We start from the raw sequence: 115343 nt of genomic DNA on the forward strand, positions 1-115343 counted from the left end.
GATCGATTTTTACTGAAGGTCCCTTTTACATATCCTGAATTTGAGGAAGAAAGAATGATCCTGAGCCGTTTTAAATCGGAACAGCCTTTGAATGCAGTGAGAGCCGTCATGAGTTTATCAGAAGTAGAGGCTTTGTCCAAAGAGGTAAAGAACGTACATGTCTCAGTTGACATAGAGTCATATATCCTGCAAATGACAAGGGGAACGAGGGAACACGAGTTGATTGAAGTAGGGGCCAGTCCACGGGCAAGTCTGGCACTCCTGAAAGCCGCACAGGGTCAGGCCTTCATTGAGGGCAGAGATTTTGTCAGACCGGAAGATGTTTTATTTGCAGCTCCTTATGTCCTTCAGCACAGAATCCAATTAACCGCAGAAGCTTCACTGACAAAGTCCGAGGAAGAAGTTATAGCAAGATTGATTGAAACCATCATTCTTCCGGTTGAAACGAGGTAGCGGAAGTGACTTGGAAGCGTGAAGTGATTGAGGAGGGACCATATAACGCATTAAGTGAAATTCTTTTAATCATCCTGACAGCAGCGAGCTTATTTTTTCAGTTCTACCCCGGGGCGGCGATCTTTCTGCTATGCATCGTCTATTTCAGATTCCATAAATGGTATCTTGAAAATATCGGGAAGGAATTGACAATAAAACAGCCGCCAAAGCGTGTCCGGCTGCACTCAGAAGAAAAGGGGTACTGGGATCTCCATTTTGACAATGGAGGAATACCGGTGTGGGGGGCTGAATTAAGATTCACCTTCAAAGATATCGTCCAGCCTGCGGAACATCCTTTTGATACCTATCACGGCGGGAACATAGAAGTATCGATTCCCTTCACGATGGGGAGAGGGGAAAGTGGGAAAGTCTCGCTGCCGATTGTCGGGAAAAGAAGGGGGCTCTGCCGGTTGACGAGAGTTCAGATTCTCATTCCACATTTATTCGGAAGCGGTAAAGTACTTATGGAATTAATGGAACCTGTTAAATCTACAATCATGGTTTTTCCAACTCCTTTCCCTGTCATTCTTGACAATAAACATGACTCTCATGATATCGGCGAGGTGCCAGCCTTGCATTCGCTATTTTACGATGTCTTTCAGCCGATAGGGACAAGGGAGTATGTATCTGGTGACAGGTTTCAGGACATCCACTGGAAAGCAAGCGCAAGGACGCAAGCTTTGCAGACGAAAATCTTTGCCCCTGCTGTTAAGAAAGAGTGGATGATTGCGGTAAACCTTTCAGAGAAGTATTCGATTACGAGAGACCTGGAAAAGATCATCAAACATACTGCCTATTTAATGCACCTTGCTGTGGAACAGCAGATTTCATTCTCACTTGTGGTGAATATCGGGAGTCAGGGAATTACTCCGTTCTATTACTTGCCTTCGGGTACAGGCAGGAAACATCAGCAAAAAGCCCTTGAAATGCTTTCGGCATTATCTACTGACGATGCGACAATTCCGTTTCATATTGTACTGCAGCATCTTTACATTCGTCAGCTAGTGCCTTCTGTATTGATCACGGCAGGTAAACTTTCAGTGGAAAGTGAGAATAGATTAAGTAAAATTAGAGCGGGGCAAAGGGAAATTTATTCAATGCATATTGAAGATAAACAAGGAGCCGTAACGTTATGGAAACAAAGATCGAAAATCCCATCTTGACCAGCAGACAGCAGCATCTTCTGCTGAAAATAGCACTATTATTTGGCGTGGATCTTCTATTCGTGGTGCTCACTGCAACTTTGATGGTCGAAAAGGAAGAGATTCTGACCCGATATGTCCCGTATATATCAGTTGTGTTTCTCTTCTTGTATCCGGCGATGATTATCTGGGTAAAGAAGAAAGGCATTCATTCTTTGATTCTGTACTCAGTCCTTCTGATCTCAGGGGCAGCAGGGTTCTTTCTGTTCAATATTTCCCTGTGGCTGACAGTGGTTATCCTATTATTTCTTCATTGGAGGATAGGCTCCTATTTTCAAAGTGAAGATGATCAAATCGAGGTCTCAAGCTCGATGGTACTGGGATTTCTATGCCTGTCTGCATGTTCGCTTATCATAGGTAATGTAAGGGATTTGGGGAATGGCATGATCGTAATGATCCTTATCCTCTTATTATTTTCCCTCGTTTCAACCGTGACCAGCTTCCAAAGGATGCTGAAAGGAGGCGGCGGGGAAGCGGGTGATAATAAGAGATATCTGATGAAACCCTTCGGCGTATTGCTCATTGTGTTAGCCGCCGCCGGTGTTTTGTCTGTCTTCAGTACTTATGCCAGAAGCGGGTTTTACTGGATTTTAAATAAAGTATTCTGGCTCTTTTCTTTCCTTGTCAATCCTCTTTTCGCTTTGTTGGAAAAGGTGAGGGATTGGATCATGAGTAAGATTTCAAGGGATACGCTTTCAGGTTTTGGGCTGAAGTTTCCGGAAGAAAAAATTGACGAGACACAGCAAGCGGCTTTCTATGAGGGAATGTCTTTTCCATGGCTGAACGAAATGTTGATCGGCATCTTTATCCTGGCCGCCATCATCTATATCATCAAAAAGAAAAAAATAGAGTATGAAATAGAATCAGAAGGACAGATTGCCACTCTGATGACCAGGGTGAAGAAAGGAAAACTTCAACCTAAAGATCATTCAGGCACATTCCACTATTCAGAAGCCGGGAATGCCATCCGTCAAGCGGTGAAGGAACTGGAAAAAGAGGCGGCTGTGCAGCAAATAGGCAGGAAATCCAACGAAAACATCCGAAGTTGGTTTGCCAGAATGGAAATGAACGAGGATGAAAGTTTCTTTATACTATATGAAGCAGTCAGATATGGAACCAAAATACCGGATGAAAATGAAGTAACCTTTTTTGCGCATCGAGTAAAACAACATATCTCTATATTGAAAGACAGATATATGGAAAAAAAATCTGATGCGGGCTGATAGTGAATTCAGCCTGCATCAGATTTTTTTATTTCGGTTCATCATAGGGTAAGATAAAAGGGTATAGCGTAAAGGGAGGTGCAGTTCATGTTATTTACCATCAGAGACCTGGTCTACAAAGATATACTGGAAATAGAAGAGATGGATATACTTGAAAACAAAAATACATGCATCATTGGAGAAAGCGGTGCGGGAAAATCCACCCTTTTGAAAATGCTCAATAAAATGTACATACCAGAAAAAGGCACTATTCGCTATAAGGGCAGACCAATCAAGGATATGGACCCTGTGGGTCTGCGGAGGGAAGTAGTGATGATTTCTCAGACCCCTTTACTTTTTGGTGACACAATAGAAGAAAACCTTCAAAAAGGGCTGATTTTTTCTGAAAAGCAAACCGCAACCCGTGAAGAAATGAACCGGACTCTGAAAATAGTGAAACTGGACAAGGATCTGGATACAGATGCAAAAGATTTATCCGGGGGCGAGAAGCAGCGTTTGTCTCTTGGGAGGGTCCTTCTGATGAAACCCGAAGTATATTTACTGGATGAGCCGACCTCCGCATTGGACGAGGATACAGAATTAGAAGTGATGAAAAGCTTCATTCACGCAACGGGTGATCATGGAGGGACAGTGATCATGGTGACTCATTCAACGAATGTTGCTGAACAGTATGGTGATGAAATAATCAAGATCACTAAAAGGTAGGGGGCGATCATCAGGTGGAAAAAGGAATCATCAATATCGAACTTTGGAGATTCATTGCAGCATATGCGTTCATACTTATTTTGCTAATCATTGTAAAACTAAGAGGGATCTCAAGGGAAAAGCAAATCATCATTGCATCTTTGAGAATGACAATCCAATTGATCATAGCCGGATACATCCTGACTTATATTTTTGATAACCCAAGCCCGTGGCTGACACTGTTGATCATCTTAGTCATGGAGGTATTCGCCATTAGGAATGTCTTCAAGCAGGTGAAACACGAATTGAGTAAACAGCTTAAAGCCACTGTCAGTATTGCGATGACGGCTGGAACGCTTGGCTGCCTGTTTTATTTCAATATCGTAGTCATCCACTTCACCCCTTGGTACGAACCGCGTTATTTCATTCCGATAGCAGGGATGATCGTGGGAAATTCAATGACCGGCATCACACTGGGACTCAATACCCTCCTAGGCGGGCTGAAAGACCAGAGAGAAGTAGTGGAAGGTGCTTTGATGCTGGGTGCTACACCAAAAGCAGCATCCAAGAAATATGTCGATAATGCTTTCGACTCCGCCATCCTTCCCACCCTGAATAATATGATCGGCATGGGAATCATCTTCCTGCCAGGAATGATGACCGGCCAGATTCTTTCAGGCGTCAGTCCGCTGGTGGCAATTGAGTATCAAATCGCCATCTTGCTCGGAATCGTGGGAAGTGTTGCTTTGACAGTCATCCTTTTCATTTACTTAGGCTATAAGTTCCTTTTCACTAAGCATTGCCAATTAAATATATAAGTGAATCTTCCGTTTTAGTGAAATTGATAGAAAGTAGAAACCTCCCGTTCTTTTCTCCCTATATGACTGCATATGATAGAGAAAGAAGAATGGGGAGGAGAATTCTTTATGAAGTATGAAACAGAGCAAGCACTGCGTGTAAAAAGCCTGGCGATGGATGTAATAGAAGAATTGATGAAAGATGACCCGGTCTATGAAGCGAGAGACCTGAAACAAGTCTCTGAATTATTCGCCCGATGCATCTGTGACCTCGTGAACGTATACACCAACACTTCAGAAGACCATCAATCAACCCTCAGCGGAACAGTCATCAAAGCCAGAATCGGCTATAACACCCTGCTTAAAAACAGGACTATTAATGTGAAGGAATAATAAGTATATTGAAAAAAGAAAATGATTCTATCTTCGACCATTATGAAATATCTCATTTTTTTGTATGTAATGATGGATTGCTCCTTCTGTTGTTAAAGCTGATTTAACTGTATAAGACCCAGCTGTTGATTGGAGTGCCAGGACGAAGACTCCTGCGGGAGAAGTGGCCAATGTGAGACGTGTCGAGCTGCGGCTAGAGGCTGGAGATCATAAGTCAAGCAAGCCAAAAAGGCAAAAAGCGCCTTTCCGGCTTGCTCGTCTTATGCTTGTCGCCTCTGATCGAGCCGTCTCCGCCTGTCTTCCCCGAGGCTCACCGGACACCAGCAGAAAGCGAAGTCCTGCACGGAAATCAACAGCGGCATAAAAACTACTCATTTTTTGGGGAAACATAAAATGACAAACATAATAGTGGCAAATATATGAAATACTAAAAAAATAAAGCTTTACAATTGTGTATATCGCCATTGCATGCTATTCTTTTTTATTGAGCAGGCTTATAGGAAGAATGGATTAATCACTAGAAATAGTTGACGTTTTCTTCATTATCCATTACTTTTATGAAGCAACCAAAAACAATGTAGAATAAGGAGTCGATTCATAATGGCACAAAAAACATTTACAGTTACAGCTGAAACAGGAATTCATGCCCGCCCGGCAACACTATTGGTTCAAACGGCAAGCAAATTCGACAGCGATGTACATCTTGAATACAAAGAAAAGAAAGTAAACTTAAAATCAATCATGGGAGTTATGTCTCTAGGTGTCGGCAAGGATGCACAAATCACAATCATTACTGAAGGAAGCGACGAAGAAGAAGCACTGAAGAGCCTGGAAGAAACGTTAAATAAAGAAGGTTTAGCTGAGTAATGTCAAGCATCTTAAAAGGCATTGCGGCATCTAACGGGATTGCCATTGCTAAAGCTTATCGTCTGGTAGAACCTGATTTAAATTTCGAAAAGAAGTCTGTTGAAAATGCAGATGAAGAAGTAGCTCGTTTTCAGGCGGCGATTTCAACTTCTAAATCAGAGCTTGAAGCGATCAGGGATAAGGCAAGGGAAGATTTAGGTGAAGACAAAGCCCAAATCTTTGAAGCACATCTTTTAGTATTAAGCGATCCAGAATTACTGACACCTATTGAAGATAAAGTGAAAACTGAAAGTGTAAACGCTGAATTTGCACTTAAAGAAACTGCTGACATGTTCGTTTCTATGTTCGAGTCAATGGACAATGAATATATGAAAGAACGTGCAGCGGATATCAGAGACGTAACCAAGCGCGTCCTTTCACATTTACTTGGAGTTCAAATTGCCAACCCAAGTATGGTGACTGAAGAAGTGATTGTCATTGCAGAGGACCTGACTCCATCTGACACTGCACAATTAAACCGTCAGTTTGTAAAAGGATTTACAACCGACATCGGAGGCAGAACATCTCACTCTGCCATTATGGCTCGTTCAATGGAAATCCCTGCGGTTGTTGGTACAAAATCTATTACTTCCTCTGTTGAAAATGGTGACATGGTAATCGTTGACGGCTTAAATGGGGAAGTACATATTAACCCAACGCCTGAGGTCATTGAAGAATATAAAAAAGAGCATGCACGCTATGAAGAACAAAAGGCGGAATGGGCTAAGCTTGTAAACGAGCCGACCGTTTCCAAAGATGGTCAACATGTAGAGCTGGCAGCGAATATCGGAACGCCTAAAGATTTAGAAGGTGTAAAGAATAACGGCGGTGAAGGGGGAGGACTTTATCGTACAGAATTCCTATACATGGGGCGCGATGAGCTTCCGACTGAAGAAGAACAATACGAAGCCTATAAGGCAGTGCTTGAAGGCATGGAGGGCAAACCTGTTGTTGTGCGTACGCTTGATATCGGGGGCGACAAAGAACTTCCATATCTAAACCTTCCTAAGGAAATGAATCCATTCCTTGGGTATCGTGCGATTCGTCTTTGTCTGGACGAGCAGGAAATCTTCCGTACCCAATTAAGAGCATTATTGAAGGCGAGTCCTTATGGTAACTTGAAGATCATGTTCCCGATGATTTCAAATCTACAGGAGTTCAGAGAAGCAAAAGCGATTCTTGAAGAAGAGAAAAAATCACTCGTGGATAAAGGTACAGAAGTAGCCGACAAAATGGAAGTGGGAATCATGGTTGAAATTCCATCGACTGCTGTCATGGCTGATGTATTCGCCAAGGAAGTCGATTTCTTCTCAATCGGCACAAATGACTTGATTCAATATACAATGGCAGCCGATCGTATGAACGAACGCGTGTCTTACCTGTATCAGCCATACAACCCTGCAATTCTGCGCCTTGTGAAAATGGTCATTGATGCAGCTCACAATGAAGGCAAATGGGCAGGTATGTGCGGTGAAATGGCTGGCGATGAAATTGCCGTGCCTATTTTACTTGGGCTAGGTTTGGATGAGTTCTCAATGAGTGCTACATCCATTTTAAGAGCACGTTCCCAAATCCATCGTCTGAATCAAAGCGATATGAAAAAGCTTGCTGAAGAAGTGCTTCAACTAGACACAAATGACGAGGTCATCAAAGCGGTTGAAAAAGCTGTTTCCCAAAGTTAAAATAATGTTTAACTATCGGTAACGGGGGGTAATGTAATAAAGAATAAGAAGTTGAGGCACCCAAACGGCCTTTTCATTCTCATTTCCCCCTTTTCTAAGGATTGAAAGAGAGTACTCTTTCAATCCTATTTTTTATGTCCAATGAATGAAAGGATTTTTCCATTCCATCAATAGTCCATAATCGCAGGATTCTTCATCATCAAGATAGCCTTTTACTGCTTTTAACGGCGTTCTTCCGCATTGAAGCAGGAATGTTATGACAGGATCTTTGTATTCGCCGGCAGTTAATTTTTTAACATATTCCTCAATAGTAAAGAGATGAGAAAACTTGTGGTAAGTAGGGATGCGGCCGCCGCCCAGAAGACGGTGGAGGTGCAAATGAACCACAATCTCATACATGGCATTCATTAATACTTTTCCAAGTTTATATCCGCGGAAATCAGGATCGATGCAGAGGTCGACTATGTAAAGGGTATTTCCATTCTGATTATGTGTCCGGATGTAGCCTTCATCCGTCATTTCATCCCAGGTATGATCAGGTCTGGAGGAATGAAAGTCGACAATAAGACCAGTCATACTGCCAGCTATTTGCCCGTCAATCTCTACACAAAGGGCACCTAATGGGAAATGCTTTATATGATTCTCCAATTGATCCCTATCCCACCATAACTCCTCAGGGAAAGGCGGAGGGAAGGCCCGTTGCTGGATCCGAATGAGTTCATCGAAATCAGACTCTGTATAATTCCGGATAACGGCTTGATGCACTTGATCTTTTCTGAAAACAAACTGTTCTTTACGATACATGACAGAACCTCATTTATCAGAATTTACTTGTTCATTATACTTGATGAAAGCGCTTTTTTAAAGGTATTTCACAAAAATAATTTGTAAGCAGCTTTTTCTGTAAAGAAATAAATAAAAAAATTAAAAATAAAAGGTTTAGTTATTCTGAAAGGCGGGTAATCTATAAGCAAGCATGAAATTGGAGATTAATTTCTCACTAACACCCCCTTTTCCTTTTTTTGACTGACTCAGTATATTGCTGAGCAGTCTTTTTTTTGTGCATTTAAATGACAGTTTTTGCCCGTAGGTTTGAATTGAATATTTCCCTTTGACAGATAAATAATAACTATAGTGTTTCTGCAAAGAAATACAAAAAGTGAAGAGGGTGTGAGGGAAAAGGCAAAACGCACAAAGAAGAACGACCCGCAGCAAAAAAATAAAAAGGGATTTGATTCTTCCCAGTTGAATCAAGAGTTCGCACACGAATTTGGCAGTGCAGCAACGAATAAGATTCACAAAGATAAAGCCAAAAAAGAAAAAGCATCTAAAAACAACGGAGAATATAAAAAGTAATAGAAAAGGACAGACCTTGACAGGTCTGTCCTTTTTACATGTGTTTGGTGACGAATGACTCAATCCGTGACAGACCTTCTTTTAACTGCTCCAACGAGCATGCATATGAAAGGCGTATATATCCTTCGCCATATGTTGAAAAAGCGTCTCCGGGGACCACAGCCACTTTTTCTTCCTGTGCAAGGGCAAGGGCGAATTCAAATGATGTCATATCAATCATGTCCGGGATTTTAACAAAGAAATAAAAAGCACCATCAGGAAGGACGAGATTATGAAATCCGATTTCCTGTAACCGTTTATATACATAATCTCTTCGTATTTTATATTCCTTTTTCATCTCATCAGCATCATTTACACCGGTTGTCAAAGCTTCATATGCTGCTTTCTGGGAGACAGAAGAAGCACAGGACACATTGTATTGATGGACCTTCAGTAAGTGTTTACTTATACATTCCGGAGCAAAGATCATCCCTATTCTCCAGCCTGTCATACTGTGGGACTTTGAAAGGCCATTGATCATGATTGTTTGATCTCTTAGAAATTCAGCGATCGAACGATGAGCCCCATCGAATGTCAATTCACTATAAATTTCATCTGCAACTGCAAAGATTCCTCGGCCCTTGAGTACGGAGGCAATCTCCTTTAATTCTGCTGCAGTCAAACTGACCCCAGTAGGGTTGGAAGGATATGGAAGGATGATGCATTTTGTGGAATCTGTCATATGTTTCTTTATTGATTCTGCACTGACCTTGAACCCGTTTTCTGTTGTATCGATATGGATGGCTTTTGCGCCGCACAGATGGATGATGGGTTCGTACCCGGGATATACAGGGCCGGGAAGTAGACATTCATCTCCTGGTTCTAAAATCGAACGAAGCACTACATCGATTCCCTGGGAAGCACCACTTGTCACTATCACTTCGGATTCAGGTTGATAATGCACATTATATTTTGAACCAACATAAGCGGATGCAGCTTCTCTTAACTGTAGAAATCCAGCATTATGCGTATAGGAAGTAAAGTCTTCATCTATTGCTCTCTTTGCAGCTTCCTTTACATGTAGAGGAGTGGGAAAGTCAGGCTGTCCTATAGTGAGGGAGATCATGCCTTCTATGTCAGCCACCATGTTAAAAAACTTTCGGATACCTGAGATTTTGATGTCCTTTACATTAGGATTTAAGTATTGTTCCAAGATGTACACCTACTTTTATCATTTGTAACATATTTTATCATTTTTTATTGGACCAAAGGTATGCTTTTGTTTGAATTGAATAAAAAAGGGGAATGGATAGAAAAGTAAAGATAGGCTTGAAGGTGATTACAGCAATGATTCGAACGACTGCAATTTTAAATAATGGGGATGTTCTCCAAGATGTGCCGGTATCGAGAGTTAAGGAAAGTGATGTGAAATGGTATTGGGTCGATTTTAACGAACCGACCGAAAGGGATATTCGTATGTTGAAACGTTTCTTTCAATTTCATCCTCTTGCAATAGAAGACTGCCTGGATGACTTTAGTGAGAGACCTAAATTGGATTTTTATGATGGGTATATTTTTGTGTTGATGCATGCGATCAGGCGCACGACACTTGAGTCATACGAAGTAAATCTCTTCGTGAATTCAAGATTCATCGTTACATTCCATAAAGAACCGGTTAAAGAAATAAATAACTTATGGAAGACGGTAAAAGAAGAAGGTGGACAGCTAAGTCCGTTTACCATCATGCATGGTATCGTGGACAGGCTGGTCGATGAGTATTTTCCTTTGATTTACAGCATTGAAGATCGCTTAAATACCATTGAAGAAAATACGAACGAGGATTCAGATTCAAATCTGATGGATGAATTATTCGATATCCGTCATGAAATGTCCAAATTGAGGAGAATCCTTATACCGATGCGGGACCTGCTGTACAGAATCAGTAATTCGGGCAGGTTGAATTCATTGAAAGAAGAGCAATTATACTTTAACGATGTGTATGACCACCTGATCAAACAAGTTGAGATGCTGGAGTCATATCGTGAATTTTCTGCAGATATACGCGATAATTATCTCTCTATCAATTCTGATAAAATGAATAATATCATGATGACGTTAACGGTCATCACGACGATTTTCATGCCTCTTACCTTTATTGCGGGACTTTACGGAATGAACTTCGTTTACATGCCGGAATTGAATGAGCATAACGGGTATTTCATCGTGCTAGGAGTAATGGCTGTGATTGCGTTCATCATGTTTGGCTTCTTTGTGAAGATAGGGTGGCTAAAATTCGGGACTAGGAAAAGAAGGCGGAAAAGAAGGCTTCTTAAGTTAAAATAATTCTGATGCAAATATCTGAATGGACTTGAAGGATTTGTTATATCCAATGAATAAAGAACGAGCGAACAGTTGTATGTCCGCTCGTTCTTTATTTTTTCACCTGCATCAGCCATGCATTTTCAACGGCGGTATTCACCCATTTCTCCATCTGTGAATGGATGCTTGGGGATACCTCCTTTATCCATTCGTTTCTCTTTAGGACCTGAGAAGCTTTTATCCCGTGTTCCTTCCATGACTTTCCTTCTGTCGCGACATTCAATAAAAGCGGTTGGATGTGATCGATCATATGCGCGTAGACTGCTTCATTGCTTGCTCCCTCTTCATATTCTTCCCATAATGCACGATATTCCTTACATATTGATTCGGGAAGTATACCGAACAGTCTGTCAGCTGCCCTCTGCTCCCTTTCTGCTTTGTCATGATAGCCGATAGAATCAAATGCATATGTGTCTCCTGCATCAATCTCGACCACATCATGCAAAAGTAACATTTTTAATGAAGTAAATAAATTTGTTTCTTCTTTTCTTTCATACGCTTCGAATAAAGTCATCGCCATTATTGCGACATGCCATGAGTGTTCCCCGCTGTTTTCCCTCCGTTTCTTGTTACTTATATAGGTACGGCGCTCAATATTTTTCAATTTGTCGATTTCCAATATGAATTCCATTAATTCTGTCAGCATTTAGATACCCCACTTTTTTTTGTCTATACATTATACTAGTTCTACCATCCGCACCAATCAAGTGAATGAAATTATATTCGGGTGTTCCGGGAATGAAAAATTCAGTTAAACGGTGGATTTTTACTCGAAAACGCGGTATATTGGATGAGGACAAAAGAAGAATTGGGATTACTTAATTTCCCGAGAGGTTCTAGCACAACCCTCTATAAAAAACTAAGGGAAACGGCATCCTTAGGTGTCGTTTGTTTTTGTTTAAGCAGATTTTCTCAAGCTGTTCCATACAGCTTTCACTCTGGCAGGAGACAGATTCAGAGGGAAGAGCATGATTATAGAGTTATAGAGAATCTTTTTTCTTCTTTTTAAGGCGGGGGATCAATGCCTAAAGAATGAGAGGAGAATGGCAATGAATCAAGAAAAAGCTTTAGTCGTCTTCAGCGGCGGGCAGGACAGTACCACTTGTCTGTTCTGGGCAAAAAAACAATTTAAAGAAGTGGAAGCAGTGACGTTTAATTATGGACAGCGGCATGTGGCTGAACTGGACTGTGCAAAAGAAATCGCGGAGGATTTAGATGTTCCGCATCATGTACTGGATTTGAGTTTATTGAACCAGCTCGCACCTAGTGCATTGACGAGGAATGATGAAGAGATCATTCACGAGGAAGGTGAATTACCTTCGACATTTGTGCCTGGGAGAAACTTGTTATTTCTGTCATTTGCAGGTGTGTTAGCAAAGCAGATCGGTGCAAAACATATCGTAACCGGTGTCTGTGAGACAGACTTCAGTGGATATCCTGATTGCAGGGATATTTTTGTGAAATCACTGAATGTCTCCTTGAATCTATCAATGGATGAACAATTTGTGATTCATACTCCATTAATGTGGATTAATAAAGCCCAGACTTGGGAAATGGCCGATCACCTCGATGCACTGCATTATATCCGGGAAAATACGTTAACCTGCTACAATGGTGTAAAAGGTGATGGGTGCGGTGAATGTCCTGCCTGTGAATTGAGACAAAGAGGTTTGAGTGATTATTTAGAGAGTAAAAAAGGAGGAGAGGAATAATGCTGCAGCAAATATATCCGACTCCTCAACATGGTTTTGAATTCGAACTGAATAAAGATATGCATTTTGCAGCAGCACATTATATACCACACGAGGATGCAGGTGATTGTCAGAAGGTGCATGGTCATACCTACTTTGCTAATATCACCATCGGGGGAAATGAACTGGATGAATCCGGCTTTCTTATTAATTTTCAACATATCAAAAAGTTGATTCATAAGCGGTTCGATCACTCTCTCCTGAATGAAGACAGCCGATTTTCAAATCATGATCCCATGAAATTCCCGACCACTGAAGCAGTAGCCAAGACGGTGTGTGAGATTGTGCAGCAGCATTTGGATACGTTGGCGCATCGGCCTCAGTGCCTTCAGGTGTTTTTGCGGGAGACACCCACATCCTATGTAATCTACAGACCTAAAAAGGGGAGAGCATCATGAAAAAAATCCCTGTCTTAGAGATATTCGGACCGACCATACAAGGAGAAGGCATGGTCATCGGACAAAAAACGATGTTTGTGAGAACGGCAGGATGTGACTATAGCTGTGCCTGGTGTGATTCAGCATTTACCTGGGACGGCTCTGCGAAAGACGATATCAGGCTCCTGACAGCTGAAGAGATATGGAATGAATTAAGAGAAATAGGCGGAGAACGTTTTTCACATGTGACGATTTCTGGAGGGAATCCTGCTCTCCTTACGAGTTTAAATGAGCTATTGACCATCTTTAAAGAGAAAAACATTCAGTCAGCACTTGAAACGCAAGGAAGCAGATGGCAGGATTGGTTCTATGATATCGATGATTTAACCATCTCACCCAAACCGCCAAGTTCCCATATGAAAACGGATTTTGAAAAATTGGACTTTATCGTTCAAAATTTGAGGGACAACGACTCCAACATCAGTTTGAAAGTGGTTGTCTTTAATGATGAAGATCTGCAATATGCAAAGGTGGTTCATCAACGATACCCGTCAATCCCTTTCTATATCCAGACTGGAAATCCAAAAGTGATGGAAGAAAATACAAAACAATTGGTTTCTGATTTACTGAATGATTACGAAGCATTGATTGATAGGGTCTCAAATGATGAAGAATTAAATCACGTCAGGGTTCTCCCACAGCTTCACACGCTTGTTTGGGGAAATAAAAGAGGCGTGTAATATATAAGTATAAGTACGAAAAAGCGATTGGAGGTTCTATCCCCAATCGCTTTTTTTAATGAAGTGTTGCATTACTTTTTTGAATTTTCATCTTGGTCGCGGTCAACACCTCTTTTGCCTTCTACATAAAAGACCTCATCAAAATCATCATTCCCCTCTTTATTCTTTCCAATTGCTAATAGAGGGTTTGAATACTGTGCTGGCAAAATGTGACCATTTATTTCTTCAAAATCGAGAATCCTTCTATTCTCCGTATCTCGTCTCTCTGGCATTTGTATACACCTCCTACCATTAGTTTGCTGATTCGGTATTGATGTATGTAATGAAAATGTATTATAGGATAAGCTTGGATTTTTGTAATACTGCAAAAATGTGTAAACAAGTGAAGGAATTGTTCGATATAAAATATGTGAGGTTTTTAAAAACATATGAACAATGCATTATTTAAGGGAAGGACGTTTTGAAATTGAATGATTCAAAAGGGATCCTGCTGGAAAGCGGGACAAATGAACTTGAACTGGTTGAATTTGAAGTTCAAGATAATAAATTTGGAATTAACGTAATAAAGGTGAAGGAAATCATTCTACCCACCCCAATCATTCCTATCCCGCACTCTCATCCTCATGTAAAGGGACTGATTCAATTGCGGGGAGAAGTTCTTCCCGTTGTGGATATGGCAAGAGTTCTGGGACTGGAAGAAAAAGAATCACCACAGTCAAAATTTATCGTATCTGAGTTCAATAAACAAAAAGTGGTTTTCCATGTACATAATGTTACTCAGATTCACCGAATTTCATGGGACCAGATTGAAAAACCATCGGAGATGTACTCTGGAATCAAATCAGGAATCATCGGGGTGGTGAAGCGTGAAGATTCTATGGTCCTCATGGTGGATTTTGAAAGTATCATGGTTGAAATCAATCCTGAATCCGGAATACACGTCGATCAATTGAAAAAACTCGGACCAAGAGAAAGAAGAGATAAAAGAATAGTGGCCGCTGAAGACTCGCCGCTTCTTCGAAAACTTCTGCATGACACATTGACTGAGGCGGGATACGATTCGGTTGAATTTTTTGAGAATGGGTCTGATGCATTGGCTTATCTGGAATCACTTGCAAAAGAAACCGGCCCTATCGAAGAATCAGTCGGATTGGTGATTACTGATATTGAAATGCCTCAAATGGACGGCCACCATCTTACAAAGAGAATTAAAAGTCATCCTGTCTTAAAGAAGCTGCCGGTCATCATTTTTTCTTCACTGATTACAAATGATTTAAGGCATAAAGGTGAGATGGTGGGGGCGGAGGAACAAGTAAGCAAGCCTGAAATAGCAGAGCTGATAACGAGGATTGATCAGTTCGTATTGTGATTGAAATAAAAATGGCCGTATGATTGTTCAATCATACAGCCATTTCCACCCTTTAGAGTGGATATGCGTTAATGCGCTAAATTCTCAAGGTATTAAAAGAAGCTGTCACCCAGCTTTTTAAATACAGGTTTTTGATAACTGCTTTTTCCATGTTTTTTACGTTTATCATCAGTATCAGACATTCCGGTATAGTCTTCCAAGATGCCTTTTGCCTGTTGAAGGCCCATTTTACTTTTCGGGTTCCTCATGGATTGGTCGAGTGTCCCCAGGTGCGGCAATTGTTTAAAATCTTCTTTTGAAGGAGGTATGTGGAAGGTGTATTCACCGCAATCAACCAGGACATCTGATTGCTGCTGACTGAATTTAGGATTCTTTGAAAAATGGAGTCCTACTTTTTTGGCTTTTCCTTCACGGATCATCTTCATCAATGCACGTTTTTTTAATGCATACAAATATTTTGGGTTACCGGCAGTCTTGGCATGGCGATTAACAGTGAAAATAGCTTGAGAGAGGGTATTTACTGATGTGGAGGAAGGGGTATTTTTACTAGGATTTCTCAAGTTTTTAGCTCCTTTCTGTTTTATTCCCTACTATTATACATTCTTTTCCTATGGTTGGAAAGGTTATGAAAATAATTTATTGTTAGAAAATGTTCAATTTTTTCAAAAAACTAAAAAGAACTGAATCATGTAAATGATCAGTTCTTTTGGGTTAATATGTTGATTGGTTATTGGCTTGGCGAGGCGCCTCCGCTTTAGGGTCATCCAGCTCCGGGGCTTAGAGGCACATGTCATAAGTCAAACCGTCCAAGAAGGCAAAGAGCGCCTTCGTGGCCGTTTCGTCTTATGCCACACGCCTCTGAGCAAAGCCCCTCCGCTTTAGGTGATATCCAGCTCCGGCGGCTAGCCCCTCGAGGTCATAAGTTAAATGGTCCAAGAAGGCAAAAAGCGCCTTCCCGGCCCATTCACCTTATGCTTGTCGGGGCTGGGCGAGCCGCCTCCGCTTTAGGGTGTTTGCGGGTAGATATTGATATTTTCTGTTACATTATACGGGGTAGGAGCGTACCCATTGCCACCGTATGGTGCGCCTCCATAAGCTCCATAGGCTCCATAAGGTCCATAAGGCGGGTAAGGCGGATAGTACGGCGGGCAGCAAGGTCTGTTAAATAAGAATGGACTGATGGCGAGACCAGCTAAACCCCCAGCTATAAACGGAAGACCAAAAAAAGGAAAGAAACGCTGATCGTAACCTCTCATGGCCGGGTTAATGTAATGATTATAAGGGTTAAACGAGCGATGATACATGAATAACCTCCTCTCTATTCTTATTATTCTATGGTCAGGTTCTTCACTGTGAGCCTGTTTATAAAGAAAAAGCAACAAAGAGGATTTACGGGTCTAAAATACTAAAGATGCAGTAAATATTGAATTTTCACACATGTTTATAGGAAATGTGACCATTTACTAGTACAATGTATATAGGAGAATATAATCAACCAAGTTCACGCGATGAGGATGAAATTCATGCAGGTATTAAACAAGAAACAAGAAAATGAAAAGTTAGACACTGTTTTAAAAGAAGTTGTTTTGGAAAATATAAATGACTTGATCTTTATTATGAAAGTCGAGGAAGGACCTTCCTTTCGTTATGTATATATAAATGAATCTGCAAAGAGAAGTACGGAAATAAAAAATGAAGATATGGGAAGGCTGCTGGATGATGTGCTTCCAGGAGAACTGGCAGCACGTCTCAAAGAAAAGTATGTTCAATTGGTAGAAAATGAAGAGACCATTATCTTCAGGGACACGATCATGCTTCCAGGAAGGGAACAGGTAGTAAATGAATCGATTTTAACCCCTATCAAAAATGAATCGGAAGAAATAGAATATGTTGTGTCCATCACGAGAGATGTCACACCCCTGATGAGAGAAAAGAGAAGGCTTACAAATGCAAAAAACAGATATAAATCGATCATTGAACATAATTTAGATGCCATTTTTATTTTGGACTCGAATGGGGTAATAAAGGAATCAAATATTGCCGGCTGTCAACTGACTGGTTATACCAAAACACAATTGATGAATTACAGTATCTTTGAGCTATTTCACTCATCGGTCAAGGAGGACCTGCAGCACACATTGGAAAAGGCATTGAGAGGCACGCCGGCTACTTTAGAGCATTGTTTGATGAAAACCAGCAAAAGGAAGGATAAAGTAACAAGCCTGAAAGCGGTCCCGATTGTGGTAAAAGAGAAATTTGACGGATGTTATATCATTGTCAAGGATAATACAATTTCTTACGAGCAAAATGAAATGATTCATTATATGGCACTTCATGACCAGTTGACCGGGCTTTGGAATCGAAAAGCTTTAGATGAGCATCTTCCCCTGTTCATTCAATCGATGGAGGATACGGAGAAGGAGCTGTCGGTCTTATACTTGGATTTAGATCGATTTAAATTTGTGAATGATACCCTTGGATTAAAAGGGGGAGACCGCTTCCTTAATAAAATATCAGAACGCTTGGTGACCTTGACTGATGAGCATTGTCTTCTATACAGACAAGGGGGCGATGAGTTCATTTATTTATTGAAGAATAGCAGCTTGGAAGATACAAAGAAAAAAGCAGGGGAAGTACTGTCGTTATTTCATCAATCATTTACGATAGATGGTCAGGAATTCTATATCAGTCCTTCCATCGGGGTAAGCCGTTACCCTGCGGATGGGTATGATGCCAATTCCCTCATCCAAAAGGCTGCACAGGCTCTGTTTCAGGTAAAAGAAAAAGGGAGGGCCCATTTCAGGTTTTATCAAACTCACATGGAATCAAGCTTTCCCAATTATATTATAATGGAATCACATCTGAGAAAAGCGATAGCAAAGGAAGAATTGTATATTCACTATCAACCTCAGATGAATTTATCAACTGGCAATGTCGACAGTTTTGAAGCGTTGATTCGCTGGAATAATCGGAAGTTCGGTTTCGTATCACCGGGACAGTTTATCCCGCTTGCAGAAGAAACCGGACTCATTCACGGAATCGGAGAGTGGGTGCTGGAGCAAGTCTGCATGCAATTAAAGAATTGGAGGAAAAAGGGCTATAAAAACGTAAGGATTGCGATAAATATATCTCCCAAACAATTTCTTCAAGAACAGCTTGTGGAAACGATAAGAGGGTACCTTGACAAGTATGAAATTCCCTCTGCATGCTTGGAAATTGAAATTACCGAGGGAGCCATGCAGGATACTCAGCAAACATTAAAAGTGCTCAAGAAACTAAAGGAGCTTGGTGTATTTATTTCCGTGGATGATTTTGGAACGGGTTATTCATCTCTAAATTATTTGAAAAGATTTCCTATCGACATCCTTAAAATAGATCAGTCGTTCGTTAGGGAAATCGGCTCCAGTCAAAAAGATTCGGCCATTACAACAACGATCATTCATCTCGCCCACAGTCTCGGCCTTGAAGTGATTGCAGAAGGTGTGGAAAAAGAGGGTCAGGTTCATTTCCTGAGAGAAGCAAAGTGCCAGAAAGCGCAAGGTTTTTACTTCAGTAAGCCAAAAGGTCCCGAAGAATTAGAGCATTATGTCCATGCTTAAACGGAAGCATTCTGATAATCTTAGGATTTGACAGGTGCAGGGCGATGACTTATGTTAAAACGAGGGCCGGATCATTCGCTTCGCTTCAGTACGGAATGAATCGGAGCAGAAATCGAAAGCCCTTCTACTAGAGCAATGTTTTTAAAGGAGAGGGATTAAGATGAAGAAGAAGCAAATGGAAATCCTGTTTCTCCCTACCGATAGAGGGACTGTCAAGGTGTATGTACAAGGATTTCATACTCCTCGATCTTTAGGTAAAGTCATCGTTACATTTGATCATGTTTCTGTCGAAGCGAAAGGATATAGAAGGAATAAGACGATTATTAAAGCTTTAGCGCAGCTTCATGAAACCATTGTTAATAATCAAGATAGTTAAATGACCTGTCCGGCACGTGATTTTCATCATGTGCCGGATTTTTTATGTCTCAAAGCTGGCTGTTTGGAAACGGTTTGTGATAAAATAATGAGTGAATATTCATTCACTTTAAAGGGGGATATGTATAATGGGAGAAACACAAACGGTGATCATCACTGGAGGCTCCAATGGTATGGGGAAATATATGGCGAAATTTTTCCTGGAAAAGGGTTCGAATGTCGTCATCACGGGGCGGAATGAAGAGAGACTGCAGTCAGTAAAAGAAGAATTCGCAGCGCTTGAAGGGGAACTGGAAGTATTTCAGATGGATGTGAGAGAACAGGAGCACTCTGAGGCAATGGTTAAATTCACAGCAGAGAAGTTCGGTAGAATTGATGTGTTGATCAACAATGCAGCCGGAAATTTTATCTGCCCTGTTGAAAAAATGACTCCTAACGGATGGAAATCTGTCATTGATATCGTTCTGAATGGAACATTCCTTTGTTCCCATGCAGTGGGCAATCATTGGATTGCAGAAAAGCAAAAAGGGTCGATTATCAATATGGTGGCTACATATGCATGGAATGCCGGAGCCGGGGTAGCCCACTCAGCTGCGGCAAAAGCGGGTGTCTTATCTTTGACGAGAACGCTTGCTGTTGAATGGGGTCACAAGTATGGAATACGTACCAACGCCATCGCCCCGGGACCGATTGAACGAACAGGAGGGGCAGAAAAGCTATGGGTCTCAGATGAAGCTGCCAAACGTACGATTGAAAGCGTGCCTCTAAAGCGGCTCGGGACCCCTGAAGAAATTGCGGGACTTGCTTACTTCATTTCTTCTGAACAAGCAGCATATATGAATGGAGAATGCATCACATTGGATGGAGGTCAATGGTTGAATCAATTTCCATTCTAATATCCATCATGTAAGCTTTTGAATGAACATAATGATAAATAAAACCGCAGGCAGTCAGAATGCAAACACTTTAAGTAAGTAAATTCCACAAAGGCAGCTTTGTCAGGTGAGAAGAATGCTTTTAAGTGATTGCATTCTTTTTTTGCTGATTTTTCGATCATTTAAGCTTAACACTAAGGGTTCATATGTTATACTTATGCAAAAAAATGTTTAAGGTTGGAGGAGTGCTTATGGATCCCTTAGATATCATTTCAAATATTGAGAAAGTCATTCCTTATTTTCAACCGGTTTTCAGCGCGGATGAACATAAAATAATCGGCTATGAAGTGCTGGGCAGAATCATCCATGAGAATGGGGAGGCGGTAAGCCTTGGCCCTTTTTTCACGGGTAATGATATTCCAGATGAATATAAGATGGAAGTCGATGAAAATGTGACTAGAAAGGCACTCAATCAATTCATTTCAGCTAATCAGGAAGGGTTGATTTTTATTAACCGTGATGCCAGGCTGCTCATGTTCGACCATGGGGAATCCTTCCTGGAATTACTGCTGGATTATAAAGACAAAGGACTTCAGTTGAATCGTATAGTATTAGAGCTTTCCGAGAAGACGTTTCACGGCGATTTCGAACAGCTTTTACATGTTCTTTTATATTATAAAACGTATGGAATTAAAGTAGCCATCGACAATGTTGGCGGGAACATGGGGGAGCTTGACAGACTGTCACATTTTTCTCCCGATATTCTGAAAGTCGATCTCTCACAACTTCGAAATGACGCAGGAAACAAGATGTACAAAGATATATTATTCAGTCTTTCCGTGCTTGCCAGAAAAATTGGAGCTTCACTCCTGTTCGAGAATATAGAAATTAATTATCAGCTGCAATTTGCATGGTTGAATGGAGGCAGATTTTATCAGGGATATTATCTAAAGCACCCTTCAGCTACTTTCTTGAAAAGTGAAATCCTTAAAGACAAACTAAAGGAAAAATGCGAGGATTACATTCGTTATGAAAAGAAACATTTAGAAGCAGGTTATCAATTCGCGGATGATTTACATAAAGAGATCACCCAAACGTTATCACAGCTGAAAAAACAAACAGAAGACTTTGATAAACTGCTCACCGGACTCGCAGTCACATTTGCAGATAAGTGTTTTCGATTGTATATGTGCGATGAGAATGGGTTTCAGGTCACAAGCAATATCCTGAAAGTACATGGTAAATGGGAGCTCCATCAGAGATTCAAGGGGAAGAATTGGAGCTGGCGCCCGTATTTCTTGGAAAACATTCTCCGAATGAGAATCAATAAAAAAGGATTATTGTCGGATATCTATAGTGATATTGATTCTGGGGAACCAATCCGCACCTACTCTTATCCATTTGGAAATGGATTATATCTTTTCATGGATTTATCTTATGAGTTTTTATTTGAAGAAGAAAGCCTTCTTTATTAGAAGCATTTTGCCAAGATAGACCTCAAACCAAATTTTCTTACCTGCCTCCTATACTAATGGAAGCACATCCACTTTTCCTTGAATAGGGTTTTCCCATTAGGGGAAATTATCTGTAATGGATCAATAAAAGGAGGGGCATGGATGAGTATTTTTATTATACTGCTCTCATTAATTGCAATAGCAGTAGCTGGATATTCAGTTTATTATACATTTAAGGTTGCAGGGCAGGAGAAGCGGTTAAAAGGTGATTTCGACACAGATATTCCGGAGGCTGTTAAGCAGCATCCCTTCATTCGGAATCCGGTATTTCTCGCGATCTTAGTATTTACCGTTTTCGTGGTCGTCATGATTTTGTATCTTTCCTTTAATTTTTCGTATTAATTTTGCCCCGGCAAGGCTTGAGGGATATGTTAGACTGCTGGACGGAAACGGTCAGGGCTAATTACCGAAACCATGTTAGTAAAAAAGAGGCTGGGATATAAGAGATATAGTGTAAGTAAAAACCCGAACCGATTTGTAGTTTAAATGGCAAATTGGTTCGGGTTTTTAATTTTTTCCCAGCCTCTTTTTCTGGTTAGATATTCCAGTGCTCATAGTGTTTAACTTCCAATTTCACCGGGAAATTTACAAATAAGTGAAAACGATGTCAATCCTTGTAGAGATTATTCGAACAAAACTTAGCCAATCGACAAATTTCAGTTGCTACAATATATTCATCTAATTATTTTAAGGAGGGGAATAAAATGGAAAAAAGAAGATTATTGCTCTTATTTATGATCATCGGATTGGTTTCAGCAGCGTGCGGACAAGTCAATCAGACCCAGGCGTCCACTTTCAAGGAAAAGCAGGCACTGGCTTTAGTAAAGGAAGCGTTCCAAACCCAAGTTTCATTAAGTGAACAGCCTCAATCACTGGAAGCCATTGAAAACCAGCTTAATTCTTCCTTTACAGAAGAACTGTCTGATTCATTTATTGAAGAAAATGTCATAAAAGTAGAAGATGGCTTTCAAACGTTTGGTTCAGACTTTGCACCATACTATATTCCTTTCTTTAAATACGATGAGCACACAAAAGTTAAGTATGCAGATGGAAAGTGGTACATATGGGAAGAACGGACAGGTGAAGAAAAAGGTCCTGTCTCAACAGAGCCGGGAGTGGAAGCCGTTGTTTTAACAAAGGTAAAAGGTGATTGGAAAGTATCTTCTATAACCAATGAATTGCCGGGAGACATCACGTCATACAAAGAATAAACATTAAAAAAGATACCTCCAGGGTGATGAGGTATCTTTTTTAATGTGATTTATTTTATAAATTCAATGCCGTTTTGAGCGCTTCCAGGTTAAATCCTGATATGACTGTATCGTCGACAGTGATGGTAGGAGTTGAGTAGGATTTCAATTGGTTGATCAAATGTTCTCTTGCCCCGTTGTCTTCCTTAATATTTTTTTCAAGGTATTCGATCTTATATTCTTTCAGGAAGAGCTTTACTACCTCGCAAGGCGGGCAATCAGGCTGGGTGTATAACGTAACTTTTCTCAAACTTTCATTTCCCCTTTTGTAGTTTTGTTAAATAGTCGACTATTCCCATTGCAGAAACCTTCATGTCAAGTTCCAAGAGTTGAAATAGTGAGTGCTGTGGATCCAAGCCCTTTTGAACAAAAGAAGCTTTTGCCAGATTGTATAGTTCAGCAGAGAGTTTTTCGACGTTTTCGTCCATTGAGGCCTTGGGGGAAAATGTCTTTTGTGCTTTTTCCATGAACAATTCCAGCCATCCCTCAACTTCATTAAGAGCCTGTTCCACCTCTTCTGTCATCCCATAGTGACCGAAATAGATCCGATCTAATTTCATATCTCTGAAAAAATGGATCGCTTCCTTCATTGAATCAGGGTTAAATTGGTTGGGTGATGTGGAAGGGAGATAAAAGGATGCTTCATCTGCCCGATATTGGATTCCACATGTGTCACCAGTGAACATTCCGCCTGAAACTGGATCGTAAATACTGAAATGATGGTTGGCATGCCCGGGCGTATTATAAAAAGTGAGAGTGCATCCTTCACTCAGTTTCAAGGTTTCTCCGTGATTTTTAACAACCATGCGCTTCTCAGGGATTGGTTTGATGGGTGCAAATAATGTATCAAAATCATCACCGTAAACGGCTTTTGCTCCGGCGATCAACCTCGAGGGATCATTCATGTGCCTGAATCCCTTTGGGTGGACAATGATGGTCGCTGAAGGGCACTCTTCCAGGAAGAGGCCTGCACCTCCGGCATGATCTAAATGGATATGAGTCAGAATTATGTATTGAATATCTTCTAATTTAATGTTTAACTTAGAGAGACCTTTTTTTAGATGAGGGATTGAGGGGCTGGCAGATGTTTCAATGATCGCAAGTGATTCTTCATGAATGATATAGCTCCCGGTCCGTGCTTCCATTGACAAATCCATCAGGTCTACTAATGATATCCTTGAATCTAAACGCTCGATACTCATCTTAACAAATCCTTTCTTAGTCATATATACTTTTTTTCATTATATAGGATTTTTATCAGTATTAGGGCAAAACATTAGATTTAACAGGATAGAATTTGGTACAATGCAAAAGCTATGAAAAAAGAAATAGAACAGGAAAGGAGAGACTGCTTATGTCTCAGCTTCTTGGAATCATACAAAGATTAAAGACATTGCAAGAACAAGGTGAACAAGGGGAAACTCAACAGCGTTTTTTTGAATACAACGGAAAGAAGATTTGTGAGGTAAAGTATTTACCGAAACAGGATACCTTCGAAATTGAAGTCATGAATGAAAAAGGGAGCAGTTTTCCTTTTGACAACATCGACATCACGGCAATTGAAATCTACGAACTGCTGCAGGAAGCAAATCAAGAATAACACTAAGATAACCAGATGAGATCATACTCTTGTTTGGTTATTTTTTTATGTATGTAAATCCATTTATTGTTATTTGTTGAAGCGGATATTTCTACAATTTCCTTCTCCTGTGTTAGAATTAGTGTGGTGCTTTTTTGTAAATGAAATTAACAATCATGATGAATCGAAAAAAGCTTGGCACTAAGAAACATGCTGAATGAAACATTCATAAAAAAATGAGGGGTTTTACATGATTTCATTAAGTAGTAAGGAATTTTTAGAAACGAATATTAAAGATTTTATCATTCCATCAGAGAAAGTCGCTCACGTACAAATGGGTAATTCTCTTGAACATGCTTTGCTGTTATTGACAAAAAGCGGATATTCTTCCATTCCGGTATTGGATTCTGCATTTCGTTTTCAAGGTCTTATCAGCTCATCGCTCATAACTGATGCTGTATTGGGTCTCGAGCGATTTGAGTTTGAGAAGCTTGAATCAATGAAAGTGGAGGAAGTCATGACCAGTGATTTCCCTACGATTTCATTCGATGCGGATTTCAAAAAAGCGGTGGAGCTGTTGATTGATCATCCATTCTTGTGTGTAGTCTCCGATGATGAATATTTTGAAGGGATCATGACCAGAAGAGTGATGTTGAAACAGCTCAAACGGAACATTTATAATTCCTAATATCTTTTGAAATGTATCAGTACGAAAAAAGTGTTTAACATGTAATCAAAACACGGAGACCCCAAAGGGGGAACTCCATGATAGAAAAAGGAGGATGGCATAACTTGTCATCCTCTTTCATTGAAGACTTATTGAAGGAGATCAAAATGAGCAGTTTGGGGAAGCAAGGATTGAAGCAGACAAAAAAACCTTATGTATTAATAGCCGTCATGCTTGCTATGTTCATGGGAGCGATTGAAGCGACGATTGTATCGACGGCAATGCCTGCAATAGTTGGCGATTTAGGGGGATTCTCACTTTATAGCTGGGTATTTTCATCATACTTATTGATGAATGCCGTGACTGTATTGATTTATGGGAAATTATCGGATCTATTTGGAAGAAAACCGATCATTACGACTGGTATTGTCATTTTCCTGATGGGTTCAATACTTTGCGGATTATCACAATCAATGACGCAGCTGATCATTTTCAGGTTTATCCAAGGGTTTGGAGCAGGTGCGGTTCTTCCGATGGCAACGACGATTGTAGGAGATATTTATTCGAAAGAAGAGCGTGCGAAAATTCAGGGGTATCTATCCAGTGTATGGGGCATATCAGCTATCAGCGGTCCTCTTATCGGGGGCATTCTTGTTGAATATGTAAGCTGGCGTTATGTTTTCTGGGTCAACATCCCTCTTGGCATTCTCGCTATTGCAGGATTGTGGCTTTTCTTACATGAAAATATTGAAAAGAAAAAACCAGTCATTGATTATGGAGGAGCAGCGTTACTCGTATTGACCGTTTCCTCCTTGATGGTTGTGTTGGTAGAAGGCGGCGTCCGGCTTCCATGGGACTCCTGGCAGACGATTCTCCTCGTCAGCACATCGGTCTTAGGTCTTGGGGTGTTTATCTATCATGAGATGAGGACGCCGCAGCCTATGATGCCGTTTGACTTATGGAAGGTACGCTCCATTCTGGTAGCAAATGTGGTGTCACTGACTACGGGAATCATGCTGATCGGGATTTCCAGCTTTCTTCCTGCCTTTGTTCAGGGGGTCATGGAAAGAAGCGCGACAGTTGCTGGATTTACACTTACGGCTATGTCGATTGGTTGGCCGATTTCCGCTACAATCGCAGGCCGCTTATTATTAAAAGCGGGTTACTTTTTCACTTCCTTGATCGGAGGGATTTCTCTAATAGTGGGAGCATCTGTCTTTGTATTTATGCAGCCCTCCTTTGGGCCATTATGGGCTGCATGCGGTTCCTTCTTTATCGGGGTCGGAATGGGATTATCCTCTACAGCGTTTATCGTTTCCATCCAATCAACAGTTGAGTGGAAAGTAAGGGGTATAGCCACCGCCACAAATATGTTCATGAGGAATCTGGGAACCACGATTGGCGCGGCGCTGCTTGGAGGAATTCTCAATAGCAGATTGAAAGATTATCTGCAAGAGTCGGAAGCAGGCGGTGAACTGTCCATAGATGGAGTCAATGCTTTATTAAGCGAAACAGAAAGAGCCAGTTTATCTCCAGGCTTACTTCAGACTCTTCAGGAGGGGTTAACGTCCTCCCTTCATACGGTTTATCTCGTGGTCCTCATCTTTGCCGCCATGAGCTTTATTGGGATTATGTTTCTGCCAAAGGATAAAGGATTAAAGGAATAATCGCATCCCCACCTGTAAAATTAATATGAATGTAATGATATTCAATAAAATCCCTGCTTGTTTAATGGAAACCTTTGAAGCTAATCTGACAGACAGCTGGGCCCCAATCAAGGCACCTAAGGCAAAAGGGAGCGCTGTCATCCATTCGACATGGCCATTGCTCCAATACATCGTAAAAGCACCGAGGCAGCTGACAAAGGTTTGAAATCTTGTCAATGCTACGGTTTTCAGATAAGTAAGACCGTGCCTAAGATGCGTGTACATGAGGAGCGTCGCCTGGCCGGGGCCGAATAAACCGTCATACGAACTGATCAAAAAAAGCTTTCCAAAGGGGAGCGTGTACTTTCCTTTCTTTCTTTCCGGCTGGATCCCTTTCAGCAAACTTAAAAGCAGGGCAAACAATAAAAAGAAAAAAGCCAGCCATTCGAGGACTGCAGGATTTATTTTATCAGCTAGAAACGCACCAAGGATGCCCCCTGCCAAGGCAAGCGGGAGGATGGGGAGGCATTCCCTATAGGTCACTTTTCTGTCTTTAAGCAAATAAACAAAGCTGGAAGATGAACTGATGATATTTGAGAATTTAGCAGTAGCTATACTTGTGTGAACAGGGATGCCGAGAAGAAGCATGACCGGCATTCCAATCAACCCGCCGCTTCCTGCCAGTGTACCCACAAATGCAACAATCATCCCAGTTATGAACAAAAGTAATTCCATTTTTTTCACCTCGCCGACCGTTCTTCTTACATTCTATTCCATATTATCTGATAATGAAATTCTATTTATATTAAGATATAATATAAGAAAAACTTATGAGGTTGTTTTTATGGCATTTACTGAATATCAATTATTGCAAGTATTGGCTCAAGAAATGAATATGCGGAAGGCGGCTGAAAGACTTTTCGTATCTCAGCCAGCTTTGTCGCAACGGCTCCAAAATATAGAAAAAGAATGGGGAACCAAACTCTTTCTGCGTTCGCAAAAAGGGCTCTCTTTGACACCTGCTGGGGAGCTTGTCGTCAAATTAGCCGACGAAATGCTCGGGAGACAAGAGATTGTGAAAGAACAGATCCAGGCACTGGAAAATGAAGTTCACGGTACTTTAAAGATTGCATGTGCTTCAATAGTGGGACAGAATTGGCTCCCTAAAGTACTGAAGCGCTTTGTCGAGACCTATCCCCACGCCAAAATTTCTCTTATGACGGGCTGGAGCAGCGAAATCCTCAAAGCCATCTATGAAGATGAAGTCCATATCGGTATCATCAGAGGTACACCGGACTGGAAAGGGCCCAAGCATCATTTATTTCAAGATACTTTGTATCTGGTCGATCGTGAAATTCAGACAATTGAGGAAGTGATGAAAACAGACAGGCCGTTCATTCAATTTAAAAGTGATTCAAATTATTATCAGGAAATTCAGGAATGGTGGCACCGGCAATTTCAAACGACCCCTAAACGTACAATCGTCGTTGACCAGATCGAGACGTGCAAACAAATGACGCTGAATGGAATAGGCTATGCCATCCTGCCGGCAATCACCTTGAATGGTATGGAAGAAGATATTTATAAGCTTCCTTTGGTCGATGAACATGACACCCTCATCCATCGTGATACATGGCTGCTTGGATATGAATCTGCCTTTCAACTAAGGCAAGTCGATGCTTTTGTTGAAATTGTAAAAGAATTCCTGGATGGAAATTCTGGATAATCAGGATTTTTTGGTTGTCTTCTACCCTTTAATTTGATAAAGTAATTCAAGGAAGAATCTGAATTTATACATAATTTTGGAGGGGAAAAGCATGAAAATGATGGATGCGAACGAGATTATCTCTTTTATTCAAAATAGTACAAAATCAACACCTGTAAAGGTTTATGTAAAAGGGAATTTAGAAGGGATCGACTTTGGATCCTCTTCACAAACCTTCATCGAAGGGAATACCGGGGTGGTTTTCGGTGAGTGGAATGAACTTTCGAAGGTCCTGGAAGAAAACAGTGAGAATATTGAAGACTATGTTCTGGAAAATGACCGCAGAAACTCTGCCATTCCACTATTGGACCTTAAAGGAGTGAAAGCCCGTATCGAACCTGGGGCTATCATCAGGGATCAGGTGGAGATCGGTGAAAACTGTGTCATCATGATGGGCTCAGTCATTAATATCGGTTCAGTGGTTGGTGCCGGCACAATGATCGATATGAACGTCGTGCTTGGCGGACGTGCAACCGTAGGGAAGAACTGTCATATTGGTGCAGGAGCTGTCCTTGCGGGTGTCATCGAGCCTCCTTCAGCGAAGCCGGTCATCATTGAAGACGACGTCGTGATCGGTGCGAACGCTGTAGTATTAGAAGGTGTAACGGTCGGAAAAGGTTCTGTGGTTGCAGCAGGAGCGGTAGTCGTAGATGACGTCCCTCCATACACTGTCGTAGCCGGCACACCTGCCAAGAAGCTAAAAGACATCGATGACAAAACTAAATCAAAAACCGAAATCAAACAGGAACTGCGCCAGCTTTAATTTAGTATAAAAACAAAGCATGGTAAAGATCTGATATATTTAACAGCCTCATGCAAGAACGGACGGAAAGAAAAACCTTTCGTCTGTTCTTTTTGTATAGGGAAAGTAAGGAAAGGCAGGGAGGGGCATTATGCCTGTAACAGATTTTAAATCAATCAGAAGAGACCTTCATAAGATTCCTGAATTGGGATATCAGGAATATAAGACACAAAAGTATTTAATGGATTACATTTCCAGTCTTCCTTCACATAGATATGAAATAAAAAAATGGAAGACCGGATTGTTTGTAAAAATAGCAGGGACAAATCCGACCAGAATCATCGGTTACCGTGCGGATATTGATGGACTGCCCATAAAAGAGGAAACGGGTTTGGAATACTCTTCGGATCATATTGGAAGCATGCATGCATGCGGTCACGACTTTCATATGTCGATTGCACTCGGGGTCATGACATATTTTATAGAACAGCCAATTGAAGATGACCTATTGTTTATTTTTCAGCCTGCAGAGGAAGGTCCGGGTGGAGCGAAGCCCATGCTTGAAAGTGATGAGATGAAGGAATGGATGCCTGATGCTGTTTTCGCACTCCATATAGCCCCTGAATACGAGGTTGGGACGGTCGCGATAAAGGAAGGTCTATTATTTGCCAATACATCCGAGCTGTTTCTCAAGTTCAAAGGAAAAGGCGGCCACGCAGCGTATCCCCATCAAACTAAAGACATGATTGTTGCTGCTTCACACTTCGTGACCCAGCTGCAGTCCATCGTTTCAAGGAATGTGGATCCTTTGGACAGCGCAGTCATCACGATTGGTAAGATGGAAAGCGGCACGGTTCAAAATATCATTGCTGAAACCGCCACCTTGGAAGGAACGATCCGCACACTATCTCCCGAATCGATGAAGAGTGTGAAAACAAGATTGGAAGCACTGATCCAAGGAATGAAAATTAGTTACGACTGTGACATTGAAGTTGATTATGGCAGTATGTATCAACAGGTATACAATGATCCGGAATGGACGAAAGACTTCATATCATTTGTGCAGAAAACGGATAACCGTCACCTTGTACTATGCAAAGAGGCTATGACAGGAGAAGATTTTGGTTACATGCTTGAGAACATACCGGGATTCATGTTCTGGCTGGGTGTAAATTCCCCTTATGGGCTGCATCATTCTAAATTGAACCCGGAAGAAGAAGCAATTGACTTTGCTATTTCACTCCTTACTGAGTACTTTGAGTCTTTGAATGTGAAGAAATAAAATAAAAAGCGGCCGGCACCTGTAAAGATGGAGCCGGCCGCTTTATTTAATTTACTGATCTTTCTTCTCGATATAAACTTGATGAGGGAAAGGAATTTCAATCCCGTTTTGGTCAAGAGCTTCTTTTAGAGCTTTCCGAAGCTTTCTTTCCACTCCCCACTGTTCCATATTCTTTGTTTTACCGATGATGCGAAGCACCACGTCGGAAGCACCCAGTGTCTGCACACCGATGACATTGGGGCCATCCACGATGTTGTTGTCTTCCTGAGCAATCTGGTCGCAAACCTGTTGGAGCACCACAATCGCTTTATCGATATCATCATCATAAGAAATTCCGATATCTACAAGCGCGCGCATATTGCCTCTTGAGTGATTACTAACACTGGTGATTTCCCTGTTCGGGACATAATGGAGTGTTCCATCAAATCCGCGGATGTGAGTGGTGCGGAGTCCAACCTCTTCAACAATGCCTGAGAAATTCCCGGTGGAAACGTAGTCACCGACATCCACTTGTTTTTCTAACAGGATGAAAAAACCTGTGACCACATCACTGACAAGTCCCTGGGCACCGAAACCGACTGCAAGACCAATGATGCCGGCACCAGCCAGAATAGCTGTTACCTGAATACCGAAGATTTGTAGAATCGTTACAAAGAAGATAAAAATCAGGACATAACCGACTATATTTTTGCTGAGGCTTTGAAGCGTTTGAGCCCTGCCGGCCGAAACATCATTTCTTTTACTGTACTTATCAAATATTCTTTCGAGCACCTTGTTTGCTGCTCCTTTTACCACTATGAAGGCAATCCAGATCGCTAAAACCTGTAAGGCACCGATTCCAATGGTGACCAGCAGTCCGCCCCAATTGAAATTGGCGATCTTATCGCCTAAAACATTCAGTCCAACTATGTAATTCAAGCAAAACATCCTTTCTCTAAAAGTAATGAACCTTTATAGTATATACATTGCAATAAGGGTTATGTCAAAGGTGAAATCTGCAAATGCATATTGTTTTATTCCCCGCTTGGAAAATGGTAAACTTTAATCAAATGCTCAAATATTGATTTTGCTTTTTTTAGATGACTAAATTTCTATTTAATAGGGAAAAACAAATAAGGGATTGATTTAATAAATTATAATCATTTTTATATTAAATTGATTATAATCTAACATTGACTGGAAAATACGAATCCCTTATAATGAAAATTGTGAATAAGAAAGGACAGGCTCCAGCCTGTATCTTTCTCAAAATTATATAAAAAACTCATTGGAGGGATTTTTTCATGGCAGAACGCATGGTAGGTAAACAAGCTCCACGTTTTGAAATGGACGCTGTAATGCCAAACAAAGAATTTGGTAAGGTATCACTTGAAGAAAATATGAAAAATGACAAATGGACAGTATTGTTCTTCTACCCAATGGATTTCACTTTCGTGTGTCCAACTGAAATTACAGCAATGTCAGACCGTTACGATGAGTTCGAAGATTTAGATGCAGAAGTTATCGGTGTCTCCACAGACACTATCCATACACACTTAGCCTGGATCAACACTGACCGTAAAGAAAACGGACTTGGTGAGTTGAGATATCCGCTGGCAGCGGACACCAACCACAGTGTATCCAAGGAATACGGAGTATTAATCGAAGACGAGGGTGTAGCACTTCGCGGGCTTTACATCATCAACCCAGAAGGTGAACTTCAATATCAAGTAGTATTCCACAACAACATCGGCCGTGACGTTGAAGAAACACTGCGTGTTCTTCAAGCGCTTCAAACCGGGGGACTTTGCCCGGCTAACTGGAAGCCAGGTCAAAAAACTTTATAATTTCCAAATGAATAGAGGCCTAACCGTTTGTTAGGCCTTTTTCTTATCTTGGTGAATTCTATCTTGAATTAATACTATTACAAATAACTGGAGGTCTAATCATGAAACTTCGTGAACAAATGCCTGAACTCAACGGTGCGACTGAGTGGTTAAACGGTGAAGTAACGAAACAAGATCTTATCGGGGAAAAACCGACACTTATACATTTCTGGTCTGTCAGCTGCCACCTTTGCAAGGAAGCCATGCCTCAAGTCAATGAGTTCCGTGACAATTACAGTGACAAGCTGAATGTAATGGCTGTTCATATGCCGCGCTCTGAAGACGATTTAAATTTGGAAGACATCAAAAAGGTTGCAGCTGAACACGACATTACCCAGCCCATTTTTGTTGATAGTGAGCATAAACTGACAGATGCCTTCGAAAATCAATATGTACCTGCCTATTATGTGTTCGATAAAGATGGCAGCCTCCGTCATTTCCAGGCAGGCGGAAGCGGTATGAAGATGCTTGAAAAGCGTGTCAACAGAGTACTGGGCGAGATGGAAAAAAGCGAATAATCCTGCGGAATATCCAGAATGGATCGGTCTTATGGCCGATCTTTTTTTATTTGTTTCTTATTAATATAAGGATAAGTCGGGAAAATATAAAACAATTCATAAAAAAGTAAAAAATTCTAAAAAAGGGTAGATAAATATTTCGAAACCCGATATATTTAATAATACGTCGTTTTTTACGCACCTAGGGAAGGGAGAGGAATTATGGAAACTTTCAAAAAATTAAAAGCCTATTATTGGCCCTATAAGAAATACTTTTTCATCTCAATGTTTTTTCTTTTATTTGTAACCGGTATCACCGTAGTGTACCCGGTCATACTTCAAAAAACCATTGATGATGTCATTCTGCAAGGCAACTATCAGTGGATTCCTTATCTTGCATTTGGTTTTGTCGGAATCATGATACTAAAAGGAATTACCACTTTCATTCAGCAGTATTGCGGAGATCTATTTGGAATCACTTCCGTTTACAGGCTTAGAAACGAACTGTATGAAAAACTGCAATTCCTGCCATTCAGTTACTATGACAACGCCAAGACTGGAGACTTAATGTCACGTTTGACAGCCGACGTAGAAGCATTTCGCTTTTTCCTGTCATTCGGTTTTACTGAACTACTACGTTTCTTCTTACTAATAACTGTCAGTTTCGGAGTCATGTTTTATTATTCTCCTTCTTTGACATTCGTCACACTCGTGACCCTGCCATTTCTGGCTATTACCGTCTATAAATTTGATAAAGCAGTACACCCGGCATTCAGGGGAATCCGAAAATCGTTTGGTAAGTTGAATACAAATGTCCAAGAAAATATAAGCGGTATCAATACGGTCAAATCTCTGTCACGTGAAGAGTTCCAAATCAATAAATTCAACACATCAAATGGTGATTATAAAGATAAGTACCTTTTCACCTCAGACATATGGGCTAAGTACTTCCCCTTAATGGAGTTCCTCGGAAACGTCAGCGTCGTCATGCTCCTTGCGTACGGTGGTTACCTGGTCATGAATGGGAACCTTCAACCGGGAGAACTTGTCGCGTTTTACAGCCTGGTTTGGTATATCATCTGGCCGATCATGAACCTTGGATTCACCATCAACTTATTCTCCCAATCAAAAGCTTCAGGTGAAAGGCTGTTGGAGATCCTGGAAGTGGATGAAAAAATCAAGGATCATGAAGCAGTTGTCCATGTAGACCGGATGAAAGGTGTAGTGGAGTTCAATCACGTATCTTTAAATTACACAGAACACGATGAGGCTGCCTTGGAGGATATATCGTTCAAAGCAGAAAGCGGGAAAGTCATCGGACTGATCGGAAGTACAGGATCAGGAAAAACAAGCATAACTCAACTAATGACACGCTTTTACGAACCAACTCAAGGAGAAATCCTCATTGACGGGAAAGCGTTAAGTGATTATTCATTAAAATCCCTTCGGAAAAATATCGGGGTTGTACTCCAGGAATCCTTCCTGTTTTCATCTACTATTAAAGCCAACATTTCATACGGCCGACCTGAAGCAACGATGGATGAAATCATTGAAGCTGCAAAGATGGCGCAGGCACATGAGTTCATCACCGAGCTGCCTGACGGTTATGATACAAAGCTTGGAGAGAGGGGACTTGGGCTTTCCGGAGGACAAAAGCAGCGAATTGCGATTGCGCGCGCACTCTGTACAGATCCTTCGATTTTGATTCTTGACGATGCGACAAGTGCAGTAGATATGGAAACGGAATTCAGAATTCAAAAGGCGCTGAAAAATGTCATGTCCGACCGTACGACATTCATCATCGCGCATCGAATCTCATCATTGAAACATGCAGACGAAATTTTGGTCATGGAAAACGGAACCATCGTTGAGCGGGGCGTCCATGACTTCCTTCTCAAAAATAAAGGACCGTATCAACGGATATACGACATCCAATATAAAGATCAAAAAAAGATACTTCAAGCACAAGGAAGGTAGGTGAGGGGAATGAGCAAGAAATCAAAAGTCAATAAGAATGTCTTAAGCCGCTTTCACTATTCAATCGATCAGGTAATCGATAAGCCATTTAACTGGGAGCAGCTTTGGCGCTTACTAACCTATTTAAAGCCATATTCGAAAAAACTGCTTCCCCTTTCGATTGTTACCGTCCTGATTACAACCGCAATCCGGTTGATCATCCCTATTCTGATAGGGGTGTATACTCTTGATAAAGCAATACGTCAGAAAGATGGAACGCTCCTTTTTACACTGGTGGGCATCATCGCAGGACTTTATGTCATTAATTATGTCGCCAACGTCCTCCGGATACGCTGGATGAACGAGCTGGGGCAGGGAGTGATTTATGACTTGAGGAAGCATCTGTTCAGTCATGTCCAGTGGCTGTCGCACCGCTTCTTCGACCAGCGCTCGGCCGGTTCGATTCTTGTACGGATCATGAACGATATCAACTCCCTCCAGGAACTATTTACGAATGGAGTCATCAACCTGCTGATGGACATCATCCTGCTTGCGGGGATCATCGTCATCTTATTCACACTCAGTCCGGAACTTACATTGGCGGTCATGGTCATCTTGCCAATCATGTTCTTTATTTCCACCAGCCTGAGAAAAAATATCCGCAGATCCTGGCAGGATGTGAGAATAAAACAGGCCAAACTAAATTCACATTTAAATGAGAGTATACAAGGGATTCGTGTCACTCAATCGTTTACCCAGGAAAAAGAAAATATGGCTTTCTTCGATGGAGTAAATACCGAGACCTTCGACAGCTGGAAAACAGCCACGAAGAAAAATGCCATGTTCAGGCCAATGGTTGAATTGACAAATGCAGTAGGGACAGCCGTATTGATCTGGTATGGAGCGCACCTTATCCAAGGCGGGTCTTTGGAACTCGGGGAATTCGTTTCATTTGCCTTCTATCTGGGGATGTTCTGGGAGCCGATTTCGAGGCTTGGCCAGGTTTACAATCAGCTGCTGATCGGGATGGCATCATCCGAACGTATCTTTGAATTTCTGGATGAACAGCCGATTGTCAATGAAAAACAAAACGCTATTGAATTGAATGATATAAAAGGCCGAATTCAATTTGAAAATGTGGAATTCTCATATGATGATAAGAGAAAAGCACTTAAGAACATCAATTTGGAAATGAAAGAAGGGCAGACTGTCGCATTGGTCGGTCACACAGGCTCCGGGAAAACAACCATCGCTAATTTGATCAGCCGATTCTACGACCCTACCAAAGGGGAAGTGAAAATCGACGGAGTCAATTTACGTGATGTAACAGTATCAAGCTTACGAAGCCAAATCAGCATCGTGCTGCAAGATACCTTCATCTTCTCGGGCACCATCAAAGACAACATCCGATTTGGCAGGCCGGATGCTACTGATGAAGAAGTCCGCGCGGCTGCAGAAGCCATTGGAGCGAACGAATTCATCGAGAAACTTTCTGACGGGTATGATACCGAGGTTGAAGAAAGAGGAAACGTCTTATCCGTCGGCGAAAGACAGCTCTTGTCATTTGCCCGCGCGCTTCTCGCTAATCCGCGCATCATCATTTTGGATGAAGCCACAGCTTCCATCGACACAGAAACAGAAGTAAAGATTCAAAACGCCTTGAAGAAACTGCTTGCCGGACGCACAGCGATCATCATTGCACACCGGCTATCGACCATCCGCGAATCTGATAACATCTTTGTCCTTGAACAAGGAAAGATCAAGGAATCCGGAAACCATGATGAACTCATGGACCAGGAGGGCGATTATTACGAGCTGGTGAAATCACAGTTTAAGATGCTCGAGGCTATGTAGGATTGAGTTTGTGTGAGTTTTGAGATTTTGGAAGGACCCTGCACTTGGTGTGCGGGGTTTTTTTGTTTGGGGGCGGTGGTGGGGACGTTTTTGGAAGTGGAATGGGAGGGAGGCGGTAAGGTGGTGAGGTTTGTCGAAATTTGAAGAATTGTCGGTAAGTTGGTATTTTAGGTTGATAAATTATAAAAAATGTTGATAAATCCAAATTTTTCGTTGATACCGCAATAAAAACGTTGATAACCTAATATTTTCGTTGATAATCTTTCCATTTTTCCATTTACGCTAAGAGTTAGACAGGAATCAACATTACTATTAATGATCTTTGGAATTTGTCAGCTTGCAAATTCTTATTTCATCTATACAATTTTGAATCAGAAGAATTTTTACAAAAAAAGGGTTTTTACCGGTAAATAGAGAATAAAGAACTAATGGAAAAATAATACATCAATTAAAGGAGTGAAAAAGTGTTTCTAAGAGAACGCCCAGTCCCCAAAATTATTTTGTATAATGAAGCCTCACTAAAAAGGCTTCATCCTCTATCTGATTTGCGCCCCAAAATTGAAGAAGGCTTATTAAAAGCTTGGGCAGGATATAATGGTGAATGCAAAGTAGATCGTCAGTTAAGCACCATCGACGATAAGGATATATACATCATTAATGACCTGTGTATCCCTGTTGGTAATACCTATTTCCAAATTGATTCACTGATCCTAACAAAATACGTTCTGCTAATTCTGGAAATTAAAAATATTTCTGGCCACCTTGATATTTCTAATGAGTTCGGTCAGTTAAAGAGAACCCTTAATGGTGAGGTATCAGCTTTTGCGAGTCCTATTGCCCAATGTGAAAAGTACAGAATCCACTTATCAGGCGTGTTAAAGAAAATGAAGATACCCGTCATTCCAATTGAGTTCTTAGTAGTTTTTACAAATCCCACGTCAATTCTTACTGCTTCTTCAAGTGATACAAAAGTGCTTGAAAAAACCGTTAAAATTGAAAGCCTGCTTCCTAAAATTCATAACCTACTAAATATCTTCCATACTCCTCACCTCAGTGACAAAGAGTTGAAGCGCCTTTCCAAATTACTCTTAAGAGAGCACAAACCATTCCCGATAAATAAAATAGAATTAGACTTTACTAAAGGAGTACAATGTACAAATTGTAAAGAGTTTTCTATGATAAGGAAACAAGCTTCTTGGTTTTGTTTGAAATGCAGCTATTTTGATAAAAATGCTCATGTTCGAGCAATTAATGATTATTTCCTGTTAATAGCACCGACTATTACTAATAAGCAAGCAAGAGACTTTCTTGAAATTTCATCACCTCGTACCGCACAATATTTACTTAACTCTATGAATTTAATTCAGTATGGTTATGGAAAAGGGACATATTATAAATCTCCAGATTAATATGGGTATGGGGGATGCTGAGAAAAACTTCCTGGCAAGGAATATCCCCCACACAAGCAAATCCCTTGCCCCAACCCACCCACACCATATAAACTATAACCAAACTAAAGTTTGTGAAAAACGTCACAAAATATTCATGTTCAATACATCACAAACTCTTCAAAAGGTTTTATAATAACCAATAAGTGATAAATAGTAAGTATTCGTTATTAACTGAAATAACTGGTAGGGGGATTAATGAAATGGTATTAGATAGTGTGATATTGAGTAGAATGCTGACATCCACGACCCTCGCGTTTCATATTATTTTTGCGACGATTGGTGTAGGGGTGCCAATTATGATATCGATTGCTGAATTTGTGGGGATCAAGCGTAATGATCCCCATTATATTTTACTGGCAAGAAGGTGGGCGAGAGGATTTACGATTACCGTGGCAGTAGGGGTTGTTACGGGTACGGCGATCGGGCTCCAGTTGTCCATGTTATGGCCTGCATTCATGCAGGTAGCAGGGCAGGTTATCGCACTGCCGCTGTTCATGGAAACATTTGCGTTTTTCTTTGAAGCTATTTTTCTTGGAATCTATTTATATACGTGGGACCGCTTCAAGAATAAGTGGATTCACTGGTTGTTGACCATTCCCGTCATGATCGGGTCTTCTGCTTCGGCTTTGTTCATTACGACGGTAAATGCGTTCATGAACACACCACAGGGGTTTGAGCTGAGTGATGGGAAAGCGATCAATATCGATCCGATTGCAGCCATGCTTAACCCTGCGACACCAACAAAGGTATTTCATGTACTGACGACAGCATATCTGACTTCAGCTCTGATCTTGGCAGGTATTACGGCTTTTGCGATTTTAAAGAAAAAGGGAAGCGAGTATCATCGCAAGGCTCTCCGCTTAACGATGGTATCCGCGCTTATTTTTGCGTTTGCGACAGCGTTGGCAGGGGATTTGTCTGCCAAGTTCCTCGCTGAGTACCAGCCTGAAAAACTGGCTGCTGCGGAGTGGCATTTCGAAACCGAGAAAAACGCGGATTTGATTGTGTTCGGTACTTTGGATGAGAATAACGAGGTCCATAACGAAATCAGGCTTCCCGGATTTCTGAGCTTTTTAGCCGGCAGTTCTTTCGAGCATGAAGTAATCGGATTAAACGAGACGCCGGAGGATGAAAGACCGCCATTATGGATTCACTATTTATTTGATCTCATGGTTTCAATCGGATTCTACAGTATCTTCATATCAGGGGTGTTCATCCTTTTCTGGAAATGGAAGAAACGGAATGAATGGAACAAGCCTCTGTTATGGGGGATCGTGGCAAGCGGTCCGCTTGCAATGCTGGCAATCGAATTCGGCTGGATTTTTGCAGAGGTAGGACGCCAGCCGTGGATCCTCCGAGGCTATATGAAAGTGGCGGATGCTGCGACGAAAGCTGATGGTGTCGGCTTGACGTTTGTGATGTTTGTTGCACTATATATTCTGCTCGGGATTTTATGTGTAGTCGTATTAATCAAAATGTTCAAGAATAAACCGGCAGAAGCTGAGCTGGAACAGCGTTTTCCTAAACGCACTGAATGACTCGGACAGCCCCTTAAAAGATAAACTGTTTTCTAAAGTGTTTTGAATCGAAGGGGCTGCTGTTTAACTCTAGGTTTAATAAAGGAGGAATGGCTATGAGTTTGGAAATAGTGGGGATTACAGTGTTATGGATCTTCCTTTATGGTTATCTCATTGTGGCATCGATTGATTTCGGAGCCGGTTTCTTTGCTTTTTATGGTAGGTTGAAAAATAAGGAGCATACGTTGAATGTACTGATTAGCCGGTACTTGTCCCCCGTATGGGAAGTGACAAATGTTTTCTTTGTGTTCTTTTTCGTAGGGCTTGTCGGTTTTTTCCCTGATGCAGCCTATTATTATGGAACTGCTTTGCTGATACCAGGGAGTATTGCCATCATACTGCTTGCCATTCGTGGAAGCTTTTATGCATTCAATAATTATGGTTCAAAGGAAAACATCATCTATCTTTTTCTTTACGGAGCGACAGGGTTATTGATTCCGGCTTCCTTATCAACAGCTTTGACGATTTCTGAAGGAGGATTTCTCGAAGTGGCAGACGGCAATGTTACATTCCTGGCGGGAGAATTGTTTACAAGCCCTTATTCTTGGAGCGTGGTTGTTCTGTCTATTGTTTCTGTTTTGTTTATCAGTGCAGCCTTTTTGACTTATTACGCAGATAGGGCAGGGGACATGGATTCACGGGAAGTATTGAGGAAGTTTTCATTGTTCTGGAGCCCTCCAACCATATTGGCCAGTTTTTTGGTTTTTGTTGGGCTCAGGGAGCATAATCAAGAACATTTTATGAATGCGCTTGATATCTGGTGGATGTTCGGGCTTTCATTAGCCAGTTTTTTGGCGGCATCTTACCTGATTTACAAACGTAAGAAGTTCGGAACGGCATTTGTATTGGTCATGCTTCAGTTTTTCTTTGCATTCTTTGGATACGGCGCATCCCATTTGCCATATATCTTGAAACCGTATATAACGATTGAATCTAGTGTAACTAACCCGACAATGGGTATGGCACTCGTGATTGCGTTTGTTGCAGGCCTGCTGCTATTGATCCCTTCTTTGATTTTACTTATGAGATTATTTTTGTTCGATGCAGACTATGTAAAAGGGAAGAAATGAAAAACAACCTCAGGTATAACCTATTGAACAGCTTCTGAGGAATTGCAGTAACAGTGAAAATTCATCGGCGGATGAAAGCGGAAAATCATGTGATCCTAACATGATTTTCTGCTTTTTTTACCTTACAAAATCGATATCATGATAAACTTCATGCTAAAATAAAGATATGAATGTTACTGGAAAATCTGGGGGAATTTATTATGAAAAAAGAATTTGTAGTGATAGGCTTGGGGCGGTTCGGCGGAAGCATCGTCCGTTCTTTGACCGACCAGGGGATGGAAGTGATGGCCATCGATCAGGATGAAGATAAAGTAAATGAATTTTCATCTATTGCTTCCCATGCCGTTGTGGCAGATTCAACGGACGAATCCGTTTTGAAAAGCCTGGGGATCAGAAATTTCGATCACGTAATCGTTGCGATCGGTGATGATATTCAGTCCAGTGTATTGACTACGCTTATGTTAAAAGAAATAGGTGTCAAAAAGATTACCGTAAAAGCACAGAACGATTATCATGAAAAAGTCCTTCGAAAAATAGGGGCCAATCAGGTTGTACATCCAGAACGCGACATGGGGAGAAGAATCGCTCATAATATTATTTCCAACAACGTACTGGATTACCTTGAGCTTTCTGATGAACATTCCATTGTAGAGATTGTCGCAAATGAACATTTGGCTGGAAATACACTGATTGATCTCGATATCCGTGCCAAGTATGGAATCAATATTGTAGCCATCAAACGAGAAAGGGATATAATCGTTTCCCCTCAGGCTGACGAGCAAATCAGGGTGGGGGATATCCTGATCGTCATTGGTGCCGACACAGATATCAACCGGTTTGAAAAGAAGGTTTTTTCCCTATAGCCCATATGAAAAGGCTCAGAGCAAATGCTCTGAGCCTTTTTATTAAACTTCCATGATGATTGGTAATATCATTGGACGTCTTTTCGTTTTTTCATATAAGAATGGAGCCAATGTATCAGTGATTTCATTCTTGATTTCAGACCACTGAGAAGTTCTTCTTTCAAGAACTTTGTTTAGATGCTTGGCAATCAGATTCTGAGCTTCATTGATTAGATCACCGGATTCACGCATATAAACGAATCCTCTTGAAATCAAATCAGGGCCTGAAGCAATCTTGAACTCCTTCATATCGATACTAACGACTACAATGACAAGTCCTTCTTCAGAAAGGATACGGCGGTCACGCAATACGATGTTACCGATATCGCCAATCCCGCTTCCATCGATATAGACATTTCCTGAAGGGATTTTACCTGCTACCTGGGCAGAGTCGCTGCTAAGCGCAAGCACTTCTCCATTATCCATGATGAAGCAGTTTCCTTCTTGCACGCCGCAATCCACACCGATTTGCGCATGCATCTTCTGCATTCTGAACTCACCGTGAATCGGCATGAAGAACGTCGGATTCATTAAACGGAGCATCAATTTCATCTCTTCCTGTCCGCCGTGGCCAGAAGTGTGTATATCGTTCAATGGACCGTGAATGACTTCAGCGCCGGCACGATACAGCAGGTTGATCGTGCGGTTAACACTGATCGTGTTCCCTGGAATTGGGGAAGAGGAGAATACAACGGTATCTCCAGGCTGTATCTGAATCTGGCGGTGAGTGCCATTCGCTATTCTTGATAATGCGGCCATTGGTTCACCTTGAGAACCGGTACAAAGAATGGCAACTTCGTTCGCTGGCAGGCGATTGATTTGGTTATGTTCGATGAACGTATCTTTAGGAGCATTGATATACCCTAATTCCTGCCCGATTGTAATGGCTGCTTCCATACTCCGGCCGAATACCGCTACTTTACGGTTATGGTAAACGGCTGCTTCAACCACCTGCTGAAGACGGTGAATGTTTGAAGCAAAGGTTGCAAAGATGACACGTCCGTCCACTTTGCGGAAGATATCATTGATGCTTTCTCCGACTTTGCGTTCCGACATTGTGAAGTTTGGAACTTCTGCGTTCGTACTGTCAGAAAGCAGGCAGAGAACTCCTTCTTTGCCGATCTCAGCCATTTTGGCAAGGTTCGCGGGCTCGCCGACTGGTGTGAAATCGAATTTGAAGTCTCCAGTGTGTACGACATTTCCAGGTGGTGTTTTAACGACGATTCCATAAGAATCAGGAATACTGTGTGTCGTCCTGAAAAAGGTCACAGATGTTTTACGGAACTTGATCACATCATCTTCTTGAATGACATTCAGCTTGGCATTCCTTAATAAACCGTGTTCTTCCAGTTTATTTTTAATAAGGCCAAGAGCAAGCTTGCCTCCATAAATCGGGATGTTCAGTTCGCGGAGCAGGTATGGAATCCCGCCGATATGGTCTTCGTGACCATGGGTGACGAAGAGACCCTTGATTTTATCCGCGTTTTTTACAAGGTATGTGTAATCCGGGATTACATAGTCGATACCGAGCAATTCATCTTCAGGAAATTTAATTCCCGCATCGATTAAAATGATTTCGTCTTGAAATTGTACGCCGTATGTGTTTTTTCCGATTTCACCTAAACCGCCAAGGGCAAATACTGCGGTTTGATCATTCTTTACAAATTTCATTGATTATTTCTCCATCTCGAAAGAATGGTGGTTTTGTTCATACTCTAAAAAAGCGCCCTCTAGCTTCTGTACGAATTCAATGTTATAAGGTTTCTCTTTAAGTTTCTGGCGTACTTCTCTTTCTGATTCAGCTTCCATGTAAAGTGAATTTGTGCATTCGCGAACAGGCACTTCAGCTTTACTGTCTTGATAAAATACTTTGAAAATCATGTTTTTTCTCTCTCCTTATCCGTTTTCAAAAAATCTAACTTTCATCTATGATAAAAAAGTTATCAACTATGTCGACCAGGCATGCACAAGCCTGCCTGTCAAAAAGGAAGATGGTCACTGTAAGAGTGAAAACTCCTTAAGTCTTCTATTAATAAACAATAATAAAATGTAATCTACAATGATAATATTGATTATGTATGTTTTGATTATAAAGGATTCCCGGCAGTAAATAAAGTTTTACGAGGAACTCAAGGTAAAAATGATGTTAATAATAAGAGAGGGACCGAAACCAAAGGAGACGAATAAATGCTCGCTAATGGCCTCAGTCCCTAAACGTATAACATTCTTTTTTCTGCAAGAAACTAGTGTTGAAGGGAGTCAGTCTAAGCAATGGTTTTTCTTTTGAGAATATCTTTCCACTGTTTTAAAAGCTTCTTTCTTAGCTTCTTTAACATATGGCTCACTCCTTATCATTAGTTTACCGAGAATGTCCACTGAAGTAAAGGTGCAATCATGCTAACGTCTCTATTGTCTTACTTATAGTGTACGGAATTTATTGATTCTCTTACATGGATAAGTATGGTAATGGGTGAGGTTTGACAATTAAATTTGAAAGGTTTACGTTATAAAACGAATCATTCATATTATTCTATACGTTCTGTTACGCCGGTATTGGCCGGTATTGATAGAAAAAATAAATAACTTTTACAGAAGAAGCAAAAGGAGATCACAATGAAAAAAATAGTTTTCTTTGATATAGATGGTACACTGCTTGATCATGATAAAAAATTACCTGATGCGACTAAAGAAGCCATAAAGACGTTGCAGGCAAATGGGACGTATGTTGCCATTGCCACAGGCAGAGCTCCTTTTATGTATGAAGGGTTGAGGGAAGAACTGGGCATCGAATCATTTGTTTCTTTCAATGGTCAATATGTTGTCTTTGAAAATCAGGTCATCTATACGAACCCTCTTAATGTTGAAAAGCTTGAAGAACTGCTGCAGGACAGTCATAAAAACGAACACCCTGTGGTTCATTTGAATCATGAGACGATGAAGGCGAACCATAAACACCATCGCTACATCGAAGAAAGCATGGGAAGTCTGAAGTTCCCTCACCCGGGTTATTCTCCGGAATTCTATAAAGGTCGCGACATTTATCAGTCTCTCCTTTTCTGTCCTGCTGAAGAAGAAGGTTTCTATAGGGAAAAATACAAGGAGTTCACTTTTATCCGATGGCATCAATTCTCTATGGATATTCTTCCGGGAGGCGGGTCGAAAGCCGAAGGAATCAAGAAGATGATCGACCGGTTAGGATTTAAAATGGAAGATGTATATGCATTTGGGGATGGCCTTAATGATATTGAAATGCTTCAATCAGTAGGTACAGGGGTGGCAATGGGCAATGCTGTTACAGAAGTGCAGAAACATGCCAACATGATTACAAAGCCGGTCGACGAAGATGGAATCTACTACGGATTAAAAGAGCTTCAATTGATTTAAAATTATGCCGAGTAGTCTCTAATACCACTAATGATTTCCGTGCAAGACTACGCTTTCCGCGGGTAGCCCGTGAGCCTCCTCGTCACTGCGTTCCTGCGGGTGGGAAAAGCGGAGGGGCTTTGTTAAGATGCGGGTGGCATAAGGCGAATCGGCCACGAAGGCGTTCTTTGCCTTCTTGGCCGAGTTGACTTATGACATGTGCCTCTAAGCCCCGTAGCTAGACACGTCTCACATTAGCTACTCTTCCCGCAGGAGTCTTCGTCTTGCACTCCAATCAACCGCTGGAAAGGACGAACATTTAAATACACATTTAAACTTAAAACCCGAACTAACTTGCCAGCTGGAAGGCGAATTAGTTCGGGTTTTACTTAAGCTAAAACACTTTTGTCCAAGCGCTTTTTTACTTGTTCTATACTCTGCTGAGAGCATCTGCCTTTGTCATTCTATCTTTCGATGGCCAAAGCGCCGGGTATTGGTTCAAAAGGATTATCCTCGTTGATATGATCGTAAAACATGATGCCGTTCAAATGATCGATTTCATGTTGGAAAACGATCGCGGGGAGTCCTTTCAACCTGAGTTTCACTTCTTCTCCGTCTATGTTCCATCCCTTTACCGTGACTCTTCTGTAACGCGGGACGAATCCGGGAACCTGCCGATCAACCGATAAGCAGCCTTCCCCGGAAGCCAGATAAGCTTTTTCAACAGAATGACTGATAATCTTAGGATTAAACAAGGCATGGCTGTATAGTGTACCTTTCTCATCGACTACGTTAACAGCAAGCATTTTCTTTGATACATTTATCTGAGGTGCAGCCAGGCCGATTCCCGGTCTGAGACCATATTTGTTAGCGACCTCCGGATTCTGACTGTTCACTACATATTCAAGCAGACTTTTTAATATCTCCTTATCCTCTTGTGATGGAGGCAGGGATACTTCATCTGCCACTTTGCGAAGGGTGGGATGGCCTTCGCGGATGATGTCCTTCATCGTAATCATAAATCTTCCTCCTTACAACAATCAGCGGCGCTGTGTAATCAACAGTGTTCATACTCAATAATATATGTATTGACTTCTAATAAGATATACCAATATGCATAAAATAAGTCTAGCATTTTCTTGTTTAAAAGTTAACAAAACTTTCATTTATGAAGGAATACTTTGCAGTCCTTGTACATAGTTATGGATATAGGAGAATAGTCTAATCGACAAAAATTTCCACAGTTGTAAATCCCTATTGTCAAATGTTGTAGACGGCGATATAGTAGAAGTTGTTATATAGTTAAGGGGGATCTAGTTGTGTCAAAAATTCGTTTTGCTTTCGTTTTAGGAGCGGCCATTTTTATTCTTATGGGATGTATTGGAGGAGCTTCACCCCAGGAGAATATTTATAATGTTCTCGAAGAAACAGTGGCCAAGGAAGATCAATACGTTGAGGTACAGAAACCTATCCAGGGTTTAGAAAAGAAAGAAAAAGAAATCTATAATGAAATCATGAGCCTTGGGATGAAAGAATTCGATAAAATAGTAAAACTTTCTGATGACGCTCTTAAAAATATATCTGAAAGGTCAGATTATATTGAGAAAGAGCGTAAAGCTATGAACGAAGCAAAAGAAAAGTTTTCTGGTTTGGATGAATTTATTTCAAAGTTGGAAGATGACAAACTCAAAAATGAAGCGGATAAATTGGCAAAGACAATGGAACAACGCTACCAGCTTCATGCGAAATTGACTGATTCATACCTACAGGCATTAGCACAGGATAAAAAACTCTATGAATTATTTAAAAAGAAAGAATTGACGATGGAAGAATTAGAAAAACAGATTACCTCGATTAATGAAGCATACGACAAGACCATTAAGTTGAATGAGGAATACAATACGAAAACAGAGCAATTCAATAAACTTAAGCAAGGCTTTTATTCAACTGCAGAGATAGAGGTTGAATAAAAAGAATAGGATATAAGAAGAAAGGCAGCGGACGATATGTTCCAAGCCTTTCTTTTTTTTCGGTTAAACACGATATTGAAATATCCGCTTCTAAATTCAGCTCCCAAACCACCAATCATTACTCTATAACAGATGGTCGAACAGAGTTGGTTTATATATAACAGATGTCCAGGGCTGAGTGATACAGTTTTTTGGAAAATGGTTTTGGAAAGATAAAAGCTTATAAAGATATATTGAAATTATAATACTTTGTCGTTGACGAGACGTTTTTTTATATTGTAAACTATGAAAGGTAGTTAAAGTTGTATTAGTGAAACTGTGAAACAGACTAATACAGATAACCTAATATGTAAATATGGGTTTTCTTTCTTATTATTTGTGGAAAACTATCTATAATGTTCTTCGCAAGTAATGTGGTAGGTCATACTGAATTTGGGTACTCTAAACTTTGTATGTAAAAAACCAAAATAAATGTATACAGAAAGGATAGGTGACTTCGATGGCTTCTAAATCAAAGAAGGCACAATTCGATGCAGTTAAAACGCTCGAGCAGATTGAAGACAAGTTTGAAATGTTTCAAATTTTAAACGAAGAAGGCGAAGTAGTAAACGAAGACGCAATGCCGGAAATTTCCGATGAGGATCTTCAGGAATTAATGCGCCGCATGGTTTACACTCGTATTCTTGATCAAAGATCAATTTCCCTAAATCGTCAAGGACGTTTAGGTTTCTATGCACCGACAGCAGGACAGGAAGCTTCACAAATCGCTTCTCATTTTGCACTGGAGAAAGAGGACTGGATTCTTCCGGGATACCGTGATGTGCCTCAAATCATATGGCATGGCCTTCCATTATACCAGGCTTTCTTATTCTCCCGTGGACACTTTAAAGGCAATCAGCCTCCTGAAGGTGTAAATGTATTATCTCCACAAATCATCATCGGAGCTCAATACATTCAGACGGCAGGGGTAGCTTTAGGTCTTAAGAAGCGCGGCAAAAAAGCAGTTGCAATCACTTATACGGGTGACGGCGGTTCTTCACAGGGTGATTTCTATGAAGGAATCAACTTTGCAGGTGCTTATTCTGCTCCGGCTATTTTCGTTGTGCAAAACAATCAATTCGCTATTTCTACACCTCGTGATAAGCAGACTGCAGGTAAAACAATTGCTCAGAAAGCAGTTGCTGCAGGAATCCCTGGTATCTTAGTAGATGGAATGGATCCATTGGCAGTTTATGCAGTGACACGCGATGCAAGAGAACGTGCAGTAAACGGTGAAGGTCCTTCACTGATTGAGACAATGTGTTACCGTTACGGTCCACATACAATGGCTGGGGATGACCCTACTCGCTACCGTACTTCTGAAATGGATACTGACTGGGAGAAGAAAGATCCATTGGTGCGTTTCCGTAAGTTCCTTGAAGGAAAAGGATTATGGAGCGAAGAGAAAGAAAACGAAGTAATCGAAGAAGCGAAAGAAGATATTAAACAGGCTATCAAAAAAGCTGATGGAGAGCCTAAACAAAAAGTTACTGATTTCATCAATAACATGTTTGAAGAGCTTCCATACAACTTAAAAGAACAGCTGGAAATTTATAAAGAAAAGGAGTCGAAATAAGCCATGGCGCAAATGACAATGATTCAAGCGATCACTGATGCACTGCGCACAGAACTGCGTAACAACGAAGACGTATTAGTTTTTGGTGAAGACGTAGGTCTAAACGGCGGTGTATTCCGTGCAACGGAAGGACTTCAAAAAGAATTCGGCGAAGACCGCGTATTCGATACACCACTTGCAGAATCTGGAATCGGTGGTTTAGCGATCGGACTAGCATTAGAAGGGTTCCGTCCAGTTCCTGAAATTCAGTTCTTCGGTTTCGTATACGAAGTAATGGATTCCATCTCTGGACAAATGGCGCGTATGCGTTACCGTTCAGGCGGAACATATACTGCACCAATCACAGTTCGTTCACCATTCGGTGGAGGGGTACATACTCCGGAGCTGCACGCTGACAGCTTAGAGGGCTTAATGGCTCAACAGCCAGGGTTGAAAGTGGTAATCCCTTCAACACCTTATGATGCAAAGGGATTATTAATTTCATCTATTCGCGATAACGACCCTGTAATCTTCCTTGAGCACATGAAATTATACCGTTCATTCCGTCAGGAGGTACCTGAAGAGGAATACACAATCGAATTAGGCAAGGCGGAAGTGAAGCGCGAAGGTAAAGATCTTTCCATCATCACTTACGGTGCGATGGTTCACGAATCGATCAAAGCTGCTGAAGAACTTGAAAAAGACGGATATTCAGTAGAGGTTGTTGACTTGCGTACGGTAAGTCCGCTTGATATCGATACCATCATGGCTTCTGTTGAAAAGACAAACCGTGCGATCGTGGTTCAAGAAGCTCAAAAGCAAGCAGGTATCGCAGCGAATGTCGTGGCTGAAATCAATGACCGTGCAATCCTGAGCCTTGAAGCACCTGTACTTCGTGTAGCAGCGCCGGATACAGTTTACTCTTTCTCTCAAGCAGAGCCTGTTTGGCTTCCTAACCATAAAGATGTTATTGAGACAGCTAAGAAAGTACTTGAATTCTAATTGATTCACATGTGAAGACAGAAGGGTTCATTCCCTTCTCTTTTCCCATTTAAGCAGAGTTATTAGACAGATAAAAATAGAAAAAAGATAGTAAACATTCATCTATATTATTATTCAATACAGGAGGTAGAATCCATGTCTTTCGAATTCAAATTACCGGACATCGGTGAAGGTATTCATGAAGGTGAAATCGTTAAATGGTTTGTAAAACCTGGCGATAAAGTAGAAGAAGACGATGTACTATGTGAAGTCCAAAATGATAAAGCAGTAGTTGAAATTCCATCTCCAGTAGCTGGAACGGTTGAAGAGCTCCTAGTGGATGAAGGGACTGTAGCTGTTGTAGGGGATACATTGATTAAATTTGATGCGCCAGGCTATGAAGACCTTCAATTTAAAGGAAGCGATAGCGATAGCGCTAAGAAAGAAGACGCTAAAGCGGAAGAAAAAACAGAAGGTCAAGTTCAAGGTACAGCTGAACAAGGTCAGGATGTTGACAAGGATGCTTCTCCTGAAGCCGAAGAAGAAAAAGCAGCAGGTACTCCGAATGCGGATGTTGAGGTTGATCCAAACAAACGGGTAATTGCGATGCCGTCTGTTCGTAAATATGCAAGAGAAAAAGGTGTTGAAATCCGTCAAGTTTCCGGTTCCGGTAAAAACGGCCGTGTAATGAAAGAAGATGTTGATTCATTCTTAAGCGGCGGAGGAGCTAAAGCTGAAGCTGCAGAGGCGAAAGCAGAAGAGAAAGCACCTGCTCAGGAAGAAACAAAAGCAGCTGCCCCTAAAGCTCCGGAAGGCGACTTCCCAGAAACACGCGAGAAGATGAGTGGAATGCGTAAAGCAATCGCTAAAGCGATGGTTAACTCTAAGCACACTGCACCTCACGTGACATTGATGGATGAAGTGGATGTAACGAAGCTTTGGGCTCACCGTAAGAAATTCAAAGAAGTTGCTGCAGAAAAAGGCGTTAAACTGACTTTCTTGCCATACATCGTAAAAGCTCTGACAAGCGCACTGCGTGAGTTCCCTGCATTAAATACGTCAATCGACGATTCTACAAGCGAAATCGTTCAAAAACATTACTACAACATCGGTATCGCTGCAGACACAGACAAAGGTCTATTAGTGCCTGTCGTGAAAAATGCAGACCGCAAATCAATGTTCTCGATTTCCAATGAAATCAATGAACTGGCTGGTAAAGCACGTGACGGTAAACTATCAGGCGATGAAATGAAAGGTGCATCTTGCACAATCACGAATATCGGTTCTGCCGGCGGTCAATGGTTCACTCCTGTAATCAACCATCCAGAGGTTGCTATCCTTGGAGTAGGCCGTATCGCTGAAAAACCTGTAGTTAAAAATGGTGAAATTGTAGCAGCACCTGTGTTAGCATTATCATTGAGCTTCGATCACCGTATGATTGATGGAGCTACTGCTCAACATGCACTTAACCATATTAAGCGTTTGTTGAACGATCCAGAATTATTATTAATGGAGGCGTAATGCGATGGTAGTAGGAGATTTCCCAATTGAAACAGATACTATAGTAGTTGGTTCAGGTCCTGGTGGATATGTTGCAGCGATTCGTGCAGCACAACTTGGACAAAAAGTAACGATCATTGAAAAAGGAAACATGGGCGGCGTTTGTTTGAACGTTGGTTGTATCCCATCAAAAGCACTTATCACTGCAGGACACCGTTTTCATCAAGCGCAGCATTCCGATGATATGGGGATCGTTGCAGAGAACGTAAAGGTTAACTTTGACAAAGTTCAAGAATGGAAAGCCGGCGTAGTCAAAAAGCTTACCGGTGGTGTAGAAGGACTTCTAAAAGGTAACAAAGCAGAAATCGTTCGCGGTGAAGCTTACCTTGTAGACCAAAACACATTGCGTGTCATGGATGATAACTCTGCACAAACATATAAGTTCAATAACTTGATTCTTGCAACTGGTTCACGTCCGATTGAAATTCCTAGCTTCAAGTTCTCCAAGCGTGTCCTTGATTCAACAGGTGCATTGGCACTTGAAGAGATCCCAGGCAAGCTTGTTGTAATCGGCGGCGGATATATCGGTACTGAACTTGGAACTGCCTATGCAAACTTAGGTTCTGAGGTAACAATTCTTGAAGGTGCTGACGATATCCTTAGCGGGTTCGAAAAGCAGATGACAACAGTTGTTAAAAAGGGACTGAAGAAAAAAGGTGTTGAAGTTGTCACGAAAGCAATGGCTAAGGGCGTTGAAGAAAGTGACAGCGGAGTCGTTGTTAAATACGAAGTAAAAGGCGAAGAGAAATCTGTCGAAGCAGATTATGTACTGGTTACAGTAGGTCGTCGTCCTAATACAGATGAAATCGGTCTTGAAGAAGTGGGAATTGAAATGACAGACCGCGGTGTTATCAAAATTGATAAACAATGCCGTACGAATATCCCTAATATCTTTGCGATTGGTGATATCGTAGATGGACCGCCACTTGCACACAAGGCATCTTATGAAGGAAAAATCGCTGCTGAGGTAATTGCTGGTGAGCCGGCTGAAATTGATTATCTTGGAATTCCTGCGGTATGCTTCACAGATCCGGAACTTGCAACAGTAGGTTATTCCGAAGCTGAAGCAAAGGAAGAAGGAATTGAAGTTGTTGCAGCTAAATTCCCATTTGCTGCAAATGGCCGTGCTTTGGCACTTAATTCTTCTGAAGGCTTCATGAAACTTGTGACTCGTAAAGAAGACGGTCTGATCATCGGAGCTCAAATCGTTGGCTCTGGTGCATCTGATATGATCGCTGAACTTGGTCTTGCGATTGAATCTGGAATGACTGCTGAAGATGTTGCGATGACAATCCATGCACATCCTACACTTGGTGAAATTTCCATGGAAGCAGCAGAAGTTGCGATGGGAAGCCCGATCCATATTGTAAAGTAAAGATGAATAAAAAGATGACCCTTGTATTAATCAAGGGTCATCTTTTTTATATATAGGAAAAAAGTTTTTTGGGCCATCAACATGTACTTCATCCATGGTTCATGATAAACGGGCGGTCACCATTCTTCAATAGCATTCGAAACTGATTTTACAATCTTATTCTTATGGGTTTTCCCCGTGATTTTAGTGACAACCTGATTGTTATCTACCACGACAATGGCAGGATAGACAGGGGATTGGACTTTTGGGTTAGATTTATCTGAACTGTAATTTACAACTTCGAGGTGTTTGAGGTCTTCGGGATACTTATTCTTAAGTTCAATAATGGCATCATAATATGCAACTTCTTTAGACATATTTCGTTCATCGGTGAAAAATATGACTTGTCTTTCTATGAATCTATCCTCGGCCAACACTACCTTATCTGCAGCTATATCATTACATGAAGTGAGAAGTAACGCTGTTGATGCTAACATAATCAAGGTAAGTAAATGTTTCATACATCATCCTCTTTTCTTAGCGATGCCCATAAACTTAAGTGATAATGCGTATAAAGACCTATTCGTTGGTCACATTTTATCATATGCAAAAATGGAATAGGGATAAGTCATTAAAATGTTACAGAAATGAAAAGACATCAATAATGAAAGTAACATTGAACGAATATACTATTTTAAGGCATTTAACGGTAGAAATACTCAAGATAAAGGGTGTTTTACATGAAATTTTATGTTGCTTTTCTTATTCAGATGATATTATGGAGTATTTTTTATGTTGCAGAATGGATATCGGTTAAAGATCATGTGGAATATAAATGGATCATGTTTGTACTGTTTTTTTATTTGGCTTTTGTAGCAGCAAAAAAAATCGTCCAGTCGAGAAAACTTACTCTATTTGTAACATCATTCAGCCTATCTTGTTTTTTTGCTTTCAAGTTATTGTTCGAGAATATAATGGAAATCTTTTAATTCTTATCCAGATACGCACAAAATATGTTAAAATATTCAAAGTGAATGATGAAAGGTGAGAATGATGAAAAAGATTATCACAACAGGATTGGCATTGTTTTTATTGACTGCATGTTCAAATGAACCTGCAAATGTAACGAAAGAACCTGCACCGGCAGAAGATTCGGAAGATAAGACAGAAAATGTAGAAGAACCAGATGCAACTGAAACAGAAGACAATCAAGAAGATAAAGTCGCTTCAGAAGAGGCAGAAGAAGTGGTACAAGAGCCTCAATACAAAATAAATGAAAACAATTGGAGCATTGAACCGATTGCTAATCAAAATGCCAAAGTCGTACTTTTAACGATAGATGATGCTCCTGATAAACACGCATTGAAAATGGCGGAAGATTTGAAAGCGGTGGATGCACCGGCAATCTTTTTTGTGAATGGCCATTTTCTTGATACTCCGGAAGAAAAAGAAGTCTTAAAAAAAATCCATGATATGGGGTTTGTGATTGGGAACCATACGTACAGTCATAGTTCACTGCCCGACCTTACCCCGGAAAAACAAAAAGAAGAAATCATTTCATTGAATGACCTGGTCGAATCCATTACCGGAGAGCGCCCCAAATTCTTCAGAGCTCCTTTTGGACAGAATACAGACTACAGCAGACAGATTGCAGCCGAAGAAAAGATGGCCCTCATGAATTGGACTTACGGCTATGATTGGGTGAAAGAATATCAAACGAAAGAAGCCATAACGGATATCATGGTGAACAGCCCATTCCTGAATGAAGGCGCAAACCTCCTCATGCACGACCGGACATGGACCAGCGAAGGCTTGACAGACATCGTCAAAGGTCTCAGGGAAAAAGGTTACGAAACCCTCGACCCAAACAAAATCCAAACCCCATAACCAACTGCCAAAAAACCTGATTGTTAAACATTCAGGTTTTTTTATTTTTTCAGCTTTTATTTAATTATCACGGATCTATTTTTTTTGGAGGGAAAACTATTCTTCTTTCATTTAGTAAATCTGATTTTAACCCGTTTCAGCAGTTGATTGGAGTGCAGGACGAAGACTCCTGCGGGAAAAGCGAAGCAGTGGAGACCCCGCAGGCGAATAGCCGAGGAGGCTCCACGCTCGCCCGCGGAAAGCGAAGTCCAGCACGGAAATCAACTGCGGCATTAAGAAGCACAAATAGGTATTTGAGGAATTACCAACGCATAGAATTAAATAATATGATTAATTAAAAGAATAAAAACTTAAATATGTTATACAATTTAAGGTTGATTTTTTAAATGTGTTATATTATTATAGAATCAGTTAAGATAAAACGCTTACAAAACATCATTAAAGGAGAGGAAAAAAGATGGGAACAATTGTTTGTCAATCATGCCTGAATACCATTGAACATTACGAAGATGAGAAGGTTTCTGTTTTATTCTCTAATTGCTGCGAATGTAATGATGATGTAGAAATAGACGATTAATCTTTAGGGGTTATACGGAGACAGACTTAAAGGGGTAAAAATATAGGAAAAGGTGAAGAAGTTCGTCTTCTTCACCTTTTTATTGTTGGATTAAACAAAAAAAGAGACCCCATTTGAATGATGGGGTCTCTGGAAGTGAATGGATTATCTTATAGCACGATGTTCTTTTATTACCCGCAAATGCCGCAGGTCATAATCCTCAGGTCCCTGGACGGGCAGGCCTGCTTCGATGTTCGTCTTGATATAATTGATGTTTTCCTTAGTAATGATTTCACCAGGTATGAAAATTGGGATACCTGGAGGATATACCATGATAAATTCTGCAATCGTCCGTCCGGCAGATTCATCAATCGGAATGACTTCTGTTTCTGCGTAGAAGGCATCACGGGGCGTGATTGCCAGAACAGGAATATCAGGCAGCATCACAGTTGCAGGAGTGATGTCTCCATGTTTTTTTAATTGACTTGCGAGCTCTCGTAAAGCAGCAACTAGTTGATTGCCTTCGATTTCAGTATCACCTGGTGTGATGATGCAAAGGATGTTGTAAAGATCGGACATCTCCACCTCAATATTATAAGCTTCACGCAGCCATTTTTCAGCGTCGAACCCACTGATCCCCAGTTCTTTTACTGATACGATCAATTTTGTAGGGTCAAAATCATGGGTAGCCTTGGTACCTAGGATTTCTCTGCCCACACAGTAAAGGCCGTCGATCGTATTGATGTCATCCCTTATTTTTTCGGACAGTCTTATGGTAGAACTGATCAGTTCATGACCTTCCGTTGCCAGGCGTTTCCTTGCTACATCCAATGATGCCAAGAGCAGGTAAGAGGTAGAAGTTGTCGTCAGCATACTTAAGATGGTTTGCACCCTTTTAGCGGAAACCAGCCCTTCTTTCATATTCAGGACAGAGCTCTGAGTCATCGATCCTCCCAGTTTGTGTACACTCGTCGCTGCCAGGTCTGCACCTGCCTGCATGGCTGAAAGGGGTAAATCATCGTGAAAATGAATATGGACACCATGCGCTTCATCCACCAGGACGGGCACGTCAAATGAATGAGCGATTTCAACGATTTTCTTCAAGTCTGCTGAAATTCCAAAATAAGTTGGATTGATGACAAGTACACCTTTGGCATCGGGATGCTGTTCCAATGCTTTAGCAACTGCGTCTGTAGTGATCCCATGGGAAATTCCCAGATCTTCGTCAATATCCGGATGGATGAAAATCGGGGTTGCTCCTGAGAAAACAATCGCGGTCATAACGGACTTATGGACGTTTCTTGGAACGATGATTTTATCGCCAGGTCCACATACGCTCATCACCATGGTCATGATGGCTCCGCTTGTACCTTGGACGGAGAAGAAAGTATGGTCGGCACCAAACGCTTCAGCTGCAAGGTCCTGTGCTTTTTTGATCATACCTTTGGGCTGATGCAGGTCATCCAAAGGGCCGATGTTGATCAAATCGATACTGAGGGCATTTTCTCCGATGAATTCTTTGAATTCGGGATCCATGCCAGCCCCTTTCTTATGACCGGGAATATGAAACTGTACTGGATTCTTTTTACTATGTTCAATTAAGCCGGTAAACAACGGCGTTTCATTTTGAGACAATTCATTCAACACCTCTTTGATATGTTTGGGTATATTTACAATATTATCTGATTTCGGAAAAACAGAATACCATTATCAATAATAGTCTTTTCAAACAAAAGAATTATAGCATTTAGGTTTTTCTTTGCATAGTGGTATTTGCCCATACTCTATTCATTTTAATCATCTTGAAGGAAATTATTTATCTAATAAAGAATACGTGTATAGTAGGAGGGGTGAAAGTGAACTGGACGACTAGAGTAACCGAATTATTAAACATTCAATATCCCATCATTCAGGGAGGGCTGGCTCACCTGGCATATGCAGAACTTGCAGCTGCAGTATCAAATGCCGGGGGGCTGGGGCAAATCACTGCAATGTCCCTTGATCATCCTGAAGAGCTTCGGGAAGAAATCAGGAAAGTGAAGAAGTTGACGGATAAGCCTTTTGGGGTGAACTTTGCCATTGGACAGCATGGCCGTCCCTTCGAAAAGTTTGTTGAGGCAGCAATTGAAGAGGATGTTCCCATTGTCTCGATTACTGGAGGGAACCCGGCACCGTTATTTAAGCAGTTGGAAGGGACAAGGATTATTAAAATGGTGCTCGTGGCTTCTAAAAGGCAGGCAATCAAAGCTGAGGAACTTGGCGCGGACGTTGTCATGGCGGTCGGTCATGAGGGTGGAGGTCATTTAGGTAAAGATGATATTGGAACGTTCGTTTTGATTCCAGGTGTAGTCGATGCTGTATCGATACCAGTCATTGCTTCAGGGGGCATAGGTGATGGAAGAGGGCTGATGGCAGCTTTAAGCTTCGGTGCTGAGGGGATTGAGATGGGTACCAGGTTTATTGCTACCAAGGAATGTGTACACGCATCAGAAGAATATAAACGAGCCTTGTTAGAGGGGAATGAGAATGATACAGTAGTGATTAAACGTTCTCTCGGTGCCCCGGCAAGGGCCATTTCTAATAACTGGACCGAAAAGATCCTTCAGGAAGAACAAACGGGATCAGGATATGAAGGATTAAAAATGCTGATCAGCGGGGAAGCTAATAAGCGTTATATATATAAAGGTTCAAGTGAAGAGGGGTTTGGATGGGCAGGCCAGGTCATGGGTTTGATCACGGATATCCCAACCGTTGATTGCCTGATAAAGAGGATGGTCAGCGAGGCAGAGAGTATTCGCAGAAAATGGAATTAATCAAGGAGTGTTGCTTCAATGGAATATCAATATCCATTATCTATAGATTGGACGACTGAGGAAGTGATTGATGTCATTTCTTTCTTCGAAGCAGTTGAAAAAGCGTATGAAAAAGGAATTAAAAAAGAGGATATGATGGCTCGTTACCGTAAATTCAAAGAGATTGTCCCGAGTAAATCGGAGGAGAAAAAAATCTGCAATGAATTTGAAGAATCGAGCGGATACTCTTTTTATCATGTAGTGAAAAAAATGAAAGAAGCCGGTGATGAAACAGTCTTGATCACCATGTAGTAAAAAACGACAGCCAGATGGCTGTCGTTTTTTTAAAACATACTAAGATGGTTTAGTTCATTTTATAAAGGGGTAAAAGTGTTTCAAAGGCACTATCAACTTTATTGATCAGCTCATCACCGCTTAGTTCAGTCACTGTTTTCCGATCCAAGTGAAGACCGCACAGAAGCTCAGCTTTCTTTACTTTTTGTACTCTTTCACTTAATGCCAGGAATTCGTCCCGGGACATAGAAGAAAATGATTCAGCTTCCGGCTTTGTATGATCGCCTGACCATACAAACTCAGGAGGAATAATCTCTCTTATCTTATCAGCATTTTCTTCAACTTTTTTACCGAATTCTGCTTTGTGTGGAGCTTCATAAATCATCGCGAACCAGATGAATAGATGGGTTTTCCATAAGCCTATTTGAAAGTGAGGGTGTTTCTTATAGCCGCGTTTATTATTGGCGAAGGCCACCCAGGTATCATCTGGCGGGTTTACAGATCGGCGTGCGTGCTTGGCTACATGATAAAACATTTCATCTCCGGTCAACGTGCTGAGAGCTGGTGAGAAGTATTCACCTAAATACTCAAGTTTAGGGCGTATATGCTGTTGAATGGCTTCCATTCTATTTTCTAATCCATTAATTGTAAACACATCAAAGTCTTTGTCACTAAATCCATTGAACTTCATTTTGCAGCCTCCTTATCTAATGGTCATATTTTAACACAAGGAAATGGATTAAATGTAGTAATGAGCTTTTCATTGGGTGTCTGCACATTTTAGTTACAAGATGAGATGAAATTTCATAATATGTATTAAATATTATCAGAACAATCAGATAAATCGAAAAACACGGAAGGGGTGCATGACCTTGAAACAAGTAATGAACACGTCAAAAAAACGTGATGTCCAGCAGCAGCGTTTAAATGTATTAAGACTCGAAATGGATTATGAACTAGCTGTATTGTTCGAAGCTATCCAAACAAAAAACAAAGAAAACCAGACAAAGTCAAAAGAAAAGCTAATGAATATTCGAGAAGAGTTAATAAAAATGAAAGCTTTATAAAGCTTTAATCCTTAGAGAGGGTATAAAGTAAATGATGGAAGGATCAGTATTGAACGTTTGAAGGCGAACTCCTATTTACATAAGAAGAGTTCGCTTTTTTGTCAGTTCATAAATAAAGATTGAAAAACTTGAATCCTGCCTTTTTTTCCATTAAGCTAAGGAGCTAAAGGAACATCAGAGATCATTCATCAAAAAGCAGTAATAGGGTAAAAATAAGGATTGAAAATGATCACTTCAGAATGTTTTCACTTAGTATTGGAGGTCAATAGTGTGACAAATTGGAAGGAAATAGACCAGAATGTTAGAGAATGGATCATGGAAGCAGGGAAGACGATCCGCGAATCCTTTAAAGCTGAATTGAATATTAAAACTAAATCCAATCGCAATGATTTGGTGACGGACATGGATGAATCGACAGAGCGCTATTTTATTGAAAAAATTCGGAATACATATAAAGATCATAAAATACTGGGTGAAGAAGGATTTGGAGATGAACTGAAGGAATTATCGGGAGTTACATGGATTATCGACCCGATAGACGGGACGATGAATTTTGTTCACCAGCAAAGAAACTTTGCCATCTCCATAGGCATTTATGAGAATCAGACAGGTGTACTGGGATATATTTATGATGTGGTTCATGATGAACTCTATCATGCAGAGCGAGGCAGCGGGGCCTACATGAACGACGTGAAGCTTCCCGCGCTTAACGAGGTTCCGGTAGAAGATTCCGTCATTGCACTAAATGCTCAGTGGATGACAACGAATAAGCGCATTGATCCAACAGTATTAGCGCCGTTGGTTCAAAAGGTAAGAGGGACCCGTTCATATGGATCGGCTGCGATTGAAATGGCTTATATTGCCGCTGGCAGATTGGATGCTTATATCAGTATGAGGTTAGCCCCTTGGGATTTCGCCGCAGGCAAGATCTTGATTGAAGAAGTAGGCGGGGTGGTGACTGACTTGGAAGGTAAAGAGCTTAACCCGTTAAACAAGAGTTCTTTATTTGTAGGGAAGCCTGGTCTGCATGAAACCATTATGACGGAATATCTTAAAAGCTGATATTATCTTGACCAACGTAAAAAGCTGAATGAGCTCATCATTCAGCTTTTTTACTTTATCTTTATAATTTTCCTTCTTCACGGTATCTCTTTTTCGTTGTAAAGCCGAACCCCATGATAATGATGAGAACAACCGTGCTTCCTGCTGCAAGCAATGGGCTTGCTAAACTTATTGAAATGGCGATACCCATCAGAGATACGGCAGCCAAAAAGGAAAACAGTACAAAGATCCATTTGATATTACCCATGTAAACACCTCCGGCAATATGTATTCATTGTTTGGTATGTGAAAAAATAAACACGAGCACCAATGAAACTGCTTACTTAAATTCTACCTAGATGAAGGAAAATGTGCAATGGAAAATTCGTTTGCCCGCGTCTCTTGTATAGAAGCCCCTTTCCTGACAAGTCTTGAGTGTGAAGCACATATAGGAAAGTTTTACTATCCGTCATTCCTATTGCACAATATTTATTAGGGGTTTTCGGGTGTGCTGTGCTATAATGGTCTAGTTGAACAGAAATATCCTTATCTTTAGCCTTCTAGGAAAGAAATCCAATATATTCAGGAGTGGAAATATGAACTTAAGAAATGATCTTAGAAATATTGCTATCATCGCTCACGTTGACCACGGTAAAACAACTTTAGTGGATGAGCTTTTAAAGCAATCTGGAATCTTCCGCGAAAATGAGCAGGTTTCAGAACGTGCGATGGATTCAAATGACTTGGAAAGGGAACGCGGTATTACGATCTTAGCGAAAAATACGGCGATTCAATATAAAGATTCACGCATTAACATTCTTGATACACCAGGGCACGCAGACTTCGGCGGCGAAGTGGAACGTATCATGAAGATGGTAGATGGTGTTTTACTAGTGGTGGACGCATATGAAGGTTGTATGCCTCAGACTCGTTTCGTACTAAAAAAAGCACTTGAACAAAATCTTACACCTATTGTTGTTGTAAATAAAATTGACAAGCCATCTGCCCGTCCAGAAGAAGTTATTGATGAAGTATTAGAATTATTCATTGAACTGGATGCCAATGATGAACAGCTTGAATTCCCGGTTGTGTATGCTTCTGCTATCAATGGTACAGCAAGTACAGACCCAGATCCGGAAAAACAAGATGAAAACATGCAGTGTTTATATGATTCAATCATCGAGCACATCCCTGCTCCAGTCGATAATTCTGAAGAACCGCTTCAATTCCAGGTAGCACTGCTTGACTACAATGATTATGTCGGCCGTATCGGAATCGGACGGGTGTTCAGAGGGACGATGAAGGTTGGTCAGCAAGTTGCACTGATGAAGCTTGATGGTTCTGTAAAACAGTTCCGTGTAACGAAAATCTTCGGTTTCTTCGGATTAAAACGTGAAGAAATTCAGGAAGCAAAAGCGGGAGATTTGATTGCAGTATCCGGAATGGAAGACATTAACGTCGGTGAAACGGTTTGTCCGGTTGAACATCAGGACCAACTGCCAGTTCTGCGTATAGACGAGCCTACACTGCAGATGACATTCCTTGTGAACAACAGTCCGTTTGCCGGCAGAGAAGGTAAATATGTTACTTCAAGAAAGATTGAAGAGAGATTGCTGGCTCAGCTCCAAACAGATGTAAGTTTACGTGTTGAACCAACAGATTCACCTGATGCATGGACGGTTTCCGGACGTGGTGAGCTTCACCTCTCCATCTTGATTGAAAACATGCGTCGTGAAGGGTACGAATTGCAAGTATCTAAACCACAAGTCATCATCAAAGAAGTTGACGGTGTGAAGAGCGAGCCTGTAGAGCGTGTTCAAATTGATATACCGGAAGAATATATGGGCGGAGTTATTGAATCCCTTGGACAGCGTAAAGGTGAAATGCTTGATATGGTTAACAACGGTAATGGTCAAGTACGTTTAATGTTTATGGTTCCTGCTCGTGGTTTAATCGGTTATTCTACAGAGTTTATGACCCTTACACGTGGATATGGTATCATCAACCACACGTTCGACAGCTACCAGCCGCTGCAAAAAGGCCGTGTCGGTGGACGTCGTCAAGGTGTATTGGTTTCAATGGAAACAGGTAAGGCATCACAATACGGGATCATGCAAGTAGAAGATCGCGGAATTATCTTCGTTGAAGCAGGTACAGAAATATATGGCGGTATGATCGTTGGAGAGCACACAAGAGAAAATGATATTACCGTTAATATCACGAAGGTTAAACAAGCGACGAATGTCCGTTCTGCAAACAAGGATCAGACCGTTACGATTAAGAAGGCAAGAATCATGACGCTGGAAGAATCCCTTGAATATCTGAACGATGACGAGTATTGTGAAGTAACACCTGAATCAATTCGTCTCCGCAAAAAAATTCTGGACAAGAATGAACGTGAAAGAGCGGAAAAAAAGAGCAAGGTATCACAATAAACTAAGAGAAGGGGGAGCAGGAGATGGATGTAACAGAGCGTTTATCCTTTTTCGCATCCCTATACCGTGTCGATCAAAATGCGGAAGTGGGAATGTGGCTTCTTTACTTAACCATTGTAGGACTCTCAATTTTAGTTTATAAACTTGGTTTTGCCAAAAAGCTTCCATTGGGTAAATCCATTGTGATTTATCTATTCCTAATTGTCGGATGTACGGTTCTTACATTTTTAGGGATATTTTTACCGGTTGCCGAGGGTCTTGTAGTAGCGGCTCTTATATTGATCATCTATAAGGTCCGTCTGAATAATGAAAAGAAAAAAGGAAATGTATAATAAAAAGCTGCGGTCTTTAAAGACTGCAGCTTTTTGTTTTTGGTTCTATAATCTCCGCTGTGGGTTTCCGTGCAAGACTTCGCTTTCCGCGGGCGGTCGGTGAGCCTCCTCGTCGCTATGCTCCTGCGGGGTCTCACCAGTCTCGCTTTTCCCGCAGGAGTCTTCGTCTTGCACTCCAACCAACAGCTAGAAACACCCTCAAATCAATATTATTTTTTTAACATAATCTTTTACAGGAAGTCAGCCTATTTATTAAATCATTGATAATAGGAAGGGACACCCCGTATACCACATGTCCGCTAAACCACAGAAGTATCCCTGCAGGGTCATGTGGGGGAGGTACTTCTTTGATGGCAAGGTATGAAAGCGGAAAGTATAAAAGGAACGCAGGCACGGTCAGGGCAAATGCCAACCCCCATACGGCCTTGCCTGAAAGGTTGAAGAGTTGAATCAACATTACAAAAACTATCCCGATAAAACATGAAATGAGTAAATGGAACAGGTATTCAACCCATTCTGACCAATCGATTTCTCCTATATATGGGATGAAATCAACATTCAGCAAAAGCACATAAACTTTAATACCCGTGAGTGACTCCAGGAACTTAAGGAATATCCCAAGAACGATTCCAGAAACTATCCCGATTCCGATCCCTCTGGTGTAATCCTTAGAAGTCATCTTCTACTTTTGGTGAACGGTATAGTTTGAAGTTGCCGGTGGCGGCACGTTCTTCGGTTTTTTTGGTGATCCGTTTGTGACATTGGTCACACATGTAGGTGTGGATCGGCCTGTTTCTCAGTCTTTTGGCTTGAAGAGAATAATCATCAATATTTTCTATTACTTCACATAAAGCACATTTAACACGCATTATAACACCCCATTGCTTTTCTCTCATAAGATAACTCTTTTCAGTATATCATGTAGTATGGGCGAACGCCTTAATTTACTTTCGCTTCGATTTTTTTATTAAGTCATGGATTGATGTATAATGATAACGTATAAAAAAGAAGGACAATTAAAATGTCTTCACGAATTGTCATATGTATAGGCTTAAGAAGAAAAATGCCTATACATTATTGTAAGATTGCAGTGAAGAACATGGAGGAGGGGTTGTATGGCTAATCAAGTTGAACCTGGCTTAATTCCGGTACTATTCGAAGAACTTCAATCAGAACGCTTCGTTACACTGTCCACTGTGGATCATGAAACTGGGGGGCCAAATGTCAATGCCGTTTCGTGGATCTTTGCCAAAGATGAGGAGACGGTGCTTTTCACTGTGAATCAAAAATCTAAAATCGTTGAAAATATTAAGCACAATCCGCTTGCAGTCATAAATTTGATTGCGAATGAATCTACCTATTCCATCAGCGGCAAGGCGGACATCATGCAGAAACACCTTGAAGGGGTACCGCTTAAGCTTACTCTGATCAAATTAGTCATCAATGAGGTGAGGGATGTGATGTTTTACGGCTCTAAGATCGCAACAGAACCTTCATATGAAAAGACATATGATAAAGCGGCAGCGGATCGTTTAGACCGGCAAGTAATAGAAGCCATGAAAAAAGCCTGATTTCAGCTTTTTCATGGCTTTTTATATGGCCGAATCACTCAATGTGATGTTTGCTTTGGTCTTCTTGTTCTTTCTTAAGTTGATTTTCTTTTGTTTGATTCATTTTTTTCTTCGGTTCCTTCGGTGCTTTCTCAGGGTCGGTCTGCTTAAGAGAGCGAGGGATCTCAGGCATGAGCCTTCCGGAAATATCTGAAAGTTCGTTCATGATCCCCTGTACAGGCTCTCCCCGCTGAATATCTTTACTGATTTCTTTCAGACGGGCATTGACATCAGGGTCGGCGATAACCACTGCCTGTGCACCGTATGGATCATCTTTTAAAGCTTCTGCTACGGAGTATTTAATCGAACCGACTTGAGAGCGTTCAACATCGGAATCAATATCGATCCCTACAAACGCATATTTACCTATTACCACTGCTGTAGCGTCTTTTACGTCCGGTACACTTGTAGTCAAGTTAACGAGGTGTCTTGAAATCTGCTGACCGGATTTTCTTTCAACATGCTGGATATTACTGTCTTGGACCGTGATGGGTTTATTGTTGTCAGATTTCGGATTCTTTTCGTATCCTACCTCATTGTTATTGGCACATGCAGTGAGGATGAGGGCCATCACGAGCAGAGAGATGGATTTATTCATGTAAGTACCTCCCGAATTAATTTCAATATCTTTTCTTATTGTGTAATTTTCTTCTATCTTTATACGTTTATTCATATATTTTAAGAAACGGGCCGTCCTATTTGAGTAGCTGGGAATAACCGGATGAACTTTGGCTACATACAATAGTAATAAGAAATGAGGAGCAGGAGGCATCGATTTGAATAAAATTTATGTATTAGATACCAATGTCTTATTACAAGATCCACAAGCCATCTTTTCGTTTCAGGACAATGAGGTGGTTATACCAGCAGTTGTATTAGAAGAAGTGGATTCCAAAAAGCGTTACATGGATGAAATCGGGCGAAACGCTAGACATGTATCAAAACTGATCGATAATTTAAGGCAAGAAGGAAAGCTCCACGAAAAGATCCCTTTGTATACGGGAGGCTCTCTGAGGATTGAGTTAAATCACCGTTCCTTTCAGGAACTTCAAGAAATATTTGTAGAGAAAACAAATGATAATAGGATTTTAGCTGTCGCAAAAAATCTTTCTTTGGAGGAAGAGGCCAAAGAGGACGGGAAATCGGTCATTTTGGTAAGCAAGGACACTCTGGTGAGGGTGAAAGCCGACGCTCTCGGATTACAGGCTGAGGACTTTTTGAGTGACCGGGTAGTAGAGGTCAATGACATATATACAGGGTTTAATGAGTTGTACGTTGATAAAGAGTTAGTGAACAAATTTTATGAAAAAGGGGAATTGACACTTACCGATATAACACAGCAACGGTTTTATTCACATGAATTCATCATCTTGAAAGATGCATTGGGGAGCTCTGCTTCCGCCCTTGGGATGGTGGATGGTTCAGGGACGAGAGTGAAAAAGTTAGTTTATGATCAAGACCACATGTGGGGGATAAAGGCAAGGAATGTTCAGCAGACAATGGCAACTGAGCTTCTGCTTCGAGATGATATTTCACTCGTGACGATGATCGGGAAAGCAGGGACAGGCAAAACGCTGCTGGCACTCGCTGCTGGGCTTCTGCAGACAGAGGATTTTCACAAATTCAACAAGCTCCTGGTGGCTCGTCCGATTGTACCGGTAGGCAAAGATATTGGCTATCTGCCGGGTGAGAAACAAGAAAAGCTCAGACCGTGGATGCAGCCGATTTATGATAACCTCGAATATCTGTTTAATGTAAAAAAACCGGGTGAACTGGACGATATTCTAGCAGGGATGGCATCCATTGAAGTAGAAGCCCTTACCTATATCAGGGGAAGAAGTATACCTGATCAGTTCATTATCATTGACGAGGCACAGAACCTTACGAAGCATGAAGTGAAAACGATCTTAACCCGGGTGGGGGAAAGAAGTAAAATCGTCTTGATGGGGGACCCCGCACAAATCGACCACCCTTATCTTGATGAATATAATAATGGATTGACGTATGTGGTCGAAAAATTCAAAGATCAATCGATTGCCGGCCATGTCAAACTGATGAAGGGTGAGCGTTCTGGTCTCGCCCAGCTTGCAGCCGATTTATTGTAATGACCTGATCATAAATGATTGGAAAATAAATACATTTATACCATATGAAAAAACCGATGCAGGGGTTCCTGTACCGGTTTTTTCATTTATGTATGGCATGAATAAGGATATTAATTATTCCAGACGGAAAGCTTTAACATCTGTAATAGGGTTTTCTTTGTTTGAGCCGTCCTTAAAGAGAATATGGATCGGACCATCTTCCTTATGAGGTTTCCCATTTTTCGAAAATCCCAATAGCAGGTTATCTGCTTCTTCAAGATCGAAGCTGTACTCTTCAGCAGCTGTTTCAATAATGATCTTCGAAGCATCTTCAAGTGGTTCCGCATTTTTCAGAAATGGAGTGAGGGGCATGGCAAAAGTCCCGTTAAGGACTCTTTCCTTTTCAAACTTCTTTTCTGTTTTTAAAGTCGGAGGATAGGTGGCACCCTCCTGGATTTCACGGGACCAATGCTTGGAAACGGCTTTTGTATATTCTTCAAGTTCGTCCTTCATGATACTTCCTTCTTCAAAAAATGTGCTTAAATCAATCTTTCTGTCATCAAATATCCATACTCCGGAATCCAACGTGATGACAAACTTTACTTTACCTTTGATCGGTACGATGCTTTCCACAACAGATTCCTCCCTTTCAATAGTTCTAGTATATCGGTTACAGAAGAGTTTGTCACATGATTTCAAGTAAGCATTTTCACTGTTTTCATTTAATGAGATTAGGGAAACTTATCAATGAGAATAGAGGAGGGTGAAGGATAAAATGTCAGATCAGAACCTATTGGGTGAATTAGTTGAAATATCCAGATCATTTGCATCATATGGCAAGGTTGCAGATTATATACCTGCATTAAGTGATCAAAACCCGGACGACTTGGCAATATGTATTTATTCAATCAACAATGAGTCTTATTACGCAGGAGATCATTTGAAAAAATTTACGCTTCAAAGTATTTCGAAGGTGATTACACTTGCCCTGGTGTTGATGGATAACGGAGAAGAAGAAGTGTTTTCAAAAGTTGGGATGGAGCCGACAGGGGACCCTTTTAATTCAATTGCCAAACTTGAGACAAATAAACCTTCCAAACCGCTTAATCCAATGATCAATGCAGGTGCTTTGGCAGTCACGAATATGATTAATGGAGACACAGTCGTAGAAAAATGGGAACGGCTGATAGAGTTCATTTCCCATTTGACTGGACAGCAGGTTACAAATAATGAAGATGTGGCCTATTCAGAATTACAGACGGCCAACTTAAATCGTTCGTTATGCTATTTTATGAAACAGCATGGAGTCATAACGGGAAATGTAGAGGATCTATTAGTCCTGTATACCAAGCAATGTGCAGTGGAGATGAATTGTGTGGACTTAGCCAAGATAGGTGCTGTCTTTGCTAATGACGGTCTCGATCCAGAAAGTGGAAAGCAGCTAATCACCAGGGATGTTGCAAGGATATGCAAGACCTTTATGGTGACATGCGGCATGTATAATAGTTCCGGAGAATTTGCCATAAAAGTGGGAATTCCTGCAAAGAGCGGGGTGTCAGGCGGGATCATGGGAAGTGTTCCCGGCCGGTGCGGGATCGGGATATTCGGACCTGCATTGGATGAAGTGGGAAACAGCATCGCGGGGGTGAAACTTCTTGAAGGCCTAAGCGCTAAGTATTCATGGAGTATTTTCTAAGACGTAATCAAGTATCCGGTATTGATTGGCCAATCCCCATTTCACAAATTCAATCCTTATAAATACGCTAATTGTTCTTGCAATTTGTGCAATTTAACGATAAAATTTTAAGACAGGAATGCTATTTGTTCGGAATGGGGGGATCACTGTGGCGTCAGAAATGACAGTTAATCATCGAGAGAAAGCCTATGAGTTATTAAAGGCCGATGCTGAAAAGATATTACAGCTAATTAAAGTACAAATGGATAATTTAACGATGCCCCAATGTCCTCTTTATGAGGAAGTATTGGATACCCAAATGTTCGGATTATCCCGTGAAATAGAATTTGCTGTCCGATTAGGGCTGGTGGACGATGGAGATGGAAAGGAATTGCTTGATTCATTAGAAAGAGAACTTTCTGCCCTTCATGAAGCGTCCACAAAAAAGTAAAATAGTCATGACAACTCAAACAATACTGCACTCTGTTGTTTGAGTTTTTTTGTAGAGGTACATAATTTGCCAGTAAGAAAATGAAATAAGAAAAAGGGTTGAATTGTCATGATTAAAAAGATATTGAAGTCCTATGACTATTCTCTAATAGCTGTATACATATTCCTGTGTTTTTTTGGATTGGTCATGGTCTACAGTGCAAGCATGGTAATGGCTGTTGAACGATTTGATCTGGAAAGCGACTTTTTTTATAAGAAACAGCTGATTAACGTCGTCATTGGATTTATTGCGTTTACAATAGCCGCATGGTTTCCTTACAAAGCCTTTCAAATAGGTAAAATCATTAAAGGACTTATGTTCTTGATAATCGCAATGCTTATCTCTGTACATATTATAGGCAGTGAAGTTAATAATGCCAAAAGCTGGGTTGATCTCGGGTTCATGAGGATTCAGCCATCTGAATTTGCCAAGCTTGCCGTGGTCATTTATCTCGGTTCAGTATATTCAAAGAAACAGGCATACATCAATGATTTAAATCGCGGACTTGCTCCTCCGTTGATTTTTCTCGGATTTATATGTTTTATTGTTTTTCTCGAACCGGATTTTGGTACAGCAGCAATCATTTTCGCGATCGGGGCCATCGTCATCATGTGCTCCGGAATTAACTTCCGTACCTTCTTCAAACTTGCCGGAATTGGAACGGGGTTACTTGTGATCATCTCGCCGTTTATTTATTTGGCAAGGGGTTTCATCTTTACGGAGGAAAGGCTGAGCAGGATAGAAGCCTATCTGTCTCCGTTCAAGGATGCCCAGGGTGAGGGATATCAACTTGTAAACTCCTATCTTGCCATCGGTTCGGGTGGAGTCCAGGGCCTTGGTCTCGGCCAGAGTATTCAGAAGCTCGGATATATCCCTGAACCTCAGACGGACTTCATCATGGCGATCATTGCTGAGGAATTGGGTGTTTTCGGGGTCAGCTTTGTCATTCTCGGATTATCCTATATTGTGTTGAGAGGGATCTATATTGGTGTGAAATGCCAGGACCCATTCGGGACGATGCTTGCCATTGGAATTTCAAGTATGATTGGTATACAGGCATTCATCAATCTCGGCGGTGTGTCAGGGCTGATACCTATTACCGGGGTTCCGCTGCCTTTCATCAGTTACGGCGGTTCGTCATTATTGGTCCTTTCTTTATCGTTGGGAGTCCTTGTAAATGTCTCGATGTTTGTAAAATATGAAGAAAAATATAAAACAAAGAAGGAAAATAGCGAACCTTTGGAGAATATGTCTAATAACAGGAGAATATATGGTGTAAAAATGTAGGTCTCTAATAGAGGATAAAACACTCTATGTCTAGGGTCTGCCCCCTAAGATACGCTAGTATCCATCTTTCGGGTCAGCCCTTTTTTAATAGACTAGTAATGAAAGATTTTCAATCATGAACTAACTTAAAGGAGAGATCGTATTGAAGAAAATTCAAAAAGTATTAGTCGCAAACCGCGGAGAGATTGCCATCCGCGTATTCCGTGCATGTACGGAACTGAATATCAGAACTGTTGCTGTCTACAGTAAAGAAGATTCCGGTTCTTATCATCGATATAAAGCGGATGAAGCATATTTAGTCGGTGAGAACAAGAAACCTATAGATGCTTATCTTGATATTGAAGGAATCATTAAAATAGCCAAGAAATCCGATGTGGATGCCATTCACCCTGGATATGGATTCTTGTCTGAAAATATCCATTTCGCAAGAAGATGCGAAGAAGAGGGAATCACCTTCGTTGGTCCTCATTCAACTCATTTGGATATGTTTGGGGATAAGGTTAAAGCACGTAAACAAGCCCAGCTTGCGAATATCCCTGTCATTCCAGGCAGTGACGGACCAGTGACGACCCTTGAAGAAGTAATCAGCTTCGGGAAGGAAGCCGGTTTTCCGATCATCATCAAAGCTTCCCTTGGCGGAGGCGGACGAGGAATGCGGATCGTCAGAAACCTTGAAAGTCTTAAGGAAGCGTATGAGCGCGCAAAGTCAGAAGCTAAAGCGGCGTTTGGCAACGACGAAATCTATGTAGAAAAATTTGTGGAAAACCCAAAACATATAGAGGTACAGATCCTTGGGGATGCCGAGGGTAATATTGTGCATCTTTACGAACGTGATTGCTCCATCCAGAGACGTCACCAGAAGGTAGTCGAAATCGCTCCATCAGTATCCCTTCCGGATAAATTGAGAGAGGATATTTGTGAGGCGGCGGTACGCCTGATGGACAACGTAAAATATGTGAATGCGGGAACCGTGGAGTTTTTAGTGGCAAACAATGAATTCTTTTTCATAGAAGTCAACCCGCGTGTGCAGGTTGAGCATACCATCACTGAAATGGTGACAGGTGTGGATATCGTTCAATCACAGCTGTTGATAGCTGAAGGGCACGGCCTGCACAGCAGTAAAGTGGGGATCCCTTTGCAGGAAGATGTGAAGCTGAACGGGTTCGCCATTCAGTCGAGGGTAACGACTGAGGACCCGCTAAATAACTTCATGCCTGATACAGGGAAGATCATGGCCTACCGTTCCGGGGGAGGATTCGGTGTACGTCTTGACGCCGGAAATGGATATCAGGGAGCGGTTGTTACACCGTATTATGACTCCTTGCTTGTAAAACTCTCGACGTGGGCGCTGACTTTCGAACAAGCTGCATCCAAAATGGTCAGAAATCTTCAAGAATTTAGAATTCGTGGAATCAAGACCAATATTCCTTTCTTGGAAAATGTCGTAAAACATGAAAAGTTTATTACAGGGGAGTATGATACTTCATTCATCGATACTACACCTGAGTTATTCATTTTTCCTAAACGAAAAGACCGAGGTACTAAAATGCTTTCGTACATCGGCAATGTGACGGTAAATGGTTTCCCGGGTGTCGAAAAGAAGAAAAAGCCGGTATTTTCCAAACCCAGGACACCTGTGATCGATTTGTCCAATCCAGTAAAACCTGGGACTAAACAAATCCTTGATCAACACGGTGCTGAAGGTTTAGTAAACTGGGTAAACGATCAAAAATCTGTTTTGTTGACAGATACGACATTCCGCGATGCTCACCAGTCCCTGCTCGCGACACGTGTCAGAACGAATGATCTTAAGCAGATTGCAGAACCGACATCGAAGCTCCTGCCGGATATGTTTTCCCTTGAGATGTGGGGTGGTGCTACATTTGATGTGGCCTACCGCTTCTTGAAGGAAGACCCTTGGAACCGTTTATTGACATTAAGGGAGAGAATCCCAAATGTGTTGTTCCAAATGCTGTTAAGGGCTTCGAATGCGGTAGGATACAAGAATTACCCTGATAATGTCATCAAGGAATTTGTTGAGAAATCTGCATTTGCAGGAATAGATGTATTCAGGATTTTCGACAGCCTGAACTGGGTCAAAGGGATGGAAGTCGCGATAGATGCCGTTAGACAAAGCGGAAAGGTCGCAGAAGCAGCCATTTGTTATACAGGTGATATCGAGGATCCGACGCGTACCAAATACGATATTGATTATTACAAGAATCTCGCAAAAGAGCTTGAAGCAAGCGGTGCACATATACTTGCCATAAAAGATATGGCCGGACTCTTGAAGCCGCAGTCTGCCTACAGGCTAATCTCTGAACTTAAAGATTCCGTCAATCTTCCTATTCATCTTCATACACATGATACTAGCGGAAATGGGATCTACACATATGCAAGGGCGATAGATGCAGGAGTCGATATTGTGGATACTGCCCTCAGCACGATGTCAGGTCTGACTTCGCAGCCAAGTGCAAATACATTGTATTATGCGTTGAAGGGGACTGAAAGAGAGCCTGAAGTAAATATTGATTCTCTTGAATCACTGTCCCACTATTGGGAAGATGTGCGTAAATACTACACTGATTTCGAAAGCGGAATGATGTCGCCTCACCCTGAAGTATACAAACATGAAATGCCTGGAGGCCAATACAGTAACCTTCAGCAGCAGGCAAAAGCTGTCGGTCTGGGTGATAGATGGGAAGAAGTAAAAGAAATGTATGCAAGGGTCAACCATCTATTTGGTGATATTGTCAAGGTTACTCCTTCCTCTAAGGTCGTAGGGGATATGGCACTGTTTATGGTCCAGAATGATCTGTCAGAACAAGATGTCATTGAAAAAGGTGAAAAGATAGACTTCCCTGATTCGGTCGTGGAATTATTTGAAGGGTACCTGGGACAACCGCATGGCGGATTCCCGGAAGAGCTGCAAAAAGTCATTCTGAAAGGAAGAAATCCTTTAACAGTTCGACCTGGGGAACTATTGGATGATGTGGACTTTACAAAACTGAAAGAAAAGCTGTACGAACAGCTTAACCGTCCGGTGACGAGCTTTGATGCTCTTGGATATGCTTTATATCCGAAGGTATTTTCTGAATATGCTCAAACACTTGAACAGTTTGGCGATATTTCCGTATTGGACACGCCGACATTCCTGTTCGGGATGAGGCTTGGAGAAGAGATCGAGGTTGAGATTGAAACTGGAAAAACACTGATCGTTAAATTGGTATCGATCGGCCAAGCGCAGGCAGACGGTACAAGGATCGTTTATTTTGAGTTAAACGGCCAGCCTCGTGAGATTGTGATTAAAGATGAAAATATTAAATCCACGGTGGCTTCGAAAAGAAAAGTAGATTCAAAAGATGAAACACATATCGGCGCCTCTATGCCTGGTACAGTCATTAAAGTGATAGTCGAGAAAGGGGAGAAGGTGGAAAAAGGAGATCACTTGATGATCACAGAAGCCATGAAAATGGAAACCACCGTTCAAGCGCCATTCTCCGGAACGGTAAAAGACATTTACGTGACGAGCGGAGATGCAATCAGCCCTGGAGACTTATTAATCGAAATGCAAAAATCATAACATATAACAATAATAAAAAGGGTGCCGGTTTGAAACCGGCACCCTTTTTTATATGTCCTTCTTCAATTTACTTCTTGAAGCGAGAAGGATAAAGTAACATAACAATCCGAACAGACAGGAGATGATCAGGGCATGAAGCAGGGCAATTCCTAAGTTTAAACGTGTGAAGACGACCAAAGCCCCGGAGATTACCTGCAATGAGACAAGCGTGAATGCAATGATCCAGCCATAATAGATCACTTTTTGATGTTTGTGTTCCTTGATGGCGATATACGTGATGTAAGCTATCCATAAAAAGATCAGTCCTGCTGCAAATCGATGTCCCATCTGAATCCATTCATACATATTTGCAGGGAGAGAGGGACTCGAATTCACACAAAGCGGCCAATCTTTACACACCAGACTTGAATTTGTATGTCTGACGAGAGCCCCCGTATACACGACAATGTAACTGTATAATGTTACCCCAATCATATGAAATCTCATCCGCTTGTCGATAACAAGCGAACTTGCTTCAAATTTTTGGTCAACCTCAAAAATAAGTAGAGTCAATAGTAAAATTGCAGCGAAAGATATCAAGGAAATCCCGAAATGCAATGCGAGTACAAAATCGGATTGTCCCCAGATAACTGCAGCTGCCCCTATCAAACCTTGCAGCAGCAAGAAAAAGAATGACAGGGCCGATAGAAATTTCGTTTCACGTTTATATCCTATGGCTTTCCAAGACCACACTGACAAGGCAAGCACCAAAAGCCCCACTCCACCGGAGACTACCCTGTGAGCCAATTCGATTACAAGCTCCACTGTTATGTTTGTAGGGATCAGTTGTCCGTTGCATAACGGCCAAGAACGCCCGCAGCCCATTCCTGATTCCGTTTTGGTCACTAAGGCTCCACCTAATAGTACAAATAGCATGCCCAATGTCGTGATGACGGCAAGCCACTTTAATCCTTTATGCAATCTATTCACCTTCTTAGATAAAGACTTTATTAATATGGGACTAAAAAATATAGTAGAAAAATAGTTTGTTGCCTTTACGATAATAACGAAATTAAGTCCAAAACTCAACATATAAAATGTTACAGAATATTGAGCATTACTCAAGATAAAGCAGGGAAGACTATTTCATAGTAGAAATCTCCTAAATATACCTGCTGTAATTGTGTAAGCGCTTATCTTCAAAGTATGATATGATAAAACCATTACCCCTTGAAAGTACATGAAGCCTTATTGTTTCCGTTCTTCACAATTTCTTCACAATATTATTTTTTTCTATCACAAAAAGGAAAAAATATATGGTTTAATATAATATTGATGGAGTATTTACTATTTCTTATCTTTGCTAAAAATTTCAATTCGATATAGAAATGGTAGTTCATTTACTTTATAGTAGTAAGGGGTATCATCTGCCTCTGTTTGGTTTTAATGTGAGGAGGGGTAAAAATGTCAAACAGTCGATTAATGGCAAATGTTGAAGAAGCTAAGATCCCCACATCCACTGTGTGGAAAGATTTCTTGGCTTTAATCAAAGTCGGAATTGTTAATTCTAATCTGATCACTACCTTTACCGGAATGTGGTTAGCATTTTATTTTACTAATACACACTTTCTGAATTCTCTTGATATCATGTTTCTTACTTTAGTAGGTTCCTCCCTTATCATTGCGGGATCATGTGTGATCAATAATGTTTATGACCGAGACATCGATCACCTGATGGAACGTACAAAGGAACGCCCTACTGTTACGGGCAAGATAAATGGTACAAAAGCTTCGTTACTGGGGCTTCTGATGATTGCATTCGGAATCATTATGCTGTTTATGACTACCGTGACTGCAGGTGTTATAGGGATAATCGGAGTTTTTAGTTACGTTGTATTATATACAATGTGGTCAAAAAGAAAATATGTAAGCAACACGGTTGTAGGAAGCATTTCAGGTGCGGTTCCTCCATTGATTGGATGGGCAGCTGTTGATGCAAATCTTGACATTATCGCCTGGATGCTATTCTTGATGATGTTTATCTGGCAGCCGCCTCATTTCTATGCGCTGGCGATGAAACGGGTGGAAGAATACAGAGCAGCAGGTGTTCCTATGCTGCCTGTGGTAAAAGGTTTCGCTGTTACTAAGCACCATATTGTTGCATGGGTGGCTGCCTTACTGCCGCTTCCTTTCTTTCTAATGGACCTAGGCATGTTTTTCTTCATTCTTGCAACAGCTTTCAACATTGGCTGGCTGGCACTTGGCCTTGCAGGCTATAAAATGAAGGATGACATCAAGTGGTCTAAATTGATGTTTGTATATTCACTTAATTATTTGACTATCTTGTTTGTAGCGATGGTAATCGTTACAGTTATATAAGATTAGTGGGAATTCTTTCTGATAAGAAATCCAAATAGATATTTTTTGAGTCCTTGTTTTATTTCAGGAAGTACATTACACGAAAGAGGGGTTTGATTAAGCTATGAAAGCAAGGCTAACTAAGTGGCGCTTATTCTCCATTGTAGCCATGATGGCACTTATTCTTTCTGGTTGCGGTGAGCCGTTCATCTCGACACTGCAGCCGGCGGGGGAAGTAGCACAGACACAATACGATCTTATGATTCTGGCTACGTTAATAATGGTATTGGTTATTATTGTAGTAGTAATCATCTACACAGTTGCGATTATTCGTTTCCGCAGAAAAAAAGGAGACACTACAATTCCAAAGCAAGTAGAAGGAAGCCACACATTAGAGATACTCTGGACAGTTATTCCAATTATCCTTCTGCTTATCCTGGCAGTGCCAACTGTCACTGCAACATTCCAGCTTGCTGACACCAAAGCAATGGACAAAAAAGACGCCGAAGGCAATCGTGATGCTCTGGTTGTAAACGTTCGAGCTAACCTTTACTGGTGGGAGTTCGAATATCCAGATCAAAAAATTATCACATCTCAAGATTTAGTTGTTCCAACAGATAAGAAGGTTTACTTCAATGTTACAGCTTCAGATGTTAAACACTCATTCTGGATTCCTTCTGCAGGAGGGAAGATCGATACCAACGTAGATGGTGTCAACACGTTCTTCCTTGAATTTGATGGACAAAAAACAGAAGAAGCCGGTGGGGTATTCTATGGTAAATGTGCTGAGCTTTGCGGTCCTTCACACGCTTTAATGGACTTTAAAGTAAAAGCATTGCCACAGGATGAATTTGATTCATGGGTAGATGATATGCAAAATGCAGGAGAACCTAAACCGACTTCTGATTTAGCTCAACAAGGACAAGAAATCTTCAACCAAAAATGCTTAAGCTGTCATGCTGTATCACCAGAAGATGGCCGTCCGGAATCAGCTCGTCTTGCTCCTAACTTGGCAACGTTTGGAGAACGTAACCGAATCGCCGGAATTCTGGAACACAATGAAGAAGAACTGAAGAACTGGCTCGAAGACCCAGAACAGTATAAGCCAGGAAACAAAATGACAGGTACATATGGAGAGTTATCAGACGAAGAAATGGATGCTCTTGCAGAATACCTGATGGGTCTGAAAGTTCAAGATTAATAGGGGATTAGTTAAAAGGGAGGTTAAATCGTGAGTAGCTTAGCACAGAAAAAAGGCTTCGGAGCGACTGTTTGGGACTATTTAACAACAGTAGACCATAAGAAGATCGCCATCCTTTACCTTATGGCAGGAGGATTCTTTTTCCTGCTTGGAGGTCTGGAAGCTCTTATTATCCGTATACAGCTTGCAGTGCCTAATAGCGACTTTATTAGCGCAGGCTTATACAATGAAGTATTGACAATGCACGGAACAACGATGATATTCTTGGCAGCCATGCCTTTGGTTTTTGCATTTATGAACGCCGTTGTTCCTTTACAAATCGGTGCTCGTGATGTTGCGTTTCCTTTCGTGAATTCACTTGGATTCTGGTTATTCTTCTTTGGAGGGGTTTTCCTTAATCTTTCATGGTTCATGGGTGGAGCACCGGATGCAGGATGGACATCCTATGCATCCTTATCCATGGCATCAGAAGGTCACGGAATTGACTTTTACGTTTTAGGGTTACAGATTTCAGGTGCAGGTACTTTAATTGGTGGTATCAACTTCCTTGTTACGATCATTAATATGCGTGCTCCAGGTATGACCTATATGCGTATGCCGTTGTTCACATGGACAGCGTTTGTTACATCAGCACTTATCTTATTTGCATTCCCAGCATTGACTGTCGGACTATTCTTATTGATGTTTGACCGCATGTTCGGATCTAATTTCTTCGATGTAGCAAATGGCGGTAACACAATCATTTGGGAACATTTCTTCTGGATCTTTGGCCATCCCGAAGTTTACATCCTTATTCTGCCGGCATTCGGTATTTTCTCTGAGATCATTCCACACTTCTCAAGAAAACGCTTATTCGGATATTCATCCATGGTATTCGCTACCGTGCTTATCGGTTTCTTAGGATTCATGGTATGGGCCCACCATATGTTCACGGTAGGTCTTGGCCCGATTGCAAACGCAATTTTTGCTGTAGCGACTATGGCTATTGCGGTTCCAACAGGTATTAAAATCTTTAACTGGCTTCTCACAATGTGGGGAGGAAGCTTGAAATTTACAACTCCGATGTTGTATGCAGTTGCTTTTATTCCTTCCTTCGTAGCAGGGGGAGTAACTGGTATCATGCTTGCATCCGCTGCAGCTGACTATCAATTCCATGATACGTATTTCGTTGTAGCCCACTTCCACTATGTTATCGTAGGCGGGGTTGTATTCGCACTTCTTGCAGGTACACACTATTATTGGCCTATAATGTTCGGTACAAAGTTAAATGAGTTCCTTGGTAAAGTTTCCTTCTGGTTATTCTTTATCGGGTTCCATCTAACATTCTTCATCCAGCATTTCCTAGGTCTTATGGGTATGCCTCGTCGTATCTGGAAATTCTTGCCTGGTCAAGGATTCGAGACTGGTAACTTAGTAAGCTCCATTGGAGCAGGATTTATGGGAGTAGCCGTAATCATCCTTCTTATCAATGTGATCATGACTCAAGTTAAAGGAGTCAAAGTAGGTAAAGATGCTTGGGGAGACGGCCGTACTATCGAGTGGTCGCTTCCTACACCGCCTCCATTCTATAACTTTAAGCAAACTCCGCTTATCCGCGGACTGGACGCTTTCTGGTTAGAGAAGATGGAAGGGAAAAAAGATCTTACACCAGCTGAACCGATCGGCGATATCCATATGCCGAATAACTCAATCTTACCGCTTATCATTTCTTTCGGACTGTTCGTTGCAGCCTTTGGAGCAATGTATCGTCCTGATGGAGAAGCCTGGGCATTGCCTGTATTAATTATAGGTATGGGGATTACATTGGGAGCAATGTTCCTGAGATCTGTAATCGATGATCATGGTTATCATGTTCACAAAGAAGATTTAATGGATGATGATAAAGGGGGTAAGGCATAATGCACGCAGATGAAAAGTTTACGCCAAAGACCTGGCCGGCCACCCCTGAAAAGGCGACCCTTGAGGGGAAAAATAAATTTATGGGCTTTTGGTTCTTCCTTGGTGGAGAAACGGTTCTGTTCGGTTCTCTTTTCGCGACGTACTTAGCTCTGAAAAACAAGGTACCAAGTGAAAGTCACGCGCTGTCGACGGATATATTCGATCTTCCGTTGGCGTTTGTGGCTACCATGTTGCTTTTGACAAGCTCCTTAACAAGTGTTTATGCAATGTATCACATGAAAAATTATAATTTCCAGCGTATGCAGGCCTGGTTATTGATCACAGTCATTTTAGGTGCCGCATTCCTTGGTTTGGAAATTTATGAGTTTAATCATTATGTCCATGAATACGGGCATACTTTTACTAGCAGTGCATTTGGTTCAGCCTTTTACACGCTGGTTGGTTTCCACGGAGCACACGTGGCTTTCGGTCTCCTTTGGATCATCAGTCTCATGCTCCGCAACGCAAAACGCGGTTTAAACCTTTACAATGCACCGAAGTTCTACTTAGCTTCTCTATACTGGCACTTTATCGACGTTGTATGGGTATTTATCTTTACAGTAGTATACTTAATGGGAATGGTGGGATAAACTGATGGCGAATCAACAATCAAATTCAGGTAACCCAAGTGTAGATTACGAATACCGTCGTAAGAAAAATGCAGAAGACATGAGAATGCAGGTTACTTCATTCATGTTTATGATTTTCTTAACACTAGTTGCATTCATCGCTGTTGCAGGTGACTTTGATAAGTACTTCGTAGTACCATTCATCCTGTTACTGGCAGTAGTACAATTGATTTTCCAATTATATTACTTCATGCATATGAGTCATAAAGGACATGAAGCTCCTGCATTGTTCTTGTATTCCGGAGCACTTGTAGCGTTTGTCACAGTATTAGCGTTCATGACAATCGTCTGGATCTAAAAAGAAAGTCAGCCAATTTCTATTGGCTGGCTTTTTTTGTTTTAGCAGTTTCGTTCCTATGCCACCCGCCTCTGAGCAAAGCCCTTCCGCTTTTCTAATTGTCCAGCTCCAGGGCTTAGAGGCACATGTCATAAGCCAATCCGGCCAAGAAGGCAAAGACCGCCTTCCAGTCCGGCTCGTCTTATGCCACCCGCCTCTGAGCAAAGCCCTTCCGCTTTTCTATTGTCCAGCTACAGCGGCTAGCCCCTCGAGGTCATAAGCTAAATGGTCCAAGAAGGCAAAGAACGCCTTCCCGGCCCATTTATCTTATGCTTGTCGGGGCTGATCGAGCCGCCTCCGCTTTTCTAATTGTTCAAGAACTTGTCATTACCTTGGATTGAAGTGGGAGGAGGTTGACAGTATAATGGTGGTATAGGTTTAAAAGTGAAATGAGGTGAGGAAATGCCGTTAGGTATATTTGGGTTTATGGCTTTATGGAGCCCGTTTTTTATATTGGCATTGGTATTTATCACGGTTGTTTATTTTTTGATTACTGTAAAGTGGAGAAGCAGCTTCAAGGAAAGTGCTCCGCTGACTCTAAAAGAAGCAGCTTATTTTATATTGGCAATGTTACTTTTATATGCAGTCAAAGGCTCACCTGTTGAAGTATTGAGCACGATTTTATTTTCTGCTCATATGACTCAGATGGCTCTTCTTTATTTAGTGGTTACACCCCTCATCATTTTGGGGATTCCCAATTGGGTCTGGAAGGCAGCGATCAATCTGCCAGTAGTTAAACCGCTATTTAAATTTATGACGAAGACTTTAATTGCATTGTTAGCGTTTAATATTGTTTTTTCCATTTATCATATTCCGCTTGTTTTTGATCATGTAAGAACGGATGTAACGATGCACGGTTTAGCTACGGTCATTTTATTCTTATTATCCGTTTTCATGTGGTGGCCGTTATTGAATCCCGCTGATGAAGACATTGATTTAAGCGGTTTAAAGAGAATTGGATATATATTGGGTAGTGCAGTTCTGTTGACACCTGCATGCGGCTTGATTATTTTTGCTGAACATCCTCTGTACGCCCCATATTATGATCCCGAAGAGTTCATGAAAGCATTGGCCTTATGTGTTCCGGTTGATACTTTACAAGGTTTGACGTTGACAGGTCCAGAGTTATTTACATCGATGTCTACGGTGAATGATCAGCAGCTGGGCGGAGTTATCATGAAAATCATCCAGGAAATCGTTTTCGGTGTTATGCTATTCAACCTTTTCTTCCAGTGGTATCGAAAGGATATGGAGAGGCAGGAAAATCAATCATACGATCCGATTGCCGATCCCACTCCGACGGATTGATCGTTTGCAGGAATAGTTTGGCTGTTCCTGCCGTACATAGAATAATTACAGAAAAGTGAGGACTAAACATGGGTGTACCAATTTTACCTACCATCAGTACCAGCTTCATAGTCTTAAGTGCCATAACTGTCGCAATCGGCTGGTGGCAGATAAAACAAAGAAAAATTGAACAACATCAGGGGACGATGACCCTGGCCGGGATTTTTGCACTGATTTTCTTTATCATTTATGCAAGCAGAACCATTTTCGTCGGAAATACATCTTTCGGTGGACCTGATGATATCAAAATTTATTATACAGTTTTCTTGATTTTCCATATCACGCTTGCAACAATTGGGGCTGTATTCGGTTTGATGAGTTTGTGGACGGGTTATAAAGAGAAGTTGGCCCGACATAGAAAGCTTGGTCCCATAACTAGTATCATATGGTTTTTCACTGCCATTACCGGAGTGGCTGTTTACCTTCTTTTATATGTGATTTATGAAGGCGGGGAAACCACATCTGTCATCAAGGCGATTCTCGGGAACTGAGTTTAGGAGTCCGTATAAGAAATTTCTTATACGGACTTTTTATGTTTTGAAAAAGGAATCTCCCTTTCCCTGTCGAATACACAATTGAGAAAGGGGGAGTTCATATGATGCAGCATAAAATAACAATATTGAAACAGACCAACTACGAAGATTCTTTGCAGTTATCTGAATATGCTTTTCAATATAAAGTACCTGCTGAAAAAAGAGAAAAAAGACTTGAACAGCTAAAAAGCCAGGATGTATATTGTATCTTTAATGATGATGCACTGGCAGCGAAGCTTCATCTGCTGACCTTGGAGATCTGGTTAGGGAAAAGCAAATATCCAATGGGAGGAATAGCAGGGGTCGCAACATATCCTGAATATAGAAGGAAGGGATATGTCAGATCTTTAATATCTCATTCATTGGTAGAAATGAAGAATAAAGGCCAGTCTCTTTCCATGCTTCACCCTTTTGAAATTCAATTCTATAGAAAATTCGGTTGGGAGGTATTTGCCTATTTTGACAAGCTTCATTTAAAAAAGAAAGATTTATATCGTTTGAAAGGGACAAATGGTCATGTGAAGAGATTTACTAAAGACACCTATCCCAGTGAACTTCATAAGCTGTATGAGCAATATGCTCATAAACATAATGGGATGCTCGTCCGAACAAAGGAATGGTGGAGAGAAAGAAGCATCACCGACTTATGGATTGCTATTTATTATGATGAAGAACAGATTCCACAAGGGTATTTGAGTTATGAAGTTAAAAATGAAAAACTAAAGGTGGAAGAATTTATCCCACTAAATCCTGAGGCGAGATATGGGTTATGGAACTATATCTGTCAACATGATTCCATGATTAATGAGGCAGAACTTGTTTTGAATCCGAATGAGCCTCTGCCATTTTTGCTGAAGGATCCCCGGGTTAAAATCGAAAGACACCCTTACTTTATGAGCAGAATAGTAGATGTGGAACAATTTTTCCAAAATTATTTGAAGGACATTGAGTTTAATGACTGTGTACATATTACCGTGAAGGATGATTTCGCAGATTGGAACAACCGCACTTTTTCATTGGGAAGACAGGGTATTAAGGAAAGTAAAGCGGTTGAAAATGCTGTTAAACTGAACATTAATGCATTAACAGCCATGATCTTCGGAGTTTTTACCCCTCAGGAGCTTCTTGATATGGGACAGTTAGAAGGAAATTCGGAGGAAGTCGTTAAACTAGAAAAGCTTACACTAAGGTCTAGCCCATTATTCTATGATTTTTTCTGACCTATTGTGAAAAGGACTACCCGTTTAAGGATAGTCCTTTTCATGTTTACACCTTGAAGTTGGTTTTGATAATGCCTGCTTCTTTAGCAGAGTTGAAAACAATCAATATAAGGGGACCGATTATGAAACCGAGGACTCCAAAGAGCTTCAGACCCAGATACATGGCAATCAGTGTAGCCAGTGGAGAAAGTCCTATATGTGTACCCATGACTTTTGGTTCCACGGTTCTTCTGATTATAAGAAGGATGGCCGCCAATACGGCAAGCTGAGAACCTAAGGCGATGTTTCCTGTAATGAGGTGAAAAAGAGCCCAGGGTCCTAGAACGACAATAGATCCTATGAGAGGGATGAAATCAATGATCCAGATTACCAGAGACATCACAATCGCCACTTCAGGCGAGATAAAGAGTAAGCCTATAAGTGAAACAAGAAAGATGATGACACTTACAAGAAATTGGGCTTTAAAGAAGCCAAATATAACATAAGAAAGTCTGGAAGTCATAAAATTCACTTTCTCTGCAGTCCGTTCAGTCAGATGACTGAAAATACTCTTTTTAATACCCGGCAAATCCAGCATGAACAAAAATAATGCGATCAGGTATACCAAAAAGCTCACCAGGTAGCTTGGAATATAGGATAAGAACGCACTGATCTTTTCTATATTTAATGAATTGAGTATTTTTGTCTTTACTGAGTTTAAGAAATTCTGAACCTCTTCACTGAACCCGGTAACCACTTCATTGGGCAAGTCTTCTGCTGCATCCAACAGTCTTTCCTCATAATCCAGCCATATGTCACTTAGTTGATTGATATATTTTGGTGTGTCCTCTATTAATTTAACTCCTTCTCCGACTACTTTAGTCGTGACAAAGAAAGCGGATAAACCAATTAACAACAAGAAAACGATAAACACGGATAAAACCGATATTTTTCTGTTGGCGGAGAATCTTTTTTGAGTGAACTTAACTGCAGGCTCTAGAAATAGCGCGGTAATGAGAGCAGTAATTAAGGGGACTGATATAGGTAAAATAAAAAAAGATAGTAATGCAAGTATGATAATACTTAATATAATAATAAAAACTTTTTTGGTGAAAAACTTTGACAATTGAGAACCCCTTTCTGACGTTTCCTCTTACTATTTATTATATTAAAGTAGAGAAAGAATGAACAGTAGGGAAGAAATTTAATTTTGATATTTTTGAGGCAGAGACTGTTAAAAAAAATCCCTAAAGGCGCTGCCTTCAGGGATTTCCCAGTTATGCTTGTCGGGGCTGATCAAGCCGCCTCCGCTTTTGGTTTTACCAAGCGAATTCTGTTGCTTCTTTTTTTACGTCGGCGATTAGTTTTTCACAAGATGTCAACAGGTGCTTAGGGAATTCTTCCCCTTCACCGTATTCTACACCGTGTGGATAATAATGTTTGCCTAGTAGAGGTGTCATGAGCTGGACGATGGCATCGTGTTTACCGATGTCTCCTTCAACTGCAAGCCCTTGGATACGAAGATAGAAAATGCCTTCTCTGATTTCAAACTTACGATCGTATGTGACCCTTTCATAATCCCACTGACCCGCACGTACAAGTCCATGAGATTCCATGATTTCATCAAGGCGGTTCAGGTCTACTTTTAAGCTTTCAATTCCAGATTCTTCGAAACGCATATACTTTCCCTCCTATATTGTCTGGCTCAAGGCTCAGGGTGTTTTTCCCTGGTGCCTATCTGCATTCTTCATGTTAGAAGCATTTATATCGGTATTATGTACAATGATACAAAATGCGGTATTTCTCATTCTTAATAATAGTGTAAAATCCTTTTTCTTGCAATGTCTTGGTGAAAGGGAATATGTCAATTTATTTAACGCTGTATAAAATATGGAAGAAAGAGAAAAATAATCATGATATTTACGTATTGGAGGAGGACTACAATGCCAAAGCTTAAAGAGATCATGACGAAAGATGTAGAATCCTGCACGCTCCTGGATAATGTATATGAAGTGGCAGTGAAAATGAAAGAATATAATGTGGGCTCTATACCGATTGTTGACGGTGAAAAGATCGTTGGAGTCATAACAGACAGGGATATTGTCACTCGCTGTGTAGCAGAAAAACACCCTGCCTCCTCAAAAGTCGAGGATATCATGAGTAAGGAACTCATTACGATCGGTCCGGATGCAGATGCGGCCCAGGCAGCACAGTTAATGGCCGATAAACAAATCAGAAGGCTGCCGGTAGTAGAAGGTGACCGGCTTATCGGTGTTGTTTCCCTGGGGGATTTCGCCATCAGAGAATCATTGGAGGCGCAAGCTTCGATAGCGCTCGAAGAGATTTCAGAATCACATTTTAGCAACAAACCTTGTTAAACCTTAAGGGGCGATTTTAAAATCGCTTCTTTTTTCGGTTATGCTCTTAAATATAAAAACTCATAGTGAACTATATCTTTTACAACTCTTAACAAACCCTGCAGTTTTAGTGAAAAACAAAATATGCTATGCTTTATACAATACATAATATTTAGAAACCTTTTAAATGGTATAATAATTCTAGTATTTCAAGCATATCCTGCTAGAGAAGGCAGAGAGGAGGGAAATCTCTGAAGACGGTTTTTCGTATTGCTATTATTCTTGTATTTATTCTTTTAATAAGTATTTACCAAAGTCTTAATGACGAGAATGAACCTCTAAAAGGGCCGGATACACAGACTCTTAAGAAAGATCACGATAATCAGCTTAAACAACCGATTGAAAATACGGGGGAACGGCCGGTTACCGGGCTCTCCACATGGATAGGGAAAAGTTCAGATAATGTAATTGAAGAGTTTGGCGAACCAGATAGAATCGAACCAAGCTCATATGGGTATGAATGGTGGGTTTATCCCATTTCCTCAAAGCAATACATCCAAATGGGGATTGAAGACAAAAAAGTAGTCACTCTTTATACGATCGGGAACGAAGTGGATGTGACTCCTTATAAGCTCGGTCAAAAGCTGGAGGATATTTATCGTTTTACCATCATAGAGTCTGAAATAGTCGTAAATGACCAATCTGGATCTTATCAATTTGAATTAAATGAAGAAGATCTTAATACACGATTGTTGGTTTCATTAGGTGATATTTATGCTCAGTTGTATCTCGACAAATTTACTGGTGAGCTGATGAGCATCCGCTTTCTTGATAGTTCCACCCTGATAGAAATGCATCCATATGAAATGATGTACCGGGGAGAATTGGTTGAAGGAACAGAACCTACAGATGAAGAGTGGAAGAAAATCGACACTGCAAGTGAAAGACAGATATTTGATATTACCAATGTCATACGGACAAATTTTGAAGCTGGAAAACTAGAATGGCATGAAGAAACTGCAGAAGTGGCCAAGGGGCACAGTGAAGAAATGTACAATGAAGAATATTTTTCTCATGAATCACCAGTGTTTGGCAGCCTTTCTGACAGACTGGAAAAACAAGAGATCACTTTCAAGACTGCAGGGGAGAACATCGCTTCACAATATACTGATGCCCCGGAAGCGGTTCATGGCTGGCTTAATTCCGAAGGACACAGAAAAATCCTTCTGGAACATGAATTTACCCATCTTGGGGTCGGGGTGTATAAAAAATACTATACACAGAATTTTATTGAAAAGTTTACAATTGAACAGTAAAAAGGTTGACTCTTCAAGGACATTTTTTGTTCTCGAAACAGTCAACCTTTTTACTTCAATCCTTTTTAAAAATAAAAAATGATCCGGTGGAGTGGGCTACCACTTTCCCTGAAGAATTAACGACCTTGCCGTCTACCACCATTGTCTTTGACCCTTGGTGAACGATTGTGGCGCTTGCGGTCAATCCCTCGCCAATGCCGGGTGCAAGGTAATGAACATTCAAGTTTGTTGTGACAGCGCCATACCCTTCAGGAAGCATCATATTGGCCAGCGTTCCCATGGCAGTATCCACTAATGTTGCTGTCACGCCGCCATGTACGATTTGTAATGAATTATGGGTAACGGCTGTAATTGGAATGCTTATTGTGAAAATTCCATCTACTGAACTTTTCTCCATGGCAAAAATGCCGCCAATTATAGATTCATTCTGTTTATTCTGCTTCCGCTTTACACCGTTAAGCAGCTGTCTGATACTGATTAATTCTTCTTCATCTGCTCTTTCTAAAACTTCATCCAATAATTTGTGCAATTCTTCTTGCATTCTTTAACATCCTTTTCTTTACACAGCTCATATATGCAGGATCATGACTGTTTAGTTTTTCATGGTTGCTTCTACAAATGAATTTTACTACAAATAGGAATGTTTCACCATTTTTCCATTTCATCATAAAATGTAATAGGTAAATGTCCTGAGCAGGAGGTGCTTGGAATGGGAAAATCATTACACCCTAAAGTGAAAGAGTTTAAAGAGTTTGTCAGGAAGCATCCGAAAATTGTAAAAGATGTCCGTAATGGCAACGCTAATTGGCAGGAGCTATTTGAAGATTGGTATTTGCTCGGGGAAGAGGATACCCGTTGGGACATATATAGGGAAGCTGAAAACAAAAGTGGTGCTCAAAAGGAAGAAACAAGTAAAAACGGGTGGTTTGATCACGTCGGTGAATTAGTGAAAAATATGGATGCCAATCAATTGCAGAGTCACATCAACAATATAAGCGAAGTCTTGGGAACTGTCCAGGGTGTCATCAGCCAATTTCAATCCAATCCAAAAAGCTCTACCGTGACGAACGAGACACGAGCAAAACCTTCTCATCCCTTTTCGTTCAGAAAGGACTAGGAGGTATAAACATGAGAGCAGATCTTATTGAATATATTCATTCCAATGAAGAGTTAAAAATGTTTTTGAGGGAAAAACCTGAATGGTATAGAAGGCTTTCAAGAAATCCAAATGAGCTGGAGAAATTTGAAATCGCTTCAATCAACCACTTTCAAAAAACGATTCCTCACCGTGTTCAAAAATTTTCGAATGGCGTCCAAATGGCTTCTATGATGATCAGCATGTTTCAAAGTATGAATGAAGCTGAATAGAAGTTCTGTGATATTAAAAAGGAAAAACAATCTTCGGGTTGCTTTTCCTTTTTTGTTTAGATAAATCGACAAGACGGCACTGCCTGTATTGAAATTATTCTTCCTGGAATGACGATGAGTAAACAGGGTGTAAGATGGGGAAGGCTAAGGGAAAAGGAGTGGTTCGATTATGAAAAAACTTATTGTCTTATCCCTGTCGCTTCTTATCATTCTAAGCGGGTGTAAAGATGATATCCCGGAACCTGAAAATTTCTCATTCGTAAACAAAGCTCAGGCCAAAGAAGACAAGTCGCTTTCTGTTAAGCATATTGTACAAGGAAATCAGGTGTTCATTGAGTGTATCGTACCTAATGTAACGTTCTCGTCTTCGAGAAAAGGAGCGAAGAAAGGGAAGATCGTCGTTACTTCAAATACAAGCGGACTTTATAAGGAATACTACACCGCGGCATTTGTGGTGAAGAATCTACCTAAGGGGAATCATATCCTGACAGTAGAAGTAGTCAGTCCAAAAAATAAATCGCTGGGAATTAAGAAACAATTATACGTGACGATTCCGTAAAATGATTTACTTGCATACGGGGATTTTTTTTGCAGAGCATATTCGCTTCCATCTTTAAAACGTGTTAAAATAGCGTTACGGAGGTGGGCATTATGCTTGCTACTATAGAAAGAATGGAAATATTGGACAATGCTGATGAATTATCTCAGTGGATATTAAATTCCGATGTGGCAGAAAAGTATCGGAAGTCTTTATATAAACTTCGTAATAACAATGATACGCAGACTAAAATACAAAAGTTTACGCGTATGAAAGATCGTTACGAAGAGGTTCAGCGGTTTGGGCGCTATCATCCGGACTATAAGACGGTCATGAAGGAAATTCGTGAACTAAAAAGGGATATGGACATGGATGATAATGTAGCCGAATTCAGGCGGGCGGAAAATGAACTTCAGGATCTGCTGGACAATGTGAGTCTTATCATAGGACATTCGGTTTCTAAAAACGTAAAGGTCCCAACCGGGAACCCTTTCTTCAGCGGGAGTTCATGCGGCGGAGGCTGCGGATCAGGAGGCAGCTGCGGCTGTTCTGCTTAATATTATGTAAGAGCCGACGATTTTTTCGTCGGCTCTTTTTTTTATATAATTTTTACTGTTTTAACCGTACACAATCGACACACAAATTGCCGCAGCAAAACATTTTTTCTTGAGGTACATAGAAACGATGGCGGTATACGAATAAGGATGATTGCGTCCTGAAGAATATCGTATCCGAATGAAGTCGTTTGCCTCTCATGGCCCGGGCTGACCATTTTCTTATTAAATATTCAATTTCATTTTTATCAAGGCCGGTCTCTATGTATAGAAAAGGGATGCCTGCAACCCATCTGACGTATGCATTCTGAATACCCGGTTCCATTCGAAGATACTCAATAAAATCATCCCATATGACTTTCAGATCCATGCTAACCCTCCATCCAGCCGTTTCAATAGCATTTACTTATGTACTATACCCTAAAAAAGAAAAATATGTCCGTTGAATAAGGAGAATCTTGTTAAACGGGGAAGAAGGACTTATGCTTTTTGGGGCTGAGCAAGCTCCCTCCGCATTTCGAGTTGTCGAGCTGCAAAGCCCTTTCGCATTTCGTGTTGTCCAGCTGCAGGGCTTAGAGGCACATGTCATAAGCCAAACCGGCCAGGAAGGCAAAGAACGCCTTCCTGGCCGGTTCGTCTTATGCCACCCGCCTCTGAGCGAAGCCCTTTCGCTTTTCGTGTTGATTAATCCCATATTTCTGTGCTAGACTTAAAAAAAAGTGATTCCTAGAGGGGAAACAGTATGTTGACGCAAAGACAAGGTTTAGTTGTTTGGTTACATAGTTTGAAGCATGCAAAGTCTTTGAGACGATTTGGGAATGTACACTATGTATCAAAAAAAATGAAGTATGTAGTATTATATTGTAATCAGGACGAAATCGATTCCGTCATGGACCGCATCAACTCTTATTCTTATGTTAAAAAAGTGGATCCATCCTATAAACCTTTTATTAAATCAGTGTTCGAGAATTCCAGACCTGATAAGGCGAAGGAATATGATTATAAGATGGGGTTTTAGAAACTGCTGCCAAACGTATGTTGTTGGCAGCTTTTTTCTTTGGGTTTTTGTGTGTCATTGCAAGGGTAAAATATAATGATTTAATCTTAATATGGCAATTAAGTGCTGATAATACAGATCTTTTTCTGGAAATAAAGTGGATGGTTTTACATCAAGCTGAATGATTGTTTTTTCAAGTTCTTCTGCTGTTTGCTGGAAAAGTGAAAACCGCTTATTTTCCATCATATTTGGATTCGGTATCCCTTCACGGCAGAAGTATATAGCCTGGAATTTACCTTCGGCTGTCGGCTTCATTACAACGCCAAGAGACGTAACCGGCCGGTCCTTTACAATCGTATGAAAAGCCATCATGTGCTGAACTCTTTCTTTATTGTATCTTGCCGTTTCCATCAATTCATAAATATCAGATAAGCCTTCGCCTAATTCGATAAACCGCTGAATCATGTTCTATCTCCTTTTCTTACTTATTTAATCAATTCCTTATTATTTCAAACATACTATGAGAAGTAAAGAAGATATGAGGGGTGATTGTATGTTATGGGTATTTATAGGTATGGTGGTTTGTTTACTTGTGTCTTATATCGTTACCATAAAGAGTGAGGAAAAAGAGGTTACCCTGGAAAATGTCGATACGTTTATCGTAACTGCCATTCTATCCACCTTGGCTGCTCATGGCGTAATTTCCCTTTTCGAAGCAAGGGAACTTGAGGGGGAGAATTTAATGAGTTTAAAAGAAAACCTTCTGAAAAACAAAGGGGTTGGTGAGCACGACTGGGACGAATTGGTGAGTGAGCATCTGGAAGGCGGCAGTCCTTTTGTGGAGAGTAAAGATTTGGATATGGGTTAATCTATTCCAAAATTGTTGGAAATTTGGTGTCCTTACTATATAACCCTTTTGTGAAATCTGATATCTTAATAATATATCAAACGAAGGGGTAACAAGATGCAGCGATTAATTCTTTCTTTTACTTTCATCATGGTGATGGCGATAGCAGGAATTCTCTTTTTTCAGTGGAACGGATTTTTATCTGGCAGTGCCAAAGAATCCGTCCACTCTAAGGTGAATCAATCTTTTACGATACATCATGACGGTAACGGATTTTTCATCACTCAAGAAGTGCAATTCCTTTCAGACAAACAAGAAGAAATGACGATTGAGTGGCCGGAAAATGCGTCGAACTATCAATGCCTGGATGAAAGCAGGAATGATTGCTTGTCCAAAGAAAATGGAGAATTCTATTTGAAAGTCAAATCAGAAGGAAACCAAAAGCTGACAATCTCATACAAACTTAAAAGGCAAACGGCTGATGGTTATTTGCTGTTAAGTGAATGGTATCCTGTATTAACAACTGGAATCCCCGTGAAAACATCCATTAACATCATTGAAAAAACTAACAGAGACGCCGTGTGGATATCGGGATATAAAGAATGGAAGCATGAAGCAATGGATTTTATCGATTATTATTCCTTTGTTGGTTATGGTTCTCCGTCGGATTTACTTCTTTATCCAGGAAAAGTGAATTCGTATGAAGGGCGAAAAGTAAGGGTTTATTCAGATGAAAAATTAACATACAAGATTATGAACACTGAATACAGTGATGCAGGTTTCGTTACGGTAGTCATTGATGACCGACTTCCTGTCCATGAAGCGGAGAATTTTTTGATCATAGGCAGGAATTTTCAGCAATCGACATTAATGCTGAAAGTCAAATGGGGGCTTAACCAGCAGAAATATACTTCCTCTTATCAGGAAAGCTGGTTAAAAGAGTTGAAGGCAAGTTTAATTTTACAGTCGCCCCATGGCTCACCGAAAGCGTTAAGGGTTTATCAAGAATTGAAAAATGGACTGACAGAAGATCAGTTCGCTTCCTTCAGCAGGCTCTTGAAGAATGATAAAAGCCCTTTGATTCATTCACAAAAAATGGATGCACTGTTGATGAAGGCAACCAATTTAACCACATCATTTATTAGTGAAATCACTACACACACAAAGAAAGAGATCCCCTTGGTTTTGAGGGCATCTCAAAATATATTACTTAATGGTAAGCCTTTAGAGGATGGTGCCTTCATTCAATATCATCAAAATGAACTGATCTCTTTTACAGAGCTGCTAAAGGGAGCAGGTATTGAGGTTAAATACCTCCAGGAAGGTGTCATTTATGTAACGGACGGCGGTCACTCGTATCGGTTCTATATTGACAAAGATTATTTTATTCTAAACGAAGAAAGTTATGGTCTACTGACCAAACCTGTTCAAAAAATAGGCAGCACTGTGTACATGGATGTGAAGTGGCTTGAAAAACTGTTTCATATAGAGATTGATAAGACAAGCTCCGCAATCAAGATACAAACAAAGGAAACATAAAAAGCCCTGCAGAAATTTCTGCAGGGTCCTTCTATATCCATTTCTGGAAAGAAGGCAAAGGGAGAGGAGAAACCGGAGGAAGAACTTATGGGGAAACGTAAGTCTTCTCCGCGGTTGGCAACAACATCAATTAGGATGCTGTTACTTCCATTATCACCTAACGATATAATTTTATACATTTTAAGGATAATTTCCTGAAGTGGCGAATGCTGTAGATTTATGTTAGGATAATGAGGAAAAATACATATATGGTGGATGATTATGAGAGTAATAGCAGGAACGTTAAAAGGCAGGCCGTTAAAAGCCGTTCCGGGAAGCGGGACGCGGCCGACCACAGATAAAGTGAAAGAGTCCATATTTAACATGCTAGGCCCCTTTTTTGATGGCGGAATTGGCCTGGATCTATTTGCAGGCAGCGGCGGTCTGGGAATAGAGGCATTAAGCAGGGGACTGGATAAGGTAATTTTTGTGGACAAAGACTCGAAGGCACTCCACACCATTAAGACGAATCTGAAAGATTGTGACCTGGTGGGAAGCAGTGAAGTGTATCGAAATGATGCGGGCAGAGCACTTAAAGCCTTAGTCAAACGAGAGGTTACATTTGACTACATCTTTTTGGACCCGCCCTACAAAATGAAAAAGCTGGAAGAACTGATGGCATTCATCGACGAAAATAACCTTTTAAATGAAAACGGTTACGTCATGTGCGAATATAGTGCAGAGAGCACACCCTTGGATGTCATTGGCCGGCTTCATAAAGTAAAAGAAGAAACCTACGGAATTATCGGAATATCAATTTATACATATCAAGAGGATGTTCTATAAAGATTTTTGATATTAAAGTGAGAGCGTAAGCCGGCTATATAAGTTGATAGGAGCGGAAATTGCTTTTTTATTTGCTTCAAAGTTTTGGAATGGTAAAAATAATACAAATGCAGACACTTGGGGGTAAAATGATCATGACGAGTATCGCAGTTTGTCCGGGGAGTTTTGATCCCATTACATTCGGACACCTAGATATCATTACAAGAGGGGCAAAGGTTTTTGATCAAATTTATGTGGTGGTATTGAACAATTCTTCAAAAAAACCTTTATTTTCAGTTGAAGAGAGAATCGAACTGATTCGTGAATCCACTAAAGATATTCCAAATGTTGTGGTTGATTCCTTTCAAGGTCTTCTTGTGGACTATGCAAAGAGCGTGAAGGCGAGTGCTATTATCAGAGGATTAAGAGCTGTATCAGATTTTGAATATGAAATGCAGATCACGTCCATGAACAGAGTGCTTGAAGAAGACATAGAAACGTTCTTTATCATGACGAATAATCAGTATTCCTTCTTAAGCTCCAGTATTGTAAAGGAAGTAGCGAAATACGGAGGGAACATTTCAGAACTGGTTCCTCATCCTGTCAAGGATGCACTGAAAGACAAATATACCGTTAAAGAATAAGGGGAAGGGGCCGTACATGGATTCAATCACATGTACAGCCTTTTTTTGTCAATTAATTTTTCCTGAACGTCCTTCTGCTATAAATCAGGATATAAATAAGTAAACTCAAGATTGTGATAAGGGGACCGACTGTTTTCAGCCAATATAAGACTCCATTCCAAAAATAAGCGTTCTGTTGTGAAAATACGGGTATGGCATTCGAAAGCTGTTCATCTGAAAACCTTTCATAAACAGGCTTCCAGATGATGATTGTCACGATTGAAGCTGCAGCCCCGTGAAGAAATCTGGCGTAAAAGAAAGGCTGAAAACGAATATCCGTCTGGGCAAGAATGCTGGCAACCTGCGCTTGAACACTAAACCCGGAGAATCCCAAGATGAAACTGGTGATGATTGCCTGATGCAGTAAAGTAGCTTCCGTCACTCCGCTTGTCAATTTTGATCCCAGGGTGATTTCAAATAATCCTGAGATGAAAGGAATGCTTAATTGTTCAGTTAATTGAAAAAGGCTGAATAAATATGAAAATCCTTCAGCAACAAATGTCGTAATATGAAGGTGATACAGCATCTTGTTTATGACGGAGAAAAGGATGATAAATCCGCCTATCATTAATAAAGTCTGGATGGAAGACGTTACTGCATCTCCAAGCAGCTTGCCGATTGGCCGCTTATCTTTTAATCGGGTTTCATGTAGAGCCGAGAACGCTTCTCTGAGGAAGAATCGTTTCTTTGTGGTTGAGCGGTTGCTTATGAATTCGTCGTCTTTCCGCCCATAAAACCTCATCGCCAGTCCCACGCAGATATTCCCTATATAATGAGCACAAGCAAGAACGATTCCGAGTGTCGCGTTTTGAAAGAAGCCGACTGAAACAGCTCCGAAGATAAATAAAGGATTGGAAGAGTTCGTAAATGAAACGAGTCTCTCGGCTTCAATCTTGGTCAGCTGTTTTTCCTGACGCAGCCGCGCGGTTAACTTTGCTCCTGCCGGAAAGCCGGACGCCATTCCCATGGCCCATACGAACCCTCCTACACCAGGAACACGGAATAACGGGCGCATCAGCGGTTCCAGCACCACTCCAATAAATCTTACAACCCCAAATCCTATCAGCATTTCTGATACGATAAAAAAAGGCAGCAACGAAGGAAATACAATTTCCCACCACATATCCAGCCCTCTGATCGAAGCCTCCAAGGATTCATCAGGCATTAAGATTAATGCTGCAGCAAATATTGTCACACTTGCCGATAAGACTAATGTTTTCAATTTTGACTTCAACAACCGGACGTCCTCCTCACAGACCATACTATGTCAATTTCTTGTGAAACACAGAAAGAATGATAAAATTAAAGGTAACTTCTACTTGTCCTCATATTAATCAATATACTCATACATATTAGAAATAGACCATATGATGAATTGAACCGCAAACTAAGGGTAAAGGGGGAAGACTGTTGAATAGACCGAAGATAGGATTGGCCCTTGGTTCAGGTGGAGCTAGAGGATTTGCACATTTAGGTGTCTTAAAGGCATTCGTAGATGAAGGAATCCCAGTGGATATGATTTCAGGGAGCAGCATGGGTGCTTTGGTGGGATGCATGTATGGAGTGGGTCATAAAATGGAAGATCTCTATAAATTATCGACCACTTTCAGAAGGAAATATTATTTGGATTTTACTGTCCCTAAAATGGGATTCATCGCAGGTAAAAGAATTAAGGAATTCATACAATTATTCTCTCATAACAAAAATATTGAAGATTTAAATATACCCGTTAGTGTTGTGGCCACTGATATAACCAACGGCGAGAAAGTGGTCTTTACCTCAGGGCCGGTATCCAGTGCTGTCAGGGCAAGTATAGCCATTCCGGGTATTTTTGTGCCAGAGAAGATCAATGGACGACTATTGGTTGACGGAGGGGTCATCGACCGCGTCCCTGTTTCCGTGGTGAAAGAAATGGGCGCTGATATTGTCATTGGCGTGGACGTATCCCATGTCAAAAGAAATGCAGAAATTACAACTATCTATGATGTCATTATGCAAAGTATCGATATCCTCCAGCTTGAAATTGTGGCTCATAGAGAATTCTCTTCAGATTTTATGATCAGGCCTCATGTGGAAATGTACAGTACACGGGCCTTCAAGAATATTGAAGACATTATTGATATGGGGGAAGAAGAGGCTAAGAAGGTCATTCCTTCTATTAAAAAAGCGTTGGAGGAATGGAAGGGGTAAATTTATGAAAAACAGAACGCTGATACGGATCCTGGTCCTGATGACCGTTTTTATCGTTGCAACATCGTTTTATTATCTTCCCTATTATGTAACTAAACCGGGCAGTGCCCATGAGCTTGATCCCATTGTTAAAGTAAAGGGCGGGTATGATGATGAAGGAGAGTTCATGCTCACAACTGTCAGGATGGGAAAGGCAAACATTTATGCCTATCTTATAGCGAGCATTAAAAAGTATGAGTATATCTATCCAGTAGAGGAAATCAGAAACCCTCACGAGAGTGACGAAGAATACAATCTCAGACAACTTCAGCTAATGGAAAATTCCCAGAACTACGCAATAGAAGTTGCCTATAAAGCGGCGAATAAACCTTTTCACTATAATTATAATGGTATATATGTATTGAATGTATATCCTTCCATGCCTGCAGAAGACATTCTGAAACCAGGTGACCGAATCACAGCGATAGATGGACAGGAATTTAAATCATCTGAGGAATTCATTGAATATGTAGGGAAGAAAAAGAAGGGTGACAGAGTATCGATCACGTTTATGAGAAATGAGGATGAAATGACAGAAACGATTCCCTTGAAGGAATTTCCTGAAATGCCTGATAAAGCTGGACTCGGCATTTCGTTGAGTGATGATAAAGAGATTGTGACAGATCCTGAAGTGTCCCTTCAAACAGATGAGATAGGAGGACCATCCGCAGGTCTGATGTTCAGTCTTGAGATTTATAATCAATTGACGGAAGGTGATTTGACAAAAGGTCATCCTATAGCAGGGACAGGAACCATTTCAGAAAATGGGGAAGTTGGAAGAATAGGTGGGATCGAGCAGAAGATCATAGCCGCTGATAAAGCTGGTGCATCGTATTTTCTTGCACCAAACGATACAATATCGAAAGACATACAGGAAAAACATCCTGAACTGGAATCAAATTATGCAGCTGCCAAAAAGACAGCAGAAGATATCGGGACAGACATGAAAGTCATCCCTGTAAAAACTTTTGATGATGCCATTACGTTCTTACACTCGCTTCCTGAGCATAAATGAAACAGAGAGACTGCCGTCAGGCAGTCTCTCTGTTTCTTATCATAGGATCCCTATTTCACCATAATCGGCGGCTGTGACCATTCCCGGCGAAGAAGCTTTCTCTTGGCTTCAGAAAAGGGAAGTCCAAGTGAATAAATTTCAGAGGCTTTTATGTCTAATGAAATGTCTTCTTTGTCTGCACTTGAAAGTTTACTGATAAGTGGAAGATTCAGCGCCTTTTTTTGTATATGCAGGTATTCCTGTCCTGTTTGGTTCATTCCAAGCAGCCTGACATAATCGGGGGCAGTATGTCTTTTATTCATCTCTTCTTTTGTTGTGTTAGTTAAAATATGAAGAATCATTCTTTGTAAACGTGTCCATGTATATCTTTTGGTTTTCAGTCTGTTCATAAAGTCTTCAAACGATAGAGCTTTCTTTGCGTTTTCGATGATTCTATTTTCAATGCCTTCTTCGATTTCATAGATCTCTTTAAGCTGGGAAGGTGAAGATGCCATGATTTTATACTGCAGTAGAGGCCAATAATTCTCCCATCGATGATAATCACCAAACTCCTTCCTGTATTCTTCAAGTATACGAAGAGTTCCAGCAGGCATGTAACGGCTGATTACGCTTTCTTCTTGTGCAGGGTCAAAAAGATTTTTGCGGATACTTGTTGCACTCGCTATGGAAGGAGATGAAAAATGTTCATCATGATAACCTGCTGATTCGCGTGTAATCGTGTACGCCTTTAAGTCCGGGGCTACCGCATTTCGTGCCTCGATGTAATGATAACCTAAAATATTATTCGGTTTGCTTAAATCTATCAGGTCTTCGGTACCATCCAAGTCCTTGAAAGCTTTTGATAAGGCTGTAGGATAACTTAACCCTTCATCTACATAGCGCCTGATGGAAGAATTATATGTATGTTGGTTGTCATGAATTAAATCGACGGTTTCCTCAAATGAGGCAATGCCTCCGTCTTCACTGCCAAAGCAGAAGCTCTCACAGCCTATTTCATGAAGCAGTGATATTGCCCCTTTCGCAAAGACTTCTGCATGCTGTGTCGCAAAGGCATATGGCAGTTCAATGACCATATCAACCCCTGCTGCCAAAGCCATCCTAGTGCGTGCCCATTTTGATACAAGTGCCGGTTCCCCTCGCTGCAAAAAGTGCCCGCTCATACAGGCGATCACAACATCTGCCCCCGATGAATTTTTTGTCTCATTCAGATGGTGCAAGTGTCCGTTATGAAACGGATTATATTCAACCACAACCCCTGTTGCTTTCATTATTACGTCACTCCTCTTAGCAAAATAATATACGATCTACCCTTTTTGCAGTTACAAAAAATTTCAAATATATATAAGTATCATATCGGATATTAATAAATATTTGAAACAGATTATAATAAAGCGTTATAATTGCAACACTGGTACAGTAAGAAGTGTAAAGAAAAAATATTGACAAACGGTAATATGAAGTCTATAATTACCTTTGTTGCCTTGAGGTGATGACATTGAAATGGTCAATAATACAATTACAAAAATTCAGGGATAAAGGACTTACTCTTGATGAAATGGTGACTTTCGAAGATCCAAAAGAAATCGATCCGCAAGTCAGAGAAGTACCCCCGATTCATGTTACAGGTAAAGCAGACATAGGCTCCAACCGTGTCACCTTTCATCTTCATTTAGAAGGAAAGCTAGTCTTGCCTTGTTCAAGGACCCTCGTTGACGTGGATTTGCCAATCGATCTTAAAACGATTGAAACCTTCCTTCTTTCAGAAACTGATTATGATCAGTATGAAGAAGAGGAAGTTCACCGAATCGAAGGGGATGTAATTGATTTAAAACCTGTAATCAGAGAGTTGCTGTTACTTGAGATACCTTTACAGGTAATCAGCGATGAAGCGAGAGAACAGGATAAGCTTCCTTCCGGTAAGAACTGGGAAGTGATGACGGAAGAACAAGCTTATGAAGTCGAAGAGGAAAAAGAGAAGAAAGTTGATCCTCGACTCGCTGACTTAGCAAAGCTTCTTGATCAAAACAAGAACTCTTAAAAGCGAAGTACCAGTTCGTTCTGGCTTCATAATATTTTTATCTCTTTAAGGAGGTGGGAAGAATGGCAGTACCTTTTAGAAGAACTTCTAAAACAGCAAAAAGACAACGTCGTACACACTTCAAACTACGTGTACCTGGTATGGTAGAATGCCCAAACTGTGGTGAAATGAAACTAGCACACCGTGTTTGTAAAGAGTGCGGAACGTATAAAGGAAAAGAAGTTGTAAACAAATAATTTATTTACAACAAGTTGAAATGATATTTGCACCAGTTGCAAATATCATTTGCGACAAATAAAAAAGCGTGAAGAGACCATGGCTCTTCACGCTTTTTTTATTGCACTACTGTTCAATCTTGCTGAATCAATTTACACTATAAAGAAAGGAGGGAATGAGTTTGGGAGAATATATCATACATAAAAACCAAAAGGGGATCCTTCAATTCATTATCAACCGTCCCGAAAAGCGAAATGCGATCAATTATGAAGTAATGGACGGTTTAGAAAAAGCACTGAAGGAATGTGAGGTTAATCCATCTATTAAAGCATTTGTCATTACGGGAAGCGGGGAAGAAGCTTTTTGTTCAGGTGGGGATTTATCGGAATTCCATCGACTGAAAACAGAAGAAGACAGTTATGAAATGCTTAGCAAGATGGGGAGAATATTAATACGTCTGGCTTTTCTGCCTAAGCCGACATTCGCCCTTATTAATGGTACCGCCATCGGAGGAGGCTGCGAAATTGCGGCAGCCTGTGATTTGAGAATCGCCAAAAAAGGGGTAAAGATGGGATTTGTTCAAGGGAATCTGGCCATTACGACTGGCTGGGGCGGCGGTACACTGCTGCATAAACGTATTTCTTCCCCGAGAGCATTATCTCTTCTCATGACAGCAAATTTGAAGGAAGCTGAAACGCTATTCGAAGTGGGCTTCATAGATGAACTAGTGACGAAGACAGAGGATATCATGGAAATACCAGTATTAAATGCCATTTCCTCTAAAACGACTGGAGTCCTTCAAGCATACAAACAACAGCAGTTGAAGGGCTGGGATTGCAATGAAATAGAGATAAACATTGAAAGCGAAATCCGTCAATGCTCCAGATTATGGGCAATGGATGAGCACCACAAGGCTGTTGACCGCTTCCTGGCCAAGTAGACGCGGAAATTTTTAATTATTTCAATGTCAGGTATACTGTTGATTCTATCTACTCTAGTAAGTGCATATGCATGAATAAATGGATCTTACAGGAGGGATGGAAATGTCTTCAAATAGACAGGATGCTTGGAGTCAGGATGAGGATGTAATACTTGCTGAAGTGGTTTTGCGTCACATTCGTGAAGGCGGTACACAGCTTAAGGCATTTGAGGAGGTGGGCAGGAAACTATCAAGGACGTCAGCTGCATGCGGGTTCAGATGGAATTCATTTGTCCGCAAACAATATAAATCAGGGATTGAGTTGGCAAAAAAACAGAGGAAACAATCAAAGAAACACAATCCGCTGGTAAAGAATCCTCCTCCGAAAGAAAGTCATCTGACCCAAGTTCAAACGGAACCCGGGCAGGCAATGCATGATAATTTCTCCATGAGCAGCATGATCCAGTATTTACAAAAAGCGGAGGAAGCGGTTAGAAATGAAGCAAAAGTGAAAGAGGAAAATTCCCAGCTTCATGAGCAACTCTCTCTATTAACAAGTAAGCTTGAACAGGCTGCAGAAGAATTAGAAGAATACAAAAGCAAGTTTACTTTACTTGAAGAGGATCATAAATCGCTTTTGACCATTTTTGAAAAGGCAAGAAAGATGGCTCTTTTGCAGGGAAATGAAGATAAAGTGAAATTCCAGATGGATAAAAACGGAAATCTTCAAAGAGTCAATAAATAATATCGGGGTGAAAGCCCTATTAGTGTATCAATAATAAAAGGCTGGCTACAATCACACTAGCCAGCCTTTCCGTTATTTAGCTGATTTTTTGTTCTTTAACGCCTTCAGGATACCAGACCAAAGGGTTTTCCCCTAAATCTCTTTCCACGTCATAAGTGACGGCCTCAAAGCCCATCTTCTCCCAGAACCCCTGTGATTTTATGCGTGAGTTCGTCTTGATGGGAAGTCCGAATCCCTTTGCAAATTCAACCAGCAGTTTGCCGTATCCTTTACCTTGATATTTTGGAAGGACCTCAAGTTTCCATAATTCCAAATAATTTTGAGGGGGATCGAAGTATTGGTCGAATCTTGCTTCCCGCTGATACAAACTCATTCTTGCAATTAATGTATCTCCGAAGTAAATCCCGTAAAAAGGTGATTCACTATCATTTTCAATGATATTCGCCTGCAGATCTTCAAGCATGGATAGCTCTTGAACACCATATTCTTTAAATTTCTTAAACTCTTCAAGAGTTTTATAATTCACTTTTAATTTTTCAACTTTTACAGCCATCTTTTTACCTCCTACTATTGCTTCGTGATACCTTATCAGGAACGGAATCAGTTGAATCCGTTTCCAAAACGAAGAAAAAATAATATAGTTATTTATTATTATTATATAACAAATAAACAAAAAATTCTGCACTTAATTAAGAAAACGTTTACAATATAGAGGAGGATTTCGGCGAGTTTTGTAGAATCCTTATTTATGAGTTGCTTTTTTTTTGAAGAAAGGGGAGATAATGTGCAGAAAGTCTTAATTGCAAACAGGGGAGAAATTGCTTCAAGAATTATTAAAACTTGTAAACAATTAAACATTCAGACGGTTGCTGTCTATTCCGATGCAGATGAGGATATGCCTTTTGTCAAGGAAGCTGATATCGCTCATCGCATCGGTGAACCGCCCGTTAACAAATCTTATTTAGTTATAGATAATATTCTTGAAGTTGCAAAAAAAGAAAATGTAGATGGAATCCATCCCGGATACGGTCTCTTATCAGAGAATGGGGAATTTGCGAAGAGGGTTTCAGAAGAGGGCTTTACCTTTATCGGACCTCCTCACGGAATTATTCAAAAGATGGGAGATAAAGTAGAAGCAAGAAAGGTTATGCAAGAGGCTCAGGTGCCGGTTGTACCGGGAAGTGATGGCGGTGTTGAAAGTATAGAAGCCGCCAAGGAACTTGCATATACCATTGGTTATCCTGTAATGCTTAAGGCGAGCGGCGGGGGCGGCGGCATCGGAATGATTCGCTGCGAAAATGAGCAAGCGCTCGTTCAAAGCTTCGATTCTACAAAAAACCGTGCCAAAGCTTATTTTGGAAAAGACGAAGTATTCCTTGAAAAATGCGTGGAAAATGCCCGGCACGTAGAAGTGCAGATATTTGGGGATAGTCATGGGAATATCGTCCATTTATTTGAGCGTAATTGTTCCGTCCAAAGACGAAATCAAAAAGTGATCGAGGAGTCCCCGTCTCCGATGCTCTCTGAGAAGACTAGACAAAAGATGTATGAAGCAGCCGTTCAAGCCGCGAAGGCCGTAAATTATATCAATGCGGGAACTGTTGAATTCATCGTTGATGAAGAAGAAAATTTCTACTTCCTTGAAATGAATACAAGATTACAGGTGGAGCATCCCGTTACGGAATATGTAACAGGTCTCGATTTGGTTAAATGGCAGCTCCTGGTAGCAGCTGGAGACCCCCTGCCGTTATTAAAACAAGATGAAATTACCACGAGTGGCCATGCTCTGGAGTTCAGAATCTATGCAGAAGATCCGAAAACGTTCTATCCTTCCCCAGGTTTAATCAAAACCTTGGATTGGGGAAATAGTGAAGGTGTCCGGATTGATTCAGGATATGTAGAAGGGAATAAAGTCACGCCATTTTATGATCCGATGATTTCCAAATGCATCATTTATGGTAAAGATCGATCAGAAGCAATAGAAAAAGCGAAAGTATTTTTCTCAGGAGTGCAAATCGACGGGCTCAAAACGAATGTGAGTCTTTTCAAGGAAATCATTAAGGAAAAAGAGTTTCTAGATGGAACCTACACAACTAAATGGCTCCAGGATTATTTAACTGCAAATCGAACATAAGAAGATTTATAACAATTGGAGGAAATGAAAATGAAAGAAATTACAGCAGCTATGGCAGGAACAGTATTAAATGTATTAGTAGAACAAGGCGGGAGTGTCGCAACAGGTGATACGGTACTCATGCTTGAATCCATGAAAATGGAAATCCCAGTAGAAGCCGAAGCAGAAGGGAAAATCGCAGAAATCAAAGTAAACATCGGAGACTTCGTAAACGAAGGCGACGTATTACTCGTTCTAGAAGGATAATGGGAAGGTAAGTTCCAACTATTGTAAACTGCATGGTTTACTCTGAATTGATTGGAAGTTGTAATTACCACTCGGTTTCATTCGATGCTCTTCCTTCTAAACGATATAAGATTAGTTTAGTTCAAGATTAAACTAGGTAGTTATTTCTGGAGGTATTAGTTGGTTCCAGCTGTTGGTTGGAGTGCAAGACGTAGACTCCTCCGGGAGAAGTGGCCAATGTGAGACCCCGCAGGCGAAGCCGAGGAGGCTCACGGGTCACCCGCGGAAAGCGAAGTCTTGCACGGAAACCAACAGCAGTGTCTAACAGCTTCAACTACATAACGAACAAAGGGGGATTCATATGACTGCATCTAAAACATTCATAGATACACTCAATGAAACAAAAGAAAGAATAAGTGCCGGCGGACAGCCGAAATATCACGAAAAACTAAAAGAACAAAACAAAATGTTCGTTCGTGATCGTCTTCAGCTATTATTCGATAATGGTGATTATCAAGAAGACGGAATGTTTGCGAACAATAAAGCTGAAGATTTGCCTGCAGATGGAGTGGTGACAGCCATCGGGAAAGTTGGCGGACAAACGGTCTGTGTCATGGCAAATGACTCTACAGTAAAAGCGGGTTCTTGGGGTGCACGGACTGTAGAAAAGATTATTCGTATCCAGGAAACCGCTTTACGCTTACAGGTCCCTATCTTTTATTTAGTGGATTCGGCTGGTGCCCGCATTACCGATCAGCTTGAAATGTTTCCGAATCGCAGAGGGGCAGGGAAGATATTCCATAACCAAGTGAAAATGTCTGGTATGGTCCCTCAGATTTGTGTTCTTTTCGGGCCGTCGGCAGCAGGGGGAGCTTATATTCCTGCTTTCTGTGACATTGTCATCATGGTCGATGGAAATGCTTCCATGTACCTTGGCTCTCCCCGTATGGCAGAAAAGGTAATAGGGGAAAAGGTGACGCTTGAAGAAATGGGTGGAGCACGAATGCACTGCTCAGTAAGCGGATGCGGTGACCTCTTGGCAGCTTCTGAAGAAGAAGCGATTGCAGAAGCCAAGAGATACTTGGGTTATTTCCCGGCTAACTACAAAGAAAAGCCGTCTGTTCAGGAAGGGATGGCGCCAAAAACGGAAAAACTGCTGGAAGATATCATCCCGCAGCATCAAAATGCCCCATTTGATATGTACGAGGGGATAAACACATTGATTGACGAAGGAAGTTTCTTCGAGATGAAGAAACTTTTTGCACCAGAGCTCATTACAGGATTTGGCCGTATGGACGGAAAAGTGGTAGGCATTATTGCCAATCAGCCAAAGGTGAAAGGCGGCGTACTATTTCACGATTCTGCAGACAAAGGGGCTAAATTCATCCAGCTGTGTGATGCCTTCCACATTCCATTACTGTTCCTTGCGGATGTTCCAGGATTTATGATCGGAACCAAGGTGGAGAGAGCCGGGATTATCAGGCATGGAGCCAAGCTGATTGCGGCTATGAGTTCTGCAACTGTGCCAAAAATTTCTGTCATTGTAAGGAAAGCCTACGGAGCAGGATTATACGCTATGGCGGGGCCGGCTTTTGACCCGGATGTATGTATTGCGCTTCCAACTGCCCAGATTGCCGTGATGGGCCCAGAAGCAGCTGTGAATGCAGTTTATTCAAATAAAATCCAGGCAATTGAAGATCCGAAAGAAAGAATTAAATATGTTCAAGAGAAACAACAAGAATATAAAGAACATATCGATATCTATAAACTGGCTTCAGAGTTAATCGTTGATGAAATTACGGCTCCTAATGAGCTTCGTTCTGTTTTGATAGAACGTTTTAGATTATATGAGACGAAAGAAGTCCAGTTCAGTGAAAGAAAGCACCCGGTATATCCAGTCTAATAACAATGAATATCATACTTGTTCCTGTTTGTAGCAGGAACAAGTTTTTTTAAATCATAATTCCTTTTACCCATAGTGTTCTGACGGGGAAAAATTTGCTAAACTATGGATAGTACTTATTAATTCGCTATTGAAGGAGAAGTCATGAAGATAGGAATTATTGGAGGAGGGGCGATAGGGCTTCTTTTCTCCCATTATTTAAGTAAAAAGTTCGATGTCACACTTCTTGTTAGAAGAAATGAACAATTACAGAAGGTCAACCGACTGGGTGTTACCCTTAAGCGGGAAGATTGTTCAAATACTGCTTATATTCATACTGAAAGACTGTCTGGAAGCAGAATGGAGTTCGATTTAATTTTTGTCGCAGTAAAAGAATATAATCTTGCTCCGATTCTCACAACCTTGACTGAGACGCATGCCCATATCCCCCTGATCTTCCTTCAGAATGGAATCGGGCATATAGAACGAGTGAAAAGCCTCCCTCATCATACTCTTTTGGCAGGATCTGTAGAACATGGGGCGTTGAGAGAAAATGATCACTCTGTGATTCATTTGGGAATAGGCAAGACAAATCTTGCATTTATTAGAGGAAAATCAAGTAGTATAGAAGAATTATTAATACAGTATATAGAAAATTTTCCAATCCTCCTTCAAGACGACTATGAAAAAATGATGTTAAAGAAATTATTTGTAAACGTCTTGATAAATCCCCTTACGTCAATTGCTGGAGTGAAGAATGGAAGATTACCGGAAAATCCACACTTCCTTCACATTCAACATAAGTTATTTGAAGAACTGCAGATTCTTTTTCCTCACATGAAGGATCAGATTCACTTCCAGGAGATATTGGACATTTGTTACAGCACTTCAGCCAATCGTTCATCCATGCTGAAAGATATTGAAGAACAGAGGAAGACAGAGATTGAAACTATTTTAGGAGCCTTATTGATGAAGGCTGAAACAGAAAACCATTTTGTACCCATCATGAAAACACTTTACGAATTAGTTAAAGGAATTGAAAGAGAAGGTCAGGGGGGGTAGAATGGCTTCCATATTTTCCACGGTCATTGCGATATTTGTCATTATTCCATTCTTGGGATATTTCATCAGTTTTATCATTGCAAAGGAAGTAATGAAGAATCACAGGAAAGCTGTTCATCTTGCAATTGATGTGACAACGTTTTTATTGATGGTTTCTGTCCACTTTATTGTACTTGCCATTTGGGATACCTCATATTTATGGTTGATATTTCTATGTGTTTGCTGCGTCGGCTTGATATTCGCCGTTTTATATTGGAAGGCAAAGGGGGAAATTCATTACCCTAAGCTCCTAAGAGGTGTATGGAGAATAAATTTCCTCCTGTTTTTCGCAGCTTATATTGGTTTGATGATCACGGGTTTGATCCTTCGTATTATCGAGCTGAACTAACCTTTTCGCATAAGCAGTTTTTTTCCTTTTCAGTTAGTGAAATGTTATACTCTTCGGTAGGAAATAAAGAGTTTGAAAAGGAGTAGTAGTTCATATGGAATTGGAGAATCTGAACATTCCGTCAATCAACCAGTTTGCTTCACTTTATATACAACAGAAAGAACCTGTGACTTCTTTTTTTCATTATAATATCAATCAGCCTGACGTCTATTCTAATAGGCTGGATGATTTGAAAATTCGGGACTTCCCGCGTGAAGAGCTGACTGAATGTATTGCCTCATATATGAAAGGCCTGCCATCAGCAGATAAAGTAGAAGAATCTCTAACGAAATTAAAAGCTGGGGCAGTTACTGTTGTTGCCGGGCAGCAGGCAGGCTTATTGACGGGTCCGTTATATACCATACATAAAATTATTTCGATCATCAAATTGGCACAGCAGCAGGAAGAAACATTGAACCATCCTGTTGTTCCTGTCTTCTGGATAGCCGGGGAAGATCATGATTATCAGGAAGTGAATCACATCTACTTAGAAAAAGGCAGCAAAATCGAGAAGGCGGGTTATCCTGAACGAGTTCTTGATAAGAAGATGACTTCAGATATTTCATTCGATAAAAATATCATGAAGGACTGGGTCAAGGAAATCATCCAGACTCTTGGTGAAACCCGGTATACTAATAAACTTTCTTCTGAATTGAACAACATGATTGATGTTCAGGATGAGCTGGTCAGGTTCTTCGCACATATTGTGATGCATTTGTTCAAGGAATTCGGTTTATTGGTGATTGATTCTGCGTATTCTCCTTTAAGGAATCTTGAAAAGAATCATTTTCATCATCTGATTGAAAGCAGCCAGAGTATCACAAATGCAGTACTCGAGATGCAGGAAAAAATAAAAGGTAACGGGTTCTCCACACAATTGGACATCTCTCCCGAAGCAGCGAATCTATTTATCAACATAAATGATGAACGTGCATTATTAGAAAGAGAAGGATTCGATTTCAAAGAAAAAAATACAGGAAGCAACATCACAAACAGGGAATTACTGGCCATGCTTGAAGAGACTCCTGAAAGATTCAGCAACAATGTGGTGACAAGGCCAATGATGCAGGAATGGCTGTTTCCGACCCTTGCGTTTATTGGGGGACCTGGTGAAATCGCCTATTGGGGTGAATTGAAAAAAGCATTCGAATATGTGGGATTGAAGCTTCCTCCGGTCGTCCCGAGATTAAGTATCACCTTGCTTGAAAGAGAAGTAGAGAAGAAACTGAACCTGCTGGAGCTTTCTGTGCCACAGGTATTGATCGATGGGGTCACTGAAAAACGCGAAAAATATTGGGATTCTATAAAAGTACCCACTTTGGAAAAAGAAATATCCGATCTCGAACAGTTGCTTCACGAAAAGTACAACCATATCCGTGATAAATCTGAACGTATCGACCCGGGATTAAATCAGATTGTGGAAAAGAATTTATCCATCCACCTCCATCAATTTGATTACTTGAGGAAGAGGGCAGATAAGGCCCTCAGAGATAAACATGAAAAAACCTTTTCGGACTTCGCTAAAGTGGAAAACTGTCTCCGTCCCAACAATGGGCCGCAGGAGAGAACCTGGAACACCCTTTATTTCTTGAATAAATACGGGGATAGCTTCATTCAGGATCTGGTCTCCCTCCCACTCGAATTTGATGGGACTCATAAGGTTGTTTATTTGTAACATTGTAAGACATTTCATGCCCTAATAAACGAACAACTATTAAAGGACTTCTTTCGTAATAAAGTACGAAAGAAGTCCTTTTTGTGTGCTTAAAAGACAAATTACACTTTCTTTCATTGTCAGGAAAAGGGAGAAAAAGGCTGAAAAAAGTTAAAGGAAATAATTAATAAAAATAGAATTTAGAAAACAGTGGAGAAAAGTGGGGGGATGTGGTACATTTGTGATAGAAAGTGGGGGCAGTGCATATGTTCATGGGCGAATATCAACATAACATTGATAATAAGGGCCGTTTAATTGTGCCTGCCAAGTTCCGCGATCTACTCGGCGAGTCATTCGTCATCACCCGTGGATTAGACCAATGCTTATTCGGCTACCCAATGGATGAATGGCGGGCGCTCGAAGAAAAGCTGAAAGCTTTACCACTTACAAAGAAAGATGCCCGAGCCTTTACGCGCTTCTTCTTTTCTGGAGCAACGGAAAGTGAATTGGACAAGACAGGGAGAATAAACATCCCTTCCACCCTTGTCAGTTATGCACAGCTGGATAAAGAATGCATCATCCTTGGAGTTTCCAATCGGATTGAGATTTGGAGTAAGGCTTTATGGGAAGACTACTTCACAGAGTCTGAAGATTCTTTTGCAGAACTTGCAGAGAATATGATAGGATTTGATATTTAACAGATCAAAAACGTTCGATTGGAAAGGTGAAATCAACATGTTTAAACATACAACAGTTTTATTGAAAGAAACGGTAGATGGATTGAATATTAAAGAAGACGGGGTTTATGTGGATTGTACTTTAGGCGGTGCAGGGCATAGTGAGTACTTGCTGAGCCAATTGTCCGAGAAGGGACATCTCTATTGTTTCGATCAGGATGAAACCGCAATCAACCACGCCAGGGAAAAACTTTTACCCTATCAGGGTAAGGTGACTTTCGTTCAATCCAATTTCCGCCATTTGAAAGAAGAGCTTGAGCAGCTTGGAGTACATAGTGTCGATGGCATTCTTTACGACCTTGGGGTATCATCACCCCAGCTTGATACACCGGAAAGGGGCTTCAGCTACCATCATGATGCACCGCTTGATATGAGAATGGACCTTGAAGCTGATATCTCTGCATTCGATGTGGTGAACCACTGGTCATTTGAGGATCTTGTCCGTATCTTTTATCGGTATGGAGAAGAAAAATTTTCAAAGCAAATCGCTAGAAAGATTGAAGCGGCACGCGAATTGAAGCCGATAGAAACCACAGGAGAGCTGGTTGAATTGATAAAGGAAGGAATTCCTGCACCTGCCCGCAGAAAGGGAGGACATCCTGCCAAAAGAGTGTTTCAGGCTATCCGGATTGCCGTCAATGATGAACTCGGTGCATTTGAAGATTCCCTTGAGCAAGCGATAGACATACTTGGAAAAGGCGGAAGGGTCAGCGTCATCACTTTCCATTCATTGGAAGACCGCATGTGTAAAACCATGTTTAAAGAGAAAGCCTCCGGACCGGATTTGCCGCCGGGGCTGCCGATTATTCCAAAAGAATATGAACCAGTATTAAAACTCGTTACAAGAAAGCCGATATTACCAAGCGAGGAAGAACTCTCTGAAAATAATAGAGCAAGGTCAGCGAAGTTAAGAATTGCAGAAAAAAATAGATAAAAAAGGAAATGGGAGGGAGAAACAATGAGTAACTTAGCCAGAAACTATGAAAGGCAGCAAGTCGAACAATCAAATCAATCTGTTCAGGTGAAGCCTCAGCCGCTTAGAAAAGAACAGCGTTCAGTCATCACACCAGGTGAAAAGATCCTTGTCGCAATCTTTGCTATGGTGTTTTGCTTCCTTGCTGTACAGATTGTACAGACGCAGGCAGCAATCTACGACGTGAACAAAGAAGTGCAAGTGATGGAAACATCCGTTGAAAAACAAGAAAAGGCGAATAACGACCTCAAACTTCAAATCAGTGAGTTAAGCACATATGAGCGTATCTTGGAAAAAGCCAAAGAGCTTGGACTTAACTTAAAAGAAAAGAATGTGAAGGTTGTTGAACAATAATGAAAAAAAGACCAAGTATGAACATAGGGGCAGCCATCCTTTTCGGGATTTTCGGCTTGCTCTTTTTTGTATTAATGGTTCGCTTTATAACAATCCAAGTAACAGGCGAGGCTGAAGGTAAAGTCCTTGCTTCACAGGCAGCAGAAAAATATATTAAGAGCCGCATCCTTGAAGCCCATAGGGGAACCATCTTTGACCATAAAGGGGAAGTGATCGCTGAAGACACTTCTGCTTACACCTTAGTTGCAGTCCTCAGCCCGACGGTGACAAGTGACCCTGATAATCCTAAGCATGTAACGGAACCGAAAAAGACGGCCAGAGAACTTTCTATGTTCATAGACATGAAGGAAAGTGAAATCTATGAAAAATTAACATCCGAGGGGGCCTACCAGGTGGAGTTCGGTTCAGCCGGCCGTGCCCTCTCTCATCAATTGATGCTTGATATCAAAGATGAAGGGCTGCCGGGCATTACATTCAGGAAAGAAGCTAAACGGTTCTATCCCAATGGATCCTTTGCTTCCCATTTGATCGGCTTTGCACAGAAGACGACTACTGATGACGGCGAGTCTGTTACAACAGGTAAAATGGGAATTGAAAAAAGCTTTAATGACATCCTGAGCGGAAAAAACGGTTCAGTTGAATACAAAAGTGATGTGTGGGGATATCTTCTCCCTAACTCAGAAGAGCACGTCACACCCCCACAGGATGGGAATGATATTTATCTGACCATTGATAAGAAAATTCAGACGTTCCTTGAAGAAGCAATGAATCAAGTACAGAAACAGTATAAGCCGAAGCAGATGTTTGCGATCGTAGCAGATCCCAAAACAGGACAAATCCTTGGAATGACACAGCGGCCGACCTTTCACCCTGACACAAGGGCGGGACTGGAAGATAACTGGACAAATAGGATCGTAGAAGAAACGATAGAGCCGGGATCGACGATGAAATCCTTCTCACTTGCAGCAGCAGTGAACGAAGGAAAGTTCAATCCTAACGAGGCATTTCAATCAGGGACTTACAAAGTGGATAATGTCCCTAATCCCATTCGTGATCATAATGGCGGGGAAGGCTGGGGATCGATTTCTTTCCTTGAAGGAGTGCAGCGGTCATCCAATGTAGCTTTTGCTTATCTGCTGGATAGAATCGGTTTCGAAACATTTGAAGGATATTTACATGATTTTGGTTTCGGTGAAAAGACCAACGTCGGCCTTCCGCATGAGGCCTCGGGTTCGATTCTTTATCATTATCCAATTGAAAAATATACAACCATTTTTGGGCAGGGGACAACTGTCACTCCGCTGCAGATGATCCAGGCAGAATCTGCGATTGCAAATGACGGAAAAATGATGAAGCCTTATGTCATATCAAAAGTGGTGGATCCGAATACAAAAGAGGTAGTGAAAGAAACAAAGCCGCAAGTAGCGGGAACCCCTATTTCTAAAGAAACTGCCGAGAAGACAAGAAAATACTTAGAGTCGACAGTCACCTCCGAAAATGGCACGGGTGCCAGGTTTGCGATCGAAGGCTACAGTGTAGCCGGGAAATCTGGAACAGCCCAGATCCCCGACCCGGAAACCGGGGGATACAAATATGGAAAAGAAAACTATCTCTTTTCCTTTATAGGAATGGCACCGGCTGATAATCCGCAGCTGATTGTTTATGTAGGGGTGCAGGAACCTGAATTGAAGCCTACAGAGATAGGGTCTGACCCTGTTTCAGATGTTTTTAAACCAGTCATGCAGAACAGTTTGAAATACTTAAATATTAAACCGCAGGAAAAAGTGAATCTTAAACAAGAACAAATTCCTGACTTAGCTGGTATGAGTGTTGAAAAAGCAAAGTCAGAAATAGAAAAATCAGGTGCCAAGCCTGTTGTGGTGGGTAACGGTTCAGAAGTAACCAGACAGCTGCCGCAGGCAGGCAGTGAAATGCTTGAAGGCGGGAAGGTGATTCTCAGAACGGACGGGGACATTACGATTCCTGATATGAAGGGCTGGTCGATAAGGGATGTCTTTAAAGTAGCGAATATTGCCGGTCTCAAAATCAATATGGTTGGCAATGGATTTGCTGTAAGTCAGAACATTCAGCCTGATTCTCCTGTAAATGAAAGCGAACCTCTAGTGGTGAACTTTAAAACACCGGAAGAACAGCTGCAGAAGAAAAAAGAAGAAGCCTCTGAAGACTCTGAAGAAGAAAGACCCTTGAATTAGATAGTGGAATAGAAAGGATGGACGTTTCGGTGTGTTCACTTCATGCTCGCTTTGCGAATAGCCGCGGAGAGGGGTGACACTCGGAAGGGTCGTCCTTTTCTTTTTGCAATCGTGAAACTCTATTCTAATCACCGCCCATCATCTGCATGTGCTGCTGCTATAAAGAAATACATACCCGTGTGTGTCCAAGCATATAATGGAACGAGCCATAGAAGGGGAGGTCCATTTGTGAAAAGAGTATCGAATGTAACGGTTAGAAAAAGGTTAGCAATTGCTCTGGTTGTGGGAGTGATGATATTTTCCATCATTGATTTGAGGCTTGGGTATGTGCAGTTTTTTATGGGGGATATGCTGACAAGCCGTGCCAAAGATTCGTGGAGCCGGAATATCCCTTTTCAGCCTGAACGGGGGAAAATAGTAGACCGGAATGGGGTGGAGTTAGCGGGCAACCAAAGTGCACCAACCATTTTTGTCGTTCCCAGACAAGTAACCGACCCTCAAGAAACCGCGGAGAAACTGGCGCCTGTTCTTAATATTTCAGTAGAAACTGCATATAAATATGTAACACAGCAGGCGAGTATGGTTTTAATAAAAGAAGCAAGAAAAATATCCTATGAAAAAGCGAAGGAAGTCACAGAGCTAAACCTTAAGGGAATTTACCTGGGAGAAGACTCAAAAAGGTATTACCCTTATGGAAGCTATCTATCCCATGTGCTTGGTTTTGCCGGTATTGATAACCAGGGACTGATGGGACTTGAACTTTCATACGATGAGGAACTGACAGGTGATAAGGGATATGTGAAGTTTTTCTCAGATGCGAAAGGGAAGCGGATGGGGGACATGGCGGACGATTTTGATGATCCGGAGAATGGTCTGGATCTAAAACTGACGATCGATACGAAGGTTCAGACAATTGTAGAAAGAGAACTGGATATCGCTCAGGCCACCTATAACCCGGATGGGATGATCGCCATTGCGATGAATCCAAAGAAAGGTGAAATCTTAGCGATGGCGAGCCGCCCTACATTTGACCCTGCAAATTTCCGAAATGTACCGCAGGAAATATATAACCGCAACCTGCCCATCTGGAGTACGTATGAACCGGGATCGACCTTTAAAATTATCACCCTGGCAGCTGCCCTTCAAGAAAATAAGGTTGACTTGTATAAAGAAAAGTTTCATGATTCAGGTCACGTCGAAGTGGCTGGATCTACACTTCACTGTTGGAAAAGAGGGGGGCATGGTACACAAACCTTCCTCCAAGTTGTACAAAACTCCTGCAACCCCGGTTTTGTTGAGCTGGGGGAACGGCTTGGCAAAGAAACATTATTTAAATACATTAAAGACTTTGGATTTGGTCAGAAAACAGGGATCGATCTACAAGGTGAAGGGAAAGGGATTTTGTTCAATTTAGACCGGGTGGGTCCGGTTGAACAAGCGACAACAGCTTTCGGCCAGGGTGTTGCTGTAACCCCTATCCAGCAGGTGGCAGCCGTTTCAGCCGCTGTCAATGGGGGGATCCTGTATCAGCCATATATTGCGAAAGAGCTGATCGACCCTGAAACAAATGAAGTCGTTATGAGAAAGTCACCTCAAGTCAAGAAACGAGTAATCTCTGAAGAAACATCCAAACAAATAAGGGATGCACTTGAAAGTGTGGTTGCACAAGGAACAGGAGGAAAGGCATTCGTGGATGGCTACCGTGTTGGGGGCAAAACAGGTACTGCCCAGAAAGCCAAGGATGGTAAGTATTTAGAGAACAATCACATCGTGTCGTTCATGGGCGTGGCCCCGGCCGACGATCCGGAAATAGTCGTTTATATAGCGGTGGATAACCCGAAAGGAACGGTACAATTCGGCGGGGTGGTAGCTGCCCCCATCGCCGGCAGTATAATAGGAGATAGTTTAGAAGCAATGGGAGTGCCTAAAAGAAAAGAGCAAATCGAGAAAAAAATGAATTGGGATGACATCCCATTGATCGAAACCCCGGATTTGATCGGATTGTCTAAAAAAGAGCTGCAGCAGCAATTGGTCAACCTAAACCTTGATATCAGCGGCAGCGGAGAAAAGGTAGTAAATCAATCGCCTGATCCAGGAGTAAAAATAAAGCAGGGGTCAACGGTACGGGTTTATTTATCTGAATAAATGCCAAAAGGGGCTTTCTTGAACAGAAAAGCGGAAGGGCTTTGCTCAGGAGGGGGCAGGCATAAGACGGACCGGACATGAAGGCGTTCTTTGCCACCTT

119 protein-coding genes and 1 riboswitch (1 of these 120 cut by a window edge) are annotated in these 115343 nt (G+C 41.1%); of the genes, 90 read left to right on the forward strand and 29 right to left on the reverse strand.

All coding sequences use genetic code 11. The features are described 5' to 3' along the window. From HWX64_RS07290 to ptsP, 8 genes are all read left to right on the forward strand, one after another. Positions 1-453 carry the final stretch of a MoxR family ATPase gene (locus tag HWX64_RS07290; RefSeq protein ID WP_175988617.1) on the forward strand. It extends 480 nt beyond the left edge of the window, so 453 of the gene's 933 nt are visible here — the last part of the coding sequence; its start codon lies off the left edge, out of view; its stop codon occupies positions 451-453. Positions 454-458: 5 nt separating this feature from the next. Then, positions 459-1655 carry a DUF58 domain-containing protein gene (locus tag HWX64_RS07295; RefSeq protein ID WP_175988619.1) on the forward strand — a complete coding sequence of 399 codons (1197 nt, stop codon included), beginning with the start codon at positions 459-461 and terminating at the stop codon, positions 1653-1655. After that, positions 1625-2917, forward strand: a complete 1293-nt coding sequence (locus tag HWX64_RS07300; protein WP_175988621.1) for a hypothetical protein — start codon at positions 1625-1627, stop codon at positions 2915-2917. Before HWX64_RS07295 ends, HWX64_RS07300 begins: the two co-directional genes overlap by 31 nt. An 87-nt stretch (positions 2918-3004) precedes the next feature. Then, on the forward strand, positions 3005-3622 hold the full coding sequence (locus tag HWX64_RS07305) for an ATP-binding cassette domain-containing protein (RefSeq protein WP_175988624.1): 618 nt from the start codon (positions 3005-3007) through the stop codon (positions 3620-3622). A 14-nt stretch (positions 3623-3636) separates the two neighbouring features. Then, complete coding sequence (gene fetB, locus HWX64_RS07310; RefSeq protein WP_175988626.1) at positions 3637-4419, forward strand: ABC transporter permease; 783 nt, start codon at positions 3637-3639, stop codon at positions 4417-4419. A 108-nt stretch (positions 4420-4527) separates the two neighbouring features. Continuing rightward, positions 4528-4791, forward strand: coding sequence for a hypothetical protein (locus HWX64_RS07315; RefSeq protein WP_175988628.1), 264 nt, complete (start codon positions 4528-4530; stop codon positions 4789-4791). 600 nt (positions 4792-5391) lie between these two features. Next, positions 5392-5658: a phosphocarrier protein HPr gene (locus tag HWX64_RS07320; RefSeq protein WP_032089054.1), complete on the forward strand. Its 267-nt coding sequence runs from the start codon at positions 5392-5394 to the stop codon at positions 5656-5658. After that, on the forward strand, positions 5658-7379 hold the full coding sequence (ptsP, locus tag HWX64_RS07325; protein ID WP_175988630.1) for a phosphoenolpyruvate--protein phosphotransferase: 1722 nt from the start codon (positions 5658-5660) through the stop codon (positions 7377-7379). Before HWX64_RS07320 ends, ptsP begins: the two co-directional genes overlap by 1 nt. A 132-nt stretch (positions 7380-7511) precedes the next feature. Here the strand turns inward: ptsP and HWX64_RS07330 are convergent, their stop codons facing one another. Further along, positions 7512-8183, reverse strand: coding sequence for a GNAT family N-acetyltransferase (locus tag HWX64_RS07330; RefSeq protein WP_175988632.1), 672 nt, complete (start codon positions 8181-8183; stop codon positions 7512-7514). Positions 8184-8549: 366 nt separating this feature from the next. On the opposite strand from HWX64_RS07330, the gene HWX64_RS07335 reads away from it, so the two are divergent. Next, complete coding sequence (locus tag HWX64_RS07335) at positions 8550-8735, forward strand: hypothetical protein (protein ID WP_175988634.1); 186 nt, start codon at positions 8550-8552, stop codon at positions 8733-8735. A gap of 34 nt (positions 8736-8769) precedes the next feature. On the opposite strand, the gene HWX64_RS07340 is transcribed toward HWX64_RS07335, so the two are convergent. Further along, entirely contained in the window at positions 8770-9927 is a 1158-nt protein-coding gene (locus tag HWX64_RS07340; protein WP_175988636.1) for an aminotransferase A, read from the reverse strand. A 92-nt stretch (positions 9928-10019) separates the two neighbouring features. Here HWX64_RS07340 and corA point away from each other — a divergent pair, with 92 nt between their 5' ends. Continuing rightward, complete coding sequence (gene corA, locus HWX64_RS07345; protein WP_254871064.1) at positions 10020-11057, forward strand: magnesium/cobalt transporter CorA; 1038 nt, start codon at positions 10020-10022, stop codon at positions 11055-11057. A gap of 88 nt (positions 11058-11145) precedes the next feature. On the opposite strand, the gene HWX64_RS07350 is transcribed toward corA, so the two are convergent. Continuing rightward, positions 11146-11739 (reverse strand): HD domain-containing protein, encoded by a 594-nt coding sequence (locus HWX64_RS07350; protein WP_175988638.1) that lies wholly within the window; start codon positions 11737-11739, stop codon positions 11146-11148. Between the two features lie 178 nt (positions 11740-11917). Next, positions 11918-11962: riboswitch (PreQ1 riboswitch) on the forward strand. 180 nt (positions 11963-12142) lie between these two features. Between HWX64_RS07350 and queC the strand changes: the two genes are divergently transcribed. Genes queC through queE form a run of 3 tightly spaced genes read left to right on the forward strand, consistent with a single transcriptional unit; the run spans position 12143 to position 13961 of the window. Continuing rightward, positions 12143-12805: a 7-cyano-7-deazaguanine synthase QueC gene (queC, locus tag HWX64_RS07355; RefSeq protein ID WP_175988640.1), complete on the forward strand. Its 663-nt coding sequence runs from the start codon at positions 12143-12145 to the stop codon at positions 12803-12805. Further along, a complete protein-coding gene (locus tag HWX64_RS07360; RefSeq protein ID WP_175988642.1) occupies positions 12805-13242 on the forward strand; it encodes a 6-carboxytetrahydropterin synthase in 438 nt (145 codons plus the stop codon). Before queC ends, HWX64_RS07360 begins: the two co-directional genes overlap by 1 nt. Next, positions 13239-13961, forward strand: a complete 723-nt coding sequence (gene queE, locus HWX64_RS07365; protein WP_175988644.1) for a 7-carboxy-7-deazaguanine synthase QueE — start codon at positions 13239-13241, stop codon at positions 13959-13961. The genes HWX64_RS07360 and queE overlap by 4 nt, the downstream gene beginning before the upstream one ends. Before the next feature lie 71 nt (positions 13962-14032). Here the strand turns inward: queE and HWX64_RS07370 are convergent, their stop codons facing one another. Beyond that, positions 14033-14233 (reverse strand): hypothetical protein, encoded by a 201-nt coding sequence (locus tag HWX64_RS07370; protein WP_175988646.1) that lies wholly within the window; start codon positions 14231-14233, stop codon positions 14033-14035. A gap of 194 nt (positions 14234-14427) precedes the next feature. Between HWX64_RS07370 and HWX64_RS07375 the strand changes: the two genes are divergently transcribed. Beyond that, positions 14428-15330 carry a chemotaxis protein gene (locus HWX64_RS07375; protein ID WP_175988648.1) on the forward strand — a complete coding sequence of 301 codons (903 nt, stop codon included), beginning with the start codon at positions 14428-14430 and terminating at the stop codon, positions 15328-15330. A 92-nt stretch (positions 15331-15422) separates the two neighbouring features. On the opposite strand, the gene HWX64_RS07380 is transcribed toward HWX64_RS07375, so the two are convergent. Next, a complete protein-coding gene (locus tag HWX64_RS07380; protein ID WP_175988650.1) occupies positions 15423-15890 on the reverse strand; it encodes a YkyB family protein in 468 nt (155 codons plus the stop codon). Between the two features lie 444 nt (positions 15891-16334). Further along, the gene (locus HWX64_RS07385; protein ID WP_175986305.1) at positions 16335-16634 is read right to left on the reverse strand and encodes a hypothetical protein; all 300 of its coding nucleotides are present in this window, start codon (positions 16632-16634) and stop codon (positions 16335-16337) included. A gap of 219 nt (positions 16635-16853) precedes the next feature. On the opposite strand from HWX64_RS07385, the gene HWX64_RS07390 reads away from it, so the two are divergent. The 6 genes from HWX64_RS07390 (at position 16854) to HWX64_RS07415 (ending at position 22904) form a co-directional block, all read left to right on the forward strand. After that, positions 16854-18929, forward strand: coding sequence for a GGDEF and EAL domain-containing protein (locus tag HWX64_RS07390; protein WP_175988652.1), 2076 nt, complete (start codon positions 16854-16856; stop codon positions 18927-18929). Between the two features lie 160 nt (positions 18930-19089). Beyond that, positions 19090-19305: a hypothetical protein gene (locus HWX64_RS07395; RefSeq protein WP_175988654.1), complete on the forward strand. Its 216-nt coding sequence runs from the start codon at positions 19090-19092 to the stop codon at positions 19303-19305. Positions 19306-19432: 127 nt separating this feature from the next. Continuing rightward, a complete protein-coding gene (gene fadH, locus HWX64_RS07400; protein ID WP_175988656.1) occupies positions 19433-20200 on the forward strand; it encodes a 2,4-dienoyl-CoA reductase in 768 nt (255 codons plus the stop codon). 230 nt (positions 20201-20430) lie between these two features. Beyond that, complete coding sequence (locus HWX64_RS07405; RefSeq protein ID WP_175988658.1) at positions 20431-21654, forward strand: EAL domain-containing protein; 1224 nt, start codon at positions 20431-20433, stop codon at positions 21652-21654. A 141-nt stretch (positions 21655-21795) separates the two neighbouring features. Next, complete coding sequence (locus tag HWX64_RS07410) at positions 21796-22035, forward strand: hypothetical protein (protein WP_175988660.1); 240 nt, start codon at positions 21796-21798, stop codon at positions 22033-22035. Between the two features lie 362 nt (positions 22036-22397). Then, a complete protein-coding gene (locus HWX64_RS07415; RefSeq protein ID WP_175988662.1) occupies positions 22398-22904 on the forward strand; it encodes a DUF3993 domain-containing protein in 507 nt (168 codons plus the stop codon). A gap of 55 nt (positions 22905-22959) precedes the next feature. On the opposite strand, the gene HWX64_RS07420 is transcribed toward HWX64_RS07415, so the two are convergent. Both HWX64_RS07420 and HWX64_RS07425 read right to left on the reverse strand, forming a co-directional pair. Further along, complete coding sequence (locus HWX64_RS07420; RefSeq protein ID WP_175988664.1) at positions 22960-23193, reverse strand: glutaredoxin family protein; 234 nt, start codon at positions 23191-23193, stop codon at positions 22960-22962. Positions 23194-23197: 4 nt separating this feature from the next. After that, a complete protein-coding gene (locus HWX64_RS07425) occupies positions 23198-24145 on the reverse strand; it encodes an MBL fold metallo-hydrolase (RefSeq protein ID WP_175988666.1) in 948 nt (315 codons plus the stop codon). Between the two features lie 152 nt (positions 24146-24297). On the opposite strand from HWX64_RS07425, the gene HWX64_RS07430 reads away from it, so the two are divergent. The 3 genes from HWX64_RS07430 (at position 24298) to HWX64_RS07440 (ending at position 26856) form a co-directional block, all read left to right on the forward strand. Next, positions 24298-24543, forward strand: coding sequence for a YkuJ family protein (locus HWX64_RS07430; protein ID WP_032089035.1), 246 nt, complete (start codon positions 24298-24300; stop codon positions 24541-24543). Between the two features lie 229 nt (positions 24544-24772). Continuing rightward, positions 24773-25210 (forward strand): cyclic-di-AMP-binding protein CbpB, encoded by a 438-nt coding sequence (cbpB, locus tag HWX64_RS07435; protein WP_175988668.1) that lies wholly within the window; start codon positions 24773-24775, stop codon positions 25208-25210. A 146-nt stretch (positions 25211-25356) separates the two neighbouring features. Continuing rightward, positions 25357-26856, forward strand: a complete 1500-nt coding sequence (locus HWX64_RS07440) for an MDR family MFS transporter (RefSeq protein WP_175989676.1) — start codon at positions 25357-25359, stop codon at positions 26854-26856. Here HWX64_RS07440 and HWX64_RS07445 read toward each other — a convergent pair. Continuing rightward, positions 26845-27570: a sulfite exporter TauE/SafE family protein gene (locus HWX64_RS07445; RefSeq protein ID WP_175988670.1), complete on the reverse strand. Its 726-nt coding sequence runs from the start codon at positions 27568-27570 to the stop codon at positions 26845-26847. The two genes, HWX64_RS07440 and HWX64_RS07445, sit on opposite strands and share 12 nt — an antisense overlap. A gap of 109 nt (positions 27571-27679) precedes the next feature. On the opposite strand from HWX64_RS07445, the gene HWX64_RS07450 reads away from it, so the two are divergent. The 3 genes from HWX64_RS07450 (at position 27680) to HWX64_RS07460 (ending at position 30624) form a co-directional block, all read left to right on the forward strand. After that, positions 27680-28561 carry a LysR family transcriptional regulator gene (locus tag HWX64_RS07450; RefSeq protein ID WP_175988672.1) on the forward strand — a complete coding sequence of 294 codons (882 nt, stop codon included), beginning with the start codon at positions 27680-27682 and terminating at the stop codon, positions 28559-28561. A gap of 91 nt (positions 28562-28652) precedes the next feature. Next, complete coding sequence (dapD, locus tag HWX64_RS07455; RefSeq protein ID WP_175988673.1) at positions 28653-29363, forward strand: 2,3,4,5-tetrahydropyridine-2,6-dicarboxylate N-acetyltransferase; 711 nt, start codon at positions 28653-28655, stop codon at positions 29361-29363. A gap of 130 nt (positions 29364-29493) precedes the next feature. Beyond that, on the forward strand, positions 29494-30624 hold the full coding sequence (locus HWX64_RS07460) for an N-acetyldiaminopimelate deacetylase (RefSeq protein ID WP_175988675.1): 1131 nt from the start codon (positions 29494-29496) through the stop codon (positions 30622-30624). A 51-nt stretch (positions 30625-30675) separates the two neighbouring features. On the opposite strand, the gene HWX64_RS07465 is transcribed toward HWX64_RS07460, so the two are convergent. Beyond that, on the reverse strand, positions 30676-31542 hold the full coding sequence (locus HWX64_RS07465) for a mechanosensitive ion channel family protein (RefSeq protein WP_254871065.1): 867 nt from the start codon (positions 31540-31542) through the stop codon (positions 30676-30678). A 365-nt stretch (positions 31543-31907) separates the two neighbouring features. On the opposite strand from HWX64_RS07465, the gene HWX64_RS07470 reads away from it, so the two are divergent. The 8 genes from HWX64_RS07470 to HWX64_RS07505 all read left to right on the forward strand — a co-directional run bounded on the left by HWX64_RS07470 (position 31908) and on the right by HWX64_RS07505 (position 41757). Then, entirely contained in the window at positions 31908-32450 is a 543-nt protein-coding gene (locus HWX64_RS07470; RefSeq protein WP_175988679.1) for a peroxiredoxin, read from the forward strand. Between the two features lie 101 nt (positions 32451-32551). After that, positions 32552-33007 (forward strand): TlpA disulfide reductase family protein, encoded by a 456-nt coding sequence (locus HWX64_RS07475; protein WP_175988681.1) that lies wholly within the window; start codon positions 32552-32554, stop codon positions 33005-33007. Positions 33008-33208: 201 nt separating this feature from the next. After that, positions 33209-34963 carry an ABC transporter ATP-binding protein gene (locus HWX64_RS07480; RefSeq protein ID WP_175988683.1) on the forward strand — a complete coding sequence of 585 codons (1755 nt, stop codon included), beginning with the start codon at positions 33209-33211 and terminating at the stop codon, positions 34961-34963. Between the two features lie 9 nt (positions 34964-34972). Next, a complete protein-coding gene (locus HWX64_RS07485; protein WP_175988685.1) occupies positions 34973-36796 on the forward strand; it encodes an ABC transporter ATP-binding protein in 1824 nt (607 codons plus the stop codon). Between the two features lie 464 nt (positions 36797-37260). After that, the gene (locus HWX64_RS07490) at positions 37261-38205 is read left to right on the forward strand and encodes a nuclease-related domain-containing protein (RefSeq protein ID WP_175988687.1); all 945 of its coding nucleotides are present in this window, start codon (positions 37261-37263) and stop codon (positions 38203-38205) included. Between the two features lie 242 nt (positions 38206-38447). Then, positions 38448-39785 (forward strand): cytochrome ubiquinol oxidase subunit I, encoded by a 1338-nt coding sequence (locus HWX64_RS07495; protein WP_175988689.1) that lies wholly within the window; start codon positions 38448-38450, stop codon positions 39783-39785. A 95-nt stretch (positions 39786-39880) separates the two neighbouring features. Continuing rightward, positions 39881-40894, forward strand: a complete 1014-nt coding sequence (locus HWX64_RS07500; RefSeq protein ID WP_175988691.1) for a cytochrome d ubiquinol oxidase subunit II — start codon at positions 39881-39883, stop codon at positions 40892-40894. Positions 40895-41094: 200 nt separating this feature from the next. Continuing rightward, positions 41095-41757 carry a TrkA family potassium uptake protein gene (locus HWX64_RS07505; protein WP_175988694.1) on the forward strand — a complete coding sequence of 221 codons (663 nt, stop codon included), beginning with the start codon at positions 41095-41097 and terminating at the stop codon, positions 41755-41757. 42 nt (positions 41758-41799) lie between these two features. On the opposite strand, the gene rnjA is transcribed toward HWX64_RS07505, so the two are convergent. Further along, positions 41800-43467, reverse strand: a complete 1668-nt coding sequence (gene rnjA / locus HWX64_RS07510; RefSeq protein ID WP_175988696.1) for a ribonuclease J1 — start codon at positions 43465-43467, stop codon at positions 41800-41802. A gap of 3 nt (positions 43468-43470) precedes the next feature. Next, positions 43471-43677 (reverse strand): DNA-dependent RNA polymerase subunit epsilon, encoded by a 207-nt coding sequence (locus tag HWX64_RS07515; protein ID WP_175988697.1) that lies wholly within the window; start codon positions 43675-43677, stop codon positions 43471-43473. A 732-nt stretch (positions 43678-44409) separates the two neighbouring features. Here HWX64_RS07515 and HWX64_RS07520 point away from each other — a divergent pair. Then, complete coding sequence (locus HWX64_RS07520; protein ID WP_175988699.1) at positions 44410-45180, forward strand: Cof-type HAD-IIB family hydrolase; 771 nt, start codon at positions 44410-44412, stop codon at positions 45178-45180. Positions 45181-45623: 443 nt separating this feature from the next. Here HWX64_RS07520 and def read toward each other — a convergent pair whose 3' ends face one another. After that, complete coding sequence (gene def / locus HWX64_RS07525; protein WP_175988701.1) at positions 45624-46178, reverse strand: peptide deformylase; 555 nt, start codon at positions 46176-46178, stop codon at positions 45624-45626. Positions 46179-46478: 300 nt separating this feature from the next. On the opposite strand from def, the gene HWX64_RS07530 reads away from it, so the two are divergent. The 5 genes from HWX64_RS07530 (at position 46479) to lpdA (ending at position 52639) form a co-directional block, all read left to right on the forward strand. After that, positions 46479-47129, forward strand: a complete 651-nt coding sequence (locus HWX64_RS07530; protein WP_175988703.1) for a YkyA family protein — start codon at positions 46479-46481, stop codon at positions 47127-47129. A gap of 499 nt (positions 47130-47628) precedes the next feature. Then, positions 47629-48744, forward strand: coding sequence for a pyruvate dehydrogenase (acetyl-transferring) E1 component subunit alpha (gene pdhA / locus HWX64_RS07535; RefSeq protein WP_175988705.1), 1116 nt, complete (start codon positions 47629-47631; stop codon positions 48742-48744). Positions 48745-48747: 3 nt separating this feature from the next. Continuing rightward, on the forward strand, positions 48748-49725 hold the full coding sequence (locus HWX64_RS07540; protein WP_175988707.1) for an alpha-ketoacid dehydrogenase subunit beta: 978 nt from the start codon (positions 48748-48750) through the stop codon (positions 49723-49725). A 135-nt stretch (positions 49726-49860) separates the two neighbouring features. After that, positions 49861-51225, forward strand: a complete 1365-nt coding sequence (locus tag HWX64_RS07545) for a dihydrolipoamide acetyltransferase family protein (protein ID WP_175988709.1) — start codon at positions 49861-49863, stop codon at positions 51223-51225. A gap of 4 nt (positions 51226-51229) precedes the next feature. Further along, complete coding sequence (gene lpdA, locus HWX64_RS07550) at positions 51230-52639, forward strand: dihydrolipoyl dehydrogenase (RefSeq protein WP_175988712.1); 1410 nt, start codon at positions 51230-51232, stop codon at positions 52637-52639. A 116-nt stretch (positions 52640-52755) separates the two neighbouring features. On the opposite strand, the gene HWX64_RS07555 is transcribed toward lpdA, so the two are convergent. Further along, a complete protein-coding gene (locus HWX64_RS07555) occupies positions 52756-53139 on the reverse strand; it encodes a hypothetical protein (RefSeq protein ID WP_175988714.1) in 384 nt (127 codons plus the stop codon). A 532-nt stretch (positions 53140-53671) separates the two neighbouring features. Here HWX64_RS07555 and HWX64_RS07560 point away from each other — a divergent pair. Together HWX64_RS07560 and HWX64_RS07565 are read left to right on the forward strand one after the other, a co-directional pair. Beyond that, positions 53672-54505, forward strand: a complete 834-nt coding sequence (locus tag HWX64_RS07560) for a polysaccharide deacetylase family protein (RefSeq protein WP_175989677.1) — start codon at positions 53672-53674, stop codon at positions 54503-54505. A 457-nt stretch (positions 54506-54962) separates the two neighbouring features. Continuing rightward, a complete protein-coding gene (locus HWX64_RS07565; protein WP_074439988.1) occupies positions 54963-55082 on the forward strand; it encodes a GapA-binding peptide SR1P in 120 nt (39 codons plus the stop codon). A gap of 144 nt (positions 55083-55226) precedes the next feature. On the opposite strand, the gene HWX64_RS07570 is transcribed toward HWX64_RS07565, so the two are convergent. Further along, a complete protein-coding gene (locus HWX64_RS07570; RefSeq protein ID WP_175988716.1) occupies positions 55227-56696 on the reverse strand; it encodes an aminotransferase class I/II-fold pyridoxal phosphate-dependent enzyme in 1470 nt (489 codons plus the stop codon). A gap of 215 nt (positions 56697-56911) precedes the next feature. Here HWX64_RS07570 and HWX64_RS07575 point away from each other — a divergent pair, with 215 nt between their 5' ends. Both HWX64_RS07575 and HWX64_RS07580 read left to right on the forward strand, forming a co-directional pair. Next, positions 56912-57874 carry a nitronate monooxygenase family protein gene (locus HWX64_RS07575; protein WP_303049466.1) on the forward strand — a complete coding sequence of 321 codons (963 nt, stop codon included), beginning with the start codon at positions 56912-56914 and terminating at the stop codon, positions 57872-57874. Positions 57875-57892: 18 nt separating this feature from the next. After that, on the forward strand, positions 57893-58165 hold the full coding sequence (locus HWX64_RS07580; protein ID WP_175988720.1) for a UPF0223 family protein: 273 nt from the start codon (positions 57893-57895) through the stop codon (positions 58163-58165). Positions 58166-58217: 52 nt separating this feature from the next. Here the strand turns inward: HWX64_RS07580 and HWX64_RS07585 are convergent, their stop codons facing one another. Further along, positions 58218-58838 (reverse strand): YktB family protein, encoded by a 621-nt coding sequence (locus tag HWX64_RS07585; protein WP_175988722.1) that lies wholly within the window; start codon positions 58836-58838, stop codon positions 58218-58220. A gap of 175 nt (positions 58839-59013) precedes the next feature. Between HWX64_RS07585 and HWX64_RS07590 the strand changes: the two genes are divergently transcribed. Then, positions 59014-59214, forward strand: a complete 201-nt coding sequence (locus HWX64_RS07590) for a hypothetical protein (protein ID WP_368495575.1) — start codon at positions 59014-59016, stop codon at positions 59212-59214. A gap of 270 nt (positions 59215-59484) precedes the next feature. Beyond that, entirely contained in the window at positions 59485-60276 is a 792-nt protein-coding gene (locus tag HWX64_RS07595) for an inositol monophosphatase family protein (RefSeq protein WP_175988724.1), read from the forward strand. Between the two features lie 61 nt (positions 60277-60337). Here the strand turns inward: HWX64_RS07595 and HWX64_RS07600 are convergent, their stop codons facing one another. Then, a complete protein-coding gene (locus HWX64_RS07600) occupies positions 60338-60523 on the reverse strand; it encodes a YlaF family protein (protein WP_175988725.1) in 186 nt (61 codons plus the stop codon). Between the two features lie 328 nt (positions 60524-60851). On the opposite strand from HWX64_RS07600, the gene typA reads away from it, so the two are divergent. Both typA and HWX64_RS07610 read left to right on the forward strand, forming a co-directional pair. Continuing rightward, positions 60852-62690 (forward strand): translational GTPase TypA, encoded by a 1839-nt coding sequence (gene typA / locus HWX64_RS07605; RefSeq protein ID WP_175988727.1) that lies wholly within the window; start codon positions 60852-60854, stop codon positions 62688-62690. A gap of 23 nt (positions 62691-62713) precedes the next feature. Continuing rightward, positions 62714-63022, forward strand: a complete 309-nt coding sequence (locus HWX64_RS07610) for a YlaH-like family protein (RefSeq protein ID WP_175988729.1) — start codon at positions 62714-62716, stop codon at positions 63020-63022. A gap of 668 nt (positions 63023-63690) precedes the next feature. Here the strand turns inward: HWX64_RS07610 and HWX64_RS07615 are convergent. Next, the gene (locus tag HWX64_RS07615) at positions 63691-63891 is read right to left on the reverse strand and encodes a YlaI family protein (protein ID WP_175988731.1); all 201 of its coding nucleotides are present in this window, start codon (positions 63889-63891) and stop codon (positions 63691-63693) included. Positions 63892-64137: 246 nt separating this feature from the next. Here HWX64_RS07615 and HWX64_RS07620 point away from each other — a divergent pair, with 246 nt between their 5' ends. Continuing rightward, entirely contained in the window at positions 64138-64593 is a 456-nt protein-coding gene (locus HWX64_RS07620) for a pyridoxamine 5'-phosphate oxidase family protein (RefSeq protein WP_175988733.1), read from the forward strand. A gap of 34 nt (positions 64594-64627) precedes the next feature. On the opposite strand, the gene HWX64_RS07625 is transcribed toward HWX64_RS07620, so the two are convergent. After that, positions 64628-65230, reverse strand: a complete 603-nt coding sequence (locus HWX64_RS07625; RefSeq protein ID WP_175988735.1) for a YhcN/YlaJ family sporulation lipoprotein — start codon at positions 65228-65230, stop codon at positions 64628-64630. A 178-nt stretch (positions 65231-65408) separates the two neighbouring features. Here HWX64_RS07625 and HWX64_RS07630 point away from each other — a divergent pair, with 178 nt between their 5' ends. Next, positions 65409-66737, forward strand: a complete 1329-nt coding sequence (locus tag HWX64_RS07630) for a PhoH family protein (RefSeq protein ID WP_175988737.1) — start codon at positions 65409-65411, stop codon at positions 66735-66737. A gap of 114 nt (positions 66738-66851) precedes the next feature. Here the strand turns inward: HWX64_RS07630 and HWX64_RS07635 are convergent, their stop codons facing one another. Continuing rightward, the gene (locus HWX64_RS07635) at positions 66852-67349 is read right to left on the reverse strand and encodes a peptidyl-prolyl cis-trans isomerase (protein WP_175988739.1); all 498 of its coding nucleotides are present in this window, start codon (positions 67347-67349) and stop codon (positions 66852-66854) included. 142 nt (positions 67350-67491) lie between these two features. On the opposite strand from HWX64_RS07635, the gene glsA reads away from it, so the two are divergent. From glsA to pyc, 4 genes are all read left to right on the forward strand, one after another. Further along, entirely contained in the window at positions 67492-68412 is a 921-nt protein-coding gene (gene glsA, locus HWX64_RS07640; RefSeq protein WP_175988740.1) for a glutaminase A, read from the forward strand. A gap of 148 nt (positions 68413-68560) precedes the next feature. Continuing rightward, complete coding sequence (locus HWX64_RS07645; RefSeq protein WP_175988742.1) at positions 68561-68842, forward strand: YlaN family protein; 282 nt, start codon at positions 68561-68563, stop codon at positions 68840-68842. A 108-nt stretch (positions 68843-68950) separates the two neighbouring features. Then, positions 68951-70168 (forward strand): FtsW/RodA/SpoVE family cell cycle protein, encoded by a 1218-nt coding sequence (locus HWX64_RS07650; protein WP_175988744.1) that lies wholly within the window; start codon positions 68951-68953, stop codon positions 70166-70168. Positions 70169-70304: 136 nt separating this feature from the next. Next, positions 70305-73751 carry a pyruvate carboxylase gene (pyc, locus tag HWX64_RS07655; RefSeq protein WP_175989678.1) on the forward strand — a complete coding sequence of 1149 codons (3447 nt, stop codon included), beginning with the start codon at positions 70305-70307 and terminating at the stop codon, positions 73749-73751. Positions 73752-73799: 48 nt separating this feature from the next. Here pyc and HWX64_RS07660 read toward each other — a convergent pair whose 3' ends face one another. Next, positions 73800-74711, reverse strand: coding sequence for a heme A synthase (locus HWX64_RS07660; RefSeq protein ID WP_175988746.1), 912 nt, complete (start codon positions 74709-74711; stop codon positions 73800-73802). A gap of 483 nt (positions 74712-75194) precedes the next feature. On the opposite strand from HWX64_RS07660, the gene cyoE reads away from it, so the two are divergent. The 8 genes from cyoE (at position 75195) to eis (ending at position 83293) form a co-directional block, all read left to right on the forward strand. Continuing rightward, complete coding sequence (gene cyoE, locus HWX64_RS07665) at positions 75195-76109, forward strand: heme o synthase (protein ID WP_175988748.1); 915 nt, start codon at positions 75195-75197, stop codon at positions 76107-76109. Positions 76110-76212: 103 nt separating this feature from the next. Beyond that, positions 76213-77289, forward strand: a complete 1077-nt coding sequence (gene coxB, locus HWX64_RS07670; protein ID WP_175988750.1) for a cytochrome c oxidase subunit II — start codon at positions 76213-76215, stop codon at positions 77287-77289. 27 nt (positions 77290-77316) lie between these two features. Then, on the forward strand, positions 77317-79188 hold the full coding sequence (gene ctaD / locus HWX64_RS07675; protein WP_175989679.1) for a cytochrome c oxidase subunit I: 1872 nt from the start codon (positions 77317-77319) through the stop codon (positions 79186-79188). Next, positions 79188-79817 carry a cytochrome (ubi)quinol oxidase subunit III gene (locus HWX64_RS07680; protein ID WP_175988752.1) on the forward strand — a complete coding sequence of 210 codons (630 nt, stop codon included), beginning with the start codon at positions 79188-79190 and terminating at the stop codon, positions 79815-79817. The genes ctaD and HWX64_RS07680 overlap by 1 nt, the downstream gene beginning before the upstream one ends. A 4-nt stretch (positions 79818-79821) precedes the next feature. Beyond that, on the forward strand, positions 79822-80154 hold the full coding sequence (gene ctaF / locus HWX64_RS07685; protein WP_175988754.1) for a cytochrome c oxidase subunit IVB: 333 nt from the start codon (positions 79822-79824) through the stop codon (positions 80152-80154). A 441-nt stretch (positions 80155-80595) separates the two neighbouring features. Continuing rightward, the gene (gene ctaG / locus HWX64_RS07690) at positions 80596-81501 is read left to right on the forward strand and encodes a cytochrome c oxidase assembly factor CtaG (protein ID WP_175988756.1); all 906 of its coding nucleotides are present in this window, start codon (positions 80596-80598) and stop codon (positions 81499-81501) included. A gap of 68 nt (positions 81502-81569) precedes the next feature. Further along, positions 81570-82031 (forward strand): DUF420 domain-containing protein, encoded by a 462-nt coding sequence (locus HWX64_RS07695; protein ID WP_175988758.1) that lies wholly within the window; start codon positions 81570-81572, stop codon positions 82029-82031. Between the two features lie 104 nt (positions 82032-82135). Beyond that, positions 82136-83293, forward strand: coding sequence for an enhanced intracellular survival protein Eis (eis, locus tag HWX64_RS07700; RefSeq protein ID WP_254871066.1), 1158 nt, complete (start codon positions 82136-82138; stop codon positions 83291-83293). A gap of 46 nt (positions 83294-83339) precedes the next feature. On the opposite strand, the gene ytvI is transcribed toward eis, so the two are convergent. Further along, positions 83340-84398 (reverse strand): sporulation integral membrane protein YtvI, encoded by a 1059-nt coding sequence (gene ytvI, locus HWX64_RS07705; protein WP_175988761.1) that lies wholly within the window; start codon positions 84396-84398, stop codon positions 83340-83342. 193 nt (positions 84399-84591) lie between these two features. Further along, positions 84592-84951 (reverse strand): YugN family protein, encoded by a 360-nt coding sequence (locus tag HWX64_RS07710; RefSeq protein WP_175988763.1) that lies wholly within the window; start codon positions 84949-84951, stop codon positions 84592-84594. Between the two features lie 264 nt (positions 84952-85215). Between HWX64_RS07710 and HWX64_RS07715 the strand changes: the two genes are divergently transcribed. Together HWX64_RS07715 and HWX64_RS07720 are read left to right on the forward strand one after the other, a co-directional pair. Continuing rightward, complete coding sequence (locus HWX64_RS07715) at positions 85216-85650, forward strand: CBS domain-containing protein (protein ID WP_175988765.1); 435 nt, start codon at positions 85216-85218, stop codon at positions 85648-85650. Between the two features lie 422 nt (positions 85651-86072). Continuing rightward, complete coding sequence (locus HWX64_RS07720; RefSeq protein ID WP_303049478.1) at positions 86073-86945, forward strand: CAP domain-containing protein; 873 nt, start codon at positions 86073-86075, stop codon at positions 86943-86945. Positions 86946-87000: 55 nt separating this feature from the next. Here the strand turns inward: HWX64_RS07720 and HWX64_RS07725 are convergent, their stop codons facing one another. After that, positions 87001-87486: a PaaI family thioesterase gene (locus HWX64_RS07725; protein ID WP_175988767.1), complete on the reverse strand. Its 486-nt coding sequence runs from the start codon at positions 87484-87486 to the stop codon at positions 87001-87003. A 168-nt stretch (positions 87487-87654) separates the two neighbouring features. Between HWX64_RS07725 and HWX64_RS07730 the strand changes: the two genes are divergently transcribed. The 4 genes from HWX64_RS07730 (at position 87655) to HWX64_RS07745 (ending at position 89408) form a co-directional block, all read left to right on the forward strand. Next, positions 87655-88062: a YlbD family protein gene (locus HWX64_RS07730; RefSeq protein ID WP_175988769.1), complete on the forward strand. Its 408-nt coding sequence runs from the start codon at positions 87655-87657 to the stop codon at positions 88060-88062. A gap of 11 nt (positions 88063-88073) precedes the next feature. Further along, the gene (locus HWX64_RS07735) at positions 88074-88313 is read left to right on the forward strand and encodes a YlbE-like family protein (protein WP_175988771.1); all 240 of its coding nucleotides are present in this window, start codon (positions 88074-88076) and stop codon (positions 88311-88313) included. Positions 88314-88482: 169 nt separating this feature from the next. Continuing rightward, positions 88483-88872: a hypothetical protein gene (locus HWX64_RS07740; RefSeq protein WP_175988774.1), complete on the forward strand. Its 390-nt coding sequence runs from the start codon at positions 88483-88485 to the stop codon at positions 88870-88872. A 92-nt stretch (positions 88873-88964) separates the two neighbouring features. Continuing rightward, positions 88965-89408 (forward strand): YlbF family regulator, encoded by a 444-nt coding sequence (locus HWX64_RS07745; RefSeq protein ID WP_175988776.1) that lies wholly within the window; start codon positions 88965-88967, stop codon positions 89406-89408. Between the two features lie 52 nt (positions 89409-89460). Here HWX64_RS07745 and HWX64_RS07750 read toward each other — a convergent pair whose 3' ends face one another. Continuing rightward, positions 89461-89775, reverse strand: coding sequence for a hypothetical protein (locus HWX64_RS07750; protein WP_175986307.1), 315 nt, complete (start codon positions 89773-89775; stop codon positions 89461-89463). A 372-nt stretch (positions 89776-90147) separates the two neighbouring features. On the opposite strand from HWX64_RS07750, the gene HWX64_RS07755 reads away from it, so the two are divergent. After that, positions 90148-90423: a YlbG family protein gene (locus tag HWX64_RS07755; RefSeq protein ID WP_175988778.1), complete on the forward strand. Its 276-nt coding sequence runs from the start codon at positions 90148-90150 to the stop codon at positions 90421-90423. Positions 90424-90477: 54 nt separating this feature from the next. Here HWX64_RS07755 and HWX64_RS07760 read toward each other — a convergent pair whose 3' ends face one another. Next, positions 90478-90867 (reverse strand): methylthioribose kinase, encoded by a 390-nt coding sequence (locus HWX64_RS07760; RefSeq protein ID WP_175988780.1) that lies wholly within the window; start codon positions 90865-90867, stop codon positions 90478-90480. Between the two features lie 88 nt (positions 90868-90955). Between HWX64_RS07760 and HWX64_RS07765 the strand changes: the two genes are divergently transcribed. The 4 genes from HWX64_RS07765 (at position 90956) to coaD (ending at position 94236) form a co-directional block, all read left to right on the forward strand. Continuing rightward, entirely contained in the window at positions 90956-91270 is a 315-nt protein-coding gene (locus tag HWX64_RS07765; RefSeq protein WP_175988782.1) for a hypothetical protein, read from the forward strand. A 96-nt stretch (positions 91271-91366) separates the two neighbouring features. Then, the gene (locus HWX64_RS07770; RefSeq protein ID WP_175988784.1) at positions 91367-92788 is read left to right on the forward strand and encodes a hypothetical protein; all 1422 of its coding nucleotides are present in this window, start codon (positions 91367-91369) and stop codon (positions 92786-92788) included. 261 nt (positions 92789-93049) lie between these two features. After that, positions 93050-93613, forward strand: a complete 564-nt coding sequence (gene rsmD / locus HWX64_RS07775) for a 16S rRNA (guanine(966)-N(2))-methyltransferase RsmD (RefSeq protein ID WP_175988786.1) — start codon at positions 93050-93052, stop codon at positions 93611-93613. A gap of 134 nt (positions 93614-93747) precedes the next feature. Continuing rightward, positions 93748-94236 carry a pantetheine-phosphate adenylyltransferase gene (gene coaD / locus HWX64_RS07780; RefSeq protein ID WP_175988788.1) on the forward strand — a complete coding sequence of 163 codons (489 nt, stop codon included), beginning with the start codon at positions 93748-93750 and terminating at the stop codon, positions 94234-94236. 52 nt (positions 94237-94288) lie between these two features. Here the strand turns inward: coaD and ylbJ are convergent, their stop codons facing one another. Next, the gene (ylbJ, locus tag HWX64_RS07785) at positions 94289-95512 is read right to left on the reverse strand and encodes a sporulation integral membrane protein YlbJ (protein ID WP_175988790.1); all 1224 of its coding nucleotides are present in this window, start codon (positions 95510-95512) and stop codon (positions 94289-94291) included. A gap of 173 nt (positions 95513-95685) precedes the next feature. Here ylbJ and HWX64_RS07790 point away from each other — a divergent pair, with 173 nt between their 5' ends. Together HWX64_RS07790 and HWX64_RS07795 are read left to right on the forward strand one after the other, a co-directional pair. Then, complete coding sequence (locus HWX64_RS07790) at positions 95686-96465, forward strand: patatin-like phospholipase family protein (RefSeq protein ID WP_175988792.1); 780 nt, start codon at positions 95686-95688, stop codon at positions 96463-96465. 4 nt (positions 96466-96469) lie between these two features. Then, positions 96470-97519 carry a SepM family pheromone-processing serine protease gene (locus HWX64_RS07795; RefSeq protein WP_175988794.1) on the forward strand — a complete coding sequence of 350 codons (1050 nt, stop codon included), beginning with the start codon at positions 96470-96472 and terminating at the stop codon, positions 97517-97519. 50 nt (positions 97520-97569) lie between these two features. On the opposite strand, the gene HWX64_RS07800 is transcribed toward HWX64_RS07795, so the two are convergent. Then, positions 97570-98787, reverse strand: coding sequence for a nucleotidyltransferase (locus HWX64_RS07800; protein ID WP_175988796.1), 1218 nt, complete (start codon positions 98785-98787; stop codon positions 97570-97572). 227 nt (positions 98788-99014) lie between these two features. On the opposite strand from HWX64_RS07800, the gene HWX64_RS07805 reads away from it, so the two are divergent. From HWX64_RS07805 to HWX64_RS07820, 4 genes are all read left to right on the forward strand, one after another. Beyond that, complete coding sequence (locus HWX64_RS07805) at positions 99015-99557, forward strand: DUF177 domain-containing protein (RefSeq protein ID WP_303049467.1); 543 nt, start codon at positions 99015-99017, stop codon at positions 99555-99557. Positions 99558-99619: 62 nt separating this feature from the next. Next, positions 99620-99793, forward strand: a complete 174-nt coding sequence (gene rpmF / locus HWX64_RS07810; protein ID WP_032088947.1) for a 50S ribosomal protein L32 — start codon at positions 99620-99622, stop codon at positions 99791-99793. Between the two features lie 155 nt (positions 99794-99948). Further along, positions 99949-100713, forward strand: a complete 765-nt coding sequence (locus tag HWX64_RS07815; RefSeq protein ID WP_175988800.1) for an enoyl-CoA hydratase/isomerase family protein — start codon at positions 99949-99951, stop codon at positions 100711-100713. Between the two features lie 103 nt (positions 100714-100816). After that, complete coding sequence (locus HWX64_RS07820; RefSeq protein ID WP_175988802.1) at positions 100817-101437, forward strand: RsfA family transcriptional regulator; 621 nt, start codon at positions 100817-100819, stop codon at positions 101435-101437. A 76-nt stretch (positions 101438-101513) separates the two neighbouring features. Here HWX64_RS07820 and HWX64_RS07825 read toward each other — a convergent pair whose 3' ends face one another. Then, complete coding sequence (locus HWX64_RS07825; protein ID WP_175988804.1) at positions 101514-101990, reverse strand: N-acetyltransferase; 477 nt, start codon at positions 101988-101990, stop codon at positions 101514-101516. Positions 101991-102221: 231 nt separating this feature from the next. On the opposite strand from HWX64_RS07825, the gene HWX64_RS07830 reads away from it, so the two are divergent. From HWX64_RS07830 to HWX64_RS07880, 11 genes are all read left to right on the forward strand, one after another. Then, positions 102222-103571 carry an acetyl/propionyl/methylcrotonyl-CoA carboxylase subunit alpha gene (locus HWX64_RS07830; RefSeq protein WP_175988806.1) on the forward strand — a complete coding sequence of 450 codons (1350 nt, stop codon included), beginning with the start codon at positions 102222-102224 and terminating at the stop codon, positions 103569-103571. Between the two features lie 30 nt (positions 103572-103601). Continuing rightward, entirely contained in the window at positions 103602-103817 is a 216-nt protein-coding gene (locus HWX64_RS07835) for a biotin/lipoyl-binding carrier protein (RefSeq protein WP_175988808.1), read from the forward strand. A gap of 340 nt (positions 103818-104157) precedes the next feature. Beyond that, on the forward strand, positions 104158-105699 hold the full coding sequence (locus HWX64_RS07840) for an acyl-CoA carboxylase subunit beta (protein ID WP_175988810.1): 1542 nt from the start codon (positions 104158-104160) through the stop codon (positions 105697-105699). Between the two features lie 144 nt (positions 105700-105843). After that, positions 105844-106740: a 2-dehydropantoate 2-reductase gene (locus tag HWX64_RS07845; protein WP_175988812.1), complete on the forward strand. Its 897-nt coding sequence runs from the start codon at positions 105844-105846 to the stop codon at positions 106738-106740. Between the two features lies 1 nt (position 106741). After that, a complete protein-coding gene (locus HWX64_RS07850; protein ID WP_175988814.1) occupies positions 106742-107128 on the forward strand; it encodes a DUF3397 domain-containing protein in 387 nt (128 codons plus the stop codon). A gap of 94 nt (positions 107129-107222) precedes the next feature. Continuing rightward, complete coding sequence (gene bshC, locus HWX64_RS07855; protein ID WP_175988816.1) at positions 107223-108842, forward strand: bacillithiol biosynthesis cysteine-adding enzyme BshC; 1620 nt, start codon at positions 107223-107225, stop codon at positions 108840-108842. A gap of 245 nt (positions 108843-109087) precedes the next feature. Further along, positions 109088-109519 carry a division/cell wall cluster transcriptional repressor MraZ gene (mraZ, locus tag HWX64_RS07860; protein ID WP_175988818.1) on the forward strand — a complete coding sequence of 144 codons (432 nt, stop codon included), beginning with the start codon at positions 109088-109090 and terminating at the stop codon, positions 109517-109519. A gap of 37 nt (positions 109520-109556) precedes the next feature. Continuing rightward, positions 109557-110492, forward strand: a complete 936-nt coding sequence (rsmH, locus tag HWX64_RS07865; protein WP_175988820.1) for a 16S rRNA (cytosine(1402)-N(4))-methyltransferase RsmH — start codon at positions 109557-109559, stop codon at positions 110490-110492. Between the two features lie 24 nt (positions 110493-110516). Next, complete coding sequence (ftsL, locus tag HWX64_RS07870; RefSeq protein ID WP_175988822.1) at positions 110517-110885, forward strand: cell division protein FtsL; 369 nt, start codon at positions 110517-110519, stop codon at positions 110883-110885. Further along, positions 110885-113098, forward strand: a complete 2214-nt coding sequence (locus HWX64_RS07875) for a penicillin-binding protein (RefSeq protein WP_175988824.1) — start codon at positions 110885-110887, stop codon at positions 113096-113098. Before ftsL ends, HWX64_RS07875 begins: the two co-directional genes overlap by 1 nt. Before the next feature lie 228 nt (positions 113099-113326). Next, entirely contained in the window at positions 113327-115243 is a 1917-nt protein-coding gene (locus HWX64_RS07880; protein ID WP_303049468.1) for a stage V sporulation protein D, read from the forward strand. Positions 115244-115343: the final 100 nt, after the last annotated feature.

Source organism: Bacillus sp. Marseille-Q1617 (assembly GCF_903645295.1).
In the GTDB taxonomy this organism is placed as follows: Bacteria; Bacillota; Bacilli; order Bacillales; family Bacillaceae_B; genus Rossellomorea.

Coding starts and splice junctions, on each gene's coding strand:
- HWX64_RS07300 (WP_175988621.1), top strand. CDS start 1,625: ATGGAAACAAAGATCGAAAATCCCATCTTGACCAGCAGACAGCAGCAT.
- HWX64_RS07305 (WP_175988624.1), top strand. CDS start 3,005: ATGTTATTTACCATCAGAGACCTGGTCTACAAAGATATACTGGAAATA.
- HWX64_RS07315 (WP_175988628.1), top strand. CDS start 4,528: ATGAAGTATGAAACAGAGCAAGCACTGCGTGTAAAAAGCCTGGCGATG.
- HWX64_RS07320 (WP_032089054.1), top strand. CDS start 5,392: ATGGCACAAAAAACATTTACAGTTACAGCTGAAACAGGAATTCATGCC.
- ptsP (WP_175988630.1), top strand. CDS start 5,658: ATGTCAAGCATCTTAAAAGGCATTGCGGCATCTAACGGGATTGCCATT.
- HWX64_RS07330 (WP_175988632.1), bottom strand. CDS start 8,183: ATGTATCGTAAAGAACAGTTTGTTTTCAGAAAAGATCAAGTGCATCAA.
- corA (WP_254871064.1), top strand. CDS start 10,020: ATGGATAGAAAAGTAAAGATAGGCTTGAAGGTGATTACAGCAATGATT.
- HWX64_RS07350 (WP_175988638.1), bottom strand. CDS start 11,739: ATGCTGACAGAATTAATGGAATTCATATTGGAAATCGACAAATTGAAA.
- queC (WP_175988640.1), top strand. CDS start 12,143: ATGAATCAAGAAAAAGCTTTAGTCGTCTTCAGCGGCGGGCAGGACAGT.
- HWX64_RS07360 (WP_175988642.1), top strand. CDS start 12,805: ATGCTGCAGCAAATATATCCGACTCCTCAACATGGTTTTGAATTCGAA.
- queE (WP_175988644.1), top strand. CDS start 13,239: ATGAAAAAAATCCCTGTCTTAGAGATATTCGGACCGACCATACAAGGA.
- HWX64_RS07370 (WP_175988646.1), bottom strand. CDS start 14,233: ATGCCAGAGAGACGAGATACGGAGAATAGAAGGATTCTCGATTTTGAA.
- HWX64_RS07385 (WP_175986305.1), bottom strand. CDS start 16,634: ATGTATCATCGCTCGTTTAACCCTTATAATCATTACATTAACCCGGCC.
- HWX64_RS07390 (WP_175988652.1), top strand. CDS start 16,854: ATGCAGGTATTAAACAAGAAACAAGAAAATGAAAAGTTAGACACTGTT.
- HWX64_RS07395 (WP_175988654.1), top strand. CDS start 19,090: ATGAAGAAGAAGCAAATGGAAATCCTGTTTCTCCCTACCGATAGAGGG.
- fadH (WP_175988656.1), top strand. CDS start 19,433: ATGGGAGAAACACAAACGGTGATCATCACTGGAGGCTCCAATGGTATG.
- HWX64_RS07405 (WP_175988658.1), top strand. CDS start 20,431: ATGGATCCCTTAGATATCATTTCAAATATTGAGAAAGTCATTCCTTAT.
- HWX64_RS07410 (WP_175988660.1), top strand. CDS start 21,796: ATGAGTATTTTTATTATACTGCTCTCATTAATTGCAATAGCAGTAGCT.
- HWX64_RS07415 (WP_175988662.1), top strand. CDS start 22,398: ATGGAAAAAAGAAGATTATTGCTCTTATTTATGATCATCGGATTGGTT.
- HWX64_RS07425 (WP_175988666.1), bottom strand. CDS start 24,145: ATGAGTATCGAGCGTTTAGATTCAAGGATATCATTAGTAGACCTGATG.
- HWX64_RS07430 (WP_032089035.1), top strand. CDS start 24,298: ATGTCTCAGCTTCTTGGAATCATACAAAGATTAAAGACATTGCAAGAA.
- cbpB (WP_175988668.1), top strand. CDS start 24,773: ATGATTTCATTAAGTAGTAAGGAATTTTTAGAAACGAATATTAAAGAT.
- HWX64_RS07440 (WP_175989676.1), top strand. CDS start 25,357: ATGAGCAGTTTGGGGAAGCAAGGATTGAAGCAGACAAAAAAACCTTAT.
- HWX64_RS07445 (WP_175988670.1), bottom strand. CDS start 27,570: ATGGAATTACTTTTGTTCATAACTGGGATGATTGTTGCATTTGTGGGT.
- HWX64_RS07450 (WP_175988672.1), top strand. CDS start 27,680: ATGGCATTTACTGAATATCAATTATTGCAAGTATTGGCTCAAGAAATG.
- dapD (WP_175988673.1), top strand. CDS start 28,653: ATGAAAATGATGGATGCGAACGAGATTATCTCTTTTATTCAAAATAGT.
- HWX64_RS07460 (WP_175988675.1), top strand. CDS start 29,494: ATGCCTGTAACAGATTTTAAATCAATCAGAAGAGACCTTCATAAGATT.
- HWX64_RS07470 (WP_175988679.1), top strand. CDS start 31,908: ATGGCAGAACGCATGGTAGGTAAACAAGCTCCACGTTTTGAAATGGAC.
- HWX64_RS07475 (WP_175988681.1), top strand. CDS start 32,552: ATGAAACTTCGTGAACAAATGCCTGAACTCAACGGTGCGACTGAGTGG.
- HWX64_RS07480 (WP_175988683.1), top strand. CDS start 33,209: ATGGAAACTTTCAAAAAATTAAAAGCCTATTATTGGCCCTATAAGAAA.
- HWX64_RS07485 (WP_175988685.1), top strand. CDS start 34,973: ATGAGCAAGAAATCAAAAGTCAATAAGAATGTCTTAAGCCGCTTTCAC.
- HWX64_RS07495 (WP_175988689.1), top strand. CDS start 38,448: ATGGTATTAGATAGTGTGATATTGAGTAGAATGCTGACATCCACGACC.
- HWX64_RS07500 (WP_175988691.1), top strand. CDS start 39,881: ATGAGTTTGGAAATAGTGGGGATTACAGTGTTATGGATCTTCCTTTAT.
- HWX64_RS07505 (WP_175988694.1), top strand. CDS start 41,095: ATGAAAAAAGAATTTGTAGTGATAGGCTTGGGGCGGTTCGGCGGAAGC.
- rnjA (WP_175988696.1), bottom strand. CDS start 43,467: ATGAAATTTGTAAAGAATGATCAAACCGCAGTATTTGCCCTTGGCGGT.
- HWX64_RS07515 (WP_175988697.1), bottom strand. CDS start 43,677: ATGATTTTCAAAGTATTTTATCAAGACAGTAAAGCTGAAGTGCCTGTT.
- HWX64_RS07520 (WP_175988699.1), top strand. CDS start 44,410: ATGAAAAAAATAGTTTTCTTTGATATAGATGGTACACTGCTTGATCAT.
- def (WP_175988701.1), bottom strand. CDS start 46,178: ATGATTACGATGAAGGACATCATCCGCGAAGGCCATCCCACCCTTCGC.
- pdhA (WP_175988705.1), top strand. CDS start 47,629: ATGGCTTCTAAATCAAAGAAGGCACAATTCGATGCAGTTAAAACGCTC.
- HWX64_RS07540 (WP_175988707.1), top strand. CDS start 48,748: ATGGCGCAAATGACAATGATTCAAGCGATCACTGATGCACTGCGCACA.
- HWX64_RS07545 (WP_175988709.1), top strand. CDS start 49,861: ATGTCTTTCGAATTCAAATTACCGGACATCGGTGAAGGTATTCATGAA.
- lpdA (WP_175988712.1), top strand. CDS start 51,230: ATGGTAGTAGGAGATTTCCCAATTGAAACAGATACTATAGTAGTTGGT.
- HWX64_RS07555 (WP_175988714.1), bottom strand. CDS start 53,139: ATGAAACATTTACTTACCTTGATTATGTTAGCATCAACAGCGTTACTT.
- HWX64_RS07560 (WP_175989677.1), top strand. CDS start 53,672: ATGAAAAAGATTATCACAACAGGATTGGCATTGTTTTTATTGACTGCA.
- HWX64_RS07565 (WP_074439988.1), top strand. CDS start 54,963: ATGGGAACAATTGTTTGTCAATCATGCCTGAATACCATTGAACATTAC.
- HWX64_RS07580 (WP_175988720.1), top strand. CDS start 57,893: ATGGAATATCAATATCCATTATCTATAGATTGGACGACTGAGGAAGTG.
- HWX64_RS07585 (WP_175988722.1), bottom strand. CDS start 58,838: ATGAAGTTCAATGGATTTAGTGACAAAGACTTTGATGTGTTTACAATT.
- HWX64_RS07590 (WP_368495575.1), top strand. CDS start 59,014: ATGACCTTGAAACAAGTAATGAACACGTCAAAAAAACGTGATGTCCAG.
- HWX64_RS07600 (WP_175988725.1), bottom strand. CDS start 60,523: ATGGGTAATATCAAATGGATCTTTGTACTGTTTTCCTTTTTGGCTGCC.
- typA (WP_175988727.1), top strand. CDS start 60,852: ATGAACTTAAGAAATGATCTTAGAAATATTGCTATCATCGCTCACGTT.
- HWX64_RS07610 (WP_175988729.1), top strand. CDS start 62,714: ATGGATGTAACAGAGCGTTTATCCTTTTTCGCATCCCTATACCGTGTC.
- HWX64_RS07615 (WP_175988731.1), bottom strand. CDS start 63,891: ATGCGTGTTAAATGTGCTTTATGTGAAGTAATAGAAAATATTGATGAT.
- HWX64_RS07620 (WP_175988733.1), top strand. CDS start 64,138: ATGGCTAATCAAGTTGAACCTGGCTTAATTCCGGTACTATTCGAAGAA.
- HWX64_RS07625 (WP_175988735.1), bottom strand. CDS start 65,230: ATGAATAAATCCATCTCTCTGCTCGTGATGGCCCTCATCCTCACTGCA.
- glsA (WP_175988740.1), top strand. CDS start 67,492: ATGTCAGATCAGAACCTATTGGGTGAATTAGTTGAAATATCCAGATCA.
- HWX64_RS07650 (WP_175988744.1), top strand. CDS start 68,951: ATGATTAAAAAGATATTGAAGTCCTATGACTATTCTCTAATAGCTGTA.
- cyoE (WP_175988748.1), top strand. CDS start 75,195: ATGTCAAACAGTCGATTAATGGCAAATGTTGAAGAAGCTAAGATCCCC.
- coxB (WP_175988750.1), top strand. CDS start 76,213: ATGAAAGCAAGGCTAACTAAGTGGCGCTTATTCTCCATTGTAGCCATG.
- HWX64_RS07680 (WP_175988752.1), top strand. CDS start 79,188: ATGCACGCAGATGAAAAGTTTACGCCAAAGACCTGGCCGGCCACCCCT.
- ctaF (WP_175988754.1), top strand. CDS start 79,822: ATGGCGAATCAACAATCAAATTCAGGTAACCCAAGTGTAGATTACGAA.
- ctaG (WP_175988756.1), top strand. CDS start 80,596: ATGCCGTTAGGTATATTTGGGTTTATGGCTTTATGGAGCCCGTTTTTT.
- HWX64_RS07695 (WP_175988758.1), top strand. CDS start 81,570: ATGGGTGTACCAATTTTACCTACCATCAGTACCAGCTTCATAGTCTTA.
- eis (WP_254871066.1), top strand. CDS start 82,136: ATGATGCAGCATAAAATAACAATATTGAAACAGACCAACTACGAAGAT.
- HWX64_RS07710 (WP_175988763.1), bottom strand. CDS start 84,951: ATGCGTTTCGAAGAATCTGGAATTGAAAGCTTAAAAGTAGACCTGAAC.
- HWX64_RS07715 (WP_175988765.1), top strand. CDS start 85,216: ATGCCAAAGCTTAAAGAGATCATGACGAAAGATGTAGAATCCTGCACG.
- HWX64_RS07725 (WP_175988767.1), bottom strand. CDS start 87,486: ATGCAAGAAGAATTGCACAAATTATTGGATGAAGTTTTAGAAAGAGCA.
- HWX64_RS07730 (WP_175988769.1), top strand. CDS start 87,655: ATGGGAAAATCATTACACCCTAAAGTGAAAGAGTTTAAAGAGTTTGTC.
- HWX64_RS07735 (WP_175988771.1), top strand. CDS start 88,074: ATGAGAGCAGATCTTATTGAATATATTCATTCCAATGAAGAGTTAAAA.
- HWX64_RS07740 (WP_175988774.1), top strand. CDS start 88,483: ATGAAAAAACTTATTGTCTTATCCCTGTCGCTTCTTATCATTCTAAGC.
- HWX64_RS07745 (WP_175988776.1), top strand. CDS start 88,965: ATGCTTGCTACTATAGAAAGAATGGAAATATTGGACAATGCTGATGAA.
- HWX64_RS07750 (WP_175986307.1), bottom strand. CDS start 89,775: ATGGATCTGAAAGTCATATGGGATGATTTTATTGAGTATCTTCGAATG.
- HWX64_RS07755 (WP_175988778.1), top strand. CDS start 90,148: ATGTTGACGCAAAGACAAGGTTTAGTTGTTTGGTTACATAGTTTGAAG.
- HWX64_RS07760 (WP_175988780.1), bottom strand. CDS start 90,867: ATGATTCAGCGGTTTATCGAATTAGGCGAAGGCTTATCTGATATTTAT.
- HWX64_RS07765 (WP_175988782.1), top strand. CDS start 90,956: ATGTTATGGGTATTTATAGGTATGGTGGTTTGTTTACTTGTGTCTTAT.
- HWX64_RS07770 (WP_175988784.1), top strand. CDS start 91,367: ATGCAGCGATTAATTCTTTCTTTTACTTTCATCATGGTGATGGCGATA.
- rsmD (WP_175988786.1), top strand. CDS start 93,050: ATGAGAGTAATAGCAGGAACGTTAAAAGGCAGGCCGTTAAAAGCCGTT.
- coaD (WP_175988788.1), top strand. CDS start 93,748: ATGACGAGTATCGCAGTTTGTCCGGGGAGTTTTGATCCCATTACATTC.
- HWX64_RS07795 (WP_175988794.1), top strand. CDS start 96,470: ATGAAAAACAGAACGCTGATACGGATCCTGGTCCTGATGACCGTTTTT.
- HWX64_RS07800 (WP_175988796.1), bottom strand. CDS start 98,787: ATGAAAGCAACAGGGGTTGTGGTTGAATATAATCCGTTTCATAACGGA.
- rpmF (WP_032088947.1), top strand. CDS start 99,620: ATGGCAGTACCTTTTAGAAGAACTTCTAAAACAGCAAAAAGACAACGT.
- HWX64_RS07815 (WP_175988800.1), top strand. CDS start 99,949: ATGAGTTTGGGAGAATATATCATACATAAAAACCAAAAGGGGATCCTT.
- HWX64_RS07820 (WP_175988802.1), top strand. CDS start 100,817: ATGTCTTCAAATAGACAGGATGCTTGGAGTCAGGATGAGGATGTAATA.
- HWX64_RS07825 (WP_175988804.1), bottom strand. CDS start 101,990: ATGGCTGTAAAAGTTGAAAAATTAAAAGTGAATTATAAAACTCTTGAA.
- HWX64_RS07835 (WP_175988808.1), top strand. CDS start 103,602: ATGAAAGAAATTACAGCAGCTATGGCAGGAACAGTATTAAATGTATTA.
- HWX64_RS07840 (WP_175988810.1), top strand. CDS start 104,158: ATGACTGCATCTAAAACATTCATAGATACACTCAATGAAACAAAAGAA.
- HWX64_RS07845 (WP_175988812.1), top strand. CDS start 105,844: ATGAAGATAGGAATTATTGGAGGAGGGGCGATAGGGCTTCTTTTCTCC.
- HWX64_RS07850 (WP_175988814.1), top strand. CDS start 106,742: ATGGCTTCCATATTTTCCACGGTCATTGCGATATTTGTCATTATTCCA.
- bshC (WP_175988816.1), top strand. CDS start 107,223: ATGGAATTGGAGAATCTGAACATTCCGTCAATCAACCAGTTTGCTTCA.
- mraZ (WP_175988818.1), top strand. CDS start 109,088: ATGTTCATGGGCGAATATCAACATAACATTGATAATAAGGGCCGTTTA.
- rsmH (WP_175988820.1), top strand. CDS start 109,557: ATGTTTAAACATACAACAGTTTTATTGAAAGAAACGGTAGATGGATTG.
- ftsL (WP_175988822.1), top strand. CDS start 110,517: ATGAGTAACTTAGCCAGAAACTATGAAAGGCAGCAAGTCGAACAATCA.
- HWX64_RS07875 (WP_175988824.1), top strand. CDS start 110,885: ATGAAAAAAAGACCAAGTATGAACATAGGGGCAGCCATCCTTTTCGGG.